We start from the raw sequence: 113775 nt of genomic DNA, 5'->3' as shown, positions 1-113775 counted from the left end.
GGAACCCAACCGAAACCAATCGATTATACGAACGTATATTCCTATATAAACAAAAGGAAGGCGCTAACCGAGCTGCCTAAACTCGATTAACGCCACCGCGATGATACCGGCGGGCTGCCACTCGGATTGCCGTCCGTAAGAGTTTGAAATCTCTACCCGCCGTAAAGCTCGTCCGAAGTCCGCCAAAACTTCGGGATGTTGCCCGATGATACGCCGTTTGCCGCCGGTCGCACCACCGGATCGATCGGATAAAACGAATATAAGTCCGGGGCCGAACCGCCTCTCCGTCAATATCGCGTTGCAGCGCGACGAGACATCATCGAGGATCTAACGGAACATGAAACGAAAGATCCGGAATGGATCGCTGTACCGGATACGCAACGCCGCCACAAACAAACCATCCGAAGACATGGTCGTCGGGATCGCGCATCTCGCCGGTAAACGATCCGATGTATACGACCGGAGGAGTCCACGTCGGGCCAATCTTTTCCGCCCGGCGCCAGAACTCCGCGAGTGTCTCTTCGACAGCGTCGTCGTCAAATGTCAGTCCGGTTTCGTCGTCACCTTCGACGAAATAAGCGCGGCGCCGGTTGAACTTACGCGTGGTCATCGGTCGAACCTCCGGTACATCTCCGACTTGTAGCGCATGAGCCGATCGTGACGGTAAGGGTTCCGGCGCCCTTTTCGGCAGACATACTCGCGGGTCTTACGCGTGTAAAAGCGTATGCGATCGACGGAAGTTTTCATCGTAATGCCCCTCCGATCATAGCGCGTAGGAATTCGGCAGCGAGTTCGCCGAGGACTCGAGCGATAAGGCGACGGCGATTAAGCGCCGACGAGGACCGGTTCAGATTCGGGACGTACATCAACATTTCCGCTCACCCCTTTCGGTAAGACGAAGCCGATTTCCACGGCGACTTCGGCGGATACGTCCATGCAACCGAGGACAGTGCGCGGAGATATGCCGGTGATCTTGCGGAAGCGGGGCGGCTGCGTGACTAAGCGCTGATTGTAACCGATGAGGGATACGAGGAAGAGACCGTTGAATTGAGCGAATCGAATTTGCATGAATAACACCATCCTTAACGCATATAGTTTAACGTCTATCGTTTAACGTTATTCTATACGCCCTATCGTTAAACGTCAAGTAATTATTTCCACATGAATATCGCTTGTTGTATAATGTTTGTCAGGAGAGGTGTTGTCCAATGCCAAATATCCGCATTAAACTCGGGGAAATTATTGAGCAAAACGAAGGCAAAATCACGAAAAACGCACTCGCGCGCGAGGCGAAAGTGCGTCCGAATTTGATATACGATTTGTGCGACGATAAGACAAAGCGAATCGATCTCGAGACACTTGCTGTTATTATTGTGACTCTTAACGAATTAACCGGTAAAAACTACGGAGTCGGCGATATTCTGGAATATCAAAAAGAATAGCTCTCCAATATGGGGTGGATTTGTTGATAACCAAAAGACAGGCTATTGACATGGTCGGGTCTTACTTTCATGACGTTCAATCAGTTGAAGCCGCCGATCAGGCAATGAAAGACTCGTACCGATGGTTAAAGGACAATTATGATCAAATGGATGACGATGCAAAAAAATACGTTGACGATATGACGGAGAATCTATTAAACGGCGTATTAGAAAAGCTAAAGGTTTCACCTGATTCGCCGAACATTAGAAAGACCTATCGGGACATTCTAACCAGTAAAGGCGAACATGTATCCGCCCCACATCTCCTTCGTTCACTTGAGAATCCATTCGATGAAAAGAACGAATTCATCTCACTTTCTCAACAAATGATTTCAGACACAATACAGTACGCTGCCGACTTTTTGTTAGATATTGGTGAACGGCGATCCGCTAGTGAGAATAAATACGTGGTTCTTAGCTTATTTTACCATTGTATTGATGAGCTCCTTGCGGCACTCCATCTAGCCAAACACCATTACTACCTTCAAGCTAATGCCCATTTACGAACGGTTTTGGAGACTTTAGATAAAGTGGAGTTGTTTACGAAGTTCCCGGAAAAGATAAACATTTGGAAAAGCGGAACTCATTATGATAAAAACAAGCACCTTTCTCCTTCAAGCATTAGAAAACAATTAGGTAAACCGAACTTTGATCCGATATACGGTTTCTTAAGTGAACATGGGACTCATATGACATTCCAAGCTTTCCAAGCCAGGACGGGTATATTACGCGAAACAAATGGTAAGGTGCCAACTTTTAAGATTTTCGTTGGGGGCACTAGGTACGAACACTTGCAATTGTGGGGTTTTACCGGCATCATCATTGTTGCAAATTTGTTCTTAAGCAAAGTTTGCAAACTTGGTGACGGAGTTCTAAATGAGGTAGAAGCTCTCGATGCGCTCAAGGATATTTCCGAACGTGCATTACAATTCGTAACTACACACTTGATTGAATGGGCAAAAACAAACAGCTTGGACACTCAGGAACTTGACAACTTCCTAAAATCTATGGATATAGAAAAGCTATTTGAGGGTTGATCATCTTTGAGGAGGACTCATGAAGGCGCGGAAAAGATTAAGGAACGATCGTGACTTCCGGAAGGCTTCGATGTCGCTTACGGAAGTTACCGTCGTCCAGGATAACGAATACATCGGTCTCGGCCGGATATATTCATTCGATGATGCGACGGTGTTCTTTACGGACCAAACGTATTATGTGCGGAATGTATGCAAGTTTTATGCGGAGATATAGCTTCTGATAGGAGAAGAAAGACGCCATTATCCTAAACCTCTAGGACGTGGCGTCTTTCACTATTCGCCTTTTAACTTGAACTCCCCGGCGGAGTAGGTGCCGAGTTCGTAATTCTGAACCGTGACATGAACCGTTGCTTCTTCCCATTTTGGTGATCCGTCGAGTTTATTATTTGTATAATAATTACCGGCGGATTCAATAATCCCAAGTATCTTTCCTTTCAGTTCCCTATCCGTCGTCGTGTAACTTCCCTGACCACTATATGACAACGCCATAGTCGGTTGATTGCTTATGTCCATACTGATTCGAAAATCCCCGTTAGCATCTTCTAAGAAGAGGACCTTCTCCAAAACAAAGTCGTCGGTCACAATTCCTCCTTCCATGGTATGTGACAAGTTTAATAAACCAACATATTCGAGGAGCTTGCTGTTGTAGTCTTTAAGTACGTTCACGTCATTCCTCAATGCGAAGTTCTCTTGTTTCAGTGAGTCCAACGAGGAAAGTGTCGAGGAAACGGATAAAACTGCACCGATAAACGAAAGTCCCGCCAGAATAATCGCAATGATTGAAAGAACGCGTCCCCCTCCTTTTGAGTTCGCCTCCGGATGGTGGTACTCAAAATGCTCCGTTGATGGTGCTTCTTTTACTTCCCCCAATTCATTTGACATTCCGGTAATCATCTCCAATAATGTTAAAGGAATTTTTTACTAATAAATATTCTATTGCAACTCATGAAATCCCTTCCAAAGTCACAGATTTTCTCCGATCCCGACCAAAAGATCCAACATGAGCGGACTAAGCTGCACGAGGATGTACCCGATCGCTGCATTTTGAAGCATCTTCATCCCTTGTTCACGTCCGCCGCAGAGAATGAACAGGCAACCTCCCGCAATAATCACGCCAGCCACCGGATACGACAATGCGACGATAAGGTCGATGAGCGGATCGAATGCGTGCAGAATCTTCGATTTCACCGCATCCGGTACTGCCATCGCTGCGACAGCGTCAACGGGGGCGGAGAACGCGTACGCCTTAACCGGTTTGAATAGCGGCCAAAGCAGCGCCGCCGGTACGCCGAACTCGAGCAGCGGCTTCACCTTCGGATCATTCAGGCGCTTGCGGTCGATGACGGCGGCATTCTTCCCGATTGCGGCCGGCAATAGTTGCGACGTCGCAACATTCCGAAATACCTCCGTACGCACTCCGCCCTTTGCTCCGATCGTTACCGTTACCATGCGAATCCCTCCTTATCGGATTTCGTCCCAAAGATGAATCGTAACGTCGAGACCGTCGCACCATTCGGCGAGCTGCTTCCGGCGCGCTTCCGTTAACGTGATCCACACAAGCCGCGGAAAGTATCGGAGCTTCTCCTGGAACACGCCCGTCGCCTTCAAGCGTTTGTAGCGCTCGATTTTCTCTTTGTTCTTGCTCATGTGCTGCTTATGGTCGACCTCGAGGAAGTGGCGCCGCATCTCGTACATGAAATAACTATCGACGATGATATGCGATGTCCCTTCCCCGTCGGCCTTGATTCGCGCTTCGTTCTTCCAGTCCGCCGGCGCTCCGTAGTAGATGTACGCATCATTCCGCATGAGATAATGGCCGCATGTCGAAAGTTTGTTCCGGACGATTGCGCTATTCACCCGCTCGCGGCCGGATTTGTTCAGGTGGTATACGTTCTCTCCGGAGTCACTCCGAAATGACGATATGAACTCGCGCATCCCATCGAGCACCTTCCGTGCGTTCCGATCGCTTCGGAGGTCGTGAAGCCGCTGTAATTGGCTCCGGTTGGCGTAGTCGAGTTTAGCTAATGTCGAGAGTATAGCGTCGTGCCTCGCGATTTTCCTTCGTTGGCTCTCCAACATTCGGCGCCGTCTCCTCTCTCGCTTTGATTACGATGTGCGGCCGTATCGTCCGGTCGATGAACGCATTCTCGATATACGGCGTCTGGACGATGAGCTTCCGGTCCGTCCGGTAGATCGCGCGGCCCTTGATGAGCGGAAGCGACTCCGCCCCGGTTTCGTCGAGTACAACGCGGCTGGCGACGTCGGTCTCCAATCGGAAGCATACGCGCGCATTCGAATTCTGCTTCGCTTGCCGCGGTAACGTGTCGGCCGTCGGATATTGCGTGCAATAGATCAACCGGTACCCAAGTCCGCCGCCGATCCGCGCGATCTCCGCGACGATATGCTCGCATTGCGCTTTCTTCCGCTTCAACTCCGTATTCGTTTCACCGGCACTCGCCAGCTCCGCCCCTTCGTCGATTACGATGAAATGGCGTTGCTTCAAATTCGCCTCCGTGATATCTTCGTACCCTTTGGCGAGGAATTCCCGCTGACGCCGCTTTATCTCTTCGTGTACCTTCGTGAGTGCAGCGAGGCTCTCATCGACATCCTTCGCAACCGTCTCGACCTGGCGGAGATCCCGGAAACGGCTAAAGGCGAGCCCGCCCTTCAAATCGAGCAACGTGAACCGGGCATCCTTCGCCTTCGTTGTGACGAGCGTCGTTATGACGTTCTTCAGGAAGACGGATTTACCGTAACGCGTCGTGCCTGCGACGACCATGTGCGGAATTTGATCGAAGTCATGAAACACGGTTCCCTCTCGCGTCTCTCCGACGCATATAAGCCATCCTCCGGCCTTCCCGCACGCATCTATCGTCCTGTCGTCAAACGCGACGAGAGACGGCATAGGCGCCGCGTAGACTCGTATCCGAAGCGTACCGTCGTAATCCATCACGATCTCTTTCCGGTGCTTCTTACCGGCGAGCAACGTCTTTATCTGCGGTATGAGATCGCCACCGATCCGGATCGTCTTCAAATCATCGACGGTGAGATCGAGAATGCCGCGCTTATGATTCAACCCGTCCTCGAGATGCGCTTGCTTCGCCCGGACGTCGTCGAACGATAATCCGAGCGGGAGCCGGTAGACATATTCCATTCCGCCGGAGATCCGCCGCTTCTTCAGCAATTGAATCGTCCGAACCTTTCCGTCTTCCTTTACGTTGATTCCGCAATTGTTCGCGATTCGCTGAATCTTCGCCGAATCCGACACGCCTGCGCGATCCAAATACGTCCACGTTAACAGACCGCCGGCCGCTGTAAATCCGAAAATTTCGAGTATCAATCCGCCCCACCTCCTCGCCATCAAATCCGAACCAATGCCGCGCCACCGGCTCCGATGGATATCCGATAGGATAGTTGGTCCGCGGCGGAACCGAATCGTACGCGCCTTATTCCGCGCTGTGACTGCGTTTGGTACATTCCGCGGCACCGGATACATACGTCGCGATATCCGGTAATAGGCTGCGGTACTATTCGGAGACCCTTCGACCGAGTTCCGACGGTAGTTTCCGCGGTCGGTTCCGCCGGTCTTGATAAACGATATGGGGGACGGATTGTCCAAAATTACAAGTTTCGTTAACAAACTACGAATTAATTTTTGATAGTTTGTCCAGACTGAAAGATATAGGAGGGGATTCAGTTGTTCCCGTGGATGAAGGAAAGATCAAACTTAGGAAAGTTCTTAGATCGTAAGGGGATCTCTCAAGAGTGGCTCGTTAAGAGGACAGGCATTAGTAGAAACTCAATTTCGGACTTATGTGATGGGACCGTTGAGAACCCGCGATCTGTTACACGTTCAAAAATAATAAAAGCGCTCCGCGAGATTGATCCCCACGTAAGCGCCTCTGATTTTTGGTAAGTTAGATTCTTTTCTTCGCAAATTTATTTATCGGCGAATAACTATCGTGGCTCGCGCGCATTTCGGCCGTATCCATCTGAATGTAGCGGCGCATAGTTCGGATATCAGACCATCCGCCCATCTTCTGGATTGTAAACGGATCGGCGCCATTAAGGACCATACCCTTCGCCCATGTGTGACGGTATACGTGCGCGGTCATCTTCTTCCCGGAGACGCCAGCCTTCTCCCCGTAGTATTTCAACCGCTTATTGAAATGATTCGCTGAGACAGGTTCGCCATATGACGAGAGGAATAGCCGATCGGTACTGAAATGCTCCTTGTTCTCGCCGATGAGTTGCAACAACAGTTTCGAGGAATACGTCGAGATCGGTATCATCCGTGGCTTGCGATTCTTATTCCGTTCGCCAGGCAGCGTAATAAATCTCGTCTGAAAATCGATGTCGGCCGCCCGTAAACTTAACATTTCCGATACACGCATACCGGAGTCTAACATGAGGTTAATCGCCACGAAATCCCGGAATCCAACGAAGTCCCGTTGATTCGGTTGCGCCAATATCGCCTTTACCTCATCGTCCGTTAAGGCGTTTGTTAAATCGACGTCCTGGCGGATTAACTTAACGTTATCAAACGGATTCGACTCGATCATTTCGTCGCGTACCAATTGGTTAAATATCGCCTTTAAAGTACGGAGCCGAATATTCACAGTCGTATCCGATAATCCGACTCGTTGATTCTCCGCGTTGATATACTTATGTCCGTCGTACCTTACCGCATCATGGCGCATGTATGCGATGTGATCCCGAATAATCCCCGTGGTAATTTCGTCCACATGCCGGATCTCCGGATGTACCTCCGACAGCCATTTCGTGAAGTATCCGTAATGCTTCACGTAATCGACGAGGGAGCGATCCCGCAATCCCTCCGCCCTCTTCGCGCTTACCACGAAATCAACCGCTTGCCCAAACGTTAACTTCGGATATTCAACGTGGTTCGACCGTCCACTCACGCGACGTTCACGCTTTTTCAACGCCATAAAAAACGACCTCCATAACGGTATAGTTGCGTGCAACCACCGTCACGAAGGCCGTGATCCGCAATCCCTCAACGCCTATTTCGGGATTGTTATTGCGCATAACCACGATTGTTAATCCGCAAGTTTTTCGACACAATCCGCAATCATCCGATATAATTCATCGGTCGGCTGGCGGATGGTTTACGGATAGGTCATCGTGCATGTTACCGATAAAAAACGTTGATACTACGCCGAAGGTTTTCCGATTAGCACTCGCCAGGCACGCCCGCCTCTTCCTTCGTCCGGAAGCTCGAGCCGCAGCCGCACGTCGCGATCGCGTTCGGATTATTAATCGTGAACCCGCCGCCCATCGCCGACTCCTTGTAGTCGATCTGCAGGCCGCGCAAATACTTGACGCTGTCCTTCTCCATGACGACCTTCAAGCCGTTCAGCTCGAGCGTGTCGTCGGCTTCGGTCACCTCTTCGTCGATGCCCATGCCGTATGTGAATCCGCTGCAGCCGCCCGTCTTCACGCCTAAGCGCAAATACGCGTCCGTCATTCCGTCCGCAGCCATCAATTGCTTGATCTTCTCCGAAGCCAATTCGGAAATGTCGATCATTGGAAAGCACCTCCTTCCTTATAGTATACAACTCCGAACCCGAGCGCTCAAGGGAAGTACAAATTTGTGAAAAATGTCACATATTAATCCCGTTTCCCGCTTCTCGATATTGCCGGGTCGTATCAACAGGTTTATAATAGATTGAGCTTTGCTAGAGTGCGGACATAAGGAGGAATCAACCCATGAGCACGCTCGTTGCGGGTATGGACAAGCGCATGGCCGCGATCGCGGAGAAAGTGCAGAACGGCGTACGGCTGTCCATCGAGGACGGCCTCTACTTATATGAAACGAACGACATATTGACCTTAGGTCAACTGGCGAATCAGGTCAACCAGCGCAAGAACGGCAACAAGGTGTATTTCATCGAAAACATGACTCTCTACTTCACCAACGTGTGCGAAGCGCATTGCGCGTTCTGCAACTATCGCCGCGACCCCGGCGAGGACGGGGCCTTCACGCTCTCGCCGGAGGAAGTGATCGCCTTCGCGGAACAGCACTACCACCCGGGCGTTCGCGAGTTCCACATTACCGGCGGCCATAACAACACGGTACCGTTCCAGTATTACGTCGATTCCGTGCGCGCGCTCAAAGCCCGCTTCCCGGACGTGACGGTGAAGGCGTACACCGGGGCGGAGATCGAGTTCTTCTCGAGACTGAGCGGCATGAGCTTCACGGACGTGCTCCTGACGCTGAAGGAAGCGGGCCTCGGCACGCTGACGGGCGGCGGCGCGGAAATTTTATCCGAGCGCTATCGCAAGAAGATGTCCGTCGACAAGGCGACGACCGACCAGTGGCTCGAGGTGCACCGCTCCGCGCACAAGATCGGCATGAAGACGCACGCCACGATGCTGTACGGCTCGATCGAGACGATCGAAGAGCGGATGCAGCATATGGCGTATCTGCGCGAGCTGCAGGACGAGACGAACGGCTTTATGGTGTTCATCCCGCTTGCGGTGCAGCCGAAGTCGCGCAGCGCCGGTATCAAGCGTCGCACGTCCGCGTTCGAGGATATGCGCATGATCGCGATTTCGCGTCTCATGCTCGACAACTTCCCGCATATCAAGGCGTATTTCATTAACATCGGTACGCAGCTGACCCAGATGGCGCTCACGTTCGGCGCTTCCGACGTGCACGGCACGCTCGTGAAGGAACGCATCAGCCACGCCGCGGGCGCGACGTCCGCCGAAGGCCTTACCCGCGAAGAGCTCGTCTGGCTCATCCAAGGCGCCGGCCGTACGGCCGTGGAACGGGATACGTTTTACAACGAAATCAAAGTGTATTAATCCGGGTATCGTCGAAAACTATAGATATTCAAGTGTCCGCGTTACGGTCAAGAAAGGAACCCATTCATGCGAAATATCGTTATTCTCGGCGGAGGCTACGGCGGATTCACCGTCGCCTCCGAATTGCTGCAGGACCGTCTCCCGGACGATTGCCGCCTGACGTTGATCGACCGCATGCCCTTCCAAGGGTTGAAGACGGAATATTACGCCCTCGCGGCGGGAACCGTCTCGGATCTCGCGCTTCGCGTCGCCTTCCCCGTCGATCCCCGCCTCTTGATGAAGTACGGCGAAGTGCTCGCCGTCGATCTCGAAGCGAAACGCGTATTGATGGAGAACGACGACCCGATCGAATACGATCTCTTGGTCATCGCCCTCGGCTGCGTCGATAAGTATCACGGCATCCCCGGCGCGGAGCAGTTCTCGTGCAGCATTCAGACGTTCTCGTCGAGCCGGAGAACGTATCAACAGATCAATGACGTGAAGCCGTACGGCCAAGTGTCGATCGTCGGCGGGGGCCTCAGCGGCGTCGAAGTCGCGGCCGAGCTGCGGGAAAGCCGCCCGGATCTGAACATCCGCATCCTCGACCGCGGACCGAGCGTGCTGTCGGCGTTCCCCGGCAAGGCGCAGGACTACGTCCGTTCCTGGTTCCTCGAGCACGACGTGGAGATGCGGGGCCATGTAGCCATCTCTCGCCTCGAGCAAGGCGTCCTCTACGACCGGGACGCCGTCATCGAGACGGACGTTACCGTATGGACCGCCGGCATCCAGCCGAGTCCGATCGTGCAGCGGCTGCCGGGCGCCAAGGATAACATCGGGCGTATGCTGCTGACCGAGCATTATTATTTGCCCGAAGACGACAGCGTGTTCGTCGTCGGCGATTGCGCGAGCCTGCCGTTCGCGCCGAGCGGACAAGCCGCGGAAGCGCAAGGCAAGCAGGTAGCCGAGATTATCCATGCCCGCCTGCGCGGGGAAGGAAACGTACGGCTGAAGCAGATCAAGCTGAAGGGCGTTCTCGGCTCGCTCGGCAAGAAGGCCGGCTTCGGCGTCATGGGCCGCACGACGTTGATGGGCCGCGTGCCGCGCCTCCTGAAGAGCGGCGTGCTCTGGATGTCCAAGGTGCATATCGGGTAAATTAATCGAGCGGAAGGTCGGCGAACGGGTCGATCGCCGCTTCGTTTAATTTTTGGACGATTTTCTCGTAGAGCGCTTCGGCGGTTTCGGCCGCGACGATCTCCCCGTCGACCAGAACGTACGGCTCCAGGTAACACATGCCGCAGTTGCCGAGACAGCCGTATTCGATCGTCTCGACGTCGGGCCGCTCTTCTTCGAGCCGGCGCAAGATCGTATCCGTCCCGTGATGCATGTTGTTCGTGCAAAATTCGACCAAACGATTCATATGAGGGCACGCTCCGTTTAACTTTCTTGCGTTTTGTAATATAATATAGGAGGAAAAGGAGATGATTTCAATGACGACGAACACCGATGAAAAAATGTACGACGAAGTGCTCGAGGTGTTGGATAAATTGCGTCCGTTCCTGCAGCGCGACGGCGGTGACGTAGAACTCGTAGAAATCGAGGACGGCATCGTGAAGCTTCGTTTGATGGGCGCTTGCGGCAGCTGCCCGAGCTCGACGATCACGTTGAAGGCGGGCATCGAGCGCGCTCTTACGGAAGAGATCGAAGGCGTCAAGGAAGTTATGCAAGTATTTTAACCCGATCTTATATCAAGAAAACCTGACGGCCCTCCCGGCGCGTCAGGTTTTTTTTCGTTAACGATAAGGACGGCGAAGCCGCTTATCCTTGCGGGATGTAGTTGCGGATCGGATCGAAGCCTCCGGTCACCTCGATCACGTTGCCGGTTACGTAATCCGACGCCGGATCGCACAGGAACGCCACGACGCGCGCGACGTCTTCTCCCGCCCCCGGACGCTGCCCCGGCGATTCCGGATCGGCGAGCCCTCGGACGTCCTCGATGCCCATCTCCTTATGCTCGCCGCGAATGTCTCCCGGACATACCATGTTCACCGTAATGCCGGAAGCCGCCTCCTCGACGGCGAGCGTCTTCGTCAGAGAGACGAGACCGACCTTCGCCGCGGCGTAAGCCGCTCGGTGTGGCCATCCTCTCGCTTCGCCGGCCCGGCCGAAGCCGAAGTGCACGATGCGTCCCCACCGGCGTTCCCGCATGCCAGGGATGACGAGCCGATCGAGCCGCATCGGGCCGAGCAGATTGCCCTGCATGAGCGCCTCGGCTTCATCCTCCGCGTATTCCGCGAAGCGCCGGCGCTCCCGGATGAACGGCCCGGCATTGTTCACGAGGATGTCGACGCCGGCGCCCAGCTCGCGCTCGACGTCGGCCACGAGCCGCTTCGGCGCCGCCGGGTCGGCCACGTCGGCGCGAATCGCGGCCGCGCGCACGCCCGCCGCGCGAAGCCGTTCGACGAGCTCCGCCGCGTCCGCCTCGCTTCGGACATAGTTGACGGCGACGTTGCAGCCGAGCGCCGCGAGCTCTAGCGCCGTCATGCGCCCAAGTCCCCGGGCGCTCCCCGTGACGAGCGCCGTCCTGCCTGCGAGCGGCTTCCCCGTTCGCGATTCCATTCACGATCCCCTCCCGCGGAGATAAGGTGGTAACGCGGCTCGCTTATGCGCGCTTATTGCAGTACTGCAGCACCGCGTGCAGCGATTCGCCGGCCATTGCGTAGCCCGCTTGGAGCATCGCCACGTTGCGGCGCAAATCCTCGATCGGCGTCCGCGGGTCGCGCGGACGAAGCCGCAGCCGCCCGTCTTCGTCGAGCAGCTCCGTGTTGATCGCGTGCACCTCGTGGTTCCGCATCAACCGAAGATCCTGGACCGGCTCGCGGTATTTGTTCCGCGTGTCGTCGAGCCGCCGAAGCAGCTCGGGCTCGGCGCGCGCTTCGCGCATGCACCGAAGCACCGTAAAATACGAATACCGCTCCTTCACCCGCTCCGCATGAAGTCCGAAGACGTCGTTCATGAACGAGCCGAGCTTGTCCAACACCGAGAAGACGCGGATGAACGCGTTCTTATAGAAATATAGATGCCTGCGGAAATCCGCCCGCTCCTCCGGACCCATCTCTTCCATGAAATCGTGTTGCACCCGCCCGGCGAACTGGATCGCGCAATGCACGCTTTGCTCCAGCTCGTCGAACGACGAAGCGAGGCTCTTCATCCAAGCGACCAGCGTCTGCGCCCGTCCGGCCTGTTCCCCGTCGCGGAGCTTGCCGTATTTGACCGCCAGCTCGTTCGTCAGCGCGAGAATGTTCCGCATTTGGGCGTCGTCGGTTCTTGGCGGTTCGTCGCACATTTTCCGAAGCATGCTCTTCCCGTTCTCCCCTTCCGCAACGTGATACCCGGGGGGCGTCCGGCGTCAGCGCCGATCCGCCCGTCCGGCTTCCCAAACCGTAATGCTTAAGTAGCTCAACACCGCGAACAACACCGATATGATCATCGTATGCAGCAACGTCCCGAGCACATAGCTGTTCGTGCCCGACAGTGCCATTAGCAGGCCGCCGCTAAGCACTTGCGCGACGACGAGGACGAGCGACCACATCGCGCCGTTCGAGATGTCCCGCCGCGACGCGTACGTCCGCCAGGTGTACAGCGCGAGCGCGAGGACGACCGCGAACAACAGGTAAGCGGCGGTCCGGTGGACGAACGCGACCGCCGTCGCCCCTTCGAGCGCGGACGGGACGACTTGTCCGTTGCACAGCGGGAACCCCGCGCAGCCGCCGCCCGAGTCGGTGTGGCTCGTGTACGCCCCCGTATAGACGACGACGTACGAGTACAGTGTCGTCAACCATACCGCGAGACGAAACCCGCCGGTCACCGGCTTGCCCGCTTCGATCGATCGGTCGCCTCTAAAGTATGCTCTTACCGACGTGACCGTCAGCAGCGTAAGCGTGAAGGCGAGCAGCGAAATACCGAAGTGCAGGGCGAGAATCGCGTCGGACTGCGGATTCATGACCTGCGCGGCGCCGAGTCCGGCTTGCAGCACCGTGAAGAAAAGCGCTCCTGCCGAATATAGTCTCGGAGCGCGGCGAGGGACGCGAAGGAACACCGCGATCGCCGCAGCCAGGATCAGCAGCCCGACGACGCCGCTGACGACCCGATGGCTGTATTCGATAATCGACGTAATCGTATAATCCGGCACGAATTTGCCGTTGCACAGCGGCCAGTCGTCGCCGCAGCCGCGGCCGGACTCCGTCTGCGTCACCGTGGCGCCCATCAACAACACGAGAAACATCCCGATACACGCCGCGAGCGCGAGCGCGCGAACCGCGCTTCCACCTTTTTTCATTATGCATAACTCCCGTATTAAGAAGATTGGCAAAGCGTTCCGCTTTGAGTTTTATCACTGCCAATTATATCGGTTCGACAGGCGAAACGCCATTTTCCGACTCTGAACATTGTATGAACTCCCGGACGGCGCTCGAAAGAAAGAACGCCCATGATCCCTATTGCGCTCCTTCCTTCGGATTAAGAAATACGCTTGACGGCGTCCTTTGAGTCCGAGCGTATGCATTATAGGAACTCCGAAGCGGCATGACCCATGGCGGAAGTTTCCCGCAACCGTTCAGCCGAGCGATGGTCAACCCAGGAGAAGGAGCCCGGGAACAAGCGCGCCTCCTCCCTCAACGAAAGGGATAAAAAAACCGCCCTCAAGGGCATAAAGCCCTCGAGGACGGTCTTCCTGCCGCGGGAGCCGGCTCTTATCGGCCGGAGCTCGCCAGCTCGTCGGACACCTGCACGACGCGATCGAGGAAGCCTTCGATCTCTTCGCGCGTCTTCCGCAGCTTGCTGATGAACGTGATCGTCTCGCGCCCTTCGCGGAACGCGACGAAGCTCGGAATGCCGAGAATGTTATACCGCTCCCCGAGCTCCGGGAACGCATCCCGGTCGACGACGAGGAACGTGATTTTGTCCGCGTACTTCTCGGCCACGTCCGGCATGAACGGGTCGATATAGACGCAATCCTTGCACCAATCCGCCTTGAACAGCGCCACCGTCGGCTTCGAGGACGCTATAGTCTCGTCGAACGCCGCGACGCTTTCGAGTTTCTTCAACATATCGATCAAAACTCCTTCGTAATGGTTACGGTACCCGATGCCGGGTCCCAGCCCTTCTCCCCGCCGAGCGCCACCGTGATGAATCCGATCGGCACGAACGTCGAGTTCGTCGACGCGACGATCTCCGGCGCTTCGGGCAGCGACTGAGCGACGCCGTTCACGGTAGCCGACTTGGAGCCGACCTTCATGACGATCGTGACCCCGTCGACGTCGTCCTTGATCGTAATCGTCGACGTCGCGCCGTCCCACGCCACCTTCGCGTCCAGCTGCTCGCTGACGTACCGGACCGGTACCATCGTCGTTCCCGCTCCTTTAATATATGGCGAAACGCCGTCCGGTACGCTCGCGTTCGCGCCCATGATCATATCGAACGAATGGCGCGTAATCCGGAGATCGTTCTTCAAGATATCGTACAACAGGGAGCCGCTTTCGACGTTGGCGAGCCGCTCGCGCGGTTTGACCTCGGTCGGGAACGGCGCCGCCGTCCCTTCGATCGTCTTCGCCTTCACCGCGCCGTTCGCGTTCCACCACCGGCTCTCGACGTCGATGCGAATCGCGCCGACTCCGTCGGCGGCATCCGTCGCCGGCTCGAGATAGAGGCCTACGTCCAAGCCGGCCGGCTTCGCCCCGTCGAGCAGCAACGCGAGCGTCGCCCCGCTCTCCGGCGTCAGGTCGGAGCCGAGCGCGCCGTCCGCTTCCAGTTCGGCCGCGAAGCCTTCGAGCGCCGCCGCGACCTGACCGTACAAGAACTCCACGGCCAGCGCTTTATTGTTCAGCGCGATCTTCAGAATCGGATCCGCGCTCTCCTTCGCCATCTCCGTAAGCGACGGCTTCAATGCGTCGTACAACGTTCCGATGAACGCCTTCAGCCCCGCCTCGTCCTCGAGCATCGCGGATACCGCCGTCGAGACGAGCTCCGTCAGCTCTTCGAAGCCGACTTCCGCCGTAACGGTCGCGAGCGACTTCGACTGCCCGTCGATCGTCGCCGTCGTCGATCCGAGCTTCGTGCGTTCCGGATTCGGCACATGGCCGAGGATGTACGTAACGATTTCCGATACCGCGGTCTGTCCGGCTTCCCCGGATAATGCCCCAGGCAGCATGTCGCCGCCGAGCATGCCGCTCGCGCCCGCTCCCGCGAATCCGTTCAGCTCCAGCTCGAACGGCTGCTTCGCGCCTTCGACGTCGAGCACCATCGACGCTTCGTCCACGAACATGCGGAACGGAATGTCGCCTTTCGACAGTTCGATCGTTCCTTCCATCGAAGCCGTTCCTTGCCCCTCTTGCAGCAGCTCCGTCACGACGATCGCGCCGCTGCCGAATACGTCCGCGAGCCGGTCCGCCTCCGCGTTCCCTTTCGACTCCGCTTCGATCTCCCATGCGAGCGATAACGTGCCTTCCGACGACTTCACGTCGAGCATGTCGGCGACCGCCCGATTCACGTCGACGCCGCCGACCGCTTCGCAGCCGATCAAGCCGAGCATCGAGCCTGCGGCCGCGATCGATAATAGTCCGCGTTTCCCGATCCGTATCACGATCCATTCCCCCTATCGAGTTCCCGGTTTCTCCCAAAACCCTATCTATGATTATAGCTCGTTCCTAAGGAAAATGCATGACAAAACCCTCGTCCCCCTGGAAAAAGTTCATGTCGCGCCGCGCCGATGGATACACTGTAGCAGGAGGCGAGCGAACATGCGAACGCGAGAAGAAGCGTTATGGAAGACGCTGCTGCGGCGAATGACCGCCTGGTTCGGCGCCGGCGCCGCGGAGACGGAGAGCGGTTCGCCCGCCGCCCACGCCGCCGACGCCGTCATTCGCGTCGATCCGAAGGAGCGCGAGCGGGTCCGGCGCGCGTTAGAGCGGCCGCCCGCGACGACCACGCTGGACGGCGAGGCGGCCCGGCTCGTCGAGCGGATCCGGAACGAGACGCGGGAACGCAATCGGGACAACGTGACGCGGACGAACGCATACCGAGAATTTTACATCCGGCGCCCCGAGGTGCACTGGGCGTTCCTCGCCCATATGGTGTCCCGCAACGGCGGCTGGAACATGACCGATCTGCAAGGCGAGCTGCTGCCTCGCCTTCTTGCGACGGCGACGCGCGGCCGGCTGTTCGACATGCTGGAGGACGCCAATTCGTTCATCTTCGGCGACGCGTTCCCCCAGTTGCTCCTGTACGAGGAGTGCCGGAAGCGCGGCGTGCCCCGCTTCTCGCTGCTGCCCGCCCTCGGCGTGTCCCGCTTCATGCAGCCGGTATGGGAGCGGTTTTGGGAGACGCGCGATTCGGCGCTGCTCACGACGGCGCTCATCGTGAACGAGCAGCATTACATCGAAGGCCGCATCGTTCGCGACCCCAAGGTGCAGGAGCAGGTGCTGTCGTCGCTGCCGTTCCAAGCGCAGGCGGCGCTGCAGCTCAATCAGGTGTACTTCCCTTACGGCGGCCGGGACGGCGAAGGACGACAGCGGCTGGCGGGGCTCATCTTGGAAAATTTCGGCGACCTCGCGGAGCGGATCGAGGTCGGCAAGACGCTGTACGCGATGCTGTTCGGCATCCAGGCCGTCGCCGACGGGGCGGAGGCGTTCGCTTCGAAGACGCCGCATACCGGCTCGCGGGCGGATTATTGGCCGGAGCTGTTCGCGCCTCTTCGAGCCCGTCCGCCCGGCGGCGCGTACGAAGCGCGCCTCGACGGCCCGAAGCTGCGCCCCGGCGCCGAGCGCTTCTACAGTCCGCGTCTCGAAGCCGCGTGGAAAAGAAGACCGCTCCGGGAGCCGGAGCGGTACGATTGGTTGCGCGACGCCGGGGAGGCGTGCGCGTATTTGACGGACGCGCGGGCGAAGCCGCCGTTCGAGATGGGCGCCGAAGCGTGCTACGGCCTGAACAAGCTCGAGCTCGCCGCGCTCGCGAACGCGGCGCTGCGCTAGCGGACGAGGCGCAGCTTCCGAAGCGCCGGGGCGGCGCGGTCCCACAGCTTGCGCGCCTTCGGCGGCAGCCCTTCGGCGTCCGCCGCGACGAACGCACCGGTGCGCAGCAGCAGCACCGGGTACAGCGCCGCGGTCGTCCCCGCCGCGAGCAACGTCTGCAGCATGGCGTCCCAGAACGTAACGCCGAACGGATGGACGTACGTGTATACGGCCCAGCCGACGGCCGCGCCGATCGACGCCTGCAGGGCGACCGTCGCGGCGAACGGCGCCGCCCGGCGGCCGAACGCCTCGTAACGGATGAGCTTCCGAAGCGATCGCAGGTTCAGCGCCATCGTAACGGCGAAGCAGAGCGCCGTGCCCGCGACGACGCCGTAAATCCCGATGAGCGGCGCGAGCGCAAGCGACAGCGCCAGCTTGACGACGATGCCGACGGCGATATGCTTCATCGGCAGCTCCGGCCGCCCGATCCCGAGCAGAATCGATCCGGAGATCATCATCAACACCTGGAACAGGACGGAGCACACCATCGCCACGATCACCCAGGACCCTTCGGCATCTTTGAAGAGGAACGTGTTGAGCGGAAACGCCGACGTCGCCATGACGACGACCGCCGGGACGCCGGAAAGGTAAGTCATCCGCAGCGCCAGCGACGTCTGCCGTTCGACCTCGGGCGTATCCCTCCGGACGAAAGCGGCCGAGATGATCGGCATAATCGACTGGCTCAGCGCGATCGCGAAGATGACCGGAATGCCCGCGAGCGACTGCGCTCGGCTCGTCAGCCAGCCCTGCATCTCTTGCGCGAGCGCATCCCCGTACTCTGCGATGAGCAGCGGCTTCGTCGCGAGCGAGTCGATAAGATAGATGGTCGGCACCGCCAGCGCCGTTATCGACACCGGGATCGACAGCTTCAGAATCGCCCGGAAGATCGAGCGGAACGAAGAAGCGTCCGCGCTTGCGACCGCCGAATCCGCCGTCAGCCCGGCCTCCGGAACGCCGGGCGCCGAGACGGCGACGACGGCGCCCCCGTCGCCGGCGGCCGCCGCCCGCGCCGGAGCGGGCTCGCGGCGCAGCTTCGCGCCGTAATACAGCATGACGGCCGCCGCCGCGACGGCGCCGAGCACGCCGCCGAACGACGCCCCGGCGGACGCCCATACGATGCCATAGCCGAGCTCCAATAAGAAATAGGCCAAGACGATCGAAGTGACGACGCGTAAAATCTGCTCCCAGATTTGGGACAGCCCGTTCGCCCCCATCCGCTGCCGCCCTTGGAAATATCCCCGCTCCACCGCGATCCATGGGAACAAAATCAGGGCCGGCGCCAGCGCCCGAATCGCGAGCGTCGCGTTCGGATCCTTATTCACCGCGGCGAGCGCCGGAGCAAGCGCGAACACGAGCGCCGCGGCGCCGACGCCCGCGACGAGCGCATACCGATTCGCCGCCCGGCGGATCGCCTCTCCCTCCTCCGGTCGGCCGAGCGCGTACTTCTCGGACACCAGCTTCGCGATCGCGCTCGGAAACCCGGCCGTCGCCAACACGAGCAGCCACATGTACACGTTGTACGACGTCACGTACGTCGACATCCCCGCGTCGTCCAACAGCCGCTGCAGCGGAATGCGCTGCACGACGCCGAGGACGCGCGCGACGAGCGCCGCTCCGGCCAAAATCAACGTCCCTCTCAACAACATCTTCCCGCTCAACCTTCAACGCCTCGTTTCCCTGAACGCAAAACGACGGCCCCACAGGGCCGCCCGTTTCGCCTTGCATGTTGAATGGATTTCTCGTTATTCCTTCGGACCTACCGGCTCGAGCGGCTTCGCGTTGCCGTACACCGGCTTCGCGCCGTGGACGGGCGCCGCCCAGCGAACGCCGTTGCGGATGACGCGCAGCACTTCTTCGTTATGATACGTCGGGTACGTCTCGTGTCCCGGGCGGAAGTAAAACACTTTGCCTTGACCGCGCCGGTACGTGCAGCCGCTGCGGAACACTTCGCCGCCCGTGAACCACGAGACGAAGACGAGTTCGTCCGGCGCCGGAATGTCGAAGTGCTCGCCGTACATCTCTTCCGCCGGCAGCTCGATGTAGGCGCCGAGTCCTTCCGCGATCGGGTGCGACGGATCGACGACCCAAATCCGTTCCTTGTCGGCCGCTTCGCGCCACTTCAAATCGCAAGTCGTTCCCATCAGCTTCTTGAAAATTTTCGAGAAATGGCCGGAGTGCAGCACGATCAGTCCCATGCCTTCCAATACGCGCTTATGTACGCGGTCGACGATGTCGTCCTGTACTTCCCCGTGCGCCATATGGCCCCACCAGATCAAGACGTCCGTATCGGCCAATACCGCTTCGGTCAAGCCGTGCTCCGGCTGGTCCAGCCACGCCGTGCGGATCTCCAAGCCGTTCTCCGCGATGCCTTCGGCGATCGCGCCGTGGATGCCGTTCGGATAGATGCTTCTCACTTTTTCGTTCTTGAACTCGTGTCTGTTCTCGTTCCATACCGTTACTCGAATGCTCACGAAGAAAGCCACCTTTGCCCAGAAATTTACTTGATACTAGATTAAATGATCCACACGACAAACACAACAATCATGGCCGCCTGAAGGACGAACTTCGCGACGGTGCTCGTGAACAAGCCGACCAGCGCGCCGACCCCCGCCTTCATCGCGGGCAGCGGCTTCGTCCCGACGAGCAGCTCCCCGAGCACCGCGCCGAGGAACGGACCGATCAGAAGGCCGAACGCCGGAATGACGAACGGTCCGACGATCAGGCCGATCGTGCTGCCCCAGACGGAGGCCCGCCCTCCGCCGAACTTCTTCACCCCGAGCGCGCCGACGGCATAGTCCGCCACCGTAATGACGATGACGACGATCGTCTGGATCGTCCAGAACCAAAACCCGAACTCCGACCAGCCGAAGAAGAAGCCGTACACGAAGAACGCCCCGTAAATCGCGAGCGCGCCCGGCAGCACCGGGTACACCGCCCCCGCCATGCCGACGAGGAACAAAACGACGACTAACGACCATCCCAGTATGTCCATCTTCGCCTTCCCCTTTCCAGGTTACAGCATGAAGGTTCGGATGACGTGCGCGACGCCGTCTTCGTTGTTCGTCAGCGTCACTTCGTCGGCGATCTTCTTCACCGCGTCCTGCGCGTTCCCCATCGCCACGCCGAGGCCCGCCTCGCGGATCATCGCGACGTCGTTCAAGCTGTCCCCGCAGGCGACGATCTCGTGCATGCCGATGCCGAGCATCTCGCACACTTGTCGAAGGCCCGAGGCCTTCGACACGCCGAGCGGATTCAGCTCGATGTTGCTCGGATGCGAGTTCGTCGTCTCGAACGTTCCGACGCCTCGAATCGCTTCCGCGACGGACGCGAGCGCCGACGCGTCTTCCGTATAATATCCGAACTTCAACCACTCCGTACGATACGGATCGTCGATCCAATCGTTTCGGTTATACACCCGCTCTACGCTGTACCCCCAGTACCAAGTGTCGTATCGCAGCGCGATGTCCCGAAGCGCGGCCACTTCGGACGCCGGCATCGTATGCCGGGAGCGAAGCTCCTTCGGCGAAGCCCACACTTCTCCCCCGTTCACGAGCACCATCGGCGACGCGAGACCGAGCTGCTCCGCATACGGCAGCGCGCTCGGGTATCCCCGTCCCGTGGCGAAGCAGACGACGATCCCTTCGGCGATCGCCTCGCGAATCCACCGTTCGTTTTCCCCGCTGATTTCGCTCTTCTCGTTCAACAGCGTCCCGTCCATGTCGAGCGCCAACAGCTTGTAAGATTTCCCCATGCTTTCTCGCTCCCTTGCGCGGTCAGTCGATTCCGTTCCATTGTAGCCGAAGACGAGTCGAATGCCAAAAAAAAGGTAGGCAATCGGAATAAAAAAAGGTAAAGTAATGATAGGTGTCATTTTCGACATATTACGACATATTTCATGTGGGTGTTTCGATATGCTGGACAAGATTTTAATGAGTCTTGAGATCGGTATTTTTTCTACGATTCCGCAGTCTGCCGCAGGCCTCTTTTTTACATTGATCTTCTGGGACATCCGAGTGGAGCGCCCTCGGCTTCGCATCGCGCAGTTCGCCGCGGCGAGCGCGATTCTCTTTATGATCGTTCTGTTGCTGCCGGAAACCGTCCGCCCGATCAGTCAGGTCCTGATTACAGCGCTCTTAATGTACATGTTTCGAGAGATCCCATGGCGGGATCGAGCGATCATGGCCTTCACCCTCGCGATCCTATATATCGGATTGGAGATTACGACGGCGTTCGCGGCCATCACGCTCGGTCTCGCGCGGCAGTCCGAGCTTGCGGACGATCCTCGCGCCGTCGTTCCGTACTTGATTTTAGGCAATGCGTTCGTCGCGCTCGTCGCGGCGCTGCTGCGCAGATCTCGATTATCGCCGGGGAAAGCGATCCGCCTCTTCTTCCATCAGAAGCAGAATCGATTGTTATTTTCCCTCGTCCTCTTGTTCTCCGGAAACATCTTCATTTCGTCGGTCGTGTTTTATTACGTGATGGACAGTCATCCGTTCGCTGCCTCATATACGCTTGTAGCGACGTCGCTCGTCAGCGTAGTCATTCTGATCGTGACGATCCGCTCGATCATCGCCGTGAAAAACCGGGAAATCCTGAACACCCAGGAGACGTACGTCGATGAGATCGACAATTTGTTTACGACCATCCGCGGGCAGCGTCACGACTTCTTGAACCATGTTCAGGTCATCCAGGCTTTCGTTCGGCGGAAAAAGTTCGACGAGCTCGATCGATACGTGTCCGAGCTCGTCGGCGAGATCGTCGAAATCAACGATCTCATCCAGATCGGCCACCCGGCGCTCGCCGCGCTTATCAAGTCGAAGATGGTGTACGCGCTCGATCGGAAGATCGATTTTCGTTATTCGTTCGAAGGGATGGATCGAATCGGCGACGGCGTCGCCTCCGTCGACTTCGTGAAGATCGCCGGCAATCTGCTCGACAACGCGTTGGAGGAGGTGCTGAACCGAGCTCCGGAGGACCGTTGGGTCGAGATCTCCGGTTGGACGGACGAACACCACTTCTATTTATCCGTCTCGAATCCGGCCTACTCCGTCACCGAAGAGCAGAAGGCGAACATGTTCCGCAGCGGCTTCACGACGAAGAAGAAGGGCGTACATTCCGGCCTCGGCCTGTCGATCGTGAAAGAGCGGGTCGGCCATTACCGCGGACAGCTCGACGTTGAAACCGAAGCGGATCATGTGCTGTCGTTCCGCGTCAAACTTCCGCTGCGACTGCACACGATCGCGCCGTAATCGCGATTTCCGCATAAACAGGGCTGCTTCGAAAGTCGCGATCGACTTTCCGAAGCAGCCCTGTTCGGTTTGCGGCAAGTTACGCGGCGCCGGTCGCCCGCTTCGTGCGTCTCGTTTTCCAAAGCAGTCCGTGAGTCGGCGACAGCAGCAGCGTCAAGACGAACAATACGCCGGCGACGGCCACCATCGTGCCGGTGATGGACGACTCGAGCCACGCGGCCACGGAATAGCCGAGCAGGACGCTGGCGACGCCGTACAGAATCGCATAGAAAATCATCGTCGACAGCTTCTCCGTCATCAGGTACGCGCTGGCCGGCGGGATGACGATCATGCCGAGCACGAGAATCGCGCCGACGCTCTCGAAGGAGGCGACCGTCGTCACGCTGACGAGGCCCATCAGCGCGTAATGGAACAGCGCCGCCGGAATGCCGACCGCCGCCGCCATGAACGGATCGAAGGCGCACAGCTTGAATTGCTTGTAGAACGCTCCGATGCAGCCGACGATCAGGAGCAGCGCGAGGCCGAGCGCCCAGAGCGACTTCGGGCCGATATCGACGCCGAACAGCTCCAGCTTCGTCCAAGGCACGTAATTGATTTCGCCGAACAAGACGCAATCGAGGTCGAGGTCCACTTGATCGGCGTACAAGCTGACCAACACGACGCCGATCGAAAACATCGCGGTGAAGATGACGCCGATCGACGCGTCGGATTGGACGCCTTGCCGGTGGAACCATTGAATGAGGAACACCGCCAGCAATCCGACGGCCGTAGCGGCCAGAAGCATCCAGAGCGAATCTCGCGAACCGCTCATCAGGAAGGCGACGACGATGCCCGGCAGCACCGCGTGCGAGATCGCGTCGCCGATCATCGCCATCTTGCGCAGCATAAGGAACGACCCGACGATCGCGCACGAGACGGCGACGAGAATGCCCGTGGCGAGGATGACCATTTCGTTCGAGCTCATACGGACACCCCTTTCTCCGGCGCTCCGACGCGGCTCGCTTGATCCCGCCGGACGTCGCGCCTTACCCGCGCTCGCTGCAGCCGCTTCGCGACGAGCCCGCGCCGCGGCGCGAACAGCACCGACAGGACGAAGATCGCCGTCGCCGCAAGCACGGCGAGCGGTCCCGTCGGCAGCTGGTTCGCGACCGTGCTGACGAGCGTGCCCAGCACGCCGCTCGCGGCGCCGAAGACGCCGGCGAGCACGACCATGACGCCGAGGCGGTCGGTCCAATAGCGCGCCGCCACCGCCGGCGTAATGAGCATCGCCGCCATCAAGACGACGCCCACCGCCTGGATGCCGACGACGACCGCTACGACGAGCAGCAGCATAAGGAATTGCTCCAACGCGGCCGTCGGATACCCGATCATTCGCGCGAAGCCCGCGTCGAAGCTGATCAGCTTGAAGTGCTTGAAGAACAAGGCGCAGGCCGCGATCAACACCAGGGCGAGCGCCGTCATCGTATACACGTCGGATTGAATCATCGCGGCCGCCTGCCCGAACAGGAACTTATCGAGCCCCGCTTGACTGCCGCTGCCCGATTGTTGAATTCTCGTCAAGAGCATAATGCCGAGGCCGAAGAACGCGGAGAGGACGATCGCGAGCGCGGCATCCTGCTTGATGCGGCTGTGCCTAGTGATGAAGCCGATGCCGAACGTCGCGATCGCCCCCGCGATCGCCGCGCCGATCATGAAAAACCAAAGCGACTTGATCCCGGTCAGCATGAACGCGATGCAGACGCCCGGCAGCGCCGCATGGGACAGCGCGTCGCCCATCAGGCTTTGCTTGCGTAAGTACGCGAAGCTGCCGAGCACGCCGCTGCTGACGCCGAGCAGCATCGTCGCGAGTAAAATCCAGCGGATGTTCGGATCCATCGCCAGTTCAAGAACGTTCATCGCCCGCTCACCTCGTTCCGACCAAGAACGGCGAGGAACGATCCCCGCCCAAGATCGCCAGTTTGCCTCCGTACGTATGCTGCAGCTTTTCCGCCGTGAACACGTCCTCCGTCGGACCGATGTCGATCAGCGTCTTGTTCAGCAGCATGACCCAATCGAAATACTCCGCCACCGTCGACAGATCGTGGTGGACGACCAGCACCGTCTTGCCTTCCTGCTTCAACGCCGTCAACAGCGCGACGATCGCCTTCTCCGTCGCCGCATCGACCCCTACGAACGGTTCATCCATGAAATACAGCTTCGCGTCCTGCGCGAGCGCCCGAGCGAGGAAGATCCGCTGCTGCTGTCCGCCGGACAATTGACTGATTTGCCGATCGGCGAACCCGGCCATCCCGACCTTCGCGAGCGCGTCCATCGCCGCCGCCCGTTCGCTGGCGCCCGGGCGCTGGAACCACCCGAGCCGGCCGTACGTCCCCATCGTCACGACGTCGAGGGCGTTCGTCGGGAAATCCCAATCGACCGATTCGCGCTGCGGCACGTAGCCGACGAGCTTGCGCTGCTCCTTGTACGGCTTGCCGTAAATGCGCACTTCGCCGGCCGCGCTCGGATGAAGCCCGAGGATCGATTTAATCAGCGTCGACTTGCCTGCGCCGTTCGGCCCCACGATGCCGATCAGCTTCCCTTCCGGGATCGAAAACGAGACGTTCTCGACGACCGGCTTTTTCTGATAAGCGATCGTGAGATCTTTCACTTCTAACGGAACTTGTGCGTTTGTCCTTGCGCTCATGCCGCTTTCCTCCTTATTGTAGCGCGTTAACGATCGTATCGACGTTATGGCGAACCATGCCGACGTACGTCCCCTCCGGCGTGCCTTCCTCGCCCATGGCGTCGGAGTACAACGTCCCGCCTTCCTTCAAGTCGTGTCCGAGCTTCTTCGCGCCTTCGATGACGGCCGTAATGGATCGGTTCGATACGCTCGTTTCCACGAAGACGGCTTTGATTTTCCGTTCCACCAGGAAGTCCCGGAGATCCGTCACGTCCTTGCTGCCGGCTTCCGAAGCGGTGCTGATGCCTTGCAAGCCGCGAACCTCGATGTCGTACGCTTTGCCGAAGTACCCGAACGCGTCGTGCGCCGTCACCAACACGCGCTGCCCTTCAGGGATCGTCGCGATCCGCTCCCTTGCGTACGCGTCCAGCGCCTCCAGCTCGGCCAGATACGCTTTCGCATTCGCCTCGTACGTCCCGGCGTTGTCCGGATCGAGCTTCGCCAACTCGCGCTGGACCGTCTCCGCCGCCTGCATCCAGAGCTTCACGTCGAACCAAATATGCGGATCGTACACCTGCGTCCCGTCCGCGTTCGCGACTTCGATGAGCGACGCCGGATCGATGGATTCGCCGACCGCGATCGTAGGCTTGTGTTCGGCCATCTCCTCGAACACTTCCGTCATCTTCCCTTCCAAGTGCAGACCGTTATAGAAAACGATATCCGCATCCTCGAACTTCGCGATGTCCCCTTGCGTCGCCTTATACAGGTGAGGGTCGACGCCGGACGGCATGATGCCGGCCACTTCGACGCGCTCGCCGCCGATATTCGTAACGATGTCGGTAATTTGCCCGATCGTCGTCGTCACCCGAACCGGCCCTTCCCCTTCGCCGGAATTCGATGGGGCCGCTCCGCATCCCGCCAACGCGACGGCGATCGCGGCGGCGATCGCTCCCGTCATCGCTGCCCGTAACATGTTCGTCCCCGCTTCTCTCCGCTTGCTTCTCATTGTTTCCACTCCTCATCGTTTGTGGGTCGTACCACTTATGTTGTTTGCATCCCTAATTGTTTTATATGTCTATAAGTGTTGTACTTATTACTTTTTATTTATAATACACAAATGTGTTGCACATGTGCAACATTTAATTTGCGATGTCCGTCCGCCCGCCGATCGCGCCGCGCAAAAAAAAAACCGCCCTCGGCCGATTGGCCGAGAGCGGTTCGCTCGCTTGCTGTTCCCTATACGGTTCCGGTTACTCCGTCGGCGGCGTTACGTCCCGCTCGGTCGAATCGTCCGCCGGCGGCGTCTCCGCATCGGCCGGCGGCGTAGACATCGGACCCGCCGGCTTGCCGTCGAAGCCGACGTATTCGTGGTACGCCTCGAAGATTTTCGCCGCGATCGGCGCGGCGCCCCATGCGCCGTAGCCGCCCCACGGCACGACGACCGCGACCGCGAGCTTCGGATCGTCCGCGGGCGCGAACGCGATGAATACCGAATTCTCGATCTTGCCCGCCGCGGTATCCTGCTGCGACGTACCCGTCTTCGACGACACCTCGAACGGGAGACGCCCGAACCATTGCGACAACGAATTGCTCTTCGTAACCGACTTCATGCCGTTATGCACGACGTCCCAATGCTTCGAATCGAACGTCTCCTCGTTCAAGACGACCGGTTCGATCGTCTCGACGATCTGGCCTTCGAAGTCGGTGATCTTGTCGACGAAATTCGGCTTCATCCGCTTGCCTCGGTTCGCCAGCATGGCCGTATACTGCGCCAGCTGCAACGTCGTATACCGGCCCTGCTGACCGAACGACGCCATGACCATGGCGTTCTGTACGCTGCCGCGCGTGTCCTTGCTGTTGTAGTCGAGCACGCCCGCGGTTTCCATCGGCAGGCCGCTGCCGGTCGGGACGCCGAGCCCGAACTTCTTCATATAGTCGTCCCATACGTCGATGGGTCCGCCGTTCTCCCCGCCGTATTTCTCGTACAGCTTCTCGCCGACCATCGCCGCCATGAACGTATTCGAAGACACGCGAATCGCTTCCGACGGCGTGATCTTGCCGTACGAGTGGCCCTCCGAGTTTCCGATCGACGCCGAATCGTTCCTCCCGTAGTAAAAGCGCCCCGTGTCGGTATACCGATCCGTCGACGAATAGAACCCCTCGTTCAACCCGATCAACACGGTGAGCGGCTTCAGCGTCGAGCCGAGCGGCACGATCGACGACGGGTAGCGGGCCCGGTTTTTCCCTTCCGGCACATCCGGATACACCGTCTTGATCGTCCCGTTCTGATAGAACGGTTCGATCGCTTGATATACCGACAGCGGCATCGTCGACCCCGACCATACGTTGGAGTCGTAGTCCGGCATCGACGCCATCGCCACCACGTTGCCGGTGTCGACCTCCATCGCCACCGCATACCCGGCGAGCGCGTTCTTGCCCATGGACGGGTACTTCTCGGTCGATTTCTGCATATGCTCGAGCTGATCCAGGATCGATTGCTCCGCGATCAGCTGCACGTCTTTGTCCAACGTCAAATACAGGAAATTCCCCTTCGTCGGCGGGATCGTCGTTACGGGCCCGACGATCTGATCGAGACTGTTGACCGGGTAATTGCGGGCGCCGCTCTTGCCGCGCAGCGTCTCCTGATATAGAAACTCTAACCCGTCGAAGCCGACCTGTTCCATGCGCAAGTAATCCTTGGTGTTCTCCGGGTCTTTGTAGTAGTCGAGATATTGCGCCTTCTGATTGTTCGAGCTGGAGAAGGGCTTCAAATATCCGATCAGCTGCGAAGCGATCGTGTTCGAATCGTAATGTCGCACGCTCTCCTCGGTCACCTCGATGCCGGGGAATTGCTCGGGATGCGCCATCAGGTAGGCGATTTCCTCTTTCGTCAGACCGGACTTCACCCGTCTCGGCTCGAACATCGTATTGAACATCGTCTTCCGCTCGCCGGACCAATCGTACCCGACGTCCATCGCTTCGAACACGTCCTCGACCTTCGGCGGCCCGTCCGGGTAATCGCCGTACCGCCGGAACAAGTCGGTCAGCGCCAGCGCGAGCGCCTGATGGTCTTCGAGCTTCTTCCCCGGCTCCATGCGGTAATACACCGATTGCGTCGAGGTCGAATACGCGATCGGATAACCGTTGCGGTCGTAAATATTGCCGCGGATCGGCGGGATGAGCACGGTCCGCGTCGTCCGTTCCGACTCCTGCGCGGACAGCGTCTTGCCTTCGACGAATTGGATGAACGCGAGTCTTACGATAAGTACGGAAAACAACAAGAAGACGGCGAAGAAAAACACGTTGATCCGAAACGTAAAATGACGCCGCTTGGCGATCTCGTTCTTCTGCGGATCGTCGTCGAGCGTAGTAAACCGATTCATGCGAATCTCCTTTCCTCGAAACCTGCGGACGCGGACGCCGCGATTATTGCTTCTGCTTCGCCTCGTTCAGGAACGCCTCGATCGTCGCGTCGATCTCGAACGTGCCGATCTTCACGCCCTTCCAGTAGACGATTACTTCGTTCGAGCCTTCCGCGCCTTCCACGCGGACCGACTCCGTATACACGGCGTACGTGCCGTCGGCGTTCGATTCGTACTGCGCGTCGAACGCGCCCGACACGAGCGCCTGGAACGCCTGAACCTTCGCTTCCTCGAGCATCTGGCCGCTCATCGCGGTGAGCTCTTCTTTATAATTCGCGCCGTAGACGAGCACCCCGGCGACGATCGCCAACACGAGCACCCACTTCAACACCGTCTTCACGACGCTTACGACGATCAAGAGCGCCACGACCGCCGCCAGAATGACCCACCATTTTTCTTGAACGAACGACAACCATTGCTCCGGCATTCCGCTTCCTCCCGCTTTTCGTCCCCATCGGACATCCTCGTTATTATTGTATGTTACATTATACATCATTTTGGTCTAGAGCGCCCCGGCATTCCATACATGTAGGAAAAAGACAAACCGTCCGGCAAGCGGACGCAACGGAGGGAAGAAACCGTGAAGACCGTCATGTGGCTGTACTTGTTCATCTTCATCGCATTCTTCGACCTGCATGCGCAATTCCCGATGCTGACGCCGTACGCGATTTCGCTCGGCGCCGCTCCGTCGTTCATCGGGTTCATCATGGGCATCTACTCGCTTACGCATCTCCCGGGCAACCTGCTGGCCGGCTACAGCGTCGACCGGTTCGGCAGCAAGCCGTTCATCGTCCTTAGCTTAATCGGCGCCGGAGCGCTCCTGATCGCCCAGGGCCATGTCGCCGACCCGTGGCAGCTGCTCGCCGTTCGGTCCGTCAGCGGCTTCGTGCTGGCGTTCCTGTCGCCGGCGTGCCTCGCTCTTCTTGCGAAGCTGGCAAGAGATCGTGTCCACCAGAGCAAGCTCATGTCCGGCAACGGCCTCGTCCATACGCTCGCCTCCGTCGTCTCCCCCGCCGCCGGCGCCCTGCTCGTGGCGAAGGTCGGCTTCACGGCCGCCTTCGTCGCGCTCGGTTGGGGGCTCATCGTAACGGGGATCTTGGCGGCGTTCGGCGTGAAGGAAGCGCCGGCGGCGTTGTCGAAGGACATCGCTCCGAAGGTCGAAGAAGCCGTCAACGTCTCCCGACCCGCGGAACGCGCCCGAAACTTGCCTTGGCTGTTCTACGGCGTGCCGCTGGCGTTATCGTGCTCGCAGGGCATTCTCTTCTTCGAGCTGCCGCTTTTATCCGAGTCCGCCGCGTCGGTCGTCGAGACCGGCGTGCTGTTCTCGATCGTCAGCGTCGGCGCGCTCATCACGCTCGCGATGGTGTTCTTCAACCGCGTGCCGCCGCTGTACCGTACGATGTTCGGCGCGTTGGCGCTCGCCTTCGTCTTCTTCGGTCTCGCGATGCGGTGGCCGGTGCCGCTCCCCGTCTCGCTTCTCCTGATCGGGATGGCGAAGGGCGTCATCTTCCCGGCGATCGCGGCCCTGCTCGCGTCCGTGACCGACCCGAGCAAATACGGCCGCGTCTTCTCCGTCCTATCGATCGCCTTCTCGCTCGGCGCGTTTTTCGGTCCGATCGTCGCCGGACAAGTGCGCGACCGTCTCTCGCCGTATTACGTCGCCTTCGTCGTATTAATGACCGCTCTCGCCCTGCTGCCTCCGCCGTTCAAGCGGGCGAACCCCGCTTCGGCGAAGACGTGATCGCGTATCATTCGACATTTCCCGGGGAATGTATACAATAAATTTATGGTACATGACTTGGAACGATGTCGAATGCGCCGGGAGGGAACCATGGATTTCGTGATCATCGTAGAAGGAAAGAACGACCGCAGCCGCCTCGCCCGTCTCTTGTCCCCCGACGTGCCGATCCTATGTACCTACGGAACGCCTGGATCGAAGAAGCTGCAGGAGCTCGTCAAGAAGGTCGGCGATCGGATGGTATATATTTATACGGATCACGACGCTTCCGGCAAGCGTATTCGCGGCATGCTGCGAGACCTGTTCCCCGACGCGGAGCAGCTCTACACGAAGTCAGGGTACGCCGGGGTGGAAGGAACGCCTGACGAGCATCTGATCCGACAATTGGAAAAGGCCGGGCTCGAGGAATACATCGTGTATCCCGAGCCCGACCTTCTTACTTGACGTTAAGGGTCAATCGAATCAACTGTTAATGAGCTTCATGATGTCCTTGGCGATCAACTCGTCGTCCAGATCGTCCGCGTTATACCGCTTGCGGATCTGGTTGTCCTGATCGATCATAATGACGGTGTTCGAATGAATGTAAAATCCGGATTCCTTATCCTGCTCGTAGAAGATGCCGTAATCCTCGGCGATCGACTTCGTCTCCTCGACTTCCCCGCGAAGGAACTTCCATCCGTTCGGATCCGCGTTCATGTTCGAGGCGTATTTCGTCAAGTTCTCGACCGTATCCCGTTCCGGGTCGATCGTCACTTGGAAGATTTGCGCTTTCGAGCCGAACACGCCTTCCTCGACCAATCGATCCTGCACCCGCGACAGCATATGGCTCGTCGGCGGGCAGACGTCCGGGCAATTCCCGAAGAAGAAATACAGCAGCTTGACTTGTCCGGTCGTCGTCTCCATCGTAACCGGCTGCCCCGTCGTATCGTTCAGGGTGAACGGCGACGCCGGCCCCTGCACCGGGAACGGAGGCTCTTTCTCCCCGCCCAAATACACGTACCCGATCGCCGCTAGCAGCACGACCGAGACGGCGACCATCGTCGCCTTATACCAATGCTTGCGCCAAACCCCCACGTAAACCGTTCCTCCTCGTTATGCCGGCAGATGCGGCGTGTCCGCGACCATCAGCAGAAACACGAACACCAGATAGTAAAGCGAATACTTGAAAGCGCCCATCGACCACTTGTTGTCGTCTTTCGCGGCGAACCCCTTGAGACACTGCCATGTCCAGATCGTAAGCAGCGCCAAGCCGCCGATCAGGAACACGATCCCGACGTAATCCAGCGTATACAGCAGCACCGTCGTCGGATAGAGCGCGATCAAGTAAGGCACCATCTGCCACTTCGTTCGCAGCACGCCCTTCACGACCGGCAGCACCTTATACCCTGCCTTCTGGTATTCGTCGCGCTTGCGAATGCCGAGCGCCCAGAAGTGCGGCGGCTGCCAGAAGAACATCAAGCCGAACAGCAAGATCGCGCCGAGATCGACCGCGTTCGTCACGGCGCAGTAGCCGATGACCGGCGGAACCGCCCCGGAGATGCCGCCTACGGAAGTGCTCCACGTCGACGTCGGCTTCAGCCAATACGTGTAGATGATCACGTAGGCGATATGGCCGACGATGCCGAGCAGCGCCGTCAGCGGGTTCACGAGGAAATACAGCGCCGCGAGCCCCGCGATGCCGAGCGCGGTTCCGTAAACGATCGCTCCGCTCAGCGGAATCTTGCCCGTCGGGATGGCGCGCTTCTTCGTTCGCTCCATCTTCTGGTCGTGTTCGCGGTCGAGCACGTTGTTGAACACGCAGCCCGAACCCATGATCAACCCCGAGCCTATGAGCATGAACGCCAGATCGAACCAATCGATGCTCCACTTCGACGCGACCCAGAAGCCGCCGAACGCGGTAATGAGATTGGTCATGATCATGCGCGGTTTCGCCAAGTTATAGTAGTCTCTCCAGGAGGCGCGTGTCGTCGGCGTCGCCGTCTCATCCGCGCGAGTGGCCGAGGCTTCGTTCATTATCGGTTGATCCACGTCTGGCCGTCCTCCTTAAGTGAATAAAATCATACCTTATGATACCGGAGCCGCATCTCTTTCGCAACGATTCGCGCGGGCCGTTCAACAATTTGTCGGTTTTTGCGTAGACACGCACGCCCGAGGCGAACGCCTAATACATTATACGGTAAAGTTTCCGTTGCCTAACGACCCGACACGAAGGATGTGAGAACAAATCCAAGATGGCTGTCATTAAGGCGAACAGCGAGCATGTGAAGCTGCTTGCGAGACTGATGCGAGCCGAAGCCGAGGGCGAAGGCGAGCTCGGCATGCTGATGGTCGGCAACGTCGGCGTGAATCGCGTGCGGGCCGACTGTCTCGACTTCAAGAACATTCGAAACCTCCAGGACATGGTATACCAGCGTCCGGGCGGATTCGAAGCGACGATCAAAGGCTACTTCTATCAAGCCGCGCGGGATCGGGATATCCGCCTCGCCCGGCGCGCCGTCAACGGCGAGCGCACGCATCCCGCCTCGAACGCGCTATGGTTTTTCCGACCGTCGGGCGATTGCCCCGCTCAATGGTACGACCAAGCGAACAGCGGACGCTTCAAAGCGCATTGCTTCTTCGTCCCGACAGGCGAAGATTGCCCGCGCGTGTTCGGCACGTTTTAAGTTCATTTACTTATGAGAGGAAAGTGTTAACCCGTATGATGATGAACCGTCAACAATTCCCGGTCGCCCCGCAGGGCACCGCTCCGTTCTCGTACCAAGGCGCTCCCGCATACCCGACGACGTATCAAGGCGCTGCTCCGCAGACGACGCCCCCGATGCCGAGCGGAGCGATGATTCCTACCGGCGGGATGGCGACGCCGCCTGCGGCGCAGCCCGTTTTCGAAGAATCGTATATCGAAAACATCCTTCGCCTCAACCTCGGCAAGATGGCCACCGTCTACATGACGTTCGAAAACAACAGTCAATGGAACGCGAAAATTTTCAAAGGCCGGCTCGAAGCCGCGGGCCGCGACCATATCATCATCAGCGACCCGGCGACCGGCATGCGTTACCTGCTGTTGATGATCAACCTCGACTACGTCACCTTCGAGGGCGAATTGAACTACGAGTATCCGGGGTTTACGTCCGGTATAGGTCGTTAACGAGAAGGAGCCTCCCGCATGGGAAGGCTCCTTTTGGTTGAAGCTATGGGTCGGGAACGTGTATGCTCGAACCAGAGACACAAGGAGGGAGACATCGAATGGATACCGCAACCCACTTCGCGTTCGGCTTCGGGCTCGCCGGCCTCGCCCAGATCGATCCGAACGTATCCGTCGACGCGTGGACGACCGCGGCGGTCATGATCGGCACCGTGGCGGGCTCGCAGGCGCCGGACTTCGACACATTGATCCGCTTCCGCGGGAACGAGCTGTACGTGCGCCATCATCGCGGCATGTCGCACTCGATACCGGCTTGGTTTTTCTGGACCGCGCTCATTAGTACGGCCGTCTGGCTCGCGATTCCGGCCGTCCCGTACCTGACCCTGGCCGCTTGGGTGTTCGCGGCGGTATTGCTGCACGTCGCGACGGACATGTTCAACACCTACGGCACGCAGGCGTTCCGTCCGATCACCCGGCATTGGGTCGCCTGGAACATTATTCACATCTTCGATCCGTTCCTGTTCGGGGCCCATCTTCTGGCGTTGGCGCTGTGGGCGCTGGACGCCGTTCCGGCCGTCGTCTTGTTCCCGACGCTGTACGGGGTCCTGTTGTTGTATTACGTCTGGCGAACGGTCGTCCACATCCTTACGGAGCGGACGCTGCCGAAGCGCGATCCGACGGGACGCGAGGGCGACGAGTATACGGCCATCCCGACGGTGAATTGGAGCGTGTGGAACGTCGTCCGGAAAAATCGGGAAGGCAACTATACGATCGGCGTATGGAGGAGCGGCCGGCTGAAGTGGACCGACGAGTATGTGTGCGAGTCGTCGCCGCTCATCGAGAAGTCCAAACGCCATCCCGCCGTCGCCTCGTTCCTGTCGTTCAGCTCTCACCCCTGCCCCCATGAGGAGCGCCGCGGCAGCGAAACGATCGTCCGTTGGCTGGACGCCAGGTACCAGCATCGAAAACAGTATCCATTCCTTGCCGTCGTAAAGTACAATGCTAACAAGGAGCCCGTCTTCAGCTACGTCGGCTGGATCAGCGAGGAGAAGCTCGAGCGCAAGCTGCAGGACGCTCCGTCAAAACCGATGCTCGTCGGCACCAGGTAGGTGATTTTCTATGAGCAAGCCGCTTTCTCTGTTGTTCGCGTCCCTCAGCCTCGTCTGCCTCATCGCGGCCGGGGCGTCGCTCAGCTATTTCCGCACCGGCTGGGCGATCTTCTTCCTGCTCGCGAGCTTCGCCGTCACCGGAGCCGGCATGGCGCTGAAGCGACGGCTGCAGCGGAAGTGATCCGCCGCCGCCGTCGACCTTCTCCTCGTTACGGGAGTACGAAGCCCATGCGTTCCATCGCCCGGCGCAGCGTCGCGTCGGCGACTGCGGACGCCTTCTCCGCGCCGCGCTTCAGCATCGTTTGCAATTCCCCTGAAGCGCGAATGTCGCGGTATCGGGTCTGGATCGGCTCCAGCACCTCTACGACCGCCTCCGCCAACTCCTTCTTGAACGCTCCGTAGCCTTGCCCCTCGTATTGCTTCTCGAGCTCCTTGATCGTCTTGCCCGAGAAGACGGAGTAAATTTCCAACAAGTTGCTGACCTCCGGCTTGTTCGCGCGGTCGAATACGATCTCGCGGCCGGAATCGGTCGTCGCCCGGCTGAATTTCTTACGGATGACGTCCGGCTCGTCGAGCAGCGAGATGAAGGCGCCGGGATTCGGATCGCTCTTGCTCATCTTCTTCGTGCCGTCGAGCAGCGACATGATGCGCGCGCCGACCTCGGTGTAATGGCCTTCCGGCACGACGAACGTATCGCCGAACCGCCCGTTGAATCGATTCGCCAGATCGCGCGTCAGCTCGAGATGCTGCGTCTGATCGTCGCCGACCGGGACCAGGTCCGAATCGTACAACAAGATGTCCGCCGCCATGAGCGACGGGTAGACGAACAAACCCGTGCCGATCGATTCCTTGCCGGCCGATTTATCCTTGAACTGCGTCATCCGCTCGAGCTCGCCCATATACGTCAGCGTCGTCATCATCCAGCCGAGCATCGCGTGCGCCGGCACCTGCGACTGCAGGAACAGCGTCGCTTTCTCCGGATCGATGCCGCAGGCGAGATACACCGCCGCGAGCGACTCCGTCTGTTCCCGCAGCTTCTCCGGATCCTGCGGCACCGTGATCGCATGCATATCGACGACCATGAAGTAGCTGTCGTACTCGTGCTGCATGTCGACGAACTGCCGAATCGCTCCGATATAATTGCCGATCGTCATGAGCCCGCTGGGCTGTATGCCCGAGAGCACCCGTTTCTTTTTCATCCTTCGACACCCTCCTTGATTTTTCCGAAAATGAACGCAAAAAAGGCCCCGTCCGCAAGGGACGTGAGCCGTGGTGCCACCCTTCTTCGCCGAAACGGCAAGCTTCGCTTGCGCCTTCGGCCTTGCGAGCTCGATATCGGGAGCCGTCCGCTTCCCCTAGCGCGCCGTTACGCGCGGTTCGGTTCCGTTCTCGGGGACCCATTCCCATCGCCGTTCAAGTCCGGCTTCTCAGCAATCCGCCGGCTCTCTGCGCTTGAACCCCCGCCATGGTACTTGTTCCCGTCATCGATTCGTAAATTTGCGTTTCGATTTTCCACATTATAGCGGAAAGGCGCCCGCCGCACAAGACCCCCGCGTCATTCGCCGTCCGCTCGGCGCAGCCGCTCCGTCCACGCCCGTATGAGCTTCACGGTGTCCGGCTGCAGCGGCCGGTAGTCGAGCGGCTCCGCGAACGCGAGGAACGCTTCGCCGAGGCGTCGGAGCGCGCGTCGATAATCCGTCAGCGGGATGCGGTACTCTCCCAGCACGCGGGCGCCCGACGGCGACTGATCGAGCTCCGTCCAGACGACCTCGCCGGCTTCGTGGCGGACGGCGAACGGCATCGCCCGGCAGTCCGGGTCGCCGCAGCCGCAGACGAAGAACGGCATCCGCTCCCAAGCGACCGCCGCGTCCGCGAACCGGTCCGGCCGCGTCTCCTCGAACGCGCTCGCGAGCAGCGCCGGCAAGCCGACGTCGATGCAGAGCGGCTCCTCGACGAGCGTCTCCCCTTCGGCGACGACGCGCACGTCCGCCTGGACGATCTGCAGCTCTTCGTTATGCGTCAAGCCTTCGTATCGAATGTCGAACACGCGTTGTCCCCCTTGCGTCGCCGTGCAAAAATTACCAGTTTTTCGCATGCGTATAATGTTTGGTTTGGCTCATACTACCTTCCAAGAGGGAGGTGATCACTCATGGGTACAGGTTCTAAATCCAATACGTTGGTAGTGCCTCAAGCGAACCAAGCGTTGGAACAACTGAAGTTTGAAGTCGCTCAGGAACTCGGCATCTCGATTCCGCAAGACGGCTACTACGGTTTCATGGCGACCCGCGACACCGGTGCGATCGGGGGTCACATTACTCGCCGCCTCGTGCAAATCGCCGAGCAGTCCTTGGCCGGTCAAAGCCAATCCCGCCGCTAATCCGGCGGAAGTACTTACGAAAGAAAGTGACTATGGAGACATAGTCACTTTTTTTCTTGACGATTCAGGTAAACGGCGCCGTCCGTAGAGGACGGCGAAGCCCTTTATCCTTGTTCTTCCGTAAACTTGATCACTTGCTGCACGACCGACAACGGAATGTTCAAGTCGACGTGCACGTCCCATAACGTGCGATTCGGATGAGTCCGCAAGTAGTCTCTGATTTCCCCGTACGTATCCGCGAACCATTTGGTACACTCCGCGCAAAATTGCGACTTTTGCCGTACATACAACGTTCCGCAGCGTCCGCAGTTTTGCAGATCCACTCGTCTTTCCACCTCCGATGATGTCGCCGCCGGCCCTCTACAGCGCCAAGAAATCCTCGACGTCCTTCTTCATTAACGCCACCGAACGTTCCCAGAAGTCCGGCTTCGTCAAGTCGACGTTCAGATGTTTCTTCGCGAGCGATTCGACGCTCATGCGTCCGGTATCCTGAAGCAGCGCGACGTACCGATCCTCGAAGTTCGCGCCCTCTCCCGAAGCCGTCGCGTAGATGCCCGTGCTGAACAAATAACCGAACGTATACGGAAAATTATAAAACGGAACTTCCGTAATGTAAAAGTGTAACTTGGACGCCCAGAAATGCGGGTGATACGAGGCTAGCGAATCGTGGAACGCTTGTTTCTGCGCGTCGACCATAAGCGCGTTCAGGCGCTCGGCGCCGACGGTGCCGCGCTTGCGCTCCTCGTAGAAGTTCGTCTCGAACAGAAACCTTGCGTGAATGTTCATCAGGAACGCGACCGAGCGCTGGATTTTGTCGTCCAGGAGCGCGAGCTTCGTCTCGCGGTCGCTCGCGTTCCGAATCGTCGCGTCGGAAACGATCATCTCCGCGAACGTCGACGCCGTCTCCGCGACGCCCATGGCGTAGTTCTGGGTCAGCTGCGGCTGATCGTACATGACGTGCGTGTGGAACCCGTGCCCGAGCTCGTGCGCCAGCGTCGAGACGTTCGTCATCGAGCCTTCGTACGTCATGAAGATGCGGGACTGCTTCTTCAGCGGGAACGACGTGCAGAAGCCTCCCGGCCGCTTGCCGGGGCGATCCTCCGCCTCGATCCAGCGATCCCGGAACGTCATGGCCGCGAAGTCGGCCAGCTTCGGCCCGAATCGGCGGAACTGGTCGACGATGAGCGCCGCGCCGTCGTCGAAGCCGATCTTCTCGCCCGCCTTGCCGATCGGCGCGTCGAGATCCGTCCATCCGAGCTTGTCGATGCCGAGCAGCTCCGCCTTCTTGGCGAAATAGTCGAGCAGGAACGAACGGTTGCGTTCGATCGCGCTCCACATGCTGCCGAGCGTCTCGGGGGACATCCGGTTCAAATCCAAGGGCTCCTTGTGGACGGAGTCCCATCCGCGATGCTTATAGGTCTGCAGGCGGAAGCCGCCGAGATGATTCAGCGCCTGCGCGCAATAGTCGGCATGCTTCTCCCAAGCGTTCTCCCAGGCTACGAACGTCCGGTCTCGCACTTCCTTCGACGGATGGTACAGCTTGTTCTGCGCCTGGCCGGCGGAGAGCATCGTCGTGTCTCCGTTCTCTTCCTGGAACGGCACTTCCAGCAGGCTGACCGTCGTGTCGTACAGCTCGGACCAGCCGTGATAGCCGTCGACGGCGAGATCGTTCAGCAGCGTCTCGAGCTCCGGACTCATCTTCTCGAGCGCTTGCGCCCTTCGTTCGGTGAGCGGGAACGCGACGGGCGCGAGCGTCGGACGCCGCATCCACTCGTCCCAAGCATCCTGCGGCGTCGCCGTGAGCACGAGATCGAACCGCGTCAGCCGCGATTCGAACGCGGCCGCGAGCGACCGGATCGCCGAGCCGAGCGCGACGGCTTTCTTGTCCTTCTGGTTGGCCGACGCGAGGCAGCTCGCGAACGCTTCGGCTTCGATCAAGCGGGCCTGCAGCGATTCGAGCTCGCCCGTAAGCGACTCCAACGCCTCGGCGCCCGGCGGCTTCGCATCCGCCGCAAGACGCACCCGCTCGCCGAAGCCGTCGATATCCTGTTCCAGCGCTCTGAGAAATTCGGCGAACTCCGGAGAGTCGCTTCCTCCCGGAAAGATGACGTCCAAGTCCCACGTATCGGGAAGCCGGTTCGCATTCGACATATGACATATGCTCCTTCGCACGGAATTCATTTGATATTACACTGGTCAATACGTAAACTAAAGCTAACTATATCATGATTGGGAAAGGATTGGTATTCATGCGTCCGCTGCAAATTTCGCCCGATACCGCCGTCAAGCTGGCGGCCAAGCTGAACGTTCCGTTGGAGCATCTTATGCATATGCCGCAGCACATACTGCTCGCGAAGCTCGCCGAGCTGGCCAAGTCCGAGGCGGCGGAAGACTCGGAAGATTCGGCAGCCTCGGAAAAGAAAGAAGAGCGCAAGGGAGAGTAACTACCTCTTCCCTGCGCTCTGACGCATCTCTTCCGGCAACTCCATCTTCGCGGCCAGCATATCGTCCCGGACGGTCGCCCATCCTTCCCGGCATGCCCGAATCATTCCCGCGTCCATGATCCGCTTATCGTTGATCACTCTCGAAAACCACTTCACCGCGTCCGGATACTCCTTGAGGCGCCGGTGAAGCTCGCCGATCAAGTACATCAGTCTCGCGCCGTTCATCTCGGCCCCTTCGCTCTCGTACACCTTCACGTATTGCTCCAGCGCGTACCGGAGAAACCGCTGCTCCCCGTCTTCGTCGCCTTGGTATCGGTACAACCAGGCGATGTGATGCAGAATGCCCGCCACGACGCGCGGCCGCTCGCCGACGACCTGCGCGCTGAGCAGCGCCAGCTTATAGACGAACATCGCGTCCGTCAGCGTCCGCTTGCCGCCGTAGTCCTTCACCGACCACGTCGCCGTCACCTTCTCGCCGAACGCGGCGCGCTGCCGCTCGTTCATCGACGGCCCGAAGCTGTCCGTCGAAGCGAAGCCGCAGGTCGGGCAGACGCATACGACGTAAAACTCGGGATTCTCGTGACCTTCTTTATAATAAGTGCAGAAATCGGTATCGGTCTTTACTGCTTTCTTAAAGCTAGGCCGGACGCGCGACGTCTGGAATTCTCGCCGGCAATGCAAGCATACGACGGCTTTCCGGTATAAGGGCTCCATACGGTTCGTCGCCTCCGTTCATCAGCTTTCTACTGTGCCGCTAATACTTGTATTCTTCCTCGGATGGTTCTTTCAGCGCCTCACGAATGACCCATATAAAGAGACAAGCCAGACAACCTGCCACGACTCCGGTCACACGAACCACTCCCATCGATGGCGATCAGTAGGTACATTATACCACGCAGCAGCCGAAAAATCACCGAATATTTGGGGATTTCCCGCCGACGGGACGCGTCATCGCGGCAGGGTCGTCCGCATATATTGAGGTACGGAGGTGAGCCGTTCCCATGCGCTCCGATACGATCCGACTGCGTTCCATCGTTCCGCCGGCCGCGATGTCCGTCGCCGTCCTCGCCCTCGTGCTGGCTTTCCCGCGGGAGAGCGTCGAGGCGGGTCTGACGGGCGTCGCCATCTGGTGGGACGTGTTGTTTCCGTCGCTGTTTCCGTTCTTCGTCGTCTCCGAACTCATGCTCGGCTTCGGCATCGTGCACTTCTTCGGCAAGCTGCTCGACCCGATGATGCGCCCGCTCTTCCGTCTGCCGGGACCGGGCGGCTTCGTCATGGCCATGGGCTTCGCCTCCGGTTACCCCGTCGGCGCGCGTCTGACCAGTCAACTCTGGGACGCCCGGCTCGTCAACCGCGGCGAGAGCGAGCGTCTCGTCGCCTTCACGACGACGGCGGACCCGATCTTCCTGATCGGCGCCGTCGCGGTCGGCTTCTTCCACGACGCGACGCTCGCGCCGCTGCTCGCCGCGGCGCATTACGGCGGCGCCGTGCTGCTCGGCTTGCTGCTGCGGCTGCAAAGCCGCGGCGAACCGTCGGGCGAGGCGTCCGCCGCGGCGGACGACGGGCGGAAGCGGCCGCTGCTGCTGCGCGCCTTCGACGCGATGCACGACGCCCGTCTCAGCGACGGGCGTCCGTTCGGCGAGCTGCTGCTGGACGGCATCCGCTCGGGGCTTCGCTTGATCGTCGTGGTGGGGGGACTCGTCGTCTTTTTCTCCGTCGTAATCGAGGTGCTTACGCTCGCCCGCGTCGTGACCGTTATGCAAGGGGTCGTCGCGTTCGCGCTCGGCCTGTTCGCCATTCCCGCGCCGCTCGCCGAAGCCGTCGTGAACGGCCTGTTCGAGGTGACGCTCGGCGCGAAGACGGCGGGCGCGGCGACCGGCATCTCCTTGCAGGCGCAGGTGGCGATCGCTTCGTTCGGCCTCTCGTGGGCTGGCTTGTCCGTGCACGCCCAAATCATGAGCATCGTGTCGCATATGCCCGTCCGATACGGCAAGTATGCGGCCGCGAAAGCCCTTCAAGGCCTGTTCTCCGGCGCGATCGCGTACTTCGCCTGGCCGTTGTTCGCGCCGTTCCGGGAATCGGCGGCCGCTTGGATCCCGGCCGCGTCCCCGTCCGGGTGGAGCGCCGCCGCCGCGTATGCGCCGTTCGCCGGACTCGCCTTCTTGGTCTCGCTCGCCGCGGTGCCGGCCGTCTACGTCCTCTACCGGCTGCTGCGCCCGCTCGTCCGCCCTCGTTGAGTTCCTTCGCCGCATCCATTATGATGGAGGGGAAGAGAGGTCCGCCGCCGGCTCGCCGCGGTTCTCGCCTCTCTCGTGTCATCTGGAGGTGCGCCTTGAACTACTGCGTAATGGATCGCGGCGACGAGCTGTCCCGCGAATTGACGGAAACCTTCGAGCGTCTCGCCTCGGAACGAGGACTTCGCCGCGACGAGACGACGCCCGACGTCGTGCTCTCGATCGGCGGCGACGGCACGATGCTGCACGCGTTCCATCGGTTCCGGGAGCGCCTCGACGACATCGCGTTCGTCGGCATTCACACCGGGCATCTCGGCTTCTACGCCGACTGGAAGCCGAACGAGGTCGCCGAGCTCGTGCGGCTGATGGCCGACGGCGGGGGCCTCGCGGACCGCGTCGTGAAATATCCGCTGCTGAAGATCGAAATCGCCACGAGCGCCGGGACCGATTCGTATCTCGCGCTCAACGAGTTTACGCTGAAGGGCGCGGACGCGACCCTCGTCGCTCAGCTGAATATCAACGACAAGCCGTTCGAGATGTTCCGCGGCGACGGCATTTGCATCTCGACGCCTTCCGGCAGTACGGCCTACAATAAGAGCTTGAACGGCGCGCTGCTGCACCCGTCGCTCGAGGCGATCCAGATCGCCGAGATCGCGTCGATCAACAACCGCGTCTACCGGACGGTCGGCTCCTCGCTCGTCCTGCCGAAGCACCATCATTGCGACATCCTGCCGCGCAAGGAGCAGAAGCTGCTCATCACGGTCGACCACCTCGCGATCCCGTACGATTCGGTGCTTTCCGTTCGCGGCACGGTGTCCGAGCAGAAGGTGACGTTCGCGCGGTACCGCCCTTTCCCGTTCTGGAACCGGGTGAAGGAAGCGTTCGTCGGCGACACGGTGAAATAACTCGATCACGCAGGAAAAAAACCTCCCCCGAGCTCTTCGTCGCGGGGGAGGTTTTTGGCGTGTCGCGGTCGTGTCAGCTCAGGCGTTGCGCCCGCAGCGCCCCGCTGCTTTCGAAGAACGCTTCCAGCCGCGACCGTTCTTCGGGCGTGAAACGTCTCAGCGGCTGCCGAGCCGTCGGCGTTCGCACGATGCCTTGAAGATAGAGCATATACTTCTCGTACGGAATAACGTCGTATCCGACCATGTGGGCGATCACCCGGTTCGCTTCGGCTTGCATCGCTTGCACCGTCCGGCCGCTCTTCCACCCGTCCTCGGACAGAAGCCGATGCATTCCGACGAAGAGCCCCGGCATTATATTGAAGGTGCTGCCGATCGCGCCGTCCGCCCCGGCGAGGGCGCCGCTCGCGTACACTTCGTCATGCCCGTTGAAGATGAGGAAATCCTCGCCGCAGCGCGCGCGGATTTGCTGCATCTCGAACAGGTTGAGCGACGTGAACTTGACGCCGATACACTGCGGGTTGCGGCTAAGCCCTTCGTAGAAATCTAACGAAAGACTGACACCGGTCGCGCCGGGAAAATGGTACACGATCATCGGCGCGGCGACGGACGCCATAATAGCCTCGTAGTGCCCTTGGATTTCTCTCGGCGAGAGCTTATAGTAGAAAGGCACGACGGCCGAAATCGCATCTACGCCTTGTCGTTCGGCATGCTTCGCGAGCGCGATCGAATCCATCGTTCCGATGCAGCCGATATGCGCCAAGACGACGGCCCGCCCGGCGGCGGCGCCGACGACCGTCTCCAACACCCGCTGGCGCTCCTCGCCGGTCAACAGAAAGCCTTCCCCCGTGCTCCCCCCGACATAAAACCCTTTGACCCCTTGATCGATCTGGTGCGTCGTCAATCGAACCAACGAGTCGTAATCGATGCTCCCGTCCTCGTGCATCGGAGTGACCAACGCGGTATAGATACCGCCGAACGTCTCTTTCCGCTGGCTTGCGCTCATTCGGTTTTCTCTCCGTTTCTTCTGTCTTATTCATTCCTGAGTACGAAATCTTCTTCGCGAATACTATATCCCCGGATCTGACCTTTCGGAGCGTCGTCCACGATATACTGCACGACGTAAATTTCCCCGTCCTCGAATTGAACCCAACCCGAGTATCCTAAGTCGGCGGCGGGGCTGCGATCGAAATCGATCGGCAAGATCCGGGTCCACTGCTCGCGACGTTCCGTCGCCCGAGCCGACGCTTGATCCGTCAGCGCCGCGAAAAAATTTTGCGTCCACGTGCCGAGCCAGCCCTTCCCGCCCTGCATAAACCGGTAAGTAATCAGAACGCTGCCGCTGTTCAGCAATCCGGCGACCGGCCGATGGCAGCCCGGCAGCGGCATCCGGTACACGCCGCTCCAGCTTTCCCCTTGATCGTGCGAAATCGCCTTGTAGCAATCCAGACCCGATCCGGAATTTTCCCGCAGGAAGGCGACCAACGTGCCGTCCGCGAGCGGCAGGATGCTGGCTTCGCAAAGCTTCAGTTCCGGATCCGAAGCCACGATGATGGGCTCCGACCAGCGCTTTCCTTGATCGTCTGAGTAGATCAGCCGCTGCGCGCCTTTCGTATGAGCGGACAGCAGCCACCGGCCGGAAGGGAGCTCGCAAAGCTTATCGGGTACGATGCCATCGAGCGGCGTCTCGATCGGTCCCGACCAATTCGTCCCTTCGGCGTCCCCGATCCATAAGAAATTTCGCCCTCCGTTCTCCTTCTTTTCCGAAATGCGATCTCCGACGATCACCAGCCTTCCGTCGCGGAGCCGGGAAATCCGGGCGCAGTTCCAGTACGGCAGCCCGTTCGTCAGCTCGGTCAGCGGTCGCTTATTCTCCCATGTTCGCCCCCGGTCCGCGCTCTCGACGAGCATGAAGCGGGTCTGCGAACGATCCCCGTGGTGCGTGCATTGCGAGAAGACGCAGACGAGCTTGCCGCCCTCCGTCAGCGCCGCGTCCGGCCACGCTTCGTACCAATCGTCGTCGCGGCTCACCGCGAATTTCCGTATCATGGGCTCCTCATTCCTTTCCGTTCGTCGATGACGGAGATCGATCATGCGTCACGAACACTTCCACCGTCGCCTCCGCGACATGGCCCGCCCGATCCGTCGCCATATATTTGATCGTATACGTGCGCCCCGCGCCGTCCCCGTTCCTCTCGGCTCGCAGCGAAAACTCCCGATCGTCCGCGCCGAACTCGGCATCCTCGATATCTTCCTCTCTGCTCTCGACTCCCGGAGAGGATCCGCCGTCGTCGTCGACCTGAATCGAATCGAGAACGATTCGTTCGATGCCCGACGCGTCGTCCTCGGCCTCTACCTCCGTCCGGATCGGCGTCAGCTCGCCGTTCGGCGCCCACAGCTCGGACGGGTTCGCCGAGACGCGAAGCGCGGGAGCCGTCTTATCGATGCGAACGGCCATGCTCCGCGCCTCCTCGACGTTGCCGGCCGCGTCCTCGCTCCGGTACTCGAGCGTATGCTCGCCTTCCTCGGCTAGGAGAACGGGACCCGCATAGGCGGTCCAGCTCCCGCCGTTCACGCGGTATTCGGTACGGGCGACGCCGGAGAGGTCGTCGGCGGCGGACAGCGTCACCGTCACGTCGGACGTATACCATCCGCTCGCGCCGTTCGGCTCGCCGGGCGATGCCGCGGCCGCGGTCGTCGGCTTCGTCCGATCGCCGTGCCAATACAGCTTCCGGACGTCCGCGTCGTTCAGAGCATGCTTATAGATGCGCAGCTCGTCCATGTATCCCAACCAATCCCGGTTGGCGGCGACCCCCTTATCGAAGCCGACGAGCGGCGGGACGGTCCGATTCGTCAGGTCCATCGCCTCCCCGTCGTATTTGACGGAGGTGGCGGAGAGCTCGCCGTTTACGTAAATTTTGTTGACGGAATCGTCCCGAACGGCGGCGAGATGCGTCCACTGCCCGGGTTTCACGAGACCGGGCGCGGTAGCGACGCCGATTTCCCTGTCCGCGGGCAGCCCGTACATATTCATGCGGACCGCGCCGTTCCTTTCCACGGAAAACCACCATTGCGGAACTTTCCCGTTCGAGCCGTACCAATACAGTAGATGCCGCTGTTGAACGAGCGCATCTGGATTCACCCATACCGAATACGTGAAGTTCTCCTTCCCGGGATGCAGCTCTTCCGCGTTCGAAATTTCCGCGTAAGCGCGTCGTCCGTCCAAATACAACGCATCCCCGTCCATCCCCGGGCGGATGTGCGCGCCGCCGTTCAAGATTCCGACATGTCCGCGGCCGGTTTCGTCCGGAATGCCGTTTTCATCCGCTCCGTCGAAGCTCCAATGCGTCAGCAGCTCCGGCGCCGCTCTCGTCCGATCCAGCGCGATCGCGTACGACCGGGTTCGTTCTCCGAGCCTCGTCTCCACTTCGATCGTCTCGGCGTTATTCAAGTCGATCGTCCGCGGCACGCCGGACGACGCCGGGGTCCCGTCGATCGAAATCTCGACCGCATTATCGGATGCTACGGGCGTGATCGTCACTCGATCCGTTCCACGGTACAACGCAAGCGTATACGCTTCGACGTCGCCGCGGAAAGCGGGGGTCAAGCTGCCGTCGGAGAAGACGAGGCGATCCAAATCCGCTTCCGGAGTTTGGAACCAAGCGAGATTGAACGTTGCGAACATAATTTTGTCATAAGGCGTATATTCCCCGCCCTCGAATAACAAGGAGACGTTCCCGTCCGGCTGCACCGTCAGCGACGAATACGCGGAAGGCCCCTTGTACGCCGTCTTGGCGACCGCCCACGTAAGGCCGTCGTCGTAGCTGATGCGCACCGTCATGTTCTCGCGGCGCTCCGTGTGGGCCGGATTCGCGAAAAGCAGCGTCCGGTCGCCTTCGGCGTTGTCGGAAGGCCGGTATCGAACGATGCTGGCTTCGCAGATCGGGTCGATCAAAGCGTCGACGTATTCGATTCCCGACCAAGTCGCGCCTTGGTCCGAGCTGGTCGAGACCGCCCGCCGCTTCAGATGCTGATTGGCGGACAGCCGATCGTTGCGCATGAGCGTTCCGTCCGTCAGCTCCACTACGGTCGCTTCGTTCAAGCCTCCCGGCAACCGACCGCTCTCGTACCACGTCGCGCCGTGGTCATCGCTTTGCAGATTGCGTCCGATCGCCGGGATCACGAGCCTTCCTCGGGCCGGTCCGTGCCGAAGCTGGATGCCGATCCCCGGCCCGGTCGCGTCCCACCGCGTATCCGGGCGTTGCACCTCCGAGAAGCGGTCGACCGGCTCCGACCAGGTCGCGCCCTCATCGTCGCTGTAGGCGCTCCAGATCGTGCGCACGCCGCGGCTCGTGCCGGCGTTGATTTCCGCGATCGTGTCTTCTCCGTAATTGCGGGTCATGAACAGCCAGATGCGTCCCGTCGTTTCGTCCTGCACGGGCGTCGGGTTCCCACATGTATCCGGGCCCGCGTCGCAGACGAGCTGCAGCGGCTGCCAGGTACGCCCCCCGTCGAAGCTGCGCTTCAGCACGAGATCGATATCGCCGGTATCCGAAGCGCCGTTGACGCGGCCTTCGGCGAAGGCGAGCAGCGTGCCCGCCGCGGTCGTCAAGACGGACGGGATGCGGAACGTGTGGTAGCCCTCCGTCCCGGACACGAACAAGTCGATATTCCGGAAGTACGACGCTTCGTCGGACACCGGCGCCGCGCCGCCGTTTTCTTCGGCGAAAGCCGAAGCGGCCGGAACGCCGATCAGCGCGGCGATCCACAATGCGATCCATAGCCTTTTCACCCTAATCCCCCCTTCCATCATTGTTGCTTCGGGAGAAGCGGGCTAATGTCATACGTTCGTAAGGTCTCTCTTCGCCGCATTCGTAGAAGCATAATACGTTGCCGTCCTTCGCGACGGCCAAGTCGGAGTATGCGGCGGGACCGGCGTGCAGCACCGCCTCCGTCGTCCAGCTCCGGCCGTCGTCCGCGCTGGACCGGACCGTCAGCCGCTCCCGCTTCTCGCTGGCCGGATTGGAAAACAGGAATCCTCCTGCGCCGTCCTCGACCACGCTGCCTTGACATACCGGCTCGACCAGCGCTTCGTCGAGCGCGACGTCCGACCACGTCAGGCCCCCGTCGCGGCTCCGCGCCGCGGCACGCCGATGTCGTCCGCGATAGCTCCGCATGTTCATATACACCGATCCGTCCCGCGCCTCCGCAAGCGCGCATTCGTTCGTATATTCCCCGACCGTGCCGCCGATGCGCCAGGTCGCCCCATGATCGTCGCTATAGATCACGTGGGCGGCATACGGCCCCGACGTGCCCGATTCCCGGTTCAAGACGGCATGATTGCAGGGCACGATCAAGCGACCGTTTCGCAGCTGCGCCGCATGGCACGGCCCCGTGGCGTACCAAGTCCACTCCGGAAGCTTTACGTCCCCGGTAATGTCCTTCGGCTCCGACCACGTGACGCCGTCGTCGTCGCTGTACATCGCGAGGACGTCCCGTCCCACCTTCCCGGCCAAAATATCCTTCTCATGGCCGTCTTCCGCGTTGCGGCATAACAGCAGCCAGATCCTCCCCGTGTCACGGTCCTGCACCGGACACGGGTTTCCGATCGTATTCGCGCCGTCGTCGGCGACGATGCGCATCGGCTCCCAGGTCGCGCCGTGATCCAGGCTTCTCCGCAGCGCCACGTCGATATCTCCGGCGTCGCCGCCCCCGTTTCTTCTCGCTTCGCAGAACGCCAGCACCGTCCCGCTCCGCGCGACGAGCAGCGACGGGATGCGATACGTGTGAACCCCTTGCTCTCCGGAGACGAACAGGTCGATCTTGGACATCATAGCTATTTCTCCTCCTCATCCTTTGACGGAGCCCACCAGCATACCTTTCACGAAATATTTCTGGATAAACGGATAGACGAGCAAGATCGGCAGCGTACTGATGATGATGACGGCGGACTTCAAGGTCGCCGCCGGCGGCGGATCTTTAATGAACTCCAACTGCGTTTCGTCGTGAACGACGCCGGTGAGCAGAATGTTCCGCATAATGACTTGAATCGGCTGCTTGCTCTGCGAATTGATATAGATCGAAGCGCCGAACCAATCGTTCCAATGGTGAACGGCATAGAACAATCCGATCGTGGCGATGGCCGGCATCGAAAGCGGAACGATGATCTTCAGCAAGATGACGGCCGGCGTCGCTCCGTCGATGACGGCGGATTCTTCCAGCTCCTCCGGGAGCGTCAGGAAGAAGTTCCGCATGATAAACAAATTCCATGCGCTGATCAGCCCCGGGATCACCAGCACCCAGAGCGAATCCTTCAAGCCGACGGCATCGATCAGCATGTAATTCGGAATAAGGCCGCCGTGGAAAATCATCGTAAGGAAAACGATCAAAACCAAGACGTTCCTCCCGGGAAGCGTCCGTCGCGCCAAGCCGTACGCCAGCGTCGCGGTGAACGCCAGATTGAGGAACGTACCGACGACGACGCGAAACAGGGTGACTTTATACGCGTTGTAGATAATCATGCCGCGGCTTAGCAGCATGTCGTAAGCGCCGAAGTCGACCCGCTCCGGAATGAGGACGAAGGCTCCTCTGCGCATCGACTCCTCGGCGCTGATGAACGAGGTGGATAACACCGCTAGGAACGGGATCAGAAACAGCAGGGATAAAACGGCGAGCAGGACGATATTGAACAGGTCGAAGACGCGCTCTCCCGCGGTAGGCTTCCATGCGCTCATCGGATTCCCTCCTACCAGATGCCCGTCTGGTTCATTCGTTTGGCGATATAATTAGCTCCCAGGATCAAGATCATGGCGATGACGTTTTTGAACAGGCCGACGGCCGTGGCGAAGGAATAATTCAGCTGCGTCAAGCCTTCGCGATATACGTACGTGTCGATAATGTCCGCCACTTCGTAAACCGCCGGGGAATATAACAGCAGCACCTTCTCGAAACCCGCGTTCAACAGGCCGCCGATCGACAAAATCAGCATGATGGCGATGACGGGGGTAATGCCGGGCAGCGTAATATGCCAGGCCTGCCGCAAGCGGCCTGCCCCGTCCATCCGGGCCGCCTCGTACAAACCCGGGTCGATTCCCGTCATCGCGGCCAAATACAGGATGCTCCCCCACCCGATCGACTGCCATACGTGGGAGATGACCAAGACGCTCCGAAAATGGTCGGGGCTGCCCAGGAAATGAATCGGCTCGCCGCCGAAATGAACGATGACGGCATTGATCAACCCTCCGTCGGTGGAGAGGATCATCATCGCCAGCCCGGCCACGACGACCGTGGAAATAAAATGCGGCAAATAGGAAATCGTCTGCACGACCCGTTTGAACATGACGTGTCGCAGCTCGTTCAAGAGCAGCGCCAACGCAATCGACGCGGGAAAGCCGAATAACAGTTTATAACCGCTGATGAGCAACGTGTTCCGCATGACGTTCCAGAAGTAATACGAATTCCAGAACCGGACGAAATGCTTGAACCCGACCCAGTCGCCGGTAAAGATGCCTCTGACGCCCTCGAACGGAGACAGGTCCTTGAAGGCGATGACGATGCCGAACATCGGAATGTAATCGAATACGACGAAATAGAGCATGCCGGGCAGGATCAAGTAATAGTAAAACCGGTGCAGTCTGACGGCCGGCCATAACTTCAACGGAAGCCCTCCTTTCCGCGACATCGGGCGACTCTCGTTCTCCCGTTACTTCTTCAGCTCGTTATATTGGCGGGTATGCTCGGCGATCCACTGATCGAGCCCTACCTTCTGCAGCTGGTCGATAAACTGATCGAACTCGGAGAGCGGCCTTGCGCCCGTCACGAACTTCACCAGCTCTTCGTTGCGGAGCCGATCGATGTCCCCGAGCGTCGGGATGTTGTCCTGCAGCTTCTGCTTGTCGTACATGATCGTGGCGTCCACCGGCATCTTCGCGACGTCCAGCTTGCCTAATTCTTTATTTAAGTAATCCGCGTGCATCTTCTTGATCGGATCTTGGAACGCGTACTTCGTCTCCGTCGCCGTTCCCAGAGAAACCATATATTCCCCCGCGTATTGGATTTCCGGTTCGATCAATTCGATTTCGAAGTTGCTGTCCCCGATGAACCGCCAGTTGTCGCCGAACGCCGCGGTGAGCGAATGGGCCGGGATGTCCTGATATTGATGATTGATGAATTTCATCACCGCGTCCGGATGCTTCGCCTTCTTCGTAATGACCATCGACGCCGTGCTGCCGCGGGAAGCCGTCATCGGCTTGCCCATCGGGCCTTCGATGCCGCGGACGATTTCGTAATTCGCGCCTTCCGGCAAGTTCCCCTTGATTTGCGGGAACAGGAGCGTGATGCGGGAATACCACATCGACGAGGTGCCGACCCGGTTCGTCTTGAGCAGCTCGAGCGCATCGAACTTGGCGAACGATTCCTTGTAGATGTATCCCTTCTGATACCAATCCGCCATCTTCGCCACGAACTCCTTGTAGCCCGGGGCAAGCTCGAACGGTTTAACTTTCTGATCCGCCGGGTCGATCCAGTTACTGTTGCCGTGCTCCGTATATCCGCCCAGCAGCGCATTCTTGATCCCGTTCAAATCCGTCATCATCGGAATCGTGTCGTCCTTGCCGTTCCCGTCCGGATCTTGCTCCTTGAACGCCTTCATGACGGCCTCCAGCTCGTCGAGCGTCTTCGGCATATCCAGGTTCAGCTTCGCCAGCCAGTCCGTTCGAATCCAGATCGGGTAATGAACGGCCGGCGTGCCCCGGGGAATGCCCCAGATGTTTCCTTCCTTATCCGTCATATACTCCCAAGCTTCCTCGGGCCATGCGTTCTTGATGTCTTGGCCGTACTGATCCAACAGGTCGTTCAGAGGAATGATCGCGCCCTTAGAGGCGTACTCGTCCCAGTTGCCTTGGAACGTATCGATTTCGTCGCTCGATCCGAGCATCAGGTTCAGCTTCTCTTCCGCGGCGCCGTTCGGGGGAACGATCGCGATCGGTTCGATGCCGAGCTCCTCGATATACATCCGCTTCATCTCTTCCAGCTTTGCCGGCAAGCTGCCTTCCGGCTTCTGATTTAACGCGCCGGTGTTTTGGTAAATGTAAATCTTGGGGATTTCCTTCGGTTCCGCTTCGTTCGTCTTCGGCGTCTCGTTCGCCGTGCCCGGCGTTTCGTCGGCGCCCTGTCCTTCCCCGCCGCTCGAGGTTCCCGCGGAGCATGCCGCGAGCATTGCTGCGAGCGCAAAGCTTAACGCCCTTTTCCACTTGTACATGATTCCGATTCCTCCCTTAGGTACCGACGCATCGTGCAGTCCGGTTCGGTATTCGATGCCATCATAACCGCGGAATGTAAGCGTTTAAAATAATAATGATTCTACATTCGTAGTACGATCTTTACATATCAAGATTGTATTATCGAAGCAAAAACCCGGCCTTCGCTCGAACGAGGGGAGGCCGGGGACCGATCAGGAGCCGTATAGCTTCTTGTATTCGCCGGGGGTGAGGCCGATCATCTCTTTGAACACTTTGATGAAATAATACGCATTGCCGTAGCCGACCAGCCTGCTGATCTCGTTCACCTTCATGCCGCTTCGAGAAAGCAGCTCCTTGCTGCGTTCGATCCGAACGAATTTCAGGTAATCCACGAAGGATTGGCCCGTAATTTGTTTGAACAAACGGCTGATGTAGGCGGGGTTCAAGTTCAGCTGTTCGGCTACCGAATGCAGCGACAAATCCCGGGCGTACTCGCGCTCGACGATGTCGATCACTTTGGAAATATGCTGATTCCCCTTCGAATTCATCTCGCGTTCGATGTATGCGGTCGCCTGTCCGATCAATTCGTGAAACCAACCGTGAATCGCGTCGAGGGAATCCAGGTTCAGCAGCTCCCGGTAGGGGTCGGCTTCCAGTCCGCACGCCGTTCGCAGGTCCGTCCCGAGCTGATGGAATGCAGTCGTCAGCTCCGTCAACAGCCGCATGAAGATCGGTTGAATTTGATTGTAGTGCAGCTTATTCTTGCGCGCGACGACATCCTCCATCAGATCGTCGAACGCTTGCCGGGCTTCGGCTTCGCGCGCGGTTTTCACGTGCGAGAGGAGCAGCTCCTCCTTCTCTTTCGGATAGACGAATTCGATCTCGGCTTCGTTCCGGATATCCTCGATGGAGATGACGTCGCCCTTCCCGAACAGGATGCGATACTTCAGCGCTTCGACCGCCTCGTCGTACGCGCGCGGGAGCTCCCCGATCGTCGGACAGACGCGCCCCACGCCGATCGTGAACGCGATGCCGAATTCGGAGGAGACGCGGTCCAGGAGGCGTTGTCCCAATTGAAAAGCGTATTGCCGATCCGCCTCTCCGCAGTTCAGAACGATACCGAGCCGATTCTTATCGGTGTCGACCAGGAAATGCTTCCTCCCGATCACATTCGACTGTTTGATCGTCTCCGTCACGCGGATTCGAAAAAGATCGCTGCGAATCATCTCCTGTTCGGAAGCGACGGGATCGCCGTTATCCCAATCGAGCAGCATTAAGGTAAGATCGCGGGAATCGATCGTAAGCCCCAAGTATTTTTTCTTTTCCTCGATTTCCTCCGGACGCAAAGCATGCCGATGCAGCAGCGAGGTTTTGAACTGCTCCCGATAGAAGGGCAGGCTTTCCTCCAACTTTTCCTTGTAGAAATCTCTCTCATGCATCGTCGATTCCATAAAGCTTCCGATATCGCGAATTTCGTCCGAGCCCCCCGGCCCCGCCCCCCCTCTCCCTTGAACGATCGCGCTGAGCCTCGAAATCGGCTTATAGATCCTTCTTGAAGAAAGATAGGCCAGCGTAAAAGAGAGCAAGACGAGCGCGGCCGCGGAGATTAGAATCGTTTGTTTGATCGACGCGGTCCCCTTCGCCAGCGCCTGCATATCGGCGACGTTGACGAACGTCCATCGCAGCTGAGGGGACGCGGCATAGCTGACCAGCTTCAGGCCTTCGTCGGTCTCGGCGACGAACGATCCCGTTCCGCCCAAGAGCCGCTCGCTTTCCCGGATCAACCGCGCCGCCGTCTGGGATTCGTTCTCCCGTCGGCTGTGGAACAACAGGTCGGCCTCGGGGGACAGGACATAGATTTCGTCTCTGTCGTTCAATTTGTTTACGATGCCGCTATACATTTTGGAAGCGTCCAGATTGACGACGAACGCGTTGCCGCCCTTCTCCGACTTGTGAATGACCGATAAGACGCTGATCTGGCCGGAGTGGAACCGCTTGGCGACCCGGGTATCCATTAGAATCGGATCGGCTTCCGGTTCGACGAGCGCTTCGAGCCAACCCGTATCGTAAAACGACTCGACCGGGAACTGTCGATTCGACCCGTCGCTCTCCGACGTAATGACGAGCCGCTTCGAAGCGTCGTAGAAATACACGGAATCGACGAACGCGTTGGACAGCTTGAACGCGTTCAGCGTCAAGAACGCGTTCGTCTTCTCTTCCAAATACGAATAGAGCGCCGGCAGATCTTCCTTCGGAAGCTCCCCTTGCAGGCTTTCGTAGTAGCTTCCGTTCGGGAAGCTTTCGAAATCTTGGAACGCCCGGCTTAACGCCAGTTGTCTTGCATTTTCCTGGATGCGTCCCAAGATGATTTCCATGGCGTTGATCGTCTGGTTCAAGTATTGCAGCTTCGTATTGCCGGTTTCCCGCTCCAGCGTCTTCGACACCTTATGGTAAGCGATAAAATCGGAGATCAGGTTCGGAATGACGGCGATCAATGCCGTGGTGACGATCAGCTTCATAAGGAAAGTTCTTCGCTTCCATCGGTACAACCTGGAAATCCATGAAATTCCGTTCGTCATGCTGCGGACGCCTCCTTTGCGATCTCGAATTGTAAACGCTTGCAATTTGTTCTAGCGAACCGGCTTGCGCCGGCCGCTCGACGGCTTTACGTCGAAGTCAGGTCCGTTCCGGCACGGAGTCCGGCCCATTCGGCCCGCTCGCGGACGGCGACGCTATCCCGCCGGATCAGCTCCGGCTGCAATACGACGGGTCGACCGCCCGAATTCGCACCTCCCTCGATCAGGATCCGAGCGGCAAGCCTGCCCGCCTGATAGGTCGGAAAGGCGATCGAAGAAAGCTTCGGTCGAAGCGTCTCGCAGATGTTCGTATTGTCGCAGCTGACGATGCCGACATCGGCGCCGATGCGCAGTCCGAGCTCGGCGGCGGCGTCGTACGCTCCCTTGGCGATCCCGTCGTTGAAGCAAAAGATCGCATCCGGTCGATCCTCCTCCTCCAGCATGCGCCGGGCGCTGAAATACCCTTCCCCGTCCGACTCGAAGGACGATTCGAACGCGATCCATCGGCTCCTCGACGCGAGGCCCGCCTCCGACAACGCGCAGGAATACCCTTGGAAGCGATCCGCGGACGCCGAATAAGCCGGCCGGGAAATATACCCGATTTTCGTGTATCCCGATTGAATCAGATGCTTGGCGGCTAAATACCCTGCATGAAAATTGTTGGATATGACCCTCGGCGCCTGGATCCCTTCCAAGCTTCTGTGGCAAAACACGAAGGGGATTCCGGCTTCCTGAAGTCTGTAAAAAGGTTCGAGGTCGACGATTCCGTTGATGGCGGGCACGATAATGACGCCTTGGACTTCGCTGTCGATCAGCTTATGTAAGTGTTTGGTTTGCTTCTCGAACCGGTTATCCGTATTGCAGATCATCAGGTTGACGTCATGATCGCTCGCCACGTCGCTCACTCCGCGTACGATCCCGGGGTAAATGTAATGCAAAATATCGGGCACGAGAAGTCCCCAGTTCGCGATTCCCCGGTTGTCCCTTCCTCCCGTTCTTCGCCCCGCCGTCGCCTCGGAAACATACGTTCCGCTGCCGTCCTTCGCGTACAGCAGCCCTTCTCCGATCAATTCCGACACGGCTCTCTCGATGGTCGTTCGGGCGACCTGATACGTCTTGGACAAATCCGTTCTCGAAGGCAGCCGCTCATGCGGACTCATGTCCGAAATATGCCTCGCCAGCCGTTGCTTAACTTCGATATAGCGGAGCGAATTGTCGCTCATCGGTATCCCCCGCGATCTGCACTTCAGATTTATAACCATACATACTGATTATTGTAATGCAGGATGGTTCGTTTTTCCATCCGTTTTTGGCCCTTCGATGAAAAAAACCTTGCACCGGCCGGAAGAACGCCGTGTGCAAGGCTTTTCTGCTTACGTTTGATTTTGCTGCGGCTTGTGGTGATGGCGCTGCTGCGCCCGATCCCGGCCGCCGCCTTGGTTCGCGTGCGCGTGACGTCCGCCGCCCGCGCCTTCCGGCCGGCCGGCATGCTGCTCTCTCGGCGCGCCGCCTTCCGGGCGACCGCCGCGGCCGCCGGGTCCGCCCTTCGCATGTGGACCCCCTTGCCCGCCGCCGGGACCGCCGCCGGGACCGCCGCCGGGACGCGGCCCCTTCGGAAATTTCCGCCCCCCGCCGTGCTGCGGCCGTCCCCCGGGACCGCCGCGGCCGTCCTCCGCGCGCTCCTGATACCGCGGCTTATCGAAAGGTCGTCCGCCGCCGGACGGCCGCCCGTCGCCGCGGCGCGAATCGCCGCCGCCTTGCCGGTTGTCGCGGCGCGGGCCGCCCGCGCCTTGCTCGGCGCGGCCGCCGGCTTCGCCCTTCTCCGCGGCGGCCGCGGCGGCCGCGCGTTCGGCGTTCCGCGCCGCGCGCGACGTCGATTGATGCTCCCGCCACGAATACGGCTTCCGGTCGCTGAACGCCATGCCCCCGGCGACGCCGGCGATGCGCTGCACCCCCTCCGGCCGATCCTCGGCGCCGTCTTCGCCCGGCGCGGCCGAAACGGCCTCCGCCTCGGCGACCGGCTCCTCCGGGCTCGTCCCTTCCGGCGCTCCGGGTTTCGCGGGCAGACGTTCCAAAATGAAATACGCGCATCCGAAATTGCAATACTCCTGCAAGTAATCTTGTACCGAAGCGAACGCGGCTTCCTTCGGCCCCTTGTTGCTGCCTTCCTTAAAGAAACCCTTCAGCCGCAATTGGTTGTATCCCCAATCGCCGACGATATAATCGTACCGGTCCAGCACCTCGCTGTATCGTTCCTTGAACGCATCCGGCTTCCATGCATCCTTATATTCTTGCACCAATTCGTATGCTTTGCCGCCGATCAATATCACGTTACGTCCCCCTCGCCGACTCCACCTGTTCGTGCGCATGGTACGAGCTGCGGACGAGCGGTCCCGACTCGACGTGCGCAAATCCTCGTTTCTTGCCCTCTTCCTTCAGCATCGCGAACTCGTCAGGCGTGTAGTACTTTTCTACATACAAATGCTGTTTCGTAGGCTGCAAATATTGCCCGATCGTCATAATGTCGCAGCCGACGCTCCGCAGATCGTCCATCGTCGCCAGCACCTCGTCGACCGTCTCCCCGACGCCGATCATTATCGATGACTTCGTCCGGATGTTCGGCGCGTACGCCTTGGACCGCTCCAGCAGCTCGAGCGAGCGGCGGTATTTCGCCTTGGAGCGGACCCGGTCGCTGAGCCGTTCCACGGTTTCCACATTGTGATTCAGGATGTCCGGCTTCGCGTCCAGCACCGCGTAGAGCGATTCGGCGCGGCCCATGAAGTCCGGGATCAGCACCTCGACGCCGCACATCGGCAGCCGCTTTCGCAGCGCCAGAATCGTATCCGCGAAAATCGACGCCCCGCCGTCCGCGAGATCGTCGCGCGCCACGCTCGTCACGACGCAGTGACGCAATCCCATCTGTTCCGCCGCTTCGGCCACCCGCTCCGGCTCCGCCCGATCGAGCTCCGTCGGCAGCCCCGTCTTCACCGCGCAAAACCGGCACGCCCTCGTGCAAATATCGCCCAAAATCATGAACGTCGCCGTTCGATTCGCCCAGCACTCGTGAATGTTCGGACATTTGGCTTCCTCGCATACCGTATGCAGCGTCTTGGAGCGCATCATGCTCTTGATTTCTTTGAAGTTCTCGAATTTATCCCCCGACACGAGGTCGATTTTCAGCCATTCGGGTTTTCTCTGGATCGTCTTCGCCATTGGGTCCCACCCTTTCTCTTTTCGCCGGCGGCGCCGCCGGGGTAGCGGGCGCGAATCCTTTTCAATAGGAAATTTGTTTACATTATAACATGAACTGTGGTTCATTCCACTTCCGCGTTCGGTTTGTGATATGATGAGTTACAGTTGAACGCACGCTCATGGAGGGGAACTCATGGACAACAGCTTAACCTTGGAGCAGAAGGATGCGCGATTGGGCGAAATCTTGCGGGACATGGGGCGGATCTTGGTAGCGTTCTCAGGCGGCGTGGACAGCACGTTCGTGTTGAAGCGCGCCTTCCAAGAGCTCGGAGACGATTGTACGGCCGTTACGGCCGCCTCGGAGACGTTCCCGACGCGGGAATTCGACGCCGCCGTGCGCATCGCGGAAGAGATGGGCGTCCGCTTGCTCAAGACCGAAGTATCGGAGCTCGACAACGCCGATTTCGTCGCCAACAACCCCGATCGGTGCTACCACTGCAAGACGGGACTTTATTCGCATCTTCGCCGCATTACCGCCGAACAGGGGTATGGCTTTATCGTGGACGGTTCGAATATGGACGACTTAGGGGATTACAGACCCGGACTCCAAGCGAAGAAGGAACAAGGCGTCCGCAGCCCGCTGCAGGAAGCCGGCATGACGAAGGACGACATTCGCGAGCTGTCGAAGCGGCTCGGCTTGCCGACGTGGAATAAGCCTTCTTTCGCGTGTCTGTCTTCCCGTATTCCGTACGGGACGCGAATCGAGAAGGAGAAGATCGATCAATTGGACGAAGCGGAAAATTTCCTCCTGCGCCTCGGCCTCTGGCAGGTGCGCGTACGCCACCACGACGAGATCGCCCGGATCGAAGTGATGCCGCAGGAGATGGCGAAGGTCGTGGAGCATAGCGAAGCGATCCACGCGAAGTTCGCGGAGATCGGGTTCAAATACGTGACGCTCGACCTGCGGGGATATCGAACCGGCAGCATGAACGAGGTGCTCTCGGCCGATACGCGGAAGAAGGCCGCCGCGCAATGAACGAAGAGTTGCAAGCCATATTAGGGCGCGTAGCGGACGGCTCGCTGGCGCCCGCCGACGCGGAGCGGATGATCGCGGCGAACGTCGCCCGCGCGTCCGTCGCCGAGCTCGGCTACGCTTCGCTCGACCTGCACCGCGAGAAGCGGACCGGCTTCCCGGAGGTCGTCTACGGCGAAGGCAAGACGGCGGAGCAGATCGCGGGCATTATGAGGAAGCTTTCGGAAAATGCCGACCGCGTCCTCGCCACCCGCGTCTCCGCCGAGAAAGCGGCGCTCGTCGCCGCCGAGCTGCCCGGCGTCACGTATCACGAGACGGCGCGGGCGCTCACTTTGTTTAAGAAGCCGATCCTGCGCGTGCGGGACGGCTACGTCGCCGTCGTCTGCGCCGGCACGTCGGACCTCCCCGTCGCGGAGGAGGCCGCCGTCACGCTGGAGTGCATGGGCTCGCACGTCGAGCGCGTGTACGACGTCGGCGTCGCCGGCATTCACCGGCTGTTCGCGCGTCTCGATACGATCCGAGACGCGTCGGTCATCGTCGTCGTCGCCGGCATGGAAGGCGCGCTCGCCAGCGTCGTCGGCGGCCTCGTCGACAAGCCCATTCTCGCCGTGCCGACCAGCGTCGGATACGGCGCCAACTTCGGCGGCGTCTCGGCGCTGCTGACGATGCTAAACTCCTGCGCCCCGGGCGTCTCCGTCGTCAACATCGACAACGGCTTCGGCGCCGGGTACAACGCAGGCATCATTCACTCCCATATCGCGAAGAGGTAGGAATCGACGACATGCGAATTTTATATTTCGACTGCTTCTCCGGGCTGTCCGGCGACATGACGCTGGCATCCTTGGTCGACTTGGGCGCGGATCGAGCGTATATCGAACGGGAGCTCGCCAAGCTGAACGTCGGCGGGTATACGCTGTCCTGGCACCGCGTGAATAAGAAGGGCATCTCCGCGCTGAAAGCGGACGTGCTGCTCGAGGACGAATCGCCGCCGGTGAGGGTGCCTTTCAAGGTGGTGCATACGCACGATCATGGTCACTCGCACTCGCACTCGCACTCGCATTCGCACGAACATGATCACGGGCATGGGCATACGCACAGCCATGACCATAGCCACGACCACGGCCATAGCCATGACCATAGCCACGATCATGGGCATAGTCACAGCCACGGGCACGATCATAACCACGGCCACAGTCACGATCACGATCATGCGCACGGACATCACCACCATGATCAACGCGGGTACGCGGATATCGTGAAGCTGATCGAAGACGCGGGCCTCAGCGAGCGCGCGACGCAGCTAAGCCTCGCGATCTTCGCCAAGATCGGCGCCGCCGAATCGAAAATTCACGGCATTCCGCTCGAGACGGTACACTTCCACGAGGTCGGCGCCGTCGACTCCATCGTCGACATCGTCGGCGTGGCGCTCGCGGTCGACAGCCTGAATCCCGATCGCGTCATGTCGGCGCCCGTCCCGCTCGGCGCCGGGACGATCCACATCGATCACGGTCTCTACCCCGTGCCGGCGCCCGCCACGCTCGAGATGATGCGCGGACTGCCGATCGCCCCGTCGACGCATCGCCTCGAGCTGACGACCCCGACCGGCGCGGCCATCGTCGCCGCGCTCGTGGACGAGTTCAGCTCGAGCTTGCCGCCGATGATCGTCGAGGCCGTCGGGTACGGCGCCGGCACGCGCGAGCTGCCGAACCAGCCGAACGTGCTGCGCACGGTGCTCGGCTTCGCGGAGAAGCGGCTCCACGTCTGGCCGGGGGCGCAGCAAGCGGAAGCGGTGACCGCCCAGCACCACGATCAGGAACGCCACCACAGCGGCCAGTAAGTCGCAAGCCTCCCTCGAAACGCGAGGGAGGCTTTCTTTGTGTTGGTAAGGTGCGCGAGGCAGGCTTCCGGAGGCTTTGTCGTCCCGGGACAATCGCCTCCGTACATGTAGTCGGACAAACTCCGACTATTCGCCTCCATCCCCCCGCCGCAGCTCGAATAGTCGGACAAACTCCGACTATTCGCCTCCATACCCCCGCCGCAGCTCGAATAGTCGGACAAACTCCGACTATTCGCCCCCAATACCCCCGCCGCAGCTCGAATAGTCGGACAAACTCCGACTATTCGCCTCCAATACCCCCGCCGCAGCTCGAATAGTCGGACAAACTCCGACTACGCAAGCAAGTTAGTTCCGATCCGCACACGCTTCTCCCCATATCCCACTGGTCCGCCGCCTGCCAAATCCCCCGCACGCGGTCTCCCCTTCAACTTAAATTTTTCCGTGCGAGCTCGTCTGCAACGGCAACATTCCCGCAATCGGCATCGTCAATGTAATTGGTATCGATTGTCAAAATATACAGACAATTAGGGGGACGATTTCATGAGAAGGAAACGGATTGCCTATGTCGCCGCAACCGCGGCCCTCGCCGTCGCCTGCTTCGCGCTCGCGGGATGCAGCAGCGACGCTCGCAACGACTCCGCCGTCGGCACGAGCGGAGAGACCGCAACGAAGGAAGAGCGAAGCCTTGCCGAGTCGCCGGCGCCGGCGGCCGATCGCGCGGCGACCGAAGGCGAAGCCTCGCCAGCCTCCGAGGAGCCCATGGCGCCGCCTTACGGGAAGCCGTCGCGCCCGGCGCCGCCGCCGAACGGCCAAGACGACATGTACTTCGACCATGCCGGCACGAACCCGTTCGTGGCGACCGAAGACGATCCGCTCTCCACGTTCGCCATCGACGTCGACACGGGATCCTACACCGTCGTCCGCAATTACGTCGCCGGCGGGTCGCTGCCGCCCGAAGACGCCGTTCGCGTCGAGGAATTCGTCAACTACTTCGAGCCGGATTACGCGCCGCCGAAAGACCAAGCGTTCGCGGTGCACGTCGACGGCGGCCCCTCCCCGTTCGGCGAAGGCTACGAGCTTCTGCGCATCGGGCTGAAAGGGCGCGAGGTCGCGGACGAAGACCGCAAGCCCGCCAACCTGACGTTCGTCATCGACGTCTCCGGTTCGATGGACCGCGACAACAAGCTCGGTCTCGTGAAGCAAAGCCTGCGCTTGCTGGTCGACAGCCTGAAGTCGAGCGATCAGATCGCCATCGTCGCGTACGGCTCCGACGCGAGGATCGTTCTCGATCCCGTATCCCTCGAAGACAAGCGCGACATCGAGGACGCCATCGACGCGCTCGCCTCGAGCGGCTCGACGAACGCCGAGGAAGGCCTCAGACTCGCCTACGAAGTGGCGGAACGCCAATATAGCCGCGACGCCGTCAACCGCGTGATCTTGCTGTCGGACGGCGTCGCGAACGTCGGCGAGACGAGCGCGGAAGGCATTCTCGAGACGATCGACGAGTACGCGAACACGAAGCGCATCACGCTCACGACGGTCGGCTTCGGCATGGGCAACTATAACGACGCGTTGATGGAGCAGTTGGCCGATCAAGGAGACGGCGTATACGCCTACGTCGATTCATTCACCGAAGCGCGCCGCCTGTTCGTCGAGAACGTCGCCGGGACGCTGGAGACGATCGCGCGAGACGCGAAAATTCAAGTGGAGTTCGACCCCGAAGCGGTCGACCGCTACCGCCTGCTCGGCTACGAAAACCGCGACATTCGCGACGAGGATTTCCGCGACGACGAGACCGACGCGGGCGAGGTCGGCGCCGGACATACGGTCACCGCGCTGTACGAGGTGAAGCTGAAGTCCCCGGAGGCCCGCAAAGCCATCGGAACGGCACGCGTCCGGTACGTCGACGAGAAGACGAACCGCACGGAGGAATGGACCGTCCCGCTCCGCACGGAAGGGGAATTGTCCGAAGATTTGAAGTTTCTGGCGGCGGTCGCCGAATACGCGGAAATTCTGAGAGGAAGCTACTGGGCGAAGGAAAGCTCGATCGAAGCGGTCCTCGACCTCGCCGAACGCGCGGCGGAGGACGAACGGGAGCAGCAATTCGTCACGATGGTCAAGGACACCGCGGCGTTGCGAAGGTAATAAAGGAAAGCCGACCGGTCACCCCCGGTCGGCTTTCTCCTGATACGCGCGCCTCACTTCGTCGTACACCGCCTTCAGCGGCATCCCTTCCCGCTCCGCGATCGCCGCGCACTCCCGATATTCAGGCGCGTACTGCACCGCCTCGCCGCCGGCGTACCCGACCTTCACGGTCACCGGTCCCCATTGCGTGTCCACCGCGACCATCCGCCGGCCGAGCCGATGCACGCTCGCTTCGATGCGCCGAATGCCGAGCGTCGTCGTCTCCCGGAAGACGATGCCCTCCATCCGCGGCGCCGCTTCCCGCGACGCGAGAACGTTCAGCATGACGCCCGGCCGCCCCCGCTTCATGACGATCGGAATCCAATAGACGTCGTTCGCCCCCGCCGCGAACAGCAGCTCGGCCACGTACGTCGTCCACTCCGGGTTCATATCGTCCAGGTTCGCTTGCAGGATCACCATCCCGTCGTCCACATGTTCCTCGCCGTGCGCCCCTACGAACAACCTTACTCGCCCCTTTTTCCCTGTTTCCGTTATTTTTTCGAAAACTTGCACACATTAAAAATGATACCGCATCAGCGGAAAATGGCAACGTACAGTGGAGGAAAACTATGGCTCTCGCTAAAAATTTCGTCACCGGGGCGCTGGCGGCCGCCGTCGCCGTCGCCGCCGCGAGCGCGGCCGCGCCGGCCTCTCGCGCCGCGCCCGCGGATCAATCGGCGATGTATCGTTCCGAAGCCGAGTCCGCAAGACAAGCCCGCCAGTCGATGTTGGACACCTTCACGGAACGGAAGGCGCTCTACGACAGCGTCAGCGCGGTCACCGGCATTCCTTGGTTCAATCTCGCGGCCGTCGACCAATACGAGCGCACGCTCAGCCTCGCGCACCCGAAGACGAGACCGCTGCGGGACGGGCTCGTCGCCATTCATCTGACCGAATACCGATGGGTCGGCTTTCTGAACCCGAATCACCAGGATACGAATTTGCGTTCGATCCGGTTCTTCGACGGCTTCGGCCGCGACGGCGACGGCGACGGGAAGGCCGATCGCAACAACGACGCCGACGTCCTGTACAGCATGGCCGACTTTCTGCTTCGTTACGGCACCTCGCCGGCCGACTTCGACATCGGCATCTGGGAGTATTACCAGAACGACCGCAGCGTGAAGCGGATTAAGCAATTCGCGAAAATTTACAGCTTGTTCGGCACGCTCGATCTGCACCGGCACGCGTTCATCCTGCCGCTCGGAGGCGATTACTCGTACCGCAGCACGTGGGGCGCGGCCCGCAGCTACGGCGGGTATCGCATCCACGAGGGCACGGATCTGTTCGCCCATTACGGCATGCCGGTCCGCAGCGCCGCGTACGGCGTCGTCGAGGTCATGGGATGGAACCGGTACGGCGGGTGGCGGGTCGGCATTCGCGACCTGAACAACGTGTACCACTACTACGCGCATCTTTCGGGATTCAACAAGAAGATCAAGGAGGGGGACGTCGTGCAGCCCGGCGACGTCGTCGGATGGGTCGGCAGCTCCGGCTACGGCAAGCCCGGAACGCAAGGGAAGTTTCCTCCGCACCTGCATTACGGGCTGTACCGAGACAACGGGCTGACGGAGTGGTCGTTCGATCCGTACCCGCACCTGAGGAAGTGGGAACGGGAGGAGCGGAACCGCAAGCGATCCGGAAAATAGTTACGGCTCAGGCGTCTCCGACACGGACGACGCCTCTTCTCCTGCCGAGGCCGCGGCGCCCGCGGGATTCGCGTTCGGCAGCGCGAGCGGCGGCACCATCCCGGCAGCCCCGTCGTTCCCCATGGGGTTGCCGTTCGCGTCGAAGTAATACATCGGCACGTCGCCCTTCACGAGAATGTACGAAATCGGAATTTCCGTCGTCACGAGCTCCGGCTCCGTGGCGAACGGGATATAAATCATGACCTCCGCCGTGATGCGAACGAAGACGGTGATGAGCAGCATATTGATGCCGGCGTCCTCCCGTCGAGTACCGACGTCTACCTGCGGCGCTCCCGCCGATTCGAACGTAAGCGGAATCTTGGGACCGAAGGAGGACAAGATCGCGCTGTCGAACGCCTGCCCGATCGGAATGCGTTCCACGAGGTGCACGTTCGCGTCCAGCGCCCCGTTGACGATATCGACGATCTGGGACGAAATTTTCATATGCTCCCCGTACTTCAACGAGAGGCCCGTGATGTCGCCGCTTTCGTTCGTCCATCGGTCGACGAGCTCTTCCATCTCCGCGCTGTTCGCCACTTGATTCGCGATCGCCTGGTTGATCGCGTCCGTCGCGATCTGCTTGACGCGGATGCGCGCCACGTCCATGAGCGGCTCGCGAATGTTATGCTCGATGAACAAGAACGTCTGGATCGTCAGCACGAAGCTGACGATCAAGGTAATGAGGAAGATCGACCGCTTGCTGAACGGCTTCTTCGACTGCGCTCGGAATCGGCGGTTGGACAAGGGCGGCCCCCCTTTCGTCTGGCTTCCAGCGGTTCCGTCCTTGTCATATATATGAGCCATGCTCGGGAAAAAGAATCCTCCCCGTCCTCCCCTACTGCTCCCAGAACGCCATCAGCGCCCGGTTCGCGACGACGATCGCCCCGTAGATCCAGCCCCAGCCGGGCTTGCCTACGGCGAATAACAGCGCGGCCGGCAAGCCGAAGACGACCAGCTCGAGCAGCAGATGGACTGCGGGAGACACCGGATAGGCCGCGTTCGGCGAGCCGAACGTTCCCCAAAGGACCGCCGCCGCCAAGGGAGCCCCGAGCCCGAGCGCGGTCTTCGCCCACCCTGCGGATCCCGTCCGGACGCCCCAATACGCGTAAATCGCCAAGGCGCACAGCTCCAAGCCGAACCGGACGATCAAGTTCGCGGTCATGAAGACCGGCAGCAAGGCGCTCATGCTTCTCCTCCGCTCGTCGCCCGCAAGCCGGCGAGGAACGTGTCGAGCAGCAGGCGGAAGCTGACGTTCGGGTCGAGCTTCAGACCGAAGCCGCCCGCTTGCTCGATCGAAGCGAAGCCGTGCAGGATGCTTCGCAGCCCGCGGATCATGTGAAGCGTCCGCTCTTCTCCGAGTCCGTACGCCTCAAGCACCCGCATCACGACCTGTACGACGGCATACGACGCCTGAGCCAGCTCCTCGTCGTTCGGGTCCGTCGCGCGGAACGTCGCTTCGTATACGCCCGGGTGCATTCTGGCGAAGCCGACGTACGCTTCGCTCGTCGCCAGCACGGCGGCATCGCCCGACTTGCCGACGGCGGCCGACGCCATGGCGTCCCGCAGCCGCTCCAGTCCGTACAAGGCCAGCTTTCGCTTCAGCGCCGGCAGCCCCTCCACATGGTTATAGAGCGAAGGCGTGCGAACGTTCAACCGCGCGGCCAGCTCTCCGAGCGACAATCGATCGAGTCCTTGCTCGTCGGCCAACTCGGAAGCCGCGCGCAGCACCGTCGGTAAATCCAATCCAACTCTCGGCGACATGGTATCCTCTTCCTCCCTTATCCAAGTCTCGTTTCGGCTTCCGCGATCGCTCTGCGCATGGCCGCGCCGGGCGATTGCAGCATCGTCCCATGACCGACGGCGAGCAGGCGAGGGTTCAGCTCCGCAAGCTTCTTGGCGCTGCCGAGCGCCGTCCGGGCATCCCATGTACCGAACGCCGGGAACGGAAACCACGGCACGACCGTTCCCGCTACCGCCGTTCTGCCGCGAGTCTGGAAGGCGTCCCCGGCGATCAACGTCCCATCCCGTTCGTCCAAGAACGCGAGCGAGCCCGGGGTATGTCCCGGCGCGGCGATCGCCGTCAGCGAACCGATCCGTTCGCCTTCGCGCAGCAGCCGATCGGGCCGGGACGCAAGCTTCTTCGGCACGCCGCCGCGAATCGGCGACGCCGGCTCGCCCGGCAGCAGCGTCAGATCGCGGTCGAAAAATCGGACGTCCCGCTCCGATACGGCGATCGGCACATGCGGAAGCGCACGCTTCAATTCGTCCAAGGCGCCCACATGGTCTTCGTGCGGGTGAGTCAGAACGATCGTCTCGATCGGCTTGCCGATGCGCCGCGCGGCGTCCAGAATGCCCCGCGCGGAATACGGCAGCGCCGCGTCCACGAGCGTCAGCGAGTCCTTCTCCTCCACGAGATAACAGTTGACGGGGAATACCCCAGGCAAAAACGTAAGTTGATGGACGGCGCCCCGATTCGTTCGTTTCATATCCAAAACCTCCCGATAAACTACTTATAATAGCATATTAACTAATTTGATTAGTTTTTGCAAACCTTTTTTTCTTTGCGCCTGCGACATACCGCCGCCGCTTCCCGCTTCAAGGGACTCCGGCGGCGGCGCCGTTCCGAACCTCTCTTATTCCAACACGAACTGGATATCCGGACCCGTCGCGTCGATCGTTACCTTCTTGTCCTGCACGAACCACATGTCCCCTTCCTCGATGAAGAACGTCATGCCGCCCGCTACGGTACTCTCCTGCCGTCCGTCGCCTCGCGGCCGCTCCTTTTGGATCCCGAGCACATACGGCTCGGCGCCGCCCCCCGCATACCTCGCGTACACCCGGATGAACTCGCCGGGCTCGAAGCCCCACTCTCCTTGCAAGCAAGCCACGGCCCGCTCGGTCACTTCCAATTTCATATCGACACCCTCTCCGGCTTAGTTCTTCGCATATTTTCGCCCTCTTCGGAAAATATAACCAAAGCAAAGCCAAAACACAAAAGGAGACGGTACGGGTGGCGCAACTGAAATTCGCGATCGTATATTACAGCTCGACGGGAACGAACTATAATCTTTCGAAAATGGCGGAAGCCGCCGCGAAAGCGAACGGCGCCGAGGTCAAGCTCATGAAGGTGCAAGAGCTTGCGCCGGAAGCCGCGATCAACGGAAATCCGCTCTGGAAGGCTCATGTCGAAGCGACGAAGGACGTGCCCGTGGTCACGCTGGCCGATCTAGAATGGGCGGACGCGGTCTTGTTCAGCATGCCGACTCGATTCGGGAACGTCCCGGCGCAGATGAAGCAGTTCCTCGACACGACCGGCGGACTGTGGTTCCAAGGGAAGCTCGTCAACAAGGTCGTCAGCGCGATGACGTCCGCGCAGAACGACCATGGCGGCCAAGAAGCGACGATTCTGTCGCTGTACACGACGATGTACCATTGGGGCGCCATCATCGCCGCTCCCGGCTACACGGATCCGGTCATCTTCTCCACCGGCGGCAACCCGTACGGGACGAGCGTGAAGGTCGATCAGGAAGGCAAGATGACGCAGGACGTCCAACCGGCCGTGGCGCACCAGGTCAAGCGCATGTTGGACATCGCGGCCAAGCTGAACGCGTAAAGCGACAAGAAAGAAAGCGGCGAACCGCTCCCGTCATGCGGACGGGTACGGTTCGCCGTTTGTTTTGGACGCAGGGCGTTCCGAGGTGATCATGCTCCAATCGATGGACATCGACCGCCCCGACGCCATGGACCGATCGGCCCGAAACCCGATCAAGTGCCCGACGATCGAATGGTCCAACGAGGTGGAGAAGCTCGCCTCCCCATCCCCCCGCACCACGCGGACGAAGTCCTCTACGAGACGGTGATCGCCGCCGCCGTGCATATCGTTGCTTACGCTGATTTCCACGCGCTCCTCGCGGAACGTGCCGCCGCCGTCCGTCAGCGACGGGCGGCGAACGACGAAGGCGCCGTCTTCGAGCACGCCTTGGATTTCGCCCTTCGTTCCCGTGATATGAACGGTTCGGCACGCTTTCGCCGTCGCTCCGACGAGATTATGCACGGCCGTGCTGCCGTCCTCGAATTCGAGCATGACCGCCTGATGATCGACGATATCGTTATCGCAGCGCCAGACGCAGCGTCCGAACGGATTGTCCGATCCGAGGCTCTCCAGCTTCTCAGCGTCGCTCAGCCGCACGCCGTCCAAATACCGCGGCCATACGTACGCCCCCCACAGCGGGCGGTCGACGTACAGCTTCTTCGCCGAGTAGACGCATTCCGCCTCGATCTCGCAATCGGTCAAGCATCGGGTGCCCGATCCGGCCGGCGCGCGGGACTCGCGAAACTGCAGGAGGCTTCCGTAGCTCGACACTCGAACGGGACGCGTCCCGGATTGGAACCAAGCGATCAGATCGAGATCGTGGCAGCACTTCTGCATAAGGAAGGAGGACCCGCTTCTGGCTTGATTCGCGAACTTCCCGCGAACGAACGCCGTGGCCATGTGATGGAAGTCGACGTTCTCCTCCGTCTGGATATGGACGATCTCCCCGATCGCTCCCGACTCGATCGCGCGCTTGAGTTCAATATAAAAAGGGGCGTATCGAAGGACATGGCATATCATGACTTTGTTGCCGTGCTCCCGCGCCGTGCGGTACAGCTCCATCACTTCGTCCTCCGAGACGCCGATCGGCTTCTCCAGCAGCATGTCGTACCCGTTGCGGAGCAAGGGCAAGCTCGTCGATACATGGAGATCGTCCATCGTCCCGTTCAACACCGCGTCCGCGAGCTTCGGCCGGAGCGCCAGCTCTTCCACGGACGAGAACGTCATCGCCTCGGGGATGTCGTACGTCTTCGCCGTATGCTCCCGCCGCTGCGAATTCGGCTCTACGACCCCGACGATCCGCATCCGCTCCGGATGCTTCCGCGAGTAGCTCGCATAATTCATGCTGCGGCTGCCCGCGCCGACGATGATGACGGAGACCGGTCGTTCCCGAACGCCGCTCGCTGCCTCGTTACGATTCATAGCGTTTTCCATCCCCCAGCGATTAGTTTGTCGTTTCCCTCAGCTCATCGTATCCGGCCCCGAACGCGAAAGAAAGGGCAAAATCCGCGCTTTTCTCGACAAGGGCGATGATCAATTCGTATTTTTATGAACCTCGGGAACCGGCGGCGGATCCGTGAGCGATTTCTTGATCCGGTAATCTTTCGGCGTCGTGCCGAAGCGCTTCTTGAACAGCTTGAAGAAGTAACTCGGCGAGCTGAAGCCCACCTTTTCTGAAATTTCGTTCACTTGGAGGTTGTGATTTTCCAGCAGCAATACCGATTTCAACAAGCGGATTTCGTTAATATAGTCGGCCACGGAGACCGTCTCCTGCCGCTTGAAGATACGGCCGACGTACGCGGAGGACATCTTCAGCCGATCGGAAATTTCCTGCAGACCCAAATTCGGATTCGTGTAATTCGCTTGGATGACTTCCTTGATCGTATCGACGATCACGTGATCTTTGTTCTCGACGCCCCGCTTCCGATCGACGAAGAGCTCGTTCAGCATTCTGCCGATTTCCGCGAAGATGTCGTCGAGCGTCTCCTTCTCGAACACGAGGCGGTCGACGGAGCGAAGGTCGACCGACAGCGGCGCCAGCTTGTTCTGATTGATTTCCCGCACCGTTTGCTTCAGGATGATGCCGAGATGAATGACCGACTGAATGACGGCGTCGGAGCTCATGCAGGCGATGGCGCGGCGAATGTGCTCCAGTTCTTGAAAGACGTTCTCCTGCCGATTCGACTTTATCGCTTCGATGAACTTCCGCTCGAGCTCCGGCGGAATTTGCGTCTCCGGATTGTCCAGATTCGGCCGTACCATCGCAGGCGTAATGACCGCGCCTAAGCCGAAATTCATCTTGTACGTTACGTAATCGAGCGCCTGCTCGTACCTTGCGGTCAGCTCACGAGAATCGGTCGTCGGCTCGGCGAGCGCGACCGTGAACGTCACTTGGTAATAATCGCGCACGATGGACTGGGCGCGGCGCAGCAGCTGCACGAAACGCGAGATGCGGTCTTCGTCCATCCGCTCGGCTTCGAGAATCAATACCAGATGCTCGCTCCGCATATCGACGACGTCGCAGTCCGTCTCCTCCGAGAGCACTTCCTGAACGATGTTGCCGACCGCGAAGCGAAGCAAATTCACGTCGACGCCCAGCGTCTTCGCCTTCAGCTTCGCGTAGTCGTCCAGCTTGATCGCTCCGAGAACGATATCCTTCGTAAGGCTCGTTCGCAGGTACCCCTTTTCGATACATTCCTGTCGGTCTTCTTCCGAAAACTCGGAGCTGTCGGTGATGAGCTTCCTGATGTAATAAGAGCGGAGGATCGCTTCGTCTCCCTCTTGCTTAACCTGCTCCTGCATGAGCGTCTCGATCAGGCGATTGTAGATTTGCGAGATGTAGCTGATCTCGTCCTTCTCTTCGAACCGGTCCGGATCGTTCCCCGGGAACCGCTTCGTCTGCTTCAGCAATCCGTTAATCGGAGAGTAGAGCTTGCTCGTGACGAACAAGGAGGCGATGACAGCAAGCACGAGACAGACGGCGGCGACGGTCAGGAAGACGAGCTTGAGCTTGTCGACCGCGGCCCATACGACGGCGTAAGGCTCTATGTCCACAATGATCCAATCGACGGAGGGATTTACCATGTAATTGACGATGTGCTTGTCGTCGCCGACCGCGTACGTGAACTGCGCCACTTGATTTCCGCTGACGGCATAATGGCGGTACACTTCGTCCTTGAGCGCTTCCAAATCCAAATCCGTCCGCGCGGAAGCACTGTATATTTCTTGATTTTGGTCCAAAATGAACATTCGGTTGGAGCCGTTCCCGGATTGCCCGTTCGCCAGCTCCAGCTTCTCCAACAGCCATTCCGGCTTCACGTTAATGATCAGCGCGCTCTCCGTCCTCGTATATTCGTCCAACGAATCGTACAGGAAGAGCGAAAATACGTCTTGCTTGCGCTCGGGCTCTCTGACGTCGGGCGTAAATTCGATCGGCATCAGCTGCATCTTGTAGATCGGGTCGCTGCCGTTCAAGTAGCCCTCGATGCGGTTGATCAAGGTGCTGTTCGGCGCGGTGATCGCGTTGTCGCCCCCGGTGAAAAAGACGCCTCGCTTGCTGTTGTAGAATACTACCGAATGGACGAAGGAGTTGTATGCGATCGTCTTATTCAGCTTAATGACGCGGGTCGTATCCTCGAAGCGGTCGATCCCGCCGCTGTACAGCAGATGCGCCATATCGTTATCGTAGAACAGCGAGATGGCGAAGTTTTTCACGGTTTCGTTCATGTACGTGATGTTATAGTTGATCTGGGAAAGCACCTTCTCGTTGGCTTCCTGCTGCGAGTCCAAGCTGATTTTCTTGGAATACCAAAAGGCCGACAGCAACGATGCCAGCATAAAAGAGACGATCAGCAAATTGATCGATAATACGATACGCATGAAATATCTACGTTCTCTGTACTTTCGCAGGTAGTTATTCATAGGTACCCTCTCATCCTGCCAGTCTTGGGAATCACGCCGTCGTGAGCCTATTTTAACATGGCCGTCCCTTAGGGGACAGGCCGAATGTCGCCGAGAGCGAAGACGCCCCCGCTCTGTTCGTAGAAGTCCGACCCGAGGCGGAAGATGCCGCGTTCCTCCGGGATCCAGCCGCCGTCCGGCGCCGGATGCCTGCGCTTCATCGCTTCCCACTCCCGGTAATTTTGTCTGCCGTTCGTCTCGATGAGACCCATAGTCAAACCGGGCAGCGGCGGCAGCAAGGCGGCCAAATTTTTGTTCCAGTCGACCATGACCGGGCTTCCGGTCAAATCGGCGCAGAAGCACGGGATGCCCCGCTCGCCGGCCAGCTTCGCGATCTTCAGGCTCAGGCTCATCGTCTTCGCGACGGGCTTCAACGCGAACGCGCCGTAGCCCAGCCGGATGCGCTCCAGCGCGTCTTCCTCCCCGTGCACGCTCTCGTCGGCGACGACCCGTACGGGAATGTCGGCGACGCTCTCCCGCACCTCCTCGGGGAACGGTTCCTCGAGGAGCAGGATGCGTTCGAGCGCTCCCATGCGGTCCGCCGCTTCGACCAACCGCCACAGCTGCTCCTTCGTGCCGTACCGGCCGTTGATGTCGAGGTAATAGGCGATGGATCCGTTCGCCGTGTGCGGGCATTCCCGCTCGCCGGCGAGGCGGTGAACCGCGCGAAGCCGCTCGATGTCCCACGCCAACATCTTCTCCGGATCGCCGTCGGCTTCGGGATCGGAGCCCAGCTTGATCTTCAGCACGAAGGATCCGTCGTCCAGCAGCGCCTCGACGTCGGCGTCGGTCATCCCGTACGAAACGACAGGCGCCGAAGCGATTCGTTCGTGGCGCCAGGTCAAGCCGGCGCGGTACGCCTCCGGGATCAGTTCGACGAACCGCTCGCCCGGACGCCGCCGGCTGAGCAGCGCCCAAGCGGCATGATCCGCCGCGACCAGCGCGTTCAGCGCGAAGGTTCCCCGCAGCGGCTTCCCGGTCCACTGCCGGGTCGCGTACGCGCGGGCGGAGCCCGTAAGCGCGTCCAACAAGTCGAGAGGGGTTTCATAGCGAACGCCTGCGACCGCCGACAGCGCATGCAGCGCGATGTCCCTCATGAAAGCATTGCCTCGCTCGTGCCCCCACTCGGCGTACACCCGCGGATCGGACCATAGGACGCTCTGGACGGACAGTCCTTCTCCGACGCGCCCCTCCTCGTCCTCCATGGCGACGGTCGTCTGCCACAGTTCGTCCACGAAGCCGCCCTTGAACCCGAACGGCGCGAGCAGCGGCTCCCGCTTCACCGTAAGCTTCGTCTTTTTGATCGTAATCATGGCTGCCGTCCTCCTTCGTTATTCCGAGACCATCCGACCCGGCCGAAGCCGCTCGGCTTCCGCCCGCCGGAAGTAATCGTCCATCCGCTCCAAGCCGAACTCCGCGATCACGTCGTCGACGGTGCATTCCTCGGTTTCGCTCGTCATCAACACGCAGCCGAGGTAGCCGGGATCGTGAATTTTGATATTCGGTCCGTATTTTTGTTTGATGTCGCGGAAATGCGCCCCGTTCTCGTCGATATGCAGCACCGCGTAATCCAAATTGATCCGCGCGGTGACGAACGGATAGTAGTTCGTGCTATGTGCCGCGGTCTCGCCGAGCGGCGTCACCACCGTGCAAGGCAGTCCCGCGATCGCTCCCGCGAAATACGCTCTGCACGAATACGCCCAGTAGCCCTGCATCGCACCGCCATGATACATGGAAGGGAAAACGATGAGGTCGAGGTTCTCCTTCGCGTAGCGCAGCCGCAGCTCGTCGAAGTTCAGATCGAAGCAGATCGCCGCGCCGACTCTGCCGAAGTCGCACTCGAACACGGCGGCGTCCGCCCCGTACAAAATATTCGTCTTCGAGAATTCGTCGGGCACCAAATAATTCTTGATGTACGCCCCCATGACGAGCCCCTCCCGATCGATCAGCTGCATGGAGTTACGCCAGCTGCCGTCTTCGGCCTCCGTATGCGAAGGGTAGGCGATGTAGCAGCGATGCCGCTTCGCGATGTCCGAGAGGAAATCCCGGAATCGATCGCCCCGCGCGTGGTAATACGCGAGGCGCCGCTCCAACGGGTACGCCGTCACGTCCGGGCGGTCGCACGCTTCTGGCAGCACGATCAGGTCCGGGCGGTCGGGCAGGACGTTGTCCAAATGATGCTTCCAATGTATGATCATGCGTTCCAGCGCCTCTTCGGGCGGCACATCCGCTTCGATGCGATACGGCCTCGGCCCGACGCAAGCGATCGTCACGTAGTTAGCCATTCCGGAACCTCCTTACGAGTTTGGAAAAGGATACGTACACCCCTCGATTCGCCGAAGGGTGTACGCGCTGTGCGCCTTAGTAGTTCCGCGTAACCTCTAAATCCGTAATGACGGCTTTCGCTTCGGGCTTCCCGGAGCCGGTTCGCAATGCGACGCCCGCAAGCAGATTGGCGCCGGTAAAGCTGACGGTCGTCTCGTCGAATAAGATGTACTTGGAATCGTCCAAATAAAACGCTTTTACGTTAGTCCCCGTCTTGACGAGCATAATCGGCAGCGCGCGCTTCCCGGTCGCGCCGGGAATTTGCTCGACGCCCGTCTTGAAATTTTGGCCCGTGGTGATCGTAGCGCCCGCCGTCTGGCTTCTGGAATCGAACCGCGGATAGTCGCCGATGCCGTCCATGCGGAACTGAACATGCTTCGAGGAGGCGGAGTCCTGCTCCCGGAGCATCAAGCCAATCGTCCCGGGGTCCATATAACTGAACTCGATGTTCGCCTTCAGGATTAGCGTCGACGTAGGCGCATTCGAATTGGGTACGGATTTGTTTAGAAATACGAAGTCGTCCGACGAGCCGGTAATCGCGACGCCCTTGCCGATGAGCGTGTACGCGCCGTTACTTAACGTCGCGAAGCCGCTCGCGTTCGAGCCGTACGCCTTCGCCATGTATTCCGTCGTCGCCGGCGTTCCTACCGGATAGACGGTAACGACGTGGTAGACGCCCTTCTTGACGCCGCCGGCGCCCGAGGCTACCGCAGCGATCGTCGTCTGGCCCGGTCCCGTCGCCGTATACGACACTGTTCCGCCGTTCGCGCTATTGATCTGTACGACGTTCGGGTCGGCGGACGTATACTGCACCGATCCGACCGGGAAGCTCGCGCTCGCCCCGTTCCGCAGCGTGCCGGACAACGTCAGCGTACCGGTCTGGCCCGCGGTCTTCGCGGTCGTCTGCGTCGGGAACTTGACTTCCTTAAGCCACGTGCCGTCGTTCAAGCCGGACGCGAACGGCGTCGCCTCGATCAACCCTACGTTGTCCGCGTAAGAGTAATGGTTCGCGTAAGACTTGTTTTTGAATAGTTGCACGCGAGTCGGGATCGTCGATCCGTCCGGCGCCGCGAGCGACCCGGTCGTGAACGAAAGCGCTTCGCGGGTATACGTCTGCGCCGTCGAGGCGATCGACAGCCTCGGCGGCGTCGAAGCGTAATAATAATTTTCGATGCCGAGATGCACCGTCTCCGAAGGCTCGTTATGCACCCAGGCGGTGAGCGTGTAGCTCGTATTCGGCTTCAGTCCGGCGACCGCCTGCTCGACGCCGTCTCCTTTCGCCGAGCCGGTGGACGTGCTGCTTGGATCGCCGAGCCGCAATTTCGAACTGAGGCCCCGTTCCAACCACGGCCCGGTATCTTTCGTGTACGTAAGGGAGGATTTCCAGTCCACCTTCGCGGCCGTCGCTTCCCATGGCAGCCAGTGGTTCGAGGCGCCGATGCCTCGTTCGAAGCCGCCGTTCCGGATGAGATTCATATACGGTGTGTCGACCGCGGCGTATACCGGATTCGGCGGGTTCATAAAGTTAACGGAAGGGATCCAGTTCCCGCTGTTTCCGCCGCCGCCCAACTCGTAAGCGCCTGCGTCCGGAGCGTTGCCTCCCAGCGAGTATTTATCGGTAATGCCGGGGAGCTTCGCCCCCGCGTCGATCGCGGTAGATCCCGCCTGCGGGACATAATTCGCGCCGAACGTCAATCCGGCCCCCGAGACGACGTTGTACCCATGCGTCACGGTATTTAGGAACAAATTGCGGTCCGCCTCCAAGGAGAACGCCTTATCCGTCATAATATTATTGAAGATGCGCGTCCCGTAATTTTCGTCCGTATACGCATCCGTCCAATGATATCCGATGCTTTTGTCGTTATCGACGATCGTGTTATTGTAGATCAGCCGGAAATTTCCCGGGCCTCCCAACTGAATGCCCGTATCGTTGTTGAAGATGACATTGTGGTGCACGATCGCGTTATCCGCGAAATTATCCAGGTAGACGCCTACGCTCGTGCCGTTCCCCTTACTGTCGTGAATCCAGTTGTGATGGATTTCGGTATTGTTCATGTCGCTGCCCCAGCTATAAATCAAGCCGCCGTCCCGGGACAACCTCATTCCCCAATAGATATCGTTATAGGCGATCTCGCCGCTGCCTTGGGTAATGAGGATGTTTTGTCGTCCGGAATCCCGGATTTCGTTATGGCTGATCAGGTTGCGGCTGCCGCTCGACAAGCGGATCAACGCGTCGGACGAAGCCATATACGTCCCGTCGTGAATCCGGTTGTTGACCACCCGGTTGTCGTTCCCCGCGATATGAATCAACGTGCCGGACGAATACGCGATCGTGCTGTTCTTGATTTCGTTATGATTGCCGGCGATGTTGATGCCGCGCTCGCGCTGATGCTCCATCGAAGTGCCTTGGTTGAAGTCGGAGAAGTACACGTAATTCGCCGTCATGTCGTTCACAACGTTGTACTCGGAAGGAACGCCGTTCTTCGTATTCATGAGCACGTTCGCCGCGAACACGTCGATGCCGGAAATATGAATATGCGACTTCCCCGATAGATCGAAGGCGGTTTGCCGCGTCTTCGCTTCGACTTGGGTGGGCACCGTCTCGCTCGGGTGCAATAAGTAGAGATTCGTCCCGTCCGCGTACCATTCGCTCGGCTCATCCAACGCGCCAAGCACGCCGCTCAGGAAATAAGGATTCCCTTGCCTTAGCCAGTAATAATCATGATCGCCCGCAAAGGTTGGCATCGTCAACGTGCGTGTCGCCGCGTCGAACGCCGTGACCGTGTTCGTCTGGCCGGTGTAGGCATCGCCGCCGCGCGCCCAAACCAACGCTCCGGTCCAGTTGACGTTCGTCGGCAGCTCGTAATCCACGATTTTATGATTGATGACTGCGTTGCCGGACATCGTCTGCGTGGTGCCGGACTTCATATACGCCATCCCCTGCTCGAGACTCGGCAAGTTGTAGGCGGCTTCGTCCGGCAGGTTCGGCCACCTAGCCTCCCACAGCAGGGTAGGCGTGCCCGTCATGTGATTCCCGCTAATGTCCTTCGGCACGACGAAGAATTGCTGCTGCGTCTCGTCGATCTGCGAGCTCCGGGTATACGGCGTCTTATAGATGCCCGGATAACCCGAGATGCCCGCCGACGACCAAACGGTCGTGATCAGGTTGGCGCCGCTGACGACGACGGTTTCGTTCGGCGCGGCCTGGAACGTGATCGGATTGCCGGACGTCCCGCTGTTCGTCGGAGCGACCGTCTCCCGATAGATGCCGCCGGAGACGATGCACGTATCCCCGGGCTGCGCGATGCCGGCGCACTTCTGAATCGAACGGAACGGCGCCGATGCCGAGCCGTTGTTCGTGTCGCTCGCGTTGCTCGCTTTGGACACGTAATACGTCATGCCCGCAGCCTGCGCGGGCGGAGCCTGGAATGACATCGTTCCGAGCGAAAGTGCGAATACCATACCTGTGATAAGTCCGTGTCGAAGCTTCGTCTTTGCGTACATAACCGGCCTCCTTCGAAATGGGGGTCGTGCCTTTATGTCTCGCTTTCCGATGCTACCCACCATGCCTTAGCGGAATGGGGGCCCATGACGATGTCACCTCCTTCCAGCATGTCGACACGCTCCCGAGTCCAGAATTCCTCATGCGCGCCCTTGAGCCCGGCATAGGCCGCTGGCAGCCTCGCGCTTCGGTAATCGTCGCTCAGGTTGAACAATACGAGAAGCTTGCGTCCCTTCCCTTGCGCCTCGACGATCGGCAGATCGTCCCCGTCCCAGTCGAACAAGTTGAGCGGGACGCCCCGGTCGACCGGCTCCTGAAGCATGGCGTCCAACAGCCCGAGCCCGCGCTCGTTGAGCAGAGGCAGCGCGTCGCTGAACACCATATCGCCGCCGCCCGCATAGCAAGCGAGAAGCAGCGTCTTCGCTTCCTCCTCGTTCATCTCCCGACCGGTGTAGAAATTTCCGCCTCTCCGCCACGGCGACTTCGCGAGGCGCCGGCTCAGGCGGCGATCGTCCGTCGTGCTCTCGCATCGAACGATCGCGAAGTCGGGGTCGGCGTTGCCGACCGAACCTTGCATCCACCAGCGCGCCAGCATCGAGCGAATGTTTTGCCGAATGTGGCTCCAATAGTGATGGGTGTCTCCGGTCGTCCGATGCGCGTTCGCGATGCCGACGACCGATTCGTACGGCGCGCCGCAAGCGAGCAAATACGCGTCTTCCCCGATCGTCTCGCGAATGAGCACGAACAGCTCGCGAATCATCCCCGCGGGCGTGACGTCGTCTCGGTAAAATCGGGAGGCGCCCATCAGATACTGGGCGAAATCGCATTTGAAATACGTAAAGCCGGCCGCTCGCAGCTCCGCGAACGTCGAGCGCAGATGCGCGCGTACGTCGGGGTGCGTAATGTCGAGCAGAACCATGGAACCGTACCCCATGCTGGCCACGTACGGATTTCCGTCCGCGTCGCCGACGAACCAATCCGGGTGATCCCGGTACAAGGGCGTGTAGACATTGACGAGCAGCGGCGCCGTCCAGATGCCGGGCTCGGACCCGGTTTCGCGAATTCGATCGCAGAACGTCTTCAGTCCGCTCGGGAATTTCCAGCCCGCTTCCCATACGCCCCATTGTCGCTCGTACCCTTCGTCGATCACGATATAGTCGAGCGCCCCGGCTCCCCACCGATCGCGCGCCGCTCGCGCGTTGACGACGAGATCCTCCTCCGCGACGGCCCCGGCGTAATAATCCCAGGAGTTCCATCCGGTCATGCGCCGCTCGGGGAAGAGCGAAGCAGGCAGCCGCTCCCGAAGCAGCGACGCGTACCGGTCGAGCAGCGCGACGCCGTCCGTCCCGTGCAGCGCGATCAAGTGCGCCAACGTAAGCGATTCTCCCGCCGCAAGACGGCGAGGAACGTTGAGACGCGCAGCGATCCCGAATGCGCCGTCTCGATGCGTGTGCTCATGCAATATCGGAAAGCCGACGAAGCAATCGCCGTACGGGGGAAGGGCGCCGAGCAACAGCGCTTCGCCGGGACGCCGGCGCGACAGCACGGTCACCATGCCGGATTCGTCCGCGGGATCCGACCAATCGTTCGGACGGTGGATCGGGCGTACGCCCGCCAACCCCTCGAACGTAGAGGGATGCTGCAGCTGCACGTATTCTCGCGCATCCAGATTCGGCCCTCCCCGGACCGGACGCCACTCCAGACTGAACGACTTCAGCCGGATGTCCTTCCCGCCGCCGTTATGTACCGTTACGGTATGGATCCCGTCGGCGCCGACCGTAAGGGACAACGTCAATCCGGACCATCTCCAGGATCGACTGCCGTCCGTCCGCTCCTCGGCGGCGTCGGCCGCTTCCCCTGCGAATGTCCCGCCGTCGAACGCGACCTGCGCCGAGGCCCGATCGAATACAATTTCATCAAGATGCTGCATGGTTGGCAGCCCTCCGTTCTTCATAAGACTTCGTACTCTCCCGTTACGCGAGCAGGTGCATCTGCTCCGCTCGCACTTCGCCGGACAAAGGCCGGCCTTCGGTATACGCTTTCAAGTCGTCGACGACCGCCTGCGCGATCCGCCCCATCCCGTTGTTGACGGCGCCGGCGATATGCGGCGTCAGCGTGACGTTCGGCAGCCTTCGGAACGGATGATCCTCCGCCGGCGGCTCCGGTTCGGTGACGTCGAGGCAAGCGTATAATCTGCCCTTGCTCAGCTCGGCGACGAGCGCGTCCTCGTCGATGACGGATCCCCTCGCCGTGTTGATCAGTACGCAGTCGTCCTTCATCGTCGCGAGACGCGCCGCATCGAACATGTGATGCGTCTCGGGAAGCGAAGGCAGATGGATCGAGACGACGTCGCTTTCCCGCAGCAGCGTCTCCAGCTCGACCTTCTCGGCTCCCATATCCCTGGCCCGTTCCGGGCTGACGAACGGGTCGTACAAGACGATCCGCACGTCGAAGTTCCGCATCAGCTTAATATAATGAGAGCCCGCTCGACCGGCGCCGACGACGCCGATCGTGAGGCCGTATACCTCCCGCACGCGCGGACCGGGGTCCCAGCCGCCTTCGCGGGTGTCTCGGCTCAGCCGCCACATATCCTTCAAGGATACGATCGTAAAGCCGAGCGCCGTCTCGGCGACGCCCTTGCCGAGCGCTTCCGTCGCGTTGGATACCCGGACGCCTCGGCTCCACATCGCGTCCGTGACGATCGGCTTCACCGTTCCCGCCGCATGAAGCACCAGCTTCAAATTCGGAGCGGCGTCCAACACCCGCTCCGTGAGCGGCCCGCATCCCCACGACGTAATCGCGACGTCCGCGCCCGCGATGAGCGAGCGCGCTTCCTCCTCGGTCGGGTTCGCGCTTCCTTCGTTCAGCGCGACCTCCCCCCATTCGCGCAATAACGCAAGATGATGCGCGCCGAACACCTTTTCCCGAACGTCCTTCCTTTGCAGCACCGCGATTTTCACGCTGATTTCCCCCCGAAAGTGAAGGGGAATCGATCGGATGTCCTATCGATTCCCGCCTCTGGATTCATTTTGCTAACCGTCGATCTCGGCGGTTCTTACTTCTTGCCGTTCGCCGCGAGCCACTCGTTCAGCTGCTTCTGCATCTCGGCTCGGATGACCTCGGCGCCGGCCTTCTCCAACTTCTCTTCGTAAATCGGCAAGTACTCTTCCGGATCGAGCGTGCCGGTCGCGAGCGCGGCATAATACTCGTCGTTGACGGCCTTCACGTTCGCCGTTTCCGTCTTGACCGGATCGGTGTTGAATACGAAACCGTTGTACGGCGACACTTCCGCCTCGTCGTTGATCGCGGCCGTCTGCTCCAACTTATCGGCAGGAGCGCCTTCCGGCAAATATTCGTTGCGGATGTTGCCGAATACCCAGTCCGTGTTCGTGAAGTAACCCGATTCCGGGTTCGTCTTAATGAATTCGCCCGTCGTCTTCTGATAATGCTTCCCTTCAATGCCGTACACGAGCAAGTTGTACAACTCTTTATCCGTATTGACGAGCTCGAGGAACATCATCGCGCGCTCCGGATTTTTGGACGTGCGGCTGATCGCGTTCATCGTGCTGCCCGCGCCGGTGAATACCGCCTTCGCGAGCGGATGGAGAACGACTTGTTCGCCGCCGATCGCCGCGCTGAACTCCACCTCGGAGCCCGGCTTGCCCGTGAAGTCGAACCAAACCGCCGTATTCCCTTTGTTGTAGGCGTCCGCGGCGGACTTCAGCGTAGCGGCATCCTCGTTGATCAGGCCTTGAGAATACCAGGAATGCGCCAGCTTGAAGTTTTCCCGCTTTTCCTTCGTCACTTCCGGCAGCACGGTGTGCGTCGGATCGTTCTTGTACACTGGCACCTTCGTGTCGATGCCGTAAATCAATGCGGAATAGAAGCCTCTCGTCGTGCCGAACGGTACGATGCCCGGCTCGTTCTCTTTAATTTGCTTCAGGAACGGCTCGATATCTTCGATTTTCTTGATCGTGCTCAGGTCGAGGTTGTATTTGTCCACGAACCGCTTCTGCAGCACCAAGCCCGCGCGGCTGGCGGAAATTTGGTAGTTCGGCACGGCGTAAATTTGGCCGTCGATCTTCGCGTCGTTCCAGAACTTCTCCTGCATCGAATCGTACAATTTCTGGCCGTGGCTCTTCAGCAGATCGTCCAGGGGCTGGAATACGCCCTTCCGCTGATTGTTGGCGAAGGGGAACAGCCAGCTCGACGTCCAGATGATGTCGATCGCTTCGTTCGACGCTACGATCGTGTTCAGCTTCTGCTCGTACGTGCCGAAGTCGACCGGCATGAGCTTAATCGTCGCGTTCAGCTTTTCTTTCGTAATTTTGTTGACGGCTTCGTTGACTTCCGCCTGATCGACATGCGCTTGGTTTTGCGGATAATACCATGTCAGCTCGACCGGCTCCAGCTCCGGCTCGGCGTCGGCCGGCGGGTCAGCCGGCTTGTCGGCAGGGGCGGCCGCGTCGGCCGGCTTGTCGGCCGGCGTGTCCGTCGTACCCGCCGTCGAACCCGAGCACCCGGCGAGTCCCGCCGCGAGCGCCGTGCAAAGCGCGAGCATCGTCGACCAGGTTACTTTCTTTTTCTTCTCGATCGCCTGTTTCATTGAAATAACCCTCCTTAGAATTCATTGTGAATGAGCTTTATAAAAAGTAAAGTATGACACGCTGTTTTTCCGTTCACCGTCCTTCCCGCGTTTCATACGTTATCGATTGCCCTAGTTTCGTTATCCCTTGATCGCGCCGATCGTCAAGCCCTTCACGAAGAAGCGTTGGAAGAACGGAAAGACGAGCAGCATCGGCCCGGCCGACAACACGACGACCGCGAACTTGGCCGACGTCTTCGGGAACTGCGACATATCGAACGACACCATCGCGGTAGCGAACTCGGGACGCGACGTAATGAAGTCGAGCGTATTCATCGTTCGCACGAGCAGCAGCTGCAACGGCACGAGGTCTTGCGTGTTGATGAAGAGCATCGCGTTGAACCACTCGTTCCAATAGTTAAACATGATGAACAACCCGAGCGTCGCGAGCGCCGGCTTCGAGAGCGGCAGGATGAGTTGGAGGTAAATCCGCCACTCCCGCGCCCCCTCCACCTTCGCCGACTCGATAATTTCGGTCGGAATCTTGGACATGAATCCCTTCATAATGAGCACGTAGAACGGACTGAGCAGGCCCGGCACGATCAGCGCCCAGATCGTATCCTTCAGCTGCAGGTACTGGGTCATCAGGATGTAAAACGGGACGAGTCCCCCGTTGAACAGCATCGTGAAGAATACGTAGAACGACGTGATTCGATTCAGACCGTAGTCTTTCCTCGACAAGGTGTACCCCAAGATCGACGTGAGCACCAAGGAGATGACCGTGCCGACGACGCTGACCGTGATCGTCACGCCATAAGCCCTTAGAATCGTGTCCGGCGTCTTCAGAAAATACTCGTACGCCGAGGTCGTAATGATTTCCGGGATCAGCTGGAACCCGTTGTGCAGAATCGATTGCTCGTCGGATAACGAAATCATAATGACCAAGGCGAAGGGGACGAGCATCGAAATCGTAATCGCGACGAATACGGCATGGATCGCGAGCGAAAACCAACGGTTGGTACTCACTTGCTTCTCTCCTTCCTAGAACAACGAGTTGTCTTCGTTTATTTTCCGAACGATGAAGTTCGCCGTCACGACCAGTACGAAGCCGACGAACGATTGATAGAGGCCGACCGCCGAAGCCATGCTGACGTCGCCGATTTCGCTGAGCGCGCGGTAGATGTACGTGTCGATAATGTCCGTCGTCGCGTACGTCATGCCGTTATTGTTCGGAACGAAATAGTGCAGACCGAAGTCCCCGCGGAACATGCTCCCGATGCTTAGGATCAACAAGATGATGATCAACGGCGTCAGCTGCGGAAGCGTAATGTTCGTGATCAGCTGCCAGCGCTTCGCCCCGTCGATCTTGGCGGCTTCGTACAGCTCGCCGTCGATGCCGAGAATGCCGGCATAATACACCAGCGCCGAAAATCCGATCGCCTTCCACAGATGTACCAAATTCAGAATGTAAGGCCAGTATTTCGCCTCGAAATACCACTTGATCTTCTCGAGCCCGGCCGCCGCCAGCCAGTTATTGATGAATCCGTTCTGATGATCGAGGAACGCCATGACGATGTAGCTCATCACGACCCACGATAAGAAGTAAGGCAGGATCATCGACGTTTGGTACAACCTCAGCCACTTCTTGGAAATTTCGTTAAGCAGAATCGCTACCGCCAAGGCGGCGACCGTCGTAAGCAGCATGTACCCGAGGTTATAGAGCACCGTGTTGCGGGTAATGCGGAACGCGGTCTCGCTCGCGAACAGAAACTCGAAGTTTTTGAAGCCGATCCATTCGCTCCCGAGAATGCCCTTGTCGTACACGTAATTTTTGAACGCGATGATGACGCCGAACATCGGAAGATAAGCCATTACGAAAATGTAAAGGATGGAAGGAAACGAGAGGGTAAACAACTCGATGTTCCTGCCGAAAAAACGCACTGTCTTCGAACGCTGCATGCTGCGTATTCCTCCCAGCTCCGGCCGTGGTTGCCTGTTTGACTCCACGATAGCTAGAAATCGGCCTCTCGGGTAGTGAAAAAACTGTACTTTTGTCTCCGTTTCAAGTGGAGGATCTGTATTTTTCTAACTCCGGCTTAGGATTGGGGAGACGTAACGGAGGTTACGCTTCGATCGTGCCTCGGCGGTCGTGTTCCGGTACCGCAACCGATGACGCTTCCACTGCGTTAGGAATGTATCCCGGAAGAAGGGGGCATTAGATGAGAATCGTCAAAGTCGCTCTGGTATTCATGCTGTTTTCCGTCGTTATCGCCTGTACGGGGGTTCCGAACCGCTCCCCCGTCGCTTCGAACGCTTTACACGCAAAGGTGAAAATGAACTACGATCAGGCGAACGTGGAGGAGGCGATGCAAGTAAAAGGAATCTCCTTCGTATCCAAGCCTCCCCGGAAAGATTGGGTCCTGTCGGGCGTGGAACCGCTGCTGTACGCCGTCGGCAGCGCAAGGGAGCGGACCGCTCCGGAGGAGGAAGCGTCGATCTATATTTTCGATTCCGCCAGACACCGCCAAGAGGGAGTAGACGACTTCCGCCGACAGGCTGAAAAGTATAACATGATCGTTCCGCGCATGTACGAAAAACGGAATGTCCTGATTCTATACTGGGCGGGCGGAGACCGGAACAAGCCGGCGAAATTGGACGAGAAGTTTACGAACGCCATCCGCAGTCTTTACGCGATGACAGAATTCAGTGGCGTGACGACGGGCGTCAGGGAAGTCCCCTACTCGATCTTTATCGGCGGGAAACGTTATGGGGGGCTTGCTTTCGAAAAAGGGGCGGCGATCCATTCGATCGACACGCATATGAACGGAAGGGTCCATACCGTTCAAATTCGAGGCTGGCGGCTTCCCTCGGACATTACCGTCGAGCATCGGGGCGACAACGTACTAATCGACTATTCGGAGAGTTCCTCTTCGTCGAAGGAACATGTGGTCGTCCGGTTCCGCGAAGACGATGTGGAGCCGGCCGACATCCGCGTCTCTTTGAATGGGCGCAAACAACGGCTCGCCGGGATCGAATTCGGAATCGAATAAAAAAAACATGACGCGGCCGAATCGCGTCATGTTTCGCCTTGTCCGTTCTAGGGGAGGCTCTTCTTATTCGACCCCATCGTCAAATACAACCGCCCTTCCTCTTCCACGACCTCGAAGCTTCGCAAACGGATGCTCTCGTCCGCCAAATGGCGTCCGTTCTTCAGATCGAATTCCCAGCCGTGCCAGGGGCATCGAAGCACCTGTCCCTCCAAGCCTACTTGATATTCGTACACCTGCGACGGCAGCCTCGTGTCGGTCACGTGCCCGACGCAGACCGGGGCGCCCGCATGGGGACACATATTGCGATACGCGTAAAATCGACCGTCTACGTAGAAAATCCCGATCTCCATCCCGTTCGCCGCGACGATCGATCGGCCCTCGCGGCGAACCGCCTCCGCATCGGCCGCGTACACCTTCTCCTTCTCAGCCATGCGCCGTCCCTCCCGTCTCCGCCGGACGGGGTAAACCGTACAGCTCCATCGCGGTTTCCCCCATGATGCGGCGCTTCAGTTCCTTCGGCATCGGCGGCAGCGCCATCATCGGGTTGTCGTAGTCCCAGTGCGGGTAATCGGTGGAAAACATAACGCATCGCTCCGCGCCGATCATATCGAAGACTTGCAGCAGATGCTTATGATCCTTCGGCTCCTCGATCGGCTGCGTCGTCAAGAAGACGTGTTCCGCGATGTACTCCGACGGATGCTTCTTCAGCCACGGCACCGAGGAACGGAGCGCCTTGTAGTTTTTGTCCATACGCCACATCATCGCCGGCAGCCAGGAGATGCCGCCCTCGATGGCGACGAACTTCAGCTTCGGAAACTTCTCGAAGACGCCCTCGCAAATGATGCTGTTCAGATGCCCGATATAGCTGACCGGCAGCACGTTATGCCATTCGAAGTACCGCGTCGGGTAGCCGGCGTTGGTCGGCGACGGCGCGATGCCTCGGCCCTCGCCGCCGGGGTGAATGGCGATCGGCAGACCGTTGCGTTCCGCGGCTTCGTAGATCGGGTGATAGAATCGCTGACCGTACAGCATACGCGAAGCGCTGCTCATGATCACCTGCGCCATGCCGGGATGGGAGCCCATGCGGTCGATCTCGCGCGCGGCCGCCTGCGGATCGGTATTGTTGATCGCGATCGAGCCTCGGAACGCCGGACTCCGATTCAGCCAATGCTCGACCGTCCAGTCGTTCCACGCGCTGGCCAAGGCGTTGGCATAGTCCGGATCGGGGTATAACGATATTTCGATGCCGGACGTCAAGATCGCGTAATCGATGCCGTTCGGTTCGATCAAGTGGCGGATCATGAAGTCCGGGTCGGTGCCCGGACCGCCTCCCGTGTCCGGGTTCGCATCCTTCCGCGCGCCGCCGACGACCGAATAATACTGCCTGGCGATGCCCATCCCCATCTCGAGCCATTCCTCATGCCATGCCTTGGGGAGATAAGGCAAGATGTCGTATTTGGTTTTCATTGCGTTGTGCACGTCCGTATCGACGACGACCATTCCGTTCAGCAATTGCTGCAACCTCCTTGACGTTGATGTCTACGCGTCTCGCTTCGAAATACGGTTTCGTACTCGCGCAGCCGGACCTTGTCGTTCGACCGGAACGCTCAGGTCGATAGATCGAGTGCTTGTTATTAGCATACCGTAAGCGCTGCCATATCTGTATTATCCATTCTTTACTTTTCGTTGTCCGATCTTTACCTTTTTGCCGCGCTTTTTTCAGCGAACGTTCAACCTGCTTTCAAGCTGCCTTCAGGGACGAGGATTACACTGGTTTCATGACGAGGAGGTGAAGCTATTGAAACGAACGGGATCGATTCGCTGGATCGTCGCGGGCGCCGTCCTGCTCCTGCTGTCGCTCATCGCTTGGAAGCTGTTGCATACCGCGTGGAACGCCGCCTCCTTCGGCGCGGGCTCCGCGCACGGACACGGGGTCCGCGGCGGCGGCTTCGGCCATGCCGGACCCGCCGGCTTCCGCCGGGGAGCGGGACCGCTTGCGGAAGGCAATGCGCCGCCTTGGGCGGGTTGGGGGATGTTCGCTGCGCTCTTGAAGCTTGGCGTCACGGCGGCCGCGATCGCGCTATGGGCGAAGACGACGGGATTTTTGCGATGGGCGGGCGCCTGTCTAGCCGTCCTGGGAGCGATCAGTCTACTTTCCCCGTGGTGGGCCGCGGCGTTGACGATCGCGGTGTTCTGGTTCGCGACGCGGAAGTCGGACGAGCCGGCCGCGGTAACCGCGTCCCCCGTATCGTCCGTCGTTCCGGACGTCGCGATCGACCGAGGTACGCTGCTTGACGAATGGGAACGAAAACAGCATAAGGAGGAACATTGACAATGGGGATGTTCAAGAGGATCAAACAAATCGCGGCGGCCGACCTTCACGGCGTACTGGACCGATTCGAGGACCCGATCGCTATGGTGAAGCAGTACATTCGGGAGATCGAGGAAGAGATGGAGAGCGCTCGAGAGGCGATCGCTCGTCAGCTCGCGGCCGAGCAAAACTACGGTTTGCTGATTGTTCGGACGAAGGAGATCGTCGCGAAGCGTTCGCGGCAGGCGGAACTCGCCGTGGATAAAGAGGACGACGCGATCGCGGAGCTGGCGCTGGAGGACAAGCTGCAGCAAAGCAGGCTGCTTGCCGGATACGAAGAGCAGCAAGCCGCGATCCGGGGCCAGCTCGAGGCGTTGAAGACCGAGCTGGCCCGATTGGCTCAACTGCATCGAGGGCTGACGACGAAGCTGGACGCGCTTCTGATCCGCGCCCATGCGGCGCAAGCCGTCGGAGCGGCCGCTTCGGCCGCGCCTTCGTTCCGCACCGACGAGATCGTGCGGAACGTCTCTCGGATGGAAGCGAAGGTGCGGCGGATGGAGGCCGGAGCGAACGCGTCCCGTCAGCTGTCCGCGGCGCTCGATCCGTTAAAGCAATGGGAGCGTCGGGACGAGGTGCGGGCGGAGCTGGAGATGCTGAAGGTCGCGAGAAACAAATAATCGTCGAAGGACCGTCGGAGGAAGAGAGCCCCCGGCGGTCTTCTTATCGCGGATCTATATTATGGACGGCCGTCGAGCTCTACTTTTATTTTGTAGAGAAGCACCGTTTGATCGATGATACCGAAGCCTAAGGAACCTCCCGCGTCGGCCCCCGGGCTCCGCCCATACGCAAGTTCGGTCAATCGAGATCGCTCCGTCGGTTTTCCGTCGCGATACCCTTCGACCCACAACGTCACCCACGTTCGATCGGCATGCGTTTGCCTGAAGTTGAAATCGTATAAGATGCCGAGATGCAATTCTTTGAATGTCTTTTCTTAGTCCGAGCGTTGATTCGCCGAAATATAAGCGATGCTCCCATCCTCCTCGGGAGTCGCTCCGCAACCGACCGACAAAATAAGTAGTAAACTAACCGCCGATATCGAAATGATTCGAAGATAGGAGTTCATTCCATAAACACTTCCTTCCCTTCTCCGTTCACGATCATCTCCACGCCGAAGGACATCGCGGTTCCGCTAACGCCGGTCGAACGCAATCGCTCCTCGGGTTTCGTCGTGAAGGAGATGCCGTACACCTGGTTCGATCGAGGATCCAATGTCAGATGGACGAACTCCACTTCTACGTAAGACCAGATCCCTTCCGAGCCGAACTCCCGAAACAAGGGTCGTATTTGTACCTGTTCCGCTGCGCCGCCGTAATTGACGAGCCGGATCGAGCATTGAATCGGAACCGTATCGTCCACCGTCGCGTAGCTGCACCTCGAGTCCTTCTTCAGAACGTCGACGACGTCGATCCCCGTGTCGTTTCGATGCATTAGTACTAACGCTTGCTCCGTCACGTAGGGGAAGGTTGCGAAGAACGCGACGCAGACGAGGAACACCGTTCGGCCGACGAGACGATGCCGCTGTCTGAAATAACGGATCGTAAGATTCGCGCTATAGACAAGGAGGATGAACCCGGCAATGACGGAGTAATGGAAGCCTTGCCTCTTCTCCATGTCGCTCCACGCCGAGAGGCCAATCGCTTGGAACAGTTGATCCCCGAGAATCGTACCGCGATGCGTTACGCCGAGTAACAGTAAAGAGCACAACAAGAGGAGAACGGCTCCCCATCCTTGCTTCCTGCTCATGCTCCACCCCTTTCCAATACCCGCTAGGGGACCGCTTCCCATAATACCACATTTTGGGTTAAGTGATGCTGAAAAAACTATAGCTATTTGCTCTCCCGCTTCCTTAGCCGTTACTGTGCCCCACCTCCGTACAACTGCTCAAAAATTGACACCATTCATGCGAACTGCTCAACTTTTGACACCATTCCAGCGTTCGAGCCCCCGATCGAGCAAGCCTTCACCCGCCTTCCCCGTTTCCGTCGCGTTGTCGCACCCTGCCCCCTTACAACTACTCAAAATTTGATACTTTTCTCGCGAACTGCTCAACTTTTGACGCCATTTCGGCGTTCGAGCCCCCGATCTAGCACGCCTTCACCCGCCTTCCCCGCTTCCGACGCCATTGCCGCACTTCGCCCCCATAAAACTACTCAAAATTTGATACCTTTCTCGCGAACTGCTCAACTTTTGACGCCATTTCGGCGATCAAGCCCCCGATCGAGCACGCCTTCACCCGCCTTCCCCGCTTCCGACGCCGTTGCCGCACTTCGCCCCCATAAAACTACTCAAAATTTGATACCTTTCTCGCGAACTGCTCAACTTTTGACACCATTCCGGCGTTCAAGCCCCCGATCGAGCACGCCTTCACCCGCCTTCCCCGCTTCCGACGCCATTGCCGCACTTCGCCCCCATACAACTGCTCAAAATTTGATACCTTTCTCGCGAACTGCTCAACTTTTGACACCATTTCGGCGCGCTTGCCCTCCTGAAGCCACGACGAAGGGGCCGCCGATGCGCTCGGCGGCCCCTCCTTGAACTGCGACTTACCCGGCAACCAATTCCGGATGCTCGAATTGGCTGTTGTACAGATTCGCGTAGAATCCGCCCTTCTTCATCAATTCCTCGTGCGTGCCCTGCTCGACGATATCTCCTTCGTTCATGCACAGAATGAGATCCGCGTTCCGGATCGTCGACAGCCGATGCGCGATAATGAAGCTGGTGCGCCCCTGCATCAAGCGATCCATCGCCTTCTGGATCAACACTTCCGTGCGCGTATCGACCGAGCTCGTCGCCTCGTCCAGAATGAGCACCCGCGGATCGGCCAGAATCGCTCGCGCGATCGTCAGCAGCTGCTTCTGCCCCTGCGAGACGTTGCTCGTCTCCTCGTTCAATTCCATCCGGTATCCGTCGGGCAGCGTGCGCACGAAGGGATCGACCTGCGCCTCTTTGGCCGCTTCGACGACCTCCTCGTCGGACGCGTCCAGTCGGCCGTACCGAATATTTTCCATGATCGTGCCGTTGAACAACCAGGTATCCTGCAGCACCATGCCGAACTTGCTTCGAATGTCCTGCCGCGAGAAGTCCGTCAAATCGTGGCCGTCGATGAAGATCGCGCCGCCGTCGAGCTCGTGAAATCGCATCAACAGCTTCACGATCGTCGTCTTGCCCGCGCCGGTCGGCCCGACGATCGCGACGCGCTGCCCCGGCTTCACGTCTAACGTGAAGTCCCTTATGATCGGCTTCTCCGGATCGTAACCGAACTTTACATGCTCAAATCGGATATGGCCTTGAAGCGCCGCCTCGTCCGCGACCGCGACGACCTTGCCTTCCGCTTCCTCGGTCTCGTTCAGAAATTCGAACACCCGCTCCGAAGCGGCGACCATCCGCTGGAGTTGGCTCGACATGTTCGCGATCTGCGTGATCGGATGCGTGAAGTTCCGCACGTATTGGATGAACGCTTGGATATCGCCGATGCTGACTCTGCCGTTCGCCGCCATGGACGCGCCGACGATACAAATTACGACGTACCCGAGGTTGCCCACGAACATCATGACCGGCATCATGAGCCCCGAGAAAAACTCGGCCTTCTTCGCGCTCTCCGCCAGCTTTTCGTTCTCCGCGTCGAATAAAGCCAGCGCCTTCTTCTCGCCGTTGAACGCCTTCATGACGATGTGACCGCCGTACGTCTCCTCCACCTGTCCGTTCACCTTGCCGAGATATTGCTGCTGATTGCGGAAGTGCTTCTGCGACATCCCTACCAACGCAATGACGAAAAACAGCGACACCGGCACCATCACGACGGCGATGAGCGTCAGCTGCCAGCTGATCGTCAGCATCATCACCAAGACGCCGACGACCATCGCCAGCGACGAGAGCAGCTGCGTTATGCTCTGGCTGAGCGTCTGCTCCATCGTATCGACGTCGTTCGTAATGCGGGACAGCACGTCGCCTTGGCTGTTCCGATGGAAGTAGCCGAGCGGCATGCGATTGAGCTTGCTCATGATCGCGTTCCGAAGATTGTACGATATCTTCGTCGCGACGTCGGCCATGACATGCCCTTGCACGTACCCGAACGCGGTGCCGAGCAGGTACAATCCGACTAACGTCATCGCGATCGTGCCGATGAAGCCGAAGTCGATGCCGCTCGCTTCGCCCCGCATCATGCTGGCGATGCCGTCCGCGAGCTCGTCGGTCGCCATGGCGAGAATCTTCGGCCCTACGATCGTAAATATCGTCGCGCCGATGGCGAGGAACGCCACGGCGATCAGCTTCCAGCGGAAGGGCGCCAGGTAAGCGAGCAGCTTCTTCATGCCGCCCTTGAAGTCCTTCGCCTTCTCGAGCCGCCCCATGCCGGGCGGACCTCCCGCAGGACCTCCCGGACCCGGCGGCCGGCCTCGTTTCGGTTTCCGTTCGCTCATCCCAGTTCCTCCTTCGTCAGCTGCGACTCGGCGATGTCCCGGTACGTCGGGCAGCTCTCAAGCAGCTTTTCGTGCGTGCCCTTGCCGACGATGCGCCCGTGGTCCAGCACGATAATCTGCTCCGCGTTTTTGATCGTGCTCACCCGCTGCGCCACGACGAGGACGGTCGCGTTCGACGTGAACTGCTTCAGCGCTCTGCGCAGCGCCGCATCCGTCTTCAAATCCAAGGCCGAGAAGCTGTCGTCGAAAATGTACACCGGCGCCTTCCGAATGAGCGCCCGCGCGATGGCCAAGCGCTGCCGTTGGCCGCCGCTGACGTTCGTGCCGCCTTGCGAGATGGGCGAGGCGACGCCCTGCTCCATTTTCTCGATAAATCCGCTCGCCTGCGCGACCTCCAGCGCCTCCCGCACCTCCGTCTCGTCCGCCGTCTCGTACCCGTACCGAACGTTCGAAGCGATGTCGCCCGTGAACAGAATGCCCTTCTGCGGCACGTACCCGATCGTCTCCCGCAGCTCCTTCTGGGAAAGCTCTCGGATATCGATGCCGTTCAACGTAATCCGCCCCGCCGTCACGTCGTAGAAGCGAGGAACGAGATTGACGAGCGTCGACTTCCTGGCCCCCGTCGTGCCGATGAACGCCGTCGTCTGACCCGGCTTCGCCGTAAAGCTGATGTCCTCGAGGACGGCCTCTTCGGCGTTCCCGTACCGGAACGATACGCGGTCGAACTCGACCGTCACCCCATCGCCGCGCTCGAACGTCTTCGCATCCGCCGGCTCCCGAATCGTCAGCTCCGTGTTCAACACCTCTTGAATCCGCTCCGCCGAGGCGATGGCCCGCGGCACCATAAGAAACATCATCGACATGAACAAGAACGACATAATGATTTGCATCGCGTATTGCATGAACGCCATCATATTGCCGATCTGCAGCTCGGACGCCGCGATCTGATGCGCCCCTACCCAAATAATGAGCAGGGTGATCAAGTTCATGACGAGCGTCATCGCCGGGAACAGGAACGCCATCGTCCGCTGGACGAACCGGTTCGTCCTCCGCAAATTATCGTTCGCCTGCTCGAACCGCCCTTCCTCGTACCGTTCGTTCCCGAACGCGCGTATGACCATCATGCCGGATAAGTTTTCTCGGCTGACCAGGTTCAGCTTGTCGATCAGCTTCTGCAGCGTCTTAAACTTCGGTACCGCCAAGGCGAACATGATAAGAATAATGCCTACGATCGCGATGACCGCGACCGCGATGATCCAGCTCATCGACGCGCTGCTGCGGATCGCGAGGATGATGCCCCCGACGCCCATGATCGGCGCGAACAGCAACAGGCGGATGCCCATCAAGATCAACGTCTGGATTTGCTGCACGTCGTTCGTGGTACGGGTAATCAGCGACGCGGTCGAGAACTTGTCGTACTCCGCGTTCGAGAACCGGCCAACTTTCTCGAACACGTCGCGGCGCATCCGCATCGCGACCGACGTGCCGATCTTCGAGGCGTACCAGCCGACGACGATCGCGGCGACGCCGCCGAGCAGCGCCACGCCGAGCATCTTCAGGCCGATGCCGACGATGTAATCGCGCTGGAACTGCTTCAGATCGACGCCCAGCTCGCCGTAGAACAGGCGGGTGAACATGACCGCGATCTGCGAGCCGGCCATCGACTCGTCGCCCGCCGCCGCGGCGATATACGCGTCGAGTCCGCCGGAAGCTTTCAGCTCCGCGAACATCGGCGCCATCGCGTACAGCTGCGACAGCTCGAGACTTCCCGTATCGCCTTGACCGGCGGCGCCCTCCGGCGAAGCCTGTTGCAGGCTTTGCATCGTAAGCGCCATCGCATAGGCCGCCCGGGTGTAGACTTCGTCTACGGCTTCGGACCGTTCGCCGTCCCGCTCCGTCAGCCGGTAGACGTCTTGGGTACCTGCGGCCGGAAACCGTTCCGCGATCGCTCCGCCCTCTCCCGCCGGCGTCGACGCATAACCGTTCGCCAGCGTCTCCGCGTCCTGCTCGCTTAAGAACGTCTTCAGCAGGTCGACCCCTTCGGCGCTGATCGCCTCCGGCGCTCCCTGTTCGATGCCGCCGGCCTGAATGCCGGTGTCGACCATATCGCTCATCAGTCTCGGCAGCCCTAAGTCGCACAGCACTTGTACGAACAGGAAGACGATGCTGACCGTCAACGCGGCCGCGAACGGCTTCAAGTAGCGAAATACGAGTTTCATAAAACACTCCCTCTGTCTTTGACAGGTATTTGTTCAGGCCCTTACAGTTAGGAACCTAACTATATGGACGTAAAAGTCTCATTCCAGGTTTTTCTTCAGTTTCTCGGCGATCGCGAAGAACGAAGCGATCTCCTCTTCGCTTAGCCCGTTGCGAAGCTTCGTTTCGAAGTCGATAAACCGCTGCACGTTCTTTTCATGGATTTCGCGCGCTTTCGGCGTCAGCGTAATCTTCTTCAACCTTGCATCGTACTCTACCGGCTCGCGAACGATGAGACCGTTGCGTTCCATTCCCTGCAGCACGCCGGTGACCGTCGCGCGGCGGATGTTGAATTGTTTCTCGAGATCTCGTTGAAACACCTCGCGGTCCGCACACGCGACCACGTATCCGATGATCCAACCCTGCATGCCCGTCAATCCGTCTTCCCCGGCATCTTCGGAGAAACATTCGTCCAAATTTCTTTTGATCAAGTTCGCCAGCGTCTTTAGTTCGAAGCCGATCGCTTTAGGCGGCTTCATCGGCACCACCTCTCTCTTTGTTAGGGTACTAACATTATCCCCGGAGAATATCGCCCCTGTCAAGAACGATTCTTTCCCTACCGCTCGCTCAACTTGGCAAATTTCAACATCACCCACCGATTGATCGAGCCAAGCAGAACAAAGCCTAGAAATGAGTACGTATGAGTCCACCGGATTAATTGGAACATCTCCCACACGACAAACAACGACTCGACGAGGTAGGCATAGAATGCAGCTAGTGCGAGGTTCGCTAAGAGATACGTTTTCCATGTCTTCGTGTACTGGTAGATGACCATGAAACTCACCGGAATGACGGTTAAGTCTGCCGGAAACAGCGGCGGAAACATAGGGAGAACTTTATCCGGATACGCCCAAAGCATAAGGTCGACCCCGATCCCGTCCAGAGCGACCGCGAAGGTACCGACAAGAAACCCGCAGGTCAGAATCTCGAATACGCGCTTCCGATCGATGAAAAACTTCAGCCAGACCACCCATGGCAGGATCCCCGCCGCTACAAGAAACCACCACTTCCAAGAAAACAGATCGTCGGAAAGCCAGTGGGAGGTGCCGATATTCCTCAATGCTTCCCTTGCTTCTTGCACTTGTTCGAAAGTAATGGACGGATCCAAATCCACGCGCGATCAACTCCAAAGAAGGGGGTTCTATCCCCATCATTGTCGGTTAGAAGCGCTTCGGATATACGCACCCTCTATTACTTCCCCTTCACCCCATGCAGCCGCATAATCGCAGCGGTCTGCTCCTCGTAACGTACTAGCCGAAAGTTCGAATCGTTCTCCATCGCCTTCTCCAGGAACGGAATCGTCGGCGAGAAAATGAACGTTCCGCCGACCTTAAGCGACTGTAAAATTTCGATAAAATTCTGCATATAGGCTCTGTAATCTCCATCCCTGCGAAGAAGATGGTGCCCGAAATGATTCGAAAACGCCATATGGGAAAAGACGGTTCCCCAATAGTTTGGTTGTAAGCTGAATTCGAACCAATTCGCTTTCGTCGTATATTCGGTCGTTTCGACCGAGCGATCGATGCCGTAAGCCTGGAAACCGTTCATTCTTAAAAAACGAACCAGGTTCGCGTCCTTCCCGCATCCGATATCCAGGATAGGCTCCTTCAGCGTGAGGCCGGCAATCCCCATCGTGTTTGCTTGAAACTCAGGAGAGTATTGCGCGCAAACGACGTCGAACAAATACGCATTCTCCTTGTATTTCGCGAATATGGCTTGACCGTTCGTCCTGATAAGGAATTCCCTTAATTTCCGATAATGTTCGCGGAACGCGTTATCCGCTTCTTCGCGAACGGCGTTATCCGCACCCTTCGCCAGAGGGACCAACTCCAATGCAAATTGGAGGTACATCCCTTTCAACTCCTGAATATCTCGAATCGAAAAATTCAAAAATTGATTCGCATGGAGAAGAGACTCTATTACTCTCTGTACCGCGTATTCGGCCATCGGTTCTACCTCAGGGTTCTTCCTTGTCTTCCACTCCCTAAATAAATCCCTAATAAACCGCGGAGACGGTTCGACAACGTAACGACCGTCCGGAGTTACGTAAAATAAGCTTTTGTTTCCGTTGTCTTGGAGTTGGCGATCGACAATCCGAATCAGTCGGTTGGTCATATGCACCTCCGAAATTTACGAACCGCTGCCCTTGCGAATTCGACGGCACTCCTAAACGATCCATTCGTCTCTCAACAACGAAAAACAACGTTGATCGACGTATTTTCCGCGCGACAGAGCATATCCTCGCAGCAAACCATCTTCCCTAAACCCGAGGCGTCGGAGCAGCTTCATCGATGGGAACGCGTCTACGTTCGTGAATGCTTCTATGCGATAAAATCCCATAGTTTCGAAACCGAAAGGAATAACGGTTCGTAACGCCTCCGTCATGAATCCGCGCCGCCAATACGGTTTCCCTAGATCATAAGCGATCTCTCCGCGTGCGCCCCGATTCATTTCCCAGCCGTTAAAGCCGCAAGTTCCGATGACGGCATTATCGTCTTTCTTTATGATCCCCCATCGGAATGCTTTCCGTTCCCGAAACAAGTCGTTCATGAAATCGATCAACTCAACGGCTTGCCGAACATCGGAAAATGGCGCGATTCCCATATCCTTCGTAACGTCCGCGTCGGAAAACAATTCGAACACCGCTTCCGCATCCGCGACCGTCATCTTTCGTAATCGCAACCGCTCCGTCTCGAGTTCCGGAAATTCGAATACAACCATTAGGCAAACTCCCCTCGCAAGTATCGTCCTCCTAAGGATAACCGATACGCGATCCCCTTCCCGCGCAAATTTTCCGTGGATCCCCGCAAATCGTTAGGTTAGACACTCCATTCTTGCTTGTAGAAGTCGTATATTCGCTGACTCGCCCGTTGGAAAGGATAAGCGGATTGCCTCACTACGATCTCAAGCTTTCTGCGGTAAGGACAAGTCGCCGAGGTGATCAGCAAACGATGGCCCGCAAATCTTCCGGTTCTATCGCCTCTCGATGCGCAAGCGGATGGTCACTCGGCACCAACCTTGTAAACTCTCGTAAGGCGCGGCAAGGCGCTTCCTTCAATGAAAGCGATGGAAGCGCCTCGGATCACGCAAGATTTCATTATTACGCGTTGCCATACTCCCGCTGCCGCAGCGCCTCGAACAACAGCACCGTCGCCGCCATCGCCACGTTCAGCGATTCCGCCTCGCCGCGCATCGGAATAATGACCGTCTCGTCCGCCAACGCGAGCAGACGAGGCGATACGCCCGCTCCTTCGTTGCCGAACAAGAAGCACATATCGCCGCCGAGCGGCGCCTCGTAACAGGAGCGGCGCGCCTCCAGCGACGTGCCGACGACGCGGACGCCGGCGTTCTTCGCCCGAGGCAGCGCCTCCGCCAGATCGCACGCGACGATCGGCACATGGAACAGCGCCCCCATCGTCGCGCGAATCGTCTTCGGGTTGTAGACGTCGACCGTGCCGACGCCGAGAAGCACCGCTCGGGCGCCGGCCGCGTCCGCGCTTCGCAGAATCGTGCCGAGGTTGCCGGGGTCCTGCACCGCGTCCACGGCGATGAACGGCCCCTGGCCCTTCGCGGCCAGCAGCTCGTCCAGTGTCGTGGTTCGCTGCTTCACGACCGCGGCGACGCCCTGCGGCGTGCGGGCTTCCGCCACCTTAGCCATCACCTGCTCCGATACGGGAATCCAATCCGGCGTGCTTCGGCCGGCAGCTGCGGCAGCCTCCGCCGCCGCCGGACTGCCCGGCACGTACAACACCTCCGCCACGTCGTAACCGCTGCGGAGCGCTTCGACGACGAGGTGCGCCCCTTCGACCAGAAACCGTCCCGCTTCGTCCCGCCCTTTCTTGCTGAGCAAGGACGCCCACGCTTTGACCTGCGGATTTTGCAGGGAGCGTATCGGCTCCGCCTCGCGCATATGTCCGCCCCCTTTTCCCCAAACAAAGTAAAGTACCCCTATTGTATGACAAAACGCTCGCCTTGCGCCAACCGGTCTCCGAGGCATGAAAAGGCGCCCCGCCGCGCATACTATCCCCGATACCGATTCGGAACAGCAAAGCGGAGGTAAAACGATGATCTTAAGTTTACGCCAAGCGATCTACAAGAAGATGGAACCGAAGTCGATCGAGGACTTGCGCGAGACGATCGAAGACGCGATCGACGGCGACGAACGCGCCCTTCCCGGCTTGGGCGTGTTATTCGAGGTACTCTGGAAAAACATCGACAAAGAGCAGCAGGACAAGATGGTCGACACGATTCGAGAGCATCTTCCGCACTGATTCCATCCGCAAGTCCTCGCCCCTGTCCGTTCCCTCCGCCGCCGCTTCGGACGCCCGTCTCGAGCGGCCGGCGCAGCGAACGTCCCCGCGCAAAAAAAAGAGCACCGGCTCCCCGGTGCGTCCATCGTTAAAACTCCATAATGCGCTGCTTGAGCTCGTTCAGCTTAATCCGCTTCAAAATTTCGCGAATATGCGCCGCGGCCGAATGCAGCATCTCTCGGCGAATCAGCTTCTGTTTAATCAAGGCGACCGTAGCGTACTTGCTGCTGCTCGTCACTGGGTCTTGGAAGTACACTTTGCCTTGGGTGTCGTCGAACGAAGCGACTCGGTTCAAGTTCACGAGGTTCGTCTTGTCCAACATGTCGAATCCTTGCGCCGCCAGATGCTCTTCCAGCTCGGACAGCGTCGAGATGTGGCGGTACTTCGCTTGGTCGACGTGGTATACGATCTTGCGCCCTTCGATCTCCATGTAGTCCACGTCGAGCAGGCTGATGCAGGCTAGTTCCGTCGAACCGTCGGCGCACAGCTTAAGCACTGTCATCATCATCAATCATCACTCTTTTCATTGGAAGCTTGTCAAAAGTCCTATGACTGAAGTATACCATAAAGTTCCATAGTATGGAAATAGCAACTTCAGGAAAAGTACTCCTATTTTCAAGCGACTTTCATAGAAAAGAGTAGGAATCCGCTCCTATTTTCGGTAGGAATCGCGGGTAATTCCGTTACGGCGCCGTCTCCAGAAACTGCAGCTTCTCGTTCCGCTCGATGGCGGTCCGCATCGCGTATTCGCTCTCGAACAACGCTACGTAGTTGTCATTTTTGTCATGACAGAGAATCGAGTTGACCCGGAATTTAGTAGGATCGACATGTTCCCCTACGACCCATCGGGCGAATTGGAACGGCTGCCGCTGCAGCGCTACGTCAACGCCGTATTCATGCTTCATCCGATATTCGAACACCTCGAACTGCAGCTGTCCGACGACGCCGAGAATGGTGTCCTCGAAGCCGATCGTCCGGAATACCTGAATGGTGCCTTCCTCCGTCAGCTGATCGATGCCTTTCTGGTACTGCTTATGCTTGAGCGCATTCTTCACGACGACTTTCGCGAAAATCTCGGGGGAGAATACCGGCAGCTCGTTGAAGGTGATGTCGCTCTTCTCGGCGAGCGTGTCGCCGATGCGGAAGATGCCCGGGTCGAACAGACCGATGATGTCTCCCGGATACGCGTCCTCGACGATGTCCCGGTCTTGCGCCAGGAACTGCTGCGGCTGAGACAGCTTAATCTCCTTGCCGACGCGCACATGCTTCACGGACATGCCGCGTTCGAACTTCCCGGAGACGATGCGCAGGAACGCGATGCGGTCCCGGTGCGCCGGATTCATGTTCGCTTGGATCTTGAAGACGTATCCGGAAAACTTCGGTTCCTCCGGCGTCACGACGCCCGTCTCGCTCTTGCGAGGCGTCGGAGGCGGCGCGAGCTTCAAGAAGTTGTCGAGGAACGTCTGTACCCCGAAGTTGTTGACGGCGCTCCCGAAGAAGACGGGAGTCAGCTCCCCGCGGGATACCTTCTCCATATCGAAGGCGTCGCCCGCGACTTCGAGCAGCTCGAGCTCCTCGCGGAGCTGCTTGTACAGATGCTCGCCCGCCACTTTCTCTACGAGCGGATCGTCGTAGCCCTTCACGTCCTCGACGGAGATCGTCGAATGATCGTCGCCGTTGAACAGCTCGATCCGGGACTGCCGGCGGTCGTAGACGCCCTTGAGAGCGCGGCCTTGGCCGATCGGCCAGTTCATCGGATAGGAGCGGATGCCGAGCACTTCCTCGAGCTCTTCCATCAGGTCGAACGGGTCCCGTCCTTCGCGGTCGAGTTTATTGATGAAGGTGAAGATCGGAATGCCGCGCATGCGGCACACTTGGAACAGCTTCTTCGTCTGCGCCTCGACGCCCTTCGCGGAGTCGATCAGCATGACCGCGCTGTCGGCCGCCGTCAGCGTCCGGTACGTGTCTTCGCTGAAGTCTTGGTGACCCGGCGTATCGAGAATATTGATCCGCTTGCCCGAATAATCGAATTGCATAACGCTGGACGTGACCGAGATGCCCCGCTGCTTCTCGATTTCCATCCAGTCGGACGTCGCGAACTTGGCCGCCTTCCGTCCCTTCACCGTGCCGGCGAGACGAATGGCGCCGCCGAACAAGAGCAGCTTCTCGGTTAACGTCGTCTTCCCCGCGTCCGGGTGGGAGATGATGGCGAACGTGCGCCGTTTCTCCACTTCTTTATTGATTTGTTCCGTAGTCATAGTTGCGATTGATCCTTCCTGGTCAAGTCGACGCCGAGATATCGCTGCTGAGGCGAATGGCCTGGTCGTCGTCGCGCTGCCCGTTCACCGGCCACCACCGGTGGCCTTCCCGCTCCAGCATCGCCGCGGCCGCCTCCGGCCCCCACGAGCCCGCCGGGTACGTCTGCAAGTCGTCGTTCGATTCGCGCCATGCCGCCGCGATGCGGTCTACGAACCGCCAAGCGGCCGCCACCTCGTCCCAGCGGGTGAAATACGTCGAATCGCCGCGCACCGCGTCGTGGATGAGCCGCTCGTACGCTTCCGGCGTATTGATGCCGACGCCGTTCGAGTGGCAGAAATCCATCGCCACCGGAACGATCCGCTCCTCCGAGCCGGGCGCCTTCGCGTTGAACTTTATGTAGACGCCTTCCATCGGATTGACCCGGAAGACGAGCAGGTTCGTCTGCAGCTGATGCTTGCTCGCCAGATAGACGTTCTCCGGCACGTTTTTGAACTCGACGACGACTTCCGTCGCCTTGGCCGGCAGCCTTTTTCCAGTACGTACGTAGAACGGCACGCCTGCCCAGCGGAAGTTGTCGACGAAAATTTTCGCCGCGAAATACGTCTCCGTCGTCGAATGCTCCGGCACTTTATCCTCTTCCAAATAGCCGCGCAGCGCCTTCCCCTTCGACTCCCCGGCGACGTATTGCCCGCGAACGACGTTCCGGCGGACGTCTTCGGCGTCCTTGTACAGGCGCATGCTCTTCAGCACCTTCACCTTCTCGTCCCGTACCGCTTCGGGATGCAGCACGCTCGGCGGCTCCATCGCCATCATCGTCACCATCTGCAGCATATGGTTTTGCCCCATGTCCCGCAGCGCTCCCGCCGTGTCGTAGTAACCGCCGCGCTCTTCGACCCCGACCGTCTCGCTGAGCGTGATCTGGATGTTCGAGATGTAGCGGTTGTTCCACAGCGGCTCGAAGAACGCGTTCGTGAAGCGGATTACCTCGATGTTCTGGACCATCTCCTTGCCGAGGTAATGGTCGATCCGGTAGATGTCTTCTTCCGGGAACACGCGACGAAGCTCTTCGTTCAGCTTCTCGGCCGACTCCAAGTCGTAGCCGAAAGGCTTCTCGATGACAAGGCGGTGCCAACCGGCGGAATCCAGCAGCCCGCCGCCCTTCAGGTTCAGCGATACGTCGCCGAACAGCTCGGGCGCGAGCGCCAGGTAGAACAGCCGATTGCCCCCGACCGCGAACGTCTCGTCTAATTGCCCGGCGAGGGAGTTCAGACGGCGGAAGCCGTCCAGATCGTGAATGTCGAGCGACATGTAGCGGAAATGGGAAGCGAACGCGTCCCAATCGTCGTCTTCTCCCGGTTGATGACGGGCGAACTCGCGGATCGATTCAAGGACGTCTTCTTGGAATTGCTCGTCGGTTCTCGGGCGGCGGGCGACGCCGACGACGGCGAACCGGTCGCTCAGCTTTCCTTCCCTATATAAACTATAGAACGCCGGGAACAGCTTGCGCCGGGCCAGGTCGCCGGTCGCTCCGAACAGGACGATTACGGCTCCATCCGGGGATAAGTTCATGCGGCCTCATTCTTTCTTATGTAAATTTTGGCCGTGAGAACACGGCAATATTCCCAGTTTATCAAACACCGCGGGAAAATGCTACGAAACTCGTCCGCCCCGGAAAAATGGGCGCGGTCGGTCCGTCCCGATGCGGGCGCGGACCGGAACGGGCGAATACAGTATGGTATATGCCCCTTGGGAGGTGTGAATCCGGCATGCATGTGGAATATCCGGTTCGCGAAGAACATGTACGCATCTTTATGAATCGCCCGGTCGGCGTCGTCCTGATGGACGGCACGCGTCACTACGGCATCTTGACCGGCTGCGAGAAGGGCTGTCTCCATCTGAACGGCGGACCCGCCGCGGCGAAGGCGAAGGCGAAGCGCCGCAAGCTGACCAAGAAAGCGACCGTTCAGGCCAAGGTCGGCAAGCGCAAGAGCAAGCGCGCGTCCTCGAACGCCGCGCTCCCGCCGTCCCCGTTTACGCCTGCGATTCCGTACGGACCTTACAACCCTTATGGACCGATCGTCCCGCCCGGACCCGGACTGGCGCTCGACCTCGCGACGATCGCGCTGTTGTTCGCGCTGCTGCCGTAACGCGCGAAGAAGCGGTCGGTTACCCGATCCGCTTCTCCATTACATAACTCTGAATGCCCGATTCGTGCCATACCGCAGCCATGCCGTGCTTCCTATAGAAGCGGATGCCCCGCGCGTTGTCGTCGTTGACGTACAACCGCATCACCCGGCAGCCCCGATCGATGCCGTATTTCTCCGCTCGCCGCAGCAGCTCTCCGCCGGCTCCGGCCCCTTGGAAGGCGCGATCCATCGCCAGCATGTCGACGAACAGCTCGTCGCCGCGGACGACCGCCGTAAGGAACCCGGCGGCGGGGGCGTATGGCTTCCCGTCGGGCACCCAGACGAACGTCGCGCCGCGGTCCACCCGCCTGAGAATTTCCCGCTTCGACCATCGCGGACGCAGTTGCGGAGGATTCAAAGGGATCAGTTCTTGCCGGATCAGACGCAAAATGGGCTTGTCGTCCGACGCCGGCCTTCTGCCGCGAATCATAAGCCACCGTCCTTCCGACGAACACCGTATTGCTAACTACGGTATTCGCGGAAGACTCGGTCGGATTGGACATCTGTCTCCCCCGGCGGCGAATCAGTCCGCCAGTCCGTTCTTATGCGCGTAGATGGCCGCCTGCGTGCGATCCTCCACGCCCAGCTTCCCTAAGATGTTCGTCACGTGGAACTTGACGGTCTTAATGCCGATGTACAGCTCGTCCGCAAGCTCTTGATTGGAGCGGCCCTTAGCGATAAGCTTCAGCACTTCCATCTCCCGCTCGGTCAGCTCGTGATGCGGCAGTGCTTCGGCCTTCGGCTGGCGGAACCGGTTCATCATCTTCGACGCGACCTGCGACTCCAACACCGGTTGGCCGTTCGCCGCGGCGCGAATCGCGGCGGCGATCTCCGTCGCCCGCGACGTCTTCAGCAAGTAGCTGAACGCTCCGGCTTCGATGACCGGGTACAGCTTCTCGTCGTCAAGATAGCTCGTCAGCACGATTACCTTACAATCCGGGAACTTCTCCATCATCCGGCGCGTCGTCTCGATGCCGTCCATCTCTTCCATGACGAGATCCATCAAGACGACGTCCGGGCGGTATTGCTCCGCTAATCGCAGCCCTTCCTTGCCGCTCGACGCTTCCCCGACCACTTCGATGCCGTCCTCGGTGCCGAGCACGGCCGCAAGGCCGATGCGCACCATCTCATGGTCGTCCACCAGCAATACTTTCACGTTACTCGTCATCATCGTTCGCTCCCTCTTCCTCGTCGACCGGTACCGGCACGCGAATTTCGATCCTCGTCCCTTTGCCCGGCGCGGTAACGATATTCATGAACCCGCCGATTTCGTTGACGCGCTCGGCCATGGACATGAGGCCGTAAGACGCTTGCTTTTTCTTATCCAATTCGAAGCCGATCCCGTTGTCCCGGATGCTGAGCCGCACGCCGTCGACCCGGCGCAGCAGCTTCATCTCGAGCCGCTCGGCGCGAGAATGGCGCAGCGTATTGGATATAGCTTCCTGCGCGATGCGGAACAGCTGATCCTCCACGCCCTTGGCCAGGCGGATGTCCTCGTCCATCTCCCACTGAATGGCCACCGGCATCTTCGTCGATAGCTCCTGCAGCAGTTCGCGCAGCGCGACGGCGAACGGCTTGCCTTCGAGATGGACCGGCCGCAGATGAAGCAGCAGCGCGCGCATCTCCGATTGCGCGACGGAAGACATCTCTTCGATGAGCGCCACCTGCCGCTTAGCCCTCTCCAAATCTTTCTCGAGCGTGCGGCCGAGCGCCGTCGCCGTCATCGAGATGGCGAACAACTGCTGGGAGACGGCGTCGTGCAAGTCTCTGGCGAGCCGCTGCCGCTCTTCCACGACGGCGGACAGCCGCGCCTTCTCGGCGAGCTCCGCGTTGTTCGTCGACAAGCGTTGGAGCGACGTCACCTGTTCCTCCCACTTGCCGCTGATCGCGCCCAGACGCTCCGCCAACCTGCCGATCTCGTCCTCGCCGAGATGAGGCATCGGCCGCGACAGATGCCCCTTCTCCAAATACAGCATCGCCTCTTCCAGCGTTTCGATTCTTCGCTTCAGCCGAATGCTTTGCCAATACCCGTAAGCGGCGCCGACCGCGGAGACGAACAGAATCGTGATCCCGGTAAACCGGAGACCGCTTTGCCAGTCGGTCGGACGCAGCAAGGCGAAGCTCTGGACCGACAAGGTCACGACTAGAAATAAAGCAAGGCCGAGCATAATCCCCTCGGCCATCGTTCTCCACATCAAACTCGTCAATTTCGGAATCATGCCCGGCTCCTCCCGTTCACAGCACTTTCACGTCGACGTCGGCGACCGCGTACGAAATATGCAGTTGCACCCGGTGCTCCGCGACGTCGAAGTTCGGCGAACGCCAGACGAGACGGTTCATGATGCCCGCGCCGCGTTCGCCCGCCACGTGAATTTCGCCGATGGCGACCTGCGCGTCGACGGTCAGCCCGACGTCCTCCGGCACGACGATGTCGATATCCCCGATGACCCCTTGCAGGTGCAGATCGACGACCGGCTCTTCGAAGATCGCGTTCGTCATGTCGATCTGGATTTCGGCGATGGCGACCGACAGCTGCGCCGAACGAACCGTCCACGGTTCGCCGCGTCCCCATCGAATGTTGGCGACGATATGCTGCTTGACGAAGGACGTATCGAACGGGTTCGGCGACGCTGCCGGCGCTTCTCCGGGTTTTCGTTTGGATTGACGATAGTACCACAACCCTAAGACGATCGCTACGATGACGAGGAAGGCTAGATGATTGGCGAGCAGGACGAGCGCCGCGACGCCGAGCAGAAGATAACCGGATAAGTCCTTCCGTTCTTCGTCCGAGGCGGCTCGAACGATCGCGAAGCCGAAGAAGCCGAGCACCAACGCCCCGGCAGTGACGAAATCGAACAGATGGCCGATGACGAGATACAATCCCGCGCCGATAAACAAGAAGGCTGTATTGCGTTTGCCGTGTTCCATTGGTGCCGCCTCCTTCCCCCTTCGGGAGCCGTGCCGATGCCGTCCGCGAACGAGCCATAGGGGGGTCCGGGGTGATCCGGACGCCCCTATGGCTCGCGTTCGTCGTTATTGACCGGCGCTTTCGGACAATTTCTTCTTCAAGTCTTCGAGCTGAGCGTCCACGCGCTCGTTCTTCGCGGGATCCGCCGTTACCGCCGTGCCGTACGGGAACCGGGACACTTCCGCTTCCGCCTCCATCTGGAGAATCTTCTCTTCCATCCGGTGGAAGCCGCGGGCCGCGCCGCCGTTCTCGATCACGTTGGCGGACGAAACCGTAGCCGTCTGCTTCTTGATGCGGGCGAGCTGCGCGCGCTGCACGAGCTCGTTGCGCTTGTTGCGCATCTTATAGAACTCTTCTTTCATCTGGTGAAGCTGCGACGTCAATTCCGCCGCATGCGTCTTCGTCTGTTCGTACAACGTTTCCGTTTCTTCGACCTTCGCGGCGTACTTCAGGTTTTCCTCGAGGGCGGCGCGCGCCGTCTCTTCCCGGCCTGCGCGGAGCTCTTCCTCGGCCTTCGCCATCAGGGCGTCGCCTGCGCGCTTCGCCTCGTCCAGGCGCTGCTTCAGCTTGCGTTCGCTTGCGATTTGCTTCGCTACCGTCACTTCGGCCTTCGCGATCTCTTCTTCCATATCGCGCAAGTATTGATTTAACATTACTACCGGGTCCTCTACTTTGTCCAGTACATCGTGAATCGAGGCTACCGTCATATCTTTAATCCGTTGAAATACTCCCATCCTAATCGTCTCCTTTAGGTTCATTTTCTAATTTGGCGAGCTTCGCTTTCAGTTGTTCGATTTCTTTGGCCATAGCCTTCTTCTCGATATCTTCCATCAGGTCGTCGATGCTGGGCGCCTTCGCCGGTTCGTTCGGCGGGTAGTACCCTTGCGAAGTCGTCCCGTAATGGGGCGGTTGATGCGGCGGAGGCGGCGGCGTCCCCCAAGGCTGCTGCTTCGGCGCGTCGTTCCAGCTCGAGGCGCCGTACGAGCCGCTTCCCCCGAAGTGGGAGCCGTACCCGCCGAGGTGAGAGTCGTGTCCTCCGAAGTGAGGTCCGTACGTCGGATCCTTCGGCATGACCATCGCCGCGATAATGTAGATCGGGATAGGCGCGCCGCCGGAGAAGACTGCTGTAATCACGAGAACGATCCGGATGATCGTGGCGTCGATGCCCGTCGCTTCGGCGAGTCCGCCGCAGACGCCGAACAGCTTCTTGTCTCGGCTGGATCGGTACACGCGTCTCATGATTTGCCGTCTCCTCCTTCCAGCTTCCGCTTCAGCTGCGCGAGCGCCTGCTCGATCTTGTCTTCGCCGAACGCGAGCGCCTGCGCCGTACGATCCGCGAAGCCGCCGCGCACATCCATCAAGGAACGCGCTTCAAGCTCCATGTCCGTGATGCGGTCCTCGAGGCGATTGAACCAATTGCCGCCTTGCGAGGCGTAGCGGTGCGTCCGCTCGTGCATTCGCTGCTGCAGCCGGAGCGTCTCGATCCGAGCCAAGTAATACTGACGCTTGTGGTACACTTCCTGGTACTCCCGCTTGAGCTCCGCGAGGCGGCTCTCCAGCTCGTCCACGGAGCGCCGGCTTTGCTCGTACAGGTCGCGGTAGCCGTCGCGCTTCTCTTCCTCCAACGCCTTCTCCGCGAGCGCCGCCCGAGCGACGCCGTCCTCGCCTGCCTTCACCGCGAGTACCGCTTGCTCTTCCCGTCTCCGGGCCAGCGAGTCGGATTGTAAGTACTGCGCTCGCACGCTTGCCGTGTGCGCCGCGCATTGGCGATGCAGCGCCTCGGTTTCTTTGATCGCGTCCGCCATCTCCCTGAGGAACGCGTCGATGACGCGAAGCGGGTCTTGCGCGTGTTCCAACCGATCGTTCAAGGTAGCGACCGTCAAGTCGCGAACTCTTCTGGTAATGCTCATCTCTCTCGTCCTCCTTCTGCTTTGCGATTATTCGTATATTTTCCGGCGCTTCAACATCGTCCATCCGAACCAAATGAGCGCGATCGGGGCAAGGAACGCTAGGATGCCCCACAGCTTGCCGACCAAAGCGAGCAATCCGATCGTAAGCACGATCCAACCGATCGTCTGGCGTCCGTGCCGGATGCCGTAGTAGCCGAGGCCGAGCATCGCGAGCGGGATCAGCCAGCCGAATACGTCGATCCCGATCCGATTCAGCAAGATCAAAGCGCCGACGGCGATCAGCGCGACCGCTAGCCCCGTATTCCGATTCCATTTCATCTTCCGTTTCATCTCCGTTCCGTGAAGGCGATTTGTTTTTGTTTCATGTCTTTATTCTAGGGAAAATGCCGTTTCGTCAAAACGGACCGCTGACGGTAATTCGAACTGGACCCAAGGCGGGGACGGCGACCGACCTGCGAAAATGATCGAATCGTCCCGATGCGGGGGATCATGAAGGACGCCGAGGGCAGGGAGGCTCCGAATCCGCGCCGTTCGGCCCTTCGCTCCCCCGACCAGCGTCCCAATGGGACGCGAAGCCGATCCGACAGACGTCCTACCCGTCCCCGCGGGCGGAATTCGAACCGCGCGGCCGCGCGCCGTTTGGGAACATTTACAGGTAAATCGCGCGGGCCGGTCTATGCTATGATTTCAATATACATAGAAGCTTGTCTACTACTTTACATACGCTGGAGGAATTCGACACATGAACCGCAAATGGATCGCATCGACGCTGGCCGGCGCCCTGCTCCTCGGCTCCGCTCCTGTCCTGTCCCCGTCCACCGCTTACGCCGCGCTTATCGGAGAAATCGAAAGCTCCGTCTCCTTCCGCGTCGGACCGAATACGGACGACCGCCGCATCCGTTATTTGAAGGAAGGCGAAACCGTCGCCATCCTGCAGAAAGTGAACGCCTATTGGTATAAGGTGAAGGACCGGAACGGCACGGTCGGATATACGAGCACGAACGCCAAGTACATAAGCGTTTCGGAGACGCAGGAAGCGCCGCCTCAGCAACAGCGAAATACGGGCACGATCGTAGCGTCCGTCTCGATGCGCGAAGGCCCGTCCACCTCGGACGATCGGATCCGATATGCGCAGAAGGGCGAGGTCGTCACGATTCTAAGCAAGCCGAACAGCTATTGGTACGAAGTTAAAGACAAGTACGGCAATGTCGGCTATATCAGCACGAACTCGAAATACATATCAACCGAATACGCAGCCCCGGCTCCAACGAATCCTGCGCCGACTCCGCCGTCCGCGCCCTCCGCGCCTGCGGACGACACGGGCGTCATCGTATCCAGCGTCTCGCTCCGAGAAGGACCGGGGACCTCGTACGACCGGATCCGTTATGTGGCCAAAGGCGAAACCGTCGCGATTCTCGCCAAGCCGAGCAACAGCTGGTATAAGGTGAGAGATAAATACGGCAATATCGGCTTCGTCAGCACAAGCTCTCAGTACATCGACGCCAACTATAAACCGCCGGTCATCGATCCGGGCGACGTACCCGCCGTAGTGCAGAACATCATTCAAGCGGGAAAACGATATCTCGGCACGCCGTACGAATACGGCTCCGATCGATATACGACCGACACGTTCGATTGTTCGGATTTCGTGCGCACCGCCTTCCTCGAAGGCGCCGGCATTACGCTGCCGAGCGACTCCCGCGGGCAAGGCGATTACGTGAAAGCGCTCGGACGGACGAGCAGCGATTGGCGGGATCTGAAGCCGGGCGATATCCTGTTTTTCATGAGCTACGAGGGCTCGTCCAAATCCGATTACGACGGCGTCGACCGGTCGGAAGAGCGCATTACGCACGACGCGATCTACCTCGGCAACGGACAAATCTTACATACATACTCGAAGGATTCCGGCGGCGTTCGCGTCGACTCGATCGGCGACAACCACTGGGAGTACAGGTTGCTATTCGGCGGCAGCGCCTTATAGAGGCCCTCATCCGAACATAAAAAACCGTCAGGCGAAAATACTCGCTTGACGGTTTCTTCGTTAACCCGGAAAGGCTGGCGCCGATTTTTGGGCGGAGAGCGGCAGGCGCCACCGGGATAATCGTCCATACGCTCATGCCATACGCCTCATATGTTGTAGTAACTTCTCGGATCGATTCGCCGAAGCGACGATTCGAAATAAGGAGGAGGGGATTCCATGACGGCAGTAACCGGCTACACGACGACGGGCGTGATCCTCGTGCTCTTCATCCTTCTGGTGATCGTCTCTCGCGTATGGGTGCTGTAATCTAAAACGACGACAGCTACACGCTTAGGAAGGAGGCAGATGCAATGACGGCAGTTGGCTACGGTTGGACGTCCACGGGCGCGATTCTCGTGCTCTTCATCCTTCTCGTCATCATCTCCCGCGCTGGCTACTTCGGCGTGTAAGGACGGGATAACGGTGCAAGCCGTCGGGGCCTTCGGGCTTCGGCGGCTTTTCCGGCGATGCGGCTCCTAATCCGTAAGTTGACCTGCCGACATGACCGCCGCGCCTACCGCAAGCGCTTCTTCGCCGAGCTTCCCTCGGCTGAAGGTCACCTGATAAGCGGGGTAGTAATACGTGTTGCGGATGGCGACCTGCGTCGCGGTTTCGAAGTACATATTTTGGGTATTGAACATCGGACCGCCTAAGATCACTTTCTCCGGATGAAGCATATTTAACATGTTCGCAAGACCGATGCCGAAATACGTCGCCGATTGAATGAACAGCTCCTGCGTCAGCGGATCGCCGCCGTGAATCGCTTCGACGAGATGCTCGAACTTAAGCTGTTCGGGACGATCGACAAGAGCCCTTAACGCGCTCTCCCGTCCTTGCTTCAAGCGGGACACCGCCGCCTGTTCCAAAGCATAGATACTCGCATACGACTCGAGGCAGCCGTAATTGCCGTCCGGCTCGCGGTGCGGTACGCCGTCGGTCTGAATGATCATCTGCCCTACGGCGCCTTCCATATCGACCGCTCCATAAACCAGCTTCCCGTTCGAGAGCATTGCGGATCGGAGACCGATCCCCCCATGAATATACAAGACGTGCTCGCCTCGTTCCTCCGGAGCGTCCGTCCAGTATTCCCCGAGGAGCGCGGCGTTCGCCCCGTTATCCAGCGAGCAAGGCACGCCCATTCGGCTCGAAATCATCCGACAGACGGGGACGTCGTTCCACCCCGTAGAAGGGAAATACAGCGGATTCGTAATGACGCCCTTCTGACGATCCAACGGCCCCACGCCGCCGACGCCGACGCCCAGCAACCGCTCCTTCGGAATGCCGTGAATGTCGAGCATATGTTCCATCGCTTCCGTCATATGCTGGATCAACACTTCCGGCGTAGACGACGCGGTCATCTTCCATACCCTTGAATCAAGCTTACGGAAACTTAAATCGCAGAGAACCAGTCTTGAGTGAATCCGAGAAATATCCAGTCCGAAAACGTAGCCCTGTTCCGCTCGCAGCCGGTATAAAATCGGCCGCCGGCCGCCGGTGGATTCGCCGAAGCCGACCTCCTCGATCCAGCCGTCCGCCGTCATATCCTCCAGAAGCCGCGTCAGCGTGCTCCCCTTCATCTCGCTCTGTTCTTGAAGCAGCTGCTTCGAAACCGTTCCGTATTTGCGGACGAGTCCGTAGATCGTCTTCGCCTTCGCGTTGCCGATTCGATCTTTAATGGCGATCATACCGTTCGCCCTCCCCCTCGATGCCTGAATACAAAAAAACTCCGAAGGGAGAGCTCCTTCAGAGTTGTCTGAGTCGTAATCGTTATTTAGAAAAAAGATGATACCGGCGAGAGGACTCGAACCTCCACGGTTTCCCACTCGATTTTGAGTCGAGCGCGTCTGCCATTCCGCCACGCCGGCATATTAGGGTTTATGATACCGATGAGAGGACTCGAACCTCCACGGTTTCCCACTCGATTTTGAGTCGAGCGCGTCTGCCATTCCGCCACATCGGCACATAAACAAGAAAAAGATGGCGTGCCCTAAGAGATTCGAACTCCTGACCTTTTGATTCGTAGTCAAACGCTCTATCCGGCTGAGCTAAGGGCACATATTCAGATGTGTGGTGCCGAGGACGAGACTTGAACTCGTACGGTAGTCACCTACCGCAGGATTTTAAGTCCTGTGCGTCTGCCGATTCCGCCACCCCGGCGATTGGAAGATTGGAGGCGCCACCCAGACTCGAACTGGGGGTAGAGCTTTTGCAGAGCTCTGCCTTACCACTTGGCTATGGCGCCGTAAAATTGATGGAGCGGACGATGGGATTCGAACCCACGACCCTCGCCTTGGCAAGGCGATGCTCTACCACTGAGCCACGTCCGCATAAAACTGGGGATCCAGGGATCGAACCTGGGAATGACGGAGTCAAAGTCCGTTGCCTTACCGCTTGGCTAATCCCCAATAAACAAATGGGGCGACCGAGGGGAATTGAACCCCCGAATGTCGGATCCACAAACCGATGCGTTAACCACTTCGCCACGGTCGCCATGAAACAAGATAAAATGGCAGGGGCAGCAGGAATTGAACCCACACTAACGGTTTTGGAGACCGCTGTTCTACCTTTAAACTATGCCCCTATGGTGGGGGATGATGGATTCGAACCACCGAACTCGTAAGAGAAGAGATTTACAGTCTCCCGCGTTTGGCCACTTCGCTAATCCCCCATGATGCAAAACAATGGTGCCGCCGAGAGGACTTGAACCCCCAACCTACTGATTACAAGTCAGTTGCTCTACCAATTGAGCTACAGCGGCGTAATTCCGTGAAATGGTGGCTTGGGACGGAATCGAACCGCCGACACATGGATTTTCAGTCCATTGCTCTACCGACTGAGCTACCAAGCCGACTTATACGGCAGTTTGTTAAAAATGGCGGAGCCGACGGGATTCGAACCCGCGGTCTCCTGCGTGACAGGCAGGCATGTTAGGCCTCTACACCACGGCTCCGCGATGAAGAATTGGTTGCGGGGGCAGGATTTGAACCTACGACCTTCGGGTTATGAGCCCGACGAGCTACCGGACTGCTCCACCCCGCGACGTTCATTAGGTAAATATGGTGGGCGCTGACGGGATCGAACCGCCGACCCTCTGCTTGTAAGGCAGATGCTCTCCCGGCTGAGCTAAGCGCCCATGAATCATGGTGACCCGTAGGGGATTCGAACCCCTGTTACCTCCGTGAAAGGGAGGTGTCTTAACCCCTTGACCAACGGGCCGTATATATAATGGCGGAGAGAGAGGGATTCGAACCCTCGAGACGCTTTCACGCCTACACGATTTCCAATCGTGCTCCTTCGACCACTCGGACACCTCTCCAGAGGTGGCTCCCCGAACAGGACTCGAACCTGTGACAACTCGATTAACAGTCGAGTGCTCTACCAACTGAGCTATCGGGGAACGTTATGCTTTCTCAGGTATTGTTCCCTGAAAACTGAATGCGAAACTGAGTATACTACACATCCGGCCTCTAATGCAATGGTAAATTGCGTTATCGGCGACTTTTTTTGGATAAGTCCTCGACCGATTAGTATTCGTCAGCTCCACGCGTTGCCGCGCTTCCACCCCGAACCTATCAACCACGTCGTCTACATGGGGTCTTCAAGCAGGGAAATCTCATCTTGAGGGGGGCTTCACGCTTAGATGCTTT

Annotated in this window: 112 protein-coding genes, 18 tRNA genes and 1 rRNA gene; 32 read left to right on the top strand and 99 right to left on the bottom strand. The window is 59.3% G+C overall.

The genetic code is table 11. From position 1 onward, the window contains the following. Positions 1-316: 316 nt before the first annotated feature. Together FE782_RS03680 and FE782_RS03675 are read right to left on the bottom strand one after the other, a co-directional pair. Entirely contained in the window at positions 317-610 is a 294-nt protein-coding gene (locus tag FE782_RS03680; protein WP_138192623.1) for a hypothetical protein, read from the bottom strand. A gap of 215 nt (positions 611-825) precedes the next feature. Continuing rightward, positions 826-1068 (bottom strand): hypothetical protein, encoded by a 243-nt coding sequence (locus FE782_RS03675; RefSeq protein ID WP_138192621.1) that lies wholly within the window; start codon positions 1066-1068, stop codon positions 826-828. Between the two features lie 140 nt (positions 1069-1208). Here FE782_RS03675 and FE782_RS03670 point away from each other — a divergent pair, with 140 nt between their 5' ends. Beyond that, a complete protein-coding gene (locus tag FE782_RS03670; protein ID WP_138192619.1) occupies positions 1209-1442 on the top strand; it encodes a helix-turn-helix domain-containing protein in 234 nt (77 codons plus the stop codon). A 23-nt stretch (positions 1443-1465) separates the two neighbouring features. Then, positions 1466-2518: a hypothetical protein gene (locus tag FE782_RS03665; protein WP_138192617.1), complete on the top strand. Its 1053-nt coding sequence runs from the start codon at positions 1466-1468 to the stop codon at positions 2516-2518. 273 nt (positions 2519-2791) lie between these two features. Here the strand turns inward: FE782_RS03665 and FE782_RS03660 are convergent, their stop codons facing one another. The 4 genes from FE782_RS03660 to FE782_RS03645 all read right to left on the bottom strand — a co-directional run bounded on the left by FE782_RS03660 (position 2792) and on the right by FE782_RS03645 (position 5858). Then, positions 2792-3400 (bottom strand): hypothetical protein, encoded by a 609-nt coding sequence (locus tag FE782_RS03660; RefSeq protein WP_138192616.1) that lies wholly within the window; start codon positions 3398-3400, stop codon positions 2792-2794. 81 nt (positions 3401-3481) lie between these two features. Beyond that, a complete protein-coding gene (locus FE782_RS03655; protein ID WP_138192614.1) occupies positions 3482-3967 on the bottom strand; it encodes a hypothetical protein in 486 nt (161 codons plus the stop codon). Between the two features lie 12 nt (positions 3968-3979). Then, a complete protein-coding gene (locus FE782_RS03650) occupies positions 3980-4597 on the bottom strand; it encodes a replication-relaxation family protein (RefSeq protein ID WP_138192612.1) in 618 nt (205 codons plus the stop codon). After that, positions 4536-5858, bottom strand: a complete 1323-nt coding sequence (locus tag FE782_RS03645) for an FtsK/SpoIIIE domain-containing protein (protein WP_138192610.1) — start codon at positions 5856-5858, stop codon at positions 4536-4538. Before FE782_RS03645 ends, FE782_RS03650 begins: the two co-directional genes overlap by 62 nt. A gap of 369 nt (positions 5859-6227) precedes the next feature. On the opposite strand from FE782_RS03645, the gene FE782_RS33250 reads away from it, so the two are divergent. Further along, positions 6228-6434 (top strand): helix-turn-helix domain-containing protein, encoded by a 207-nt coding sequence (locus FE782_RS33250; protein ID WP_369127152.1) that lies wholly within the window; start codon positions 6228-6230, stop codon positions 6432-6434. Position 6435: 1 nt separating this feature from the next. Here the strand turns inward: FE782_RS33250 and FE782_RS03635 are convergent, their stop codons facing one another. Beyond that, complete coding sequence (locus tag FE782_RS03635; RefSeq protein ID WP_138192606.1) at positions 6436-7467, bottom strand: tyrosine-type recombinase/integrase; 1032 nt, start codon at positions 7465-7467, stop codon at positions 6436-6438. 245 nt (positions 7468-7712) lie between these two features. Continuing rightward, positions 7713-8066: a HesB/IscA family protein gene (locus tag FE782_RS03630; protein ID WP_138192604.1), complete on the bottom strand. Its 354-nt coding sequence runs from the start codon at positions 8064-8066 to the stop codon at positions 7713-7715. A gap of 182 nt (positions 8067-8248) precedes the next feature. On the opposite strand from FE782_RS03630, the gene mqnE reads away from it, so the two are divergent. Next, on the top strand, positions 8249-9349 hold the full coding sequence (mqnE, locus tag FE782_RS03625; RefSeq protein ID WP_138192602.1) for an aminofutalosine synthase MqnE: 1101 nt from the start codon (positions 8249-8251) through the stop codon (positions 9347-9349). A 66-nt stretch (positions 9350-9415) separates the two neighbouring features. Beyond that, positions 9416-10480 carry an NAD(P)/FAD-dependent oxidoreductase gene (locus FE782_RS03620; RefSeq protein WP_138192601.1) on the top strand — a complete coding sequence of 355 codons (1065 nt, stop codon included), beginning with the start codon at positions 9416-9418 and terminating at the stop codon, positions 10478-10480. Between the two features lies 1 nt (position 10481). Here the strand turns inward: FE782_RS03620 and FE782_RS03615 are convergent, their stop codons facing one another. After that, positions 10482-10745, bottom strand: a complete 264-nt coding sequence (locus FE782_RS03615; RefSeq protein ID WP_138192599.1) for a YuzB family protein — start codon at positions 10743-10745, stop codon at positions 10482-10484. Between the two features lie 70 nt (positions 10746-10815). Here FE782_RS03615 and FE782_RS03610 point away from each other — a divergent pair, with 70 nt between their 5' ends. Then, entirely contained in the window at positions 10816-11061 is a 246-nt protein-coding gene (locus tag FE782_RS03610; protein ID WP_138193078.1) for a NifU family protein, read from the top strand. An 82-nt stretch (positions 11062-11143) separates the two neighbouring features. Here FE782_RS03610 and FE782_RS03605 read toward each other — a convergent pair whose 3' ends face one another. The 5 genes from FE782_RS03605 to FE782_RS03585 form a co-directional block, all read right to left on the bottom strand. After that, on the bottom strand, positions 11144-11944 hold the full coding sequence (locus tag FE782_RS03605) for an SDR family oxidoreductase (protein WP_138192597.1): 801 nt from the start codon (positions 11942-11944) through the stop codon (positions 11144-11146). A gap of 43 nt (positions 11945-11987) precedes the next feature. Continuing rightward, complete coding sequence (locus FE782_RS03600) at positions 11988-12683, bottom strand: Cthe_2314 family HEPN domain-containing protein (protein WP_138192595.1); 696 nt, start codon at positions 12681-12683, stop codon at positions 11988-11990. 51 nt (positions 12684-12734) lie between these two features. Further along, on the bottom strand, positions 12735-13664 hold the full coding sequence (locus tag FE782_RS03595) for a COX15/CtaA family protein (protein WP_138192593.1): 930 nt from the start codon (positions 13662-13664) through the stop codon (positions 12735-12737). 412 nt (positions 13665-14076) lie between these two features. Further along, the gene (locus tag FE782_RS03590; RefSeq protein WP_138193077.1) at positions 14077-14430 is read right to left on the bottom strand and encodes a thioredoxin family protein; all 354 of its coding nucleotides are present in this window, start codon (positions 14428-14430) and stop codon (positions 14077-14079) included. A gap of 8 nt (positions 14431-14438) precedes the next feature. After that, the gene (locus tag FE782_RS03585) at positions 14439-15965 is read right to left on the bottom strand and encodes a copper amine oxidase N-terminal domain-containing protein (RefSeq protein ID WP_138192591.1); all 1527 of its coding nucleotides are present in this window, start codon (positions 15963-15965) and stop codon (positions 14439-14441) included. 157 nt (positions 15966-16122) lie between these two features. Between FE782_RS03585 and FE782_RS03580 the strand changes: the two genes are divergently transcribed. Then, positions 16123-17352, top strand: a complete 1230-nt coding sequence (locus FE782_RS03580) for a DUF2515 family protein (protein ID WP_138192589.1) — start codon at positions 16123-16125, stop codon at positions 17350-17352. Here the strand turns inward: FE782_RS03580 and FE782_RS03575 are convergent. The 4 genes from FE782_RS03575 to FE782_RS03560 form a co-directional block, all read right to left on the bottom strand. Beyond that, positions 17349-19049, bottom strand: coding sequence for a putative polysaccharide biosynthesis protein (locus FE782_RS03575; protein WP_138192587.1), 1701 nt, complete (start codon positions 19047-19049; stop codon positions 17349-17351). The two genes, FE782_RS03580 and FE782_RS03575, sit on opposite strands and share 4 nt — an antisense overlap. A gap of 84 nt (positions 19050-19133) precedes the next feature. Continuing rightward, on the bottom strand, positions 19134-19862 hold the full coding sequence (locus FE782_RS03570) for a ThuA domain-containing protein (protein ID WP_238392336.1): 729 nt from the start codon (positions 19860-19862) through the stop codon (positions 19134-19136). Positions 19863-19903: 41 nt separating this feature from the next. Then, positions 19904-20383 carry a DUF456 domain-containing protein gene (locus tag FE782_RS03565; protein WP_138192585.1) on the bottom strand — a complete coding sequence of 160 codons (480 nt, stop codon included), beginning with the start codon at positions 20381-20383 and terminating at the stop codon, positions 19904-19906. Between the two features lie 21 nt (positions 20384-20404). Then, entirely contained in the window at positions 20405-21142 is a 738-nt protein-coding gene (locus FE782_RS03560; RefSeq protein WP_138192583.1) for a Cof-type HAD-IIB family hydrolase, read from the bottom strand. Positions 21143-21302: 160 nt separating this feature from the next. On the opposite strand from FE782_RS03560, the gene FE782_RS03555 reads away from it, so the two are divergent. Next, positions 21303-22640 carry a sensor histidine kinase gene (locus FE782_RS03555; protein WP_158299239.1) on the top strand — a complete coding sequence of 446 codons (1338 nt, stop codon included), beginning with the start codon at positions 21303-21305 and terminating at the stop codon, positions 22638-22640. A gap of 79 nt (positions 22641-22719) precedes the next feature. Here FE782_RS03555 and FE782_RS03550 read toward each other — a convergent pair whose 3' ends face one another. From FE782_RS03550 to FE782_RS03525, 6 genes are all read right to left on the bottom strand, one after another. Continuing rightward, the gene (locus tag FE782_RS03550) at positions 22720-23604 is read right to left on the bottom strand and encodes a metal ABC transporter permease (protein WP_238392335.1); all 885 of its coding nucleotides are present in this window, start codon (positions 23602-23604) and stop codon (positions 22720-22722) included. Beyond that, complete coding sequence (locus FE782_RS03545; protein WP_138192579.1) at positions 23601-24536, bottom strand: metal ABC transporter permease; 936 nt, start codon at positions 24534-24536, stop codon at positions 23601-23603. The genes FE782_RS03550 and FE782_RS03545 overlap by 4 nt, the downstream gene beginning before the upstream one ends. Before the next feature lie 7 nt (positions 24537-24543). After that, entirely contained in the window at positions 24544-25323 is a 780-nt protein-coding gene (locus tag FE782_RS03540; protein ID WP_138192577.1) for a metal ABC transporter ATP-binding protein, read from the bottom strand. Between the two features lie 13 nt (positions 25324-25336). Beyond that, positions 25337-26308 carry a metal ABC transporter solute-binding protein, Zn/Mn family gene (locus tag FE782_RS03535; protein ID WP_238392334.1) on the bottom strand — a complete coding sequence of 324 codons (972 nt, stop codon included), beginning with the start codon at positions 26306-26308 and terminating at the stop codon, positions 25337-25339. Positions 26309-26552: 244 nt separating this feature from the next. Continuing rightward, positions 26553-28685, bottom strand: coding sequence for a peptidoglycan D,D-transpeptidase FtsI family protein (locus FE782_RS03530; protein WP_138192575.1), 2133 nt, complete (start codon positions 28683-28685; stop codon positions 26553-26555). Between the two features lie 43 nt (positions 28686-28728). Then, entirely contained in the window at positions 28729-29151 is a 423-nt protein-coding gene (locus FE782_RS03525; protein ID WP_138192573.1) for a hypothetical protein, read from the bottom strand. A gap of 153 nt (positions 29152-29304) precedes the next feature. Between FE782_RS03525 and FE782_RS03520 the strand changes: the two genes are divergently transcribed. Next, positions 29305-30465: an MFS transporter gene (locus FE782_RS03520; RefSeq protein ID WP_138192571.1), complete on the top strand. Its 1161-nt coding sequence runs from the start codon at positions 29305-29307 to the stop codon at positions 30463-30465. A 90-nt stretch (positions 30466-30555) separates the two neighbouring features. Continuing rightward, positions 30556-30906: a DNA primase gene (locus FE782_RS03515; protein WP_138192569.1), complete on the top strand. Its 351-nt coding sequence runs from the start codon at positions 30556-30558 to the stop codon at positions 30904-30906. Positions 30907-30924: 18 nt separating this feature from the next. Here FE782_RS03515 and FE782_RS03510 read toward each other — a convergent pair whose 3' ends face one another. Continuing rightward, positions 30925-31536, bottom strand: a complete 612-nt coding sequence (locus FE782_RS03510; protein ID WP_138192567.1) for an SCO family protein — start codon at positions 31534-31536, stop codon at positions 30925-30927. 18 nt (positions 31537-31554) lie between these two features. Next, positions 31555-32490, bottom strand: a complete 936-nt coding sequence (gene cyoE / locus FE782_RS03505; protein ID WP_138192564.1) for a heme o synthase — start codon at positions 32488-32490, stop codon at positions 31555-31557. A 203-nt stretch (positions 32491-32693) separates the two neighbouring features. On the opposite strand from cyoE, the gene FE782_RS03500 reads away from it, so the two are divergent. The 4 genes from FE782_RS03500 to FE782_RS32200 all read left to right on the top strand — a co-directional run bounded on the left by FE782_RS03500 (position 32694) and on the right by FE782_RS32200 (position 34894). Next, the gene (locus tag FE782_RS03500) at positions 32694-33125 is read left to right on the top strand and encodes a cell wall hydrolase (protein ID WP_138192562.1); all 432 of its coding nucleotides are present in this window, start codon (positions 32694-32696) and stop codon (positions 33123-33125) included. 35 nt (positions 33126-33160) lie between these two features. Further along, positions 33161-33607, top strand: a complete 447-nt coding sequence (gene gerQ / locus FE782_RS03495; protein WP_238392333.1) for a spore coat protein GerQ — start codon at positions 33161-33163, stop codon at positions 33605-33607. A 98-nt stretch (positions 33608-33705) separates the two neighbouring features. Continuing rightward, the gene (locus FE782_RS03490; protein ID WP_138192560.1) at positions 33706-34713 is read left to right on the top strand and encodes a metal-dependent hydrolase; all 1008 of its coding nucleotides are present in this window, start codon (positions 33706-33708) and stop codon (positions 34711-34713) included. A gap of 10 nt (positions 34714-34723) precedes the next feature. Further along, the gene (locus tag FE782_RS32200; RefSeq protein WP_158299238.1) at positions 34724-34894 is read left to right on the top strand and encodes a DUF5325 family protein; all 171 of its coding nucleotides are present in this window, start codon (positions 34724-34726) and stop codon (positions 34892-34894) included. A gap of 28 nt (positions 34895-34922) precedes the next feature. Here FE782_RS32200 and trpS read toward each other — a convergent pair whose 3' ends face one another. Continuing rightward, on the bottom strand, positions 34923-35912 hold the full coding sequence (gene trpS, locus FE782_RS03485; RefSeq protein WP_138192558.1) for a tryptophan--tRNA ligase: 990 nt from the start codon (positions 35910-35912) through the stop codon (positions 34923-34925). Positions 35913-36268: 356 nt separating this feature from the next. Further along, positions 36269-36760: a hypothetical protein gene (locus tag FE782_RS03480; RefSeq protein ID WP_138192556.1), complete on the bottom strand. Its 492-nt coding sequence runs from the start codon at positions 36758-36760 to the stop codon at positions 36269-36271. A gap of 102 nt (positions 36761-36862) precedes the next feature. Here FE782_RS03480 and FE782_RS03475 point away from each other — a divergent pair, with 102 nt between their 5' ends. After that, entirely contained in the window at positions 36863-37090 is a 228-nt protein-coding gene (locus FE782_RS03475; RefSeq protein WP_138192554.1) for an alpha/beta-type small acid-soluble spore protein, read from the top strand. A 104-nt stretch (positions 37091-37194) separates the two neighbouring features. On the opposite strand, the gene FE782_RS03470 is transcribed toward FE782_RS03475, so the two are convergent. Beyond that, positions 37195-37413: a hypothetical protein gene (locus FE782_RS03470; protein ID WP_138192552.1), complete on the bottom strand. Its 219-nt coding sequence runs from the start codon at positions 37411-37413 to the stop codon at positions 37195-37197. A 37-nt stretch (positions 37414-37450) separates the two neighbouring features. Continuing rightward, complete coding sequence (locus FE782_RS03465; protein ID WP_138192551.1) at positions 37451-39241, bottom strand: M3 family oligoendopeptidase; 1791 nt, start codon at positions 39239-39241, stop codon at positions 37451-37453. A gap of 98 nt (positions 39242-39339) precedes the next feature. On the opposite strand from FE782_RS03465, the gene FE782_RS03460 reads away from it, so the two are divergent. Then, positions 39340-39534 carry a YycC family protein gene (locus tag FE782_RS03460; RefSeq protein WP_138192549.1) on the top strand — a complete coding sequence of 65 codons (195 nt, stop codon included), beginning with the start codon at positions 39340-39342 and terminating at the stop codon, positions 39532-39534. Here FE782_RS03460 and FE782_RS03455 read toward each other — a convergent pair whose 3' ends face one another. Next, complete coding sequence (locus FE782_RS03455; RefSeq protein ID WP_138192547.1) at positions 39535-40248, bottom strand: DUF2225 domain-containing protein; 714 nt, start codon at positions 40246-40248, stop codon at positions 39535-39537. It lies immediately after the preceding gene. Positions 40249-40535: 287 nt separating this feature from the next. Between FE782_RS03455 and spoVV the strand changes: the two genes are divergently transcribed. Both spoVV and FE782_RS03445 read left to right on the top strand, forming a co-directional pair. Further along, positions 40536-41771 carry a dipicolinic acid transporter SpoVV gene (gene spoVV, locus FE782_RS03450; RefSeq protein WP_202914472.1) on the top strand — a complete coding sequence of 412 codons (1236 nt, stop codon included), beginning with the start codon at positions 40536-40538 and terminating at the stop codon, positions 41769-41771. Positions 41772-41866: 95 nt separating this feature from the next. Continuing rightward, positions 41867-42673 (top strand): NAD kinase, encoded by an 807-nt coding sequence (locus FE782_RS03445; protein ID WP_138192545.1) that lies wholly within the window; start codon positions 41867-41869, stop codon positions 42671-42673. 73 nt (positions 42674-42746) lie between these two features. Here the strand turns inward: FE782_RS03445 and FE782_RS03440 are convergent, their stop codons facing one another. The 11 genes from FE782_RS03440 to lipA form a co-directional block, all read right to left on the bottom strand. After that, positions 42747-43676 (bottom strand): dihydrodipicolinate synthase family protein, encoded by a 930-nt coding sequence (locus tag FE782_RS03440; protein ID WP_138192543.1) that lies wholly within the window; start codon positions 43674-43676, stop codon positions 42747-42749. Between the two features lie 26 nt (positions 43677-43702). Continuing rightward, entirely contained in the window at positions 43703-44719 is a 1017-nt protein-coding gene (locus FE782_RS03435) for a sialidase family protein (protein WP_138192541.1), read from the bottom strand. A gap of 7 nt (positions 44720-44726) precedes the next feature. Beyond that, the gene (locus tag FE782_RS03430; RefSeq protein WP_158299237.1) at positions 44727-47462 is read right to left on the bottom strand and encodes an exo-alpha-sialidase; all 2736 of its coding nucleotides are present in this window, start codon (positions 47460-47462) and stop codon (positions 44727-44729) included. A 1-nt stretch (position 47463) separates the two neighbouring features. Then, positions 47464-48504 carry a sialidase family protein gene (locus FE782_RS03425; RefSeq protein WP_138192537.1) on the bottom strand — a complete coding sequence of 347 codons (1041 nt, stop codon included), beginning with the start codon at positions 48502-48504 and terminating at the stop codon, positions 47464-47466. A gap of 15 nt (positions 48505-48519) precedes the next feature. Then, positions 48520-49404 (bottom strand): carbohydrate ABC transporter permease, encoded by an 885-nt coding sequence (locus FE782_RS03420; RefSeq protein ID WP_138192536.1) that lies wholly within the window; start codon positions 49402-49404, stop codon positions 48520-48522. A gap of 11 nt (positions 49405-49415) precedes the next feature. Beyond that, entirely contained in the window at positions 49416-50327 is a 912-nt protein-coding gene (locus FE782_RS03415; protein WP_238392332.1) for an ABC transporter permease, read from the bottom strand. Positions 50328-50372: 45 nt separating this feature from the next. Further along, positions 50373-51929: an extracellular solute-binding protein gene (locus FE782_RS03410; protein ID WP_138192532.1), complete on the bottom strand. Its 1557-nt coding sequence runs from the start codon at positions 51927-51929 to the stop codon at positions 50373-50375. Between the two features lie 192 nt (positions 51930-52121). Further along, the gene (locus FE782_RS03405) at positions 52122-54488 is read right to left on the bottom strand and encodes a helix-turn-helix domain-containing protein (RefSeq protein ID WP_138192531.1); all 2367 of its coding nucleotides are present in this window, start codon (positions 54486-54488) and stop codon (positions 52122-52124) included. An 86-nt stretch (positions 54489-54574) separates the two neighbouring features. Beyond that, positions 54575-55708 (bottom strand): GntR family transcriptional regulator, encoded by a 1134-nt coding sequence (locus tag FE782_RS03400; protein WP_158299236.1) that lies wholly within the window; start codon positions 55706-55708, stop codon positions 54575-54577. A 150-nt stretch (positions 55709-55858) separates the two neighbouring features. Next, positions 55859-56815 (bottom strand): YutD family protein, encoded by a 957-nt coding sequence (locus FE782_RS03395; RefSeq protein WP_138192527.1) that lies wholly within the window; start codon positions 56813-56815, stop codon positions 55859-55861. 1 nt (position 56816) lies between these two features. Beyond that, on the bottom strand, positions 56817-57698 hold the full coding sequence (gene lipA, locus FE782_RS03390; protein ID WP_138192525.1) for a lipoyl synthase: 882 nt from the start codon (positions 57696-57698) through the stop codon (positions 56817-56819). 172 nt (positions 57699-57870) lie between these two features. Here lipA and larE point away from each other — a divergent pair, with 172 nt between their 5' ends. The 4 genes from larE to FE782_RS03370 all read left to right on the top strand — a co-directional run bounded on the left by larE (position 57871) and on the right by FE782_RS03370 (position 62692). After that, positions 57871-58713 carry an ATP-dependent sacrificial sulfur transferase LarE gene (gene larE / locus FE782_RS03385; protein WP_138192523.1) on the top strand — a complete coding sequence of 281 codons (843 nt, stop codon included), beginning with the start codon at positions 57871-57873 and terminating at the stop codon, positions 58711-58713. After that, entirely contained in the window at positions 58710-59480 is a 771-nt protein-coding gene (gene larB, locus FE782_RS03380; RefSeq protein ID WP_138192521.1) for a nickel pincer cofactor biosynthesis protein LarB, read from the top strand. Before larE ends, larB begins: the two co-directional genes overlap by 4 nt. An 11-nt stretch (positions 59481-59491) precedes the next feature. After that, positions 59492-60547 carry a nickel pincer cofactor biosynthesis protein LarC gene (gene larC / locus FE782_RS03375; RefSeq protein ID WP_138192520.1) on the top strand — a complete coding sequence of 352 codons (1056 nt, stop codon included), beginning with the start codon at positions 59492-59494 and terminating at the stop codon, positions 60545-60547. 540 nt (positions 60548-61087) lie between these two features. Continuing rightward, positions 61088-62692 carry a vWA domain-containing protein gene (locus FE782_RS03370; protein WP_138192517.1) on the top strand — a complete coding sequence of 535 codons (1605 nt, stop codon included), beginning with the start codon at positions 61088-61090 and terminating at the stop codon, positions 62690-62692. 18 nt (positions 62693-62710) lie between these two features. Here the strand turns inward: FE782_RS03370 and larC2 are convergent, their stop codons facing one another. Further along, positions 62711-63193, bottom strand: coding sequence for a nickel pincer cofactor biosynthesis protein LarC2 (larC2, locus tag FE782_RS03365; protein WP_138192516.1), 483 nt, complete (start codon positions 63191-63193; stop codon positions 62711-62713). A gap of 107 nt (positions 63194-63300) precedes the next feature. Between larC2 and FE782_RS03360 the strand changes: the two genes are divergently transcribed. Next, on the top strand, positions 63301-64377 hold the full coding sequence (locus FE782_RS03360) for a M23 family metallopeptidase (RefSeq protein ID WP_202914471.1): 1077 nt from the start codon (positions 63301-63303) through the stop codon (positions 64375-64377). Here the strand turns inward: FE782_RS03360 and yunB are convergent, their stop codons facing one another. From yunB to FE782_RS03335, 5 genes are all read right to left on the bottom strand, one after another. After that, positions 64378-65160, bottom strand: a complete 783-nt coding sequence (gene yunB / locus FE782_RS03355; RefSeq protein ID WP_158299235.1) for a sporulation protein YunB — start codon at positions 65158-65160, stop codon at positions 64378-64380. Positions 65161-65251: 91 nt separating this feature from the next. Then, positions 65252-65602, bottom strand: a complete 351-nt coding sequence (locus FE782_RS03350) for a YrdB family protein (protein ID WP_138192512.1) — start codon at positions 65600-65602, stop codon at positions 65252-65254. After that, a complete protein-coding gene (locus FE782_RS03345) occupies positions 65599-66177 on the bottom strand; it encodes a TetR/AcrR family transcriptional regulator (RefSeq protein ID WP_138192510.1) in 579 nt (192 codons plus the stop codon). Before FE782_RS03345 ends, FE782_RS03350 begins: the two co-directional genes overlap by 4 nt. Before the next feature lie 17 nt (positions 66178-66194). Continuing rightward, the gene (locus FE782_RS03340; protein ID WP_138192509.1) at positions 66195-66902 is read right to left on the bottom strand and encodes an MBL fold metallo-hydrolase; all 708 of its coding nucleotides are present in this window, start codon (positions 66900-66902) and stop codon (positions 66195-66197) included. A 147-nt stretch (positions 66903-67049) separates the two neighbouring features. Then, positions 67050-67331 carry a HesB/YadR/YfhF family protein gene (locus FE782_RS03335; RefSeq protein WP_138192507.1) on the bottom strand — a complete coding sequence of 94 codons (282 nt, stop codon included), beginning with the start codon at positions 67329-67331 and terminating at the stop codon, positions 67050-67052. Between the two features lie 95 nt (positions 67332-67426). Here FE782_RS03335 and wrbA point away from each other — a divergent pair, with 95 nt between their 5' ends. Beyond that, entirely contained in the window at positions 67427-68029 is a 603-nt protein-coding gene (gene wrbA / locus FE782_RS03330) for an NAD(P)H:quinone oxidoreductase (protein WP_138192505.1), read from the top strand. A gap of 33 nt (positions 68030-68062) precedes the next feature. Here wrbA and FE782_RS03325 read toward each other — a convergent pair whose 3' ends face one another. From FE782_RS03325 to FE782_RS03285, 10 genes are all read right to left on the bottom strand, one after another. Continuing rightward, positions 68063-69430 (bottom strand): Gfo/Idh/MocA family protein, encoded by a 1368-nt coding sequence (locus tag FE782_RS03325; protein WP_138192503.1) that lies wholly within the window; start codon positions 69428-69430, stop codon positions 68063-68065. 111 nt (positions 69431-69541) lie between these two features. Beyond that, positions 69542-71887, bottom strand: coding sequence for an AraC family transcriptional regulator (locus FE782_RS03320; protein ID WP_158299234.1), 2346 nt, complete (start codon positions 71885-71887; stop codon positions 69542-69544). Between the two features lie 110 nt (positions 71888-71997). Then, positions 71998-73281 carry an enolase C-terminal domain-like protein gene (locus FE782_RS32195; RefSeq protein WP_158299233.1) on the bottom strand — a complete coding sequence of 428 codons (1284 nt, stop codon included), beginning with the start codon at positions 73279-73281 and terminating at the stop codon, positions 71998-72000. An 18-nt stretch (positions 73282-73299) separates the two neighbouring features. Beyond that, complete coding sequence (locus FE782_RS03315; RefSeq protein ID WP_138192499.1) at positions 73300-74253, bottom strand: carbon-nitrogen hydrolase family protein; 954 nt, start codon at positions 74251-74253, stop codon at positions 73300-73302. A 76-nt stretch (positions 74254-74329) separates the two neighbouring features. Next, positions 74330-77797: a right-handed parallel beta-helix repeat-containing protein gene (locus FE782_RS03310; RefSeq protein WP_158299232.1), complete on the bottom strand. Its 3468-nt coding sequence runs from the start codon at positions 77795-77797 to the stop codon at positions 74330-74332. 32 nt (positions 77798-77829) lie between these two features. Further along, positions 77830-79725 (bottom strand): alpha-galactosidase, encoded by a 1896-nt coding sequence (locus tag FE782_RS03305; protein WP_158299231.1) that lies wholly within the window; start codon positions 79723-79725, stop codon positions 77830-77832. 43 nt (positions 79726-79768) lie between these two features. Continuing rightward, positions 79769-80755 carry a hydroxyacid dehydrogenase gene (locus FE782_RS03300; protein WP_158299230.1) on the bottom strand — a complete coding sequence of 329 codons (987 nt, stop codon included), beginning with the start codon at positions 80753-80755 and terminating at the stop codon, positions 79769-79771. A 95-nt stretch (positions 80756-80850) separates the two neighbouring features. Next, positions 80851-82401, bottom strand: a complete 1551-nt coding sequence (locus FE782_RS03295; protein WP_138192491.1) for an ABC transporter substrate-binding protein — start codon at positions 82399-82401, stop codon at positions 80851-80853. Positions 82402-82521: 120 nt separating this feature from the next. Continuing rightward, on the bottom strand, positions 82522-83406 hold the full coding sequence (locus tag FE782_RS03290) for a carbohydrate ABC transporter permease (protein ID WP_238392331.1): 885 nt from the start codon (positions 83404-83406) through the stop codon (positions 82522-82524). Positions 83407-83421: 15 nt separating this feature from the next. Beyond that, the gene (locus tag FE782_RS03285) at positions 83422-84339 is read right to left on the bottom strand and encodes an ABC transporter permease (RefSeq protein ID WP_138192489.1); all 918 of its coding nucleotides are present in this window, start codon (positions 84337-84339) and stop codon (positions 83422-83424) included. 260 nt (positions 84340-84599) lie between these two features. Here FE782_RS03285 and FE782_RS03280 point away from each other — a divergent pair, with 260 nt between their 5' ends. Continuing rightward, a complete protein-coding gene (locus FE782_RS03280; RefSeq protein WP_138192487.1) occupies positions 84600-85430 on the top strand; it encodes a hypothetical protein in 831 nt (276 codons plus the stop codon). 47 nt (positions 85431-85477) lie between these two features. On the opposite strand, the gene FE782_RS03275 is transcribed toward FE782_RS03280, so the two are convergent. Continuing rightward, a complete protein-coding gene (locus tag FE782_RS03275; RefSeq protein ID WP_138192485.1) occupies positions 85478-85861 on the bottom strand; it encodes a Rieske (2Fe-2S) protein in 384 nt (127 codons plus the stop codon). Next, a complete protein-coding gene (locus tag FE782_RS03270) occupies positions 85854-86942 on the bottom strand; it encodes an amidohydrolase family protein (protein ID WP_238392330.1) in 1089 nt (362 codons plus the stop codon). The genes FE782_RS03275 and FE782_RS03270 overlap by 8 nt, the downstream gene beginning before the upstream one ends. A gap of 286 nt (positions 86943-87228) precedes the next feature. On the opposite strand from FE782_RS03270, the gene FE782_RS03265 reads away from it, so the two are divergent. Beyond that, positions 87229-87762 carry a hypothetical protein gene (locus FE782_RS03265; protein WP_138192483.1) on the top strand — a complete coding sequence of 178 codons (534 nt, stop codon included), beginning with the start codon at positions 87229-87231 and terminating at the stop codon, positions 87760-87762. Positions 87763-87764: 2 nt separating this feature from the next. Continuing rightward, positions 87765-88418, top strand: a complete 654-nt coding sequence (locus FE782_RS03260; RefSeq protein ID WP_138192481.1) for a PspA/IM30 family protein — start codon at positions 87765-87767, stop codon at positions 88416-88418. 442 nt (positions 88419-88860) lie between these two features. Here FE782_RS03260 and FE782_RS03255 read toward each other — a convergent pair whose 3' ends face one another. The 8 genes from FE782_RS03255 to FE782_RS03220 all read right to left on the bottom strand — a co-directional run bounded on the left by FE782_RS03255 (position 88861) and on the right by FE782_RS03220 (position 98385). Continuing rightward, positions 88861-89544 carry a hypothetical protein gene (locus FE782_RS03255; protein ID WP_138192479.1) on the bottom strand — a complete coding sequence of 228 codons (684 nt, stop codon included), beginning with the start codon at positions 89542-89544 and terminating at the stop codon, positions 88861-88863. An 800-nt stretch (positions 89545-90344) separates the two neighbouring features. Further along, entirely contained in the window at positions 90345-92219 is a 1875-nt protein-coding gene (locus FE782_RS03250; RefSeq protein ID WP_138192477.1) for an ABC transporter ATP-binding protein, read from the bottom strand. Further along, the gene (locus tag FE782_RS03245) at positions 92216-94438 is read right to left on the bottom strand and encodes an ABC transporter ATP-binding protein (RefSeq protein ID WP_138192475.1); all 2223 of its coding nucleotides are present in this window, start codon (positions 94436-94438) and stop codon (positions 92216-92218) included. Before FE782_RS03245 ends, FE782_RS03250 begins: the two co-directional genes overlap by 4 nt. A gap of 78 nt (positions 94439-94516) precedes the next feature. After that, on the bottom strand, positions 94517-94954 hold the full coding sequence (locus tag FE782_RS03240) for a MarR family winged helix-turn-helix transcriptional regulator (RefSeq protein WP_138192473.1): 438 nt from the start codon (positions 94952-94954) through the stop codon (positions 94517-94519). Between the two features lie 77 nt (positions 94955-95031). After that, entirely contained in the window at positions 95032-95589 is a 558-nt protein-coding gene (locus tag FE782_RS03235) for a CBO0543 family protein (protein ID WP_238392329.1), read from the bottom strand. Between the two features lie 77 nt (positions 95590-95666). Next, positions 95667-96326 carry a class I SAM-dependent methyltransferase gene (locus FE782_RS03230; protein ID WP_138192471.1) on the bottom strand — a complete coding sequence of 220 codons (660 nt, stop codon included), beginning with the start codon at positions 96324-96326 and terminating at the stop codon, positions 95667-95669. A gap of 315 nt (positions 96327-96641) precedes the next feature. Beyond that, positions 96642-97196, bottom strand: a complete 555-nt coding sequence (locus FE782_RS03225; protein WP_138192469.1) for a GNAT family N-acetyltransferase — start codon at positions 97194-97196, stop codon at positions 96642-96644. A 379-nt stretch (positions 97197-97575) separates the two neighbouring features. After that, the gene (locus FE782_RS03220) at positions 97576-98385 is read right to left on the bottom strand and encodes a TrmH family RNA methyltransferase (RefSeq protein ID WP_138192467.1); all 810 of its coding nucleotides are present in this window, start codon (positions 98383-98385) and stop codon (positions 97576-97578) included. Positions 98386-98539: 154 nt separating this feature from the next. On the opposite strand from FE782_RS03220, the gene sspI reads away from it, so the two are divergent. Beyond that, positions 98540-98746: a small acid-soluble spore protein SspI gene (sspI, locus tag FE782_RS03215; protein WP_138192465.1), complete on the top strand. Its 207-nt coding sequence runs from the start codon at positions 98540-98542 to the stop codon at positions 98744-98746. A gap of 127 nt (positions 98747-98873) precedes the next feature. On the opposite strand, the gene FE782_RS03210 is transcribed toward sspI, so the two are convergent. The 3 genes from FE782_RS03210 to zwf form a co-directional block, all read right to left on the bottom strand. After that, positions 98874-99293, bottom strand: a complete 420-nt coding sequence (locus tag FE782_RS03210) for a LytTR family transcriptional regulator DNA-binding domain-containing protein (RefSeq protein ID WP_138192463.1) — start codon at positions 99291-99293, stop codon at positions 98874-98876. A 175-nt stretch (positions 99294-99468) separates the two neighbouring features. Then, positions 99469-101043, bottom strand: a complete 1575-nt coding sequence (locus FE782_RS03205; RefSeq protein ID WP_138192461.1) for a peptide chain release factor 3 — start codon at positions 101041-101043, stop codon at positions 99469-99471. Between the two features lie 22 nt (positions 101044-101065). Further along, entirely contained in the window at positions 101066-102613 is a 1548-nt protein-coding gene (gene zwf / locus FE782_RS03200) for a glucose-6-phosphate dehydrogenase (protein WP_138192459.1), read from the bottom strand. Positions 102614-102810: 197 nt separating this feature from the next. Between zwf and FE782_RS03195 the strand changes: the two genes are divergently transcribed. Further along, positions 102811-103191 carry a hypothetical protein gene (locus tag FE782_RS03195; protein ID WP_138192457.1) on the top strand — a complete coding sequence of 127 codons (381 nt, stop codon included), beginning with the start codon at positions 102811-102813 and terminating at the stop codon, positions 103189-103191. A gap of 19 nt (positions 103192-103210) precedes the next feature. Here the strand turns inward: FE782_RS03195 and FE782_RS03190 are convergent, their stop codons facing one another. From FE782_RS03190 to FE782_RS03155, 8 genes are all read right to left on the bottom strand, one after another. After that, positions 103211-103660 (bottom strand): GNAT family N-acetyltransferase, encoded by a 450-nt coding sequence (locus tag FE782_RS03190; protein ID WP_138192455.1) that lies wholly within the window; start codon positions 103658-103660, stop codon positions 103211-103213. Between the two features lie 93 nt (positions 103661-103753). After that, complete coding sequence (locus FE782_RS03185; protein WP_202914478.1) at positions 103754-104398, bottom strand: response regulator; 645 nt, start codon at positions 104396-104398, stop codon at positions 103754-103756. Further along, entirely contained in the window at positions 104388-105449 is a 1062-nt protein-coding gene (locus FE782_RS03180; protein WP_138192451.1) for a HAMP domain-containing sensor histidine kinase, read from the bottom strand. Before FE782_RS03180 ends, FE782_RS03185 begins: the two co-directional genes overlap by 11 nt. A gap of 16 nt (positions 105450-105465) precedes the next feature. Next, a complete protein-coding gene (gene liaF / locus FE782_RS03175) occupies positions 105466-106158 on the bottom strand; it encodes a cell wall-active antibiotics response protein LiaF (RefSeq protein ID WP_138192449.1) in 693 nt (230 codons plus the stop codon). 105 nt (positions 106159-106263) lie between these two features. Then, the gene (locus FE782_RS03170; protein WP_138192447.1) at positions 106264-106932 is read right to left on the bottom strand and encodes a PspA/IM30 family protein; all 669 of its coding nucleotides are present in this window, start codon (positions 106930-106932) and stop codon (positions 106264-106266) included. Between the two features lies 1 nt (position 106933). Continuing rightward, positions 106934-107437 (bottom strand): PspC domain-containing protein, encoded by a 504-nt coding sequence (locus FE782_RS03165; protein WP_138192446.1) that lies wholly within the window; start codon positions 107435-107437, stop codon positions 106934-106936. Then, on the bottom strand, positions 107434-108108 hold the full coding sequence (locus FE782_RS03160; RefSeq protein WP_138192444.1) for a PspA/IM30 family protein: 675 nt from the start codon (positions 108106-108108) through the stop codon (positions 107434-107436). Before FE782_RS03160 ends, FE782_RS03165 begins: the two co-directional genes overlap by 4 nt. A 27-nt stretch (positions 108109-108135) precedes the next feature. Then, positions 108136-108426: a LiaF transmembrane domain-containing protein gene (locus FE782_RS03155; RefSeq protein WP_238392328.1), complete on the bottom strand. Its 291-nt coding sequence runs from the start codon at positions 108424-108426 to the stop codon at positions 108136-108138. A gap of 424 nt (positions 108427-108850) precedes the next feature. Between FE782_RS03155 and FE782_RS03150 the strand changes: the two genes are divergently transcribed. The 3 genes from FE782_RS03150 (at position 108851) to FE782_RS32735 (ending at position 110538) form a co-directional block, all read left to right on the top strand. Continuing rightward, positions 108851-110089 carry a C40 family peptidase gene (locus FE782_RS03150; protein ID WP_138192440.1) on the top strand — a complete coding sequence of 413 codons (1239 nt, stop codon included), beginning with the start codon at positions 108851-108853 and terminating at the stop codon, positions 110087-110089. A gap of 216 nt (positions 110090-110305) precedes the next feature. After that, positions 110306-110395: a sporulation protein YjcZ gene (locus FE782_RS03145; protein ID WP_138192438.1), complete on the top strand. Its 90-nt coding sequence runs from the start codon at positions 110306-110308 to the stop codon at positions 110393-110395. A gap of 44 nt (positions 110396-110439) precedes the next feature. Then, on the top strand, positions 110440-110538 hold the full coding sequence (locus FE782_RS32735; RefSeq protein WP_238392327.1) for a YjcZ family sporulation protein: 99 nt from the start codon (positions 110440-110442) through the stop codon (positions 110536-110538). Positions 110539-110604: 66 nt separating this feature from the next. Here the strand turns inward: FE782_RS32735 and FE782_RS03140 are convergent, their stop codons facing one another. The 20 genes from FE782_RS03140 to FE782_RS03045 form a co-directional block, all read right to left on the bottom strand. Then, positions 110605-111813, bottom strand: coding sequence for an ROK family protein (locus FE782_RS03140; protein ID WP_138192436.1), 1209 nt, complete (start codon positions 111811-111813; stop codon positions 110605-110607). Positions 111814-111914: 101 nt separating this feature from the next. Continuing rightward, positions 111915-111993: transfer RNA gene (locus tag FE782_RS03135), tRNA-Leu, on the bottom strand. Positions 111994-112009: 16 nt separating this feature from the next. Next, positions 112010-112088 (bottom strand) — tRNA-Leu (locus FE782_RS03130). Positions 112089-112106: 18 nt separating this feature from the next. Next, positions 112107-112183 (bottom strand) — tRNA-Arg (locus FE782_RS03125). A 13-nt stretch (positions 112184-112196) separates the two neighbouring features. Beyond that, positions 112197-112285: transfer RNA gene (locus FE782_RS03120), tRNA-Leu, on the bottom strand. A gap of 11 nt (positions 112286-112296) precedes the next feature. Next, positions 112297-112370, bottom strand: a tRNA-Cys gene (locus FE782_RS03115). A 10-nt stretch (positions 112371-112380) separates the two neighbouring features. After that, a tRNA-Gly gene (locus tag FE782_RS03110) sits at positions 112381-112455 on the bottom strand. A gap of 6 nt (positions 112456-112461) precedes the next feature. Continuing rightward, positions 112462-112533, bottom strand: a tRNA-Gln gene (locus FE782_RS03105). Positions 112534-112542: 9 nt separating this feature from the next. After that, positions 112543-112618 (bottom strand) — tRNA-His (locus FE782_RS03100). 17 nt (positions 112619-112635) lie between these two features. Beyond that, positions 112636-112709: transfer RNA gene (locus FE782_RS03095), tRNA-Trp, on the bottom strand. A 1-nt stretch (position 112710) separates the two neighbouring features. Then, positions 112711-112796, bottom strand: a tRNA-Tyr gene (locus FE782_RS03090). 14 nt (positions 112797-112810) lie between these two features. Then, positions 112811-112886 (bottom strand) — tRNA-Thr (locus FE782_RS03085). 14 nt (positions 112887-112900) lie between these two features. Beyond that, positions 112901-112976: transfer RNA gene (locus tag FE782_RS03080), tRNA-Phe, on the bottom strand. Positions 112977-113001: 25 nt separating this feature from the next. After that, positions 113002-113078: transfer RNA gene (locus FE782_RS03075), tRNA-Asp, on the bottom strand. A gap of 12 nt (positions 113079-113090) precedes the next feature. Further along, a tRNA-Met gene (locus FE782_RS03070) sits at positions 113091-113167 on the bottom strand. Positions 113168-113185: 18 nt separating this feature from the next. Beyond that, positions 113186-113261, bottom strand: a tRNA-Val gene (locus FE782_RS03065). Positions 113262-113269: 8 nt separating this feature from the next. After that, a tRNA-Glu gene (locus FE782_RS03060) sits at positions 113270-113344 on the bottom strand. Positions 113345-113354: 10 nt separating this feature from the next. Continuing rightward, positions 113355-113444: transfer RNA gene (locus FE782_RS03055), tRNA-Ser, on the bottom strand. Between the two features lie 5 nt (positions 113445-113449). Beyond that, positions 113450-113525, bottom strand: a tRNA-Asn gene (locus FE782_RS03050). 107 nt (positions 113526-113632) lie between these two features. After that, positions 113633-113775, bottom strand: a 23S ribosomal RNA gene (locus FE782_RS03045); the annotation flags it as partial.

Origin of the sequence: Paenibacillus antri (assembly GCF_005765165.1) — a bacterium.
In the GTDB taxonomy this organism is placed as follows: domain Bacteria; phylum Bacillota; class Bacilli; order Paenibacillales; family YIM-B00363; genus Paenibacillus_AE; species Paenibacillus_AE antri.
Note: the sequence above shows the minus strand (reverse complement) of the source record. Positions and strands in the feature narration are given on the sequence as shown.

Bases quoted from the DNA above. Each gene is read 5' to 3' on its own strand.
- FE782_RS03650 (WP_138192612.1), bottom strand. From the start codon at position 4,597: ATGTTGGAGAGCCAACGAAGGAAAATCGCGAGGCACGACGCTATACTC.
- FE782_RS03670 (WP_138192619.1), top strand. From the start codon at position 1,209: ATGCCAAATATCCGCATTAAACTCGGGGAAATTATTGAGCAAAACGAA.
- FE782_RS03595 (WP_138192593.1), bottom strand. From the start codon at position 13,664: ATGAAAAAAGGTGGAAGCGCGGTTCGCGCGCTCGCGCTCGCGGCGTGT.
- FE782_RS03360 (WP_202914471.1), top strand. From the start codon at position 63,301: ATGGCTCTCGCTAAAAATTTCGTCACCGGGGCGCTGGCGGCCGCCGTC.
- FE782_RS03285 (WP_138192489.1), bottom strand. From the start codon at position 84,339: ATGCAGCGTTCGAAGACAGTGCGTTTTTTCGGCAGGAACATCGAGTTG.
- FE782_RS03515 (WP_138192569.1), top strand. From the start codon at position 30,556: ATGGATTTCGTGATCATCGTAGAAGGAAAGAACGACCGCAGCCGCCTC.
- gerQ (WP_238392333.1), top strand. From the start codon at position 33,161: ATGATGATGAACCGTCAACAATTCCCGGTCGCCCCGCAGGGCACCGCT.
- FE782_RS03535 (WP_238392334.1), bottom strand. From the start codon at position 26,308: ATGAGAAGCAAGCGGAGAGAAGCGGGGACGAACATGTTACGGGCAGCG.
- FE782_RS03400 (WP_158299236.1), bottom strand. From the start codon at position 55,708: ATGAGCGACAATTCGCTCCGCTATATCGAAGTTAAGCAACGGCTGGCG.
- FE782_RS03190 (WP_138192455.1), bottom strand. From the start codon at position 103,660: ATGATTCGCGGCAGAAGGCCGGCGTCGGACGACAAGCCCATTTTGCGT.
- FE782_RS03245 (WP_138192475.1), bottom strand. From the start codon at position 94,438: ATGAAACTCGTATTTCGCTACTTGAAGCCGTTCGCGGCCGCGTTGACG.
- FE782_RS03185 (WP_202914478.1), bottom strand. From the start codon at position 104,398: ATGACGAGTAACGTGAAAGTATTGCTGGTGGACGACCATGAGATGGTG.
- FE782_RS03305 (WP_158299231.1), bottom strand. From the start codon at position 79,725: ATGCAGCATCTTGATGAAATTGTATTCGATCGGGCCTCGGCGCAGGTC.
- FE782_RS03525 (WP_138192573.1), bottom strand. From the start codon at position 29,151: ATGCCGGAGCAATGGTTGTCGTTCGTTCAAGAAAAATGGTGGGTCATT.
- FE782_RS03600 (WP_138192595.1), bottom strand. From the start codon at position 12,683: ATGCTTCGGAAAATGTGCGACGAACCGCCAAGAACCGACGACGCCCAA.
- FE782_RS03170 (WP_138192447.1), bottom strand. From the start codon at position 106,932: ATGGGAGTATTTCAACGGATTAAAGATATGACGGTAGCCTCGATTCAC.
- FE782_RS03225 (WP_138192469.1), bottom strand. From the start codon at position 97,196: ATGGTTGTATTCGAATTTCCGGAACTCGAGACGGAGCGGTTGCGATTA.
- FE782_RS03465 (WP_138192551.1), bottom strand. From the start codon at position 39,241: ATGTCGAATGCGAACCGGCTTCCCGATACGTGGGACTTGGACGTCATC.
- FE782_RS03425 (WP_138192537.1), bottom strand. From the start codon at position 48,504: ATGATGTCCAAGATCGACCTGTTCGTCTCCGGAGAGCAAGGGGTTCAC.
- FE782_RS03660 (WP_138192616.1), bottom strand. From the start codon at position 3,400: ATGTCAAATGAATTGGGGGAAGTAAAAGAAGCACCATCAACGGAGCAT.
- FE782_RS03580 (WP_138192589.1), top strand. From the start codon at position 16,123: ATGCGAACGCGAGAAGAAGCGTTATGGAAGACGCTGCTGCGGCGAATG.
- FE782_RS03295 (WP_138192491.1), bottom strand. From the start codon at position 82,401: ATGAAACAGGCGATCGAGAAGAAAAAGAAAGTAACCTGGTCGACGATG.
- FE782_RS03155 (WP_238392328.1), bottom strand. From the start codon at position 108,426: ATGAAATGGAATCGGAATACGGGGCTAGCGGTCGCGCTGATCGCCGTC.
- larC (WP_138192520.1), top strand. From the start codon at position 59,492: ATGCGAATTTTATATTTCGACTGCTTCTCCGGGCTGTCCGGCGACATG.
- FE782_RS32735 (WP_238392327.1), top strand. From the start codon at position 110,440: ATGACGGCAGTTGGCTACGGTTGGACGTCCACGGGCGCGATTCTCGTG.
- FE782_RS03180 (WP_138192451.1), bottom strand. From the start codon at position 105,449: ATGATTCCGAAATTGACGAGTTTGATGTGGAGAACGATGGCCGAGGGG.
- FE782_RS03460 (WP_138192549.1), top strand. From the start codon at position 39,340: ATGCGTCCGCTGCAAATTTCGCCCGATACCGCCGTCAAGCTGGCGGCC.
- FE782_RS03165 (WP_138192446.1), bottom strand. From the start codon at position 107,437: ATGAGACGCGTGTACCGATCCAGCCGAGACAAGAAGCTGTTCGGCGTC.
- FE782_RS03540 (WP_138192577.1), bottom strand. From the start codon at position 25,323: ATGAGCGCAAGGACAAACGCACAAGTTCCGTTAGAAGTGAAAGATCTC.
- FE782_RS03255 (WP_138192479.1), bottom strand. From the start codon at position 89,544: ATGAGCAGGAAGCAAGGATGGGGAGCCGTTCTCCTCTTGTTGTGCTCT.
- FE782_RS03350 (WP_138192512.1), bottom strand. From the start codon at position 65,602: ATGAGCGCCTTGCTGCCGGTCTTCATGACCGCGAACTTGATCGTCCGG.
- FE782_RS03435 (WP_138192541.1), bottom strand. From the start codon at position 44,719: ATGATACGGAAATTCGCGGTGAGCCGCGACGACGATTGGTACGAAGCG.
- FE782_RS03610 (WP_138193078.1), top strand. From the start codon at position 10,816: ATGACGACGAACACCGATGAAAAAATGTACGACGAAGTGCTCGAGGTG.
- lipA (WP_138192525.1), bottom strand. From the start codon at position 57,698: ATGGCGAAGACGATCCAGAGAAAACCCGAATGGCTGAAAATCGACCTC.
- FE782_RS03275 (WP_138192485.1), bottom strand. From the start codon at position 85,861: ATGGCTGAGAAGGAGAAGGTGTACGCGGCCGATGCGGAGGCGGTTCGC.
- FE782_RS03655 (WP_138192614.1), bottom strand. From the start codon at position 3,967: ATGGTAACGGTAACGATCGGAGCAAAGGGCGGAGTGCGTACGGAGGTA.
- FE782_RS03230 (WP_138192471.1), bottom strand. From the start codon at position 96,326: ATGTACCTCCAATTTGCATTGGAGTTGGTCCCTCTGGCGAAGGGTGCG.
- FE782_RS03605 (WP_138192597.1), bottom strand. From the start codon at position 11,944: ATGGAATCGCGAACGGGGAAGCCGCTCGCAGGCAGGACGGCGCTCGTC.
- FE782_RS03680 (WP_138192623.1), bottom strand. From the start codon at position 610: ATGACCACGCGTAAGTTCAACCGGCGCCGCGCTTATTTCGTCGAAGGT.
- FE782_RS03500 (WP_138192562.1), top strand. From the start codon at position 32,694: ATGGCTGTCATTAAGGCGAACAGCGAGCATGTGAAGCTGCTTGCGAGA.
- FE782_RS03345 (WP_138192510.1), bottom strand. From the start codon at position 66,177: ATGTCGCCGAGAGTTGGATTGGATTTACCGACGGTGCTGCGCGCGGCT.
- FE782_RS03280 (WP_138192487.1), top strand. From the start codon at position 84,600: ATGAGAATCGTCAAAGTCGCTCTGGTATTCATGCTGTTTTCCGTCGTT.
- FE782_RS03250 (WP_138192477.1), bottom strand. From the start codon at position 92,219: ATGAGCGAACGGAAACCGAAACGAGGCCGGCCGCCGGGTCCGGGAGGT.
- FE782_RS03560 (WP_138192583.1), bottom strand. From the start codon at position 21,142: ATGGGGAAATCTTACAAGCTGTTGGCGCTCGACATGGACGGGACGCTG.
- FE782_RS03340 (WP_138192509.1), bottom strand. From the start codon at position 66,902: ATGAAACGAACGAATCGGGGCGCCGTCCATCAACTTACGTTTTTGCCT.
- FE782_RS03140 (WP_138192436.1), bottom strand. From the start codon at position 111,813: ATGATCGCCATTAAAGATCGAATCGGCAACGCGAAGGCGAAGACGATC.
- FE782_RS33250 (WP_369127152.1), top strand. From the start codon at position 6,228: ATGAAGGAAAGATCAAACTTAGGAAAGTTCTTAGATCGTAAGGGGATC.
- FE782_RS03260 (WP_138192481.1), top strand. From the start codon at position 87,765: ATGGGGATGTTCAAGAGGATCAAACAAATCGCGGCGGCCGACCTTCAC.
- FE782_RS03220 (WP_138192467.1), bottom strand. From the start codon at position 98,385: ATGCGCGAGGCGGAGCCGATACGCTCCCTGCAAAATCCGCAGGTCAAA.
- FE782_RS32195 (WP_158299233.1), bottom strand. From the start codon at position 73,281: ATGATTACGATCAAAAAGACGAAGCTTACGGTGAAGCGGGAGCCGCTG.
- liaF (WP_138192449.1), bottom strand. From the start codon at position 106,158: ATGGAACACGGCAAACGCAATACAGCCTTCTTGTTTATCGGCGCGGGA.
- FE782_RS03405 (WP_138192531.1), bottom strand. From the start codon at position 54,488: ATGACGAACGGAATTTCATGGATTTCCAGGTTGTACCGATGGAAGCGA.
- spoVV (WP_202914472.1), top strand. From the start codon at position 40,536: ATGCGCTCCGATACGATCCGACTGCGTTCCATCGTTCCGCCGGCCGCG.
- FE782_RS03620 (WP_138192601.1), top strand. From the start codon at position 9,416: ATGCGAAATATCGTTATTCTCGGCGGAGGCTACGGCGGATTCACCGTC.
- FE782_RS03530 (WP_138192575.1), bottom strand. From the start codon at position 28,685: ATGAATCGGTTTACTACGCTCGACGACGATCCGCAGAAGAACGAGATC.
- FE782_RS03150 (WP_138192440.1), top strand. From the start codon at position 108,851: ATGAACCGCAAATGGATCGCATCGACGCTGGCCGGCGCCCTGCTCCTC.
- FE782_RS03160 (WP_138192444.1), bottom strand. From the start codon at position 108,108: ATGAGCATTACCAGAAGAGTTCGCGACTTGACGGTCGCTACCTTGAAC.
- FE782_RS03145 (WP_138192438.1), top strand. From the start codon at position 110,306: ATGACGGCAGTAACCGGCTACACGACGACGGGCGTGATCCTCGTGCTC.
- FE782_RS03335 (WP_138192507.1), bottom strand. From the start codon at position 67,331: ATGAAATTGGAAGTGACCGAGCGGGCCGTGGCTTGCTTGCAAGGAGAG.
- trpS (WP_138192558.1), bottom strand. From the start codon at position 35,912: ATGAAAAAGAAACGGGTGCTCTCGGGCATACAGCCCAGCGGGCTCATG.
- FE782_RS03475 (WP_138192554.1), top strand. From the start codon at position 36,863: ATGGGTACAGGTTCTAAATCCAATACGTTGGTAGTGCCTCAAGCGAAC.
- FE782_RS03635 (WP_138192606.1), bottom strand. From the start codon at position 7,467: ATGGCGTTGAAAAAGCGTGAACGTCGCGTGAGTGGACGGTCGAACCAC.
- larB (WP_138192521.1), top strand. From the start codon at position 58,710: ATGAACGAAGAGTTGCAAGCCATATTAGGGCGCGTAGCGGACGGCTCG.
- FE782_RS03615 (WP_138192599.1), bottom strand. From the start codon at position 10,745: ATGAATCGTTTGGTCGAATTTTGCACGAACAACATGCATCACGGGACG.
- FE782_RS03630 (WP_138192604.1), bottom strand. From the start codon at position 8,066: ATGATCGACATTTCCGAATTGGCTTCGGAGAAGATCAAGCAATTGATG.
- FE782_RS03440 (WP_138192543.1), bottom strand. From the start codon at position 43,676: ATGAGCGCAAGCCAGCGGAAAGAGACGTTCGGCGGTATCTATACCGCG.
- FE782_RS03420 (WP_138192536.1), bottom strand. From the start codon at position 49,404: ATGAGCGCATGGAAGCCTACCGCGGGAGAGCGCGTCTTCGACCTGTTC.
- FE782_RS03205 (WP_138192461.1), bottom strand. From the start codon at position 101,043: ATGACTACGGAACAAATCAATAAAGAAGTGGAGAAACGGCGCACGTTC.
- FE782_RS03210 (WP_138192463.1), bottom strand. From the start codon at position 99,293: ATGATGATGACAGTGCTTAAGCTGTGCGCCGACGGTTCGACGGAACTA.
- FE782_RS03410 (WP_138192532.1), bottom strand. From the start codon at position 51,929: ATGTACAAGTGGAAAAGGGCGTTAAGCTTTGCGCTCGCAGCAATGCTC.
- FE782_RS03195 (WP_138192457.1), top strand. From the start codon at position 102,811: ATGCATGTGGAATATCCGGTTCGCGAAGAACATGTACGCATCTTTATG.
- FE782_RS03555 (WP_158299239.1), top strand. From the start codon at position 21,303: ATGCTGGACAAGATTTTAATGAGTCTTGAGATCGGTATTTTTTCTACG.
- FE782_RS03675 (WP_138192621.1), bottom strand. From the start codon at position 1,068: ATGCAAATTCGATTCGCTCAATTCAACGGTCTCTTCCTCGTATCCCTC.
- FE782_RS32200 (WP_158299238.1), top strand. From the start codon at position 34,724: ATGAGCAAGCCGCTTTCTCTGTTGTTCGCGTCCCTCAGCCTCGTCTGC.
- sspI (WP_138192465.1), top strand. From the start codon at position 98,540: ATGATCTTAAGTTTACGCCAAGCGATCTACAAGAAGATGGAACCGAAG.
- FE782_RS03455 (WP_138192547.1), bottom strand. From the start codon at position 40,248: ATGGAGCCCTTATACCGGAAAGCCGTCGTATGCTTGCATTGCCGGCGA.
- FE782_RS03370 (WP_138192517.1), top strand. From the start codon at position 61,088: ATGAGAAGGAAACGGATTGCCTATGTCGCCGCAACCGCGGCCCTCGCC.
- FE782_RS03310 (WP_158299232.1), bottom strand. From the start codon at position 77,797: ATGTACGCAAAGACGAAGCTTCGACACGGACTTATCACAGGTATGGTA.
- FE782_RS03565 (WP_138192585.1), bottom strand. From the start codon at position 20,383: ATGGACATACTGGGATGGTCGTTAGTCGTCGTTTTGTTCCTCGTCGGC.
- larE (WP_138192523.1), top strand. From the start codon at position 57,871: ATGGACAACAGCTTAACCTTGGAGCAGAAGGATGCGCGATTGGGCGAA.
- FE782_RS03320 (WP_158299234.1), bottom strand. From the start codon at position 71,887: ATGCGTATCGTATTATCGATCAATTTGCTGATCGTCTCTTTTATGCTG.
- FE782_RS03325 (WP_138192503.1), bottom strand. From the start codon at position 69,430: ATGAATCGTAACGAGGCAGCGAGCGGCGTTCGGGAACGACCGGTCTCC.
- FE782_RS03550 (WP_238392335.1), bottom strand. From the start codon at position 23,604: ATGAGCTCGAACGAAATGGTCATCCTCGCCACGGGCATTCTCGTCGCC.
- FE782_RS03545 (WP_138192579.1), bottom strand. From the start codon at position 24,536: ATGAACGTTCTTGAACTGGCGATGGATCCGAACATCCGCTGGATTTTA.
- FE782_RS03490 (WP_138192560.1), top strand. From the start codon at position 33,706: ATGGATACCGCAACCCACTTCGCGTTCGGCTTCGGGCTCGCCGGCCTC.
- FE782_RS03240 (WP_138192473.1), bottom strand. From the start codon at position 94,954: ATGAAGCCGCCTAAAGCGATCGGCTTCGAACTAAAGACGCTGGCGAAC.
- zwf (WP_138192459.1), bottom strand. From the start codon at position 102,613: ATGAACTTATCCCCGGATGGAGCCGTAATCGTCCTGTTCGGAGCGACC.
- FE782_RS03315 (WP_138192499.1), bottom strand. From the start codon at position 74,253: ATGGCTAACTACGTGACGATCGCTTGCGTCGGGCCGAGGCCGTATCGC.
- mqnE (WP_138192602.1), top strand. From the start codon at position 8,249: ATGAGCACGCTCGTTGCGGGTATGGACAAGCGCATGGCCGCGATCGCG.